This is a genomic window from Bacterioplanes sp. CLAM21 (assembly GCF_059641015.1).
In genome coordinates this window covers 1356589-1471931 of the sequence record NZ_CM184929.1, presented here as the reverse complement: position 1 = coordinate 1471931, position 115343 = coordinate 1356589, and the positions used below count along the sequence as shown (strand labels likewise).

The window sequence follows — 115343 nt, the reverse complement described above, 5'->3', positions numbered from 1 at the left end:
AAAAGGTAGGGAAAAGAATGCTCGCTTAGAGTCAGCGAGCATGTATATTCGGCTAGGCAAAGGTATCCAACAAAGCATCTGAGCGTGCTGTCGTCGGTTGTGTGCTTACTTGACCGTCTTGCTGCAGCGATTGATCACCCTCTTCGCTGGCTGATCCACCAGAGCCTGAATATTGCTGCTGTTGTGCCTGCTGCTGACTTTGCTCTGCAACATCAAATCCTGCCAGAGCTAAGCCATTGTCCGCCAACGCTTCACGCAGGCGATGAGCATTGGCTTCCAGCGCATCACGCACCTGAGGATTTTGTACTTGAACCTGAACCGTCGTTTGATCCTGCTGAACTTGGAGACGAATTTCCATGCTGCCTAATTCAGGTGGATCCAACTGAATTCGCGCATGTTGAATATCGTCTTGCACCATAGTCAGAATACGCCCTCCCAACGCGGTACCCCACGTTTGTCGGTCAGATCCTAATTCCAATCGATCACGTAATCTCTCTTCACCACGCACTTGCTGAAGCTCACGCTTCTCTTGCAGTTCAAATGCTTCCTCCGTGATCGGGTTACTTGGCTCCACAGAATCATTCGCTATGTTGCTGGCCACCGTCACAGCCTGTGCGCCCATATTCATCGTAGCGGCCGGCGGCTTGTTATCAACCGTGGTAACAGTGCTTTGATTGCTCGGCATAACACGCTCAGACAAAGAACTATCGGCATCGAGCACGGTTGTCTTTTCTGTGGTTATTTGAACGTCAGAAGGCTGATCAGTATCAATAGCCGACTCTATGACAGGGGAGGAATCTTTGCTCAACGCATTGTTTACCATGTCACGCTGACTGCTCTTGCCAGTGTTATGCAAAGGAGGTCTGCTATTAACCGCCGTAACATTTGCCGGCACTTGTGGCTCCGCTAAGACTGGGCCAATAGCCGCTTTTTCTATATCTGATGTCTCAGTTTGAATGCCCGCGATATCTGCCAAAGCCGTATCGCTTACTGGCGAACTTTGCTCGGCCGGGGTATTCACCGGAACGTCAGTCGCACTCCACTCAGCAGTTGATAATTGTTCCCGGCGCTGCGGTCGCTCCGGTGATATCGAAGTGTTAGCTAAGACGGCTACTGGGCTGGGAGTGTCTGTGTTCGCACGCAACTCTTCGCCATACTGCACTTGCTGTAATAAATCCGACACTTCCACCGGCAAAGGCTGACCCGGTTGCGGCATCACTTCACCTTCTAACCCAGGCGGCTGTTGCAACACTTGCTGTAACTGCAACCAATCTTGTTCCGTCCAGCTAGGCATATCACTCGTGTCTAAGCCAGCCTGCTGCAGCGAAACGGGTAAATCTTCAAGCTGCAGTCCAGAGAGCTTAAGTTGATCAAACAAACGGGAAAATTCACTATCCGTCGCCACTAAGGTATCGATGAAGGAGCCTTCTGACTGTAACGACAGGGAACCGCCTAACGACATTAATAAACTATTTAGCCCTGTTCCAGATCCGCCTGATTGCATCATTTCTGTTTCTCCTGTACCACCAGCCACTCGGTGTATCAGGAAATCAGCAAGTTCCAGGCCAAACTTCTAAGGTCAGTCCACCATTGCTTGCAACAGCATACGCACTTGCTGGTACTCGTATTCAATGGCGGTCAACTGGTCGAATGCAGACTCTAGCGCCTGATCACGCCCGGCCTTTTCTAGTTCAAAACATAAGTTGGCCAAAACCTGGGCACTCACATTGCTGCTAGCTCCTTTAAAGCTATGCGCTAACTCTCTCACTGTTGTTGAGTCTTGGCGATCAATGGCTTGCCGCAGCAGCGGCAAGCGTTCGTCCGAATCACGAATATAGACATTCACCAGGTCGGGAAACTCATCGTCCATAACTTCTTGCAGTATGAGCAAAGCTTCCTGATCGAAATGGCTGGCAACTTCGCTCATATCACACTCTCCGTAGATGAGGGTGAGGCCAGCAAATTTCTGCTTCTACCTGATTGCCACAACCTTTGTAGACCAGGCGTTCACAAATGTTATTTAACAATGGAATACCTCTACCTGCATATTGGCAGTCACTTGTTTGCTGGCTTTTGTTTAGCGGAGGTAATGATTGATAATCGAACCCTGGGCCACTGTCTTCAAACTCTAAAATAAGTCGCCCCTGACGACCGTCACCATCATGGCGCATCCTGACTTCAACATAACCTTCGGTGAGCTGTTGCAACTTTTGTTCACGTTGGCGGTAATATTCCATAAACCCTTGTGGACCGGTTTTAAGGCTCGAGTCTAATCCCAGCACACCGTGTTCGAAGGCGTTGGAAAACAGCTCAGCCATGACAGTATGAAGCTCTCCACCCATCACTCTAAGCCCTGGCACTTCCATCAGGATATGCATTAACAATGGCAAAGGATTAAAATGACGTAAGGTATGAGGCTCCATGCGGTAACTCATTTGCCAATCAACGGGTCCTGCCACTGGGCCTGACTGCAGGTCAGGCAGATACGCTTCAAGTGCCTGTTCTTCCGTCATTTGCAATTCAATTAGCGTCGTATCATCGTCACGCTGGCTACCTTCTAAAAATTGATCCAGCGCCGCATGAATTCCGTCAAAAATTTGCTCGACACAAGTACTTTCATTAAATACATGGGTTAAACGCTCCTCACCAAACATATCACCCTGAGCATTACGCGCTTCTAATATGCCATCGGACCACATCAACAAGCGATCTCCGACCTCCATGGGATAGTCTTGCATACCGTCATTAAACTGTTCATTGCTGAGCACGCCCAACGGCAGATTAGACGATTTAAGAATTTGACGATCCCCGCCTTTGGCGCGCAGTAACACACAATCTGGAACACCGCCCATCCATACTGCGGCATTGCCTCGTTCAAAATCCAGATCAACAACGGCGGCACAACAGAAAAATCCGACCGGTAGAATTCCTTTTAGTTTCAGGTTTATTTCGCGCAACACATCTCGCAGAGCAAAACCTTTAGCCGTCATGCCATAAAAAATCTCGGCCATTGGCATGGCGCCAATCGCCGCGGGTAAGCCATGTCCTGTAAAGTCCCCCAACAACACATGCATGCCACCGCCAGGCTTGCGAGCGGCCAACAACACATCACCGTTGAAAATAGATAAAGGGGATACGGTATAGCGAATATTTGGGGCGGATAAGCAGCCAGCATGCGCCACGTTATCAAACACCGCTTTAGCTACATGCTGCTCGTGCAGTAAATGCTCGTTATTGCTGGCAATGGTATCGCGTTGCTGCTGCAGGGTCTGATGCATGTCCCGCATGCGTGAGAAAGATTTGATCTTAGCTTGCAGTATTACGTTGTTGTAAGGCTTGCTGAGAAAGTCGTCTCCGCCGGATTCAAGACAATCAGCAAGACTTTGTGCATCGGTAAGGGATGTTAAAAAGATAAGAGGTACTAGCTCTTCGCCCGCCAGCGCCTTAATTTTGCGAGCCGCTTCTCGACCGTCCATCTGCGGCATCATGACATCCATAAGCACCATTTCTGGACGATGTTGCTCAAAGGCGGCGACGGCTTCCATACCGTTGCTGGCTTCGATCACTTGGTGCCCCTGATTACGAACAATACGACTCAACACCATTCGATCAGTGCTGTTATCGTCGGCAATCAGAATACGTATGCCTTCCCTAGACATAAAAATTACTGAATAGCGAACAGCTGTTCAAAATTGGAGATCGTCAATATTTTGCGCACATCTTGATTACAGTTCACGATACTGACATCAGCACTATCACCACCGGCATGATCGCGAAGCAATAACAACATACCGAGAGCCGAGCTATCGAGATAGGAGGTCCCTCCGAGATCAACGACAAAACGTTGTGGATCCGTTTCCTGGCTTTCATACGCATCGCGAAACTCTTGGTGTGCACTAAAGTCAAAGCGCCCATCCACCTTAATGGTGAGCTCCTGACCATTCCCTGAGAGAGAAGCCGTTACTGTCATTCATCCATCCTCCAGTCGGGTTATACAACAGTTTTAGCACAAGCGTCAGGTTTGTCACTGTTTACTGGCAGCGAGTGTCAACATTCTGCTGGCTACCTCAGACAAAGGAACGATATGTTGAGCGGCTCCAACAGCAACAACAGCCCCGGGCATTCCCCAAACCACACTGGACGCTTCGTCCTGAACCAATGTCGTCGCACCTTGTTGCTGCAGTCTAAGCATGGCGTCGGCACCATCATTTCCCATGCCTGTTAGCATAACGGCTACCAGCTTATTGGCAGGCATTACAGAGGCGATACTGTCGAACATAACGCTGACTGATGGACGATGATGATTTACCTTCTCGCTTGCGTTTAACTTGCACACAACTTGGCCACTTTTTTGCGCAAACTGCAAGTGATGGTCGCCTTGGGCAATAATGACGCGCCCAGGTAACACCTCAAGCCCTTCCTCTGCTTCACACACTTCCAGCTCCAACGAATGGTTTAAACGCATCGCAAAGGAGCGACTAAACACCGGCGGAATATGCTGAGTGATGAGAATAGGAGGGCAATGTTTAGGCACTGTCATCAACACTTCCTTGACTGCCTCAGTGCCGCCTGTCGAAGAGCCAATAACGATCCAACGACTATAACTTTGCACCGGAGCCACTTGGGCCCGACGTTGCTGTATTTTTTCCACATCCAAAGGGCGTACTTTAGCGTTGGCAGCCACCAGAATTTTTGCTGCTAGCTGTTTGGCGAAACGTTGAAATGCTGCTTCATTCTTGATTTGTGGTTTGGCGATGTAGTCAACCGCACCCAATTCGAGGGCATCTAAGGTTTCTGGTGCTCCTTGATCAGTCAGTGACGACACCATCACAACGGGCATAGGCTTTAAACGCATCAAGTTTTTCAAAAACTGAAGCCCCGTCATACGCGGCATTTCAACATCTAAGGTCAATACATCTGGTCGTAATTGCTTGATTTTGTCACGAGCAATAAAGGGATCTGCAGCCGTCCCTATAACTTCGATTCCGTCAGCTTCTTCCAGCAAGGTAGTCAACAGCTGGCGCATAAGGGGTGAATCATCAATAACCAGTACACGAACTAATTTTGTCATCAGAACAAGTCCACACTACCGCTAGCCGATTCATTTGAGCTAACCGTACGCTGGTATTCGCGCTCCCGCTGAAGCAATACATCATTTTTCATTTGTTTGATGCGTCTGACTTTTACAGCGCCGGTATCAGGAAAGTAGAGCACCTTCCTTGCCACAGAATTACCAACGTCGGATGCAGCTACTGTTAAACCTTCACGTGCCAAGTAGTCGTAGGCAAACAGAATATTTCGCTGTCCAACATCACTCATGGACGCAATCATCTGGCCACCACCAAACAGCTTTACCTCTAGGTTTTGGCGACTTCCACCACGCTTAAGAATTTCATTAATCAGATATTCCATCGCCCAATTGCCGTAACGGGAGGCATGGGTCAGTGGGTCTCCGCCCCATTGGGTCGTCGAATGCTCACCTTGCTCTGGCAGCATAAAATGATTCATACCGCCAATACCACGTTTCGAATCTCTGACACATGCTGAGATGCACGATCCCAATAAGGTTACTATCATCTCGCCGTTAGTTGACACATAGAACTCTCCGGGTAGGATCTTGGCTGCCCACACCTTCAGCTCCGCATCCCAGTAACGATTTACATGTTCAAATCCACGCGCAACGGCAGGTTGAATGGGACGCTCACTGACAGGCGGATGCATTAGGCTATCTTCCTATATATGGTGTGCCCCAAGGACTCAAATCGCTGAGTTATGCCATGCAAATTTTCTGAATGACCGATAAATAAGTGCCCGCCGGTTGGCAGTAAATCCGCATAACGATCAAACAATTGCCGCTGCGTATCTTTATTAAAATAGATCACTACATTGCGACAAAAAATGGCGTCGAAGGGACCATTAATGGGCCACGACCTGAGCAGATTAAGCCGTTTAAAGTAGACCATCTTACGAATGCTTTCTTTTACCTGGATCTCTGATGACGGTAGTACATCAAAGTATCGGGAGCGTAGATCATCGGACAGGTTTTCTATAGCACCGGCCGGGTAAATACCTTGCCTGCCCGTATCAAGCACATTGGAATCCAGATCCGTAGCCAGTAACTTGCAATCCCAACTGGCCGGCATTCCTGCTTGCTTGAGAGAAATCGCAATCGAATAAACCTCCTGCCCAATCGAGCAACCCGCTGACCATATGCGCAAACGCCGTTCTCTGGGCGCATGCTTAATTAACTCTGGCAACCACTTTTGTTGAATAAATTGGAAATGATGAGGCTCTCGAAAGAACGAAGTAAGATTGGTCGTCAACGCATTGACGAAGTCGCTCATTTCTTCATCGGTATTGGCTTTAAAATAATCCAAATACTGACGAAAGCTGCGAAACCCACGGTGACGAATGCGGCGTGCAATTCGACCGTAAACCATATCTTTTTTGTGCTCAGCCAGCACAATCCCAGTATGCTCCAGCGCCAGAGAGGCGATTTCTGAGAAATCGCCTTCTGTCATCACGAATTCACGATCTGCACCTGCTGTGCTCATAATGAATCAGAACTCTGCCCATTCATCATCGTCGTCAGATGAGAACTGACTTTTATCAGGAGCCGCCGCCTTAGTTATCGGCTTGGCGATTGGAGTGACTTCTGCAGTATGCAATGGTTTAGCCGTTGAAGTGCCATCCATATCGAAGAACTCCATCATCTTCATCATTGCCTGGGCCTGTTCCGCCATGGCTTCACCGGCGGCTGAGGCCTGTTCAACCAGCGCAGCATTCTGCTGGGTCATTTCATCCATTTGAGTGACAGCGCTGTTTACCTGTTCAATACCAGCCGATTGCTCGCGTGCTGCAGTACTAATGTCTTGGATCATAGAGGAAACATTTTCTACCGCTGCAATGATCTCACTGAGCGTATTACCACTGTGATTGACCAATGAGGTTCCAGCTTCGACCTTATCAACACTGTCGCGAATCAGCTCTTTGATTTCTTTAGCAGCACTGGCGGAACGTTGAGCCAAGTTACGCACTTCACCCGCGACAACGGCAAAGCCACGCCCTTGCTCGCCGGCTCGTGCTGCTTCTACTGCCGCATTCAACGCTAATAGATTGGTTTGGAAAGCAATCTCATCAATAACACCAATAATGTCTGAAATTTGCTTGCTGGACTGATTGATCTCCTGCATCGCAACCACGGCTTTGGAGACAACATCACCACCGTTTTCAGCCTTTGTGCGAGCAGAACTGGCCAACTCATTGGCATGCACTGAATTATCACTGGTTTGTTTTACGGCACTGGTCATTTCTTCCATAGAAGATGCCGTTTCTTCCAATGAGGAGGCCTGCGACTCTGTACGTCGGCTCAAGTCGGCATTGCCTTGAGCAATCTCACTGGCACCTGTAGCCACCGTACCTGCCGCTTCTCGAATTCGTGTGATGATATCGGTCAGACGATCAACGGTGGTGTTAGCATCCTGTTTTAACTTATCAAAGGCACCGGTGTAATCAGCGTTGATTTTACGATCCAACTTGCCTTGTGCCAAACCATCAAATATGCGGATAGTATCGCTAACGACACTGTCGGAGATGGTTAACAAGCGATTCAGCCCTTCTGCTAGGTTAAGGAAGAAGCCATCTTTACCTTTCAATTCAACGCGCTGCGATAAATCACCCGCCGTTGCTGCATCTACAATCAAGTCTATTTCTTTTTCAGTTGCGACTTCATCAGTGCGGTCTTTCCATTCAACAATGGTGCCGATGCGCTCAGAAGCACTATTAAAGATTGGATTGGCTATTAAGTAGAAGGTCCGACCGCCAACAATGATTTCGGTACGGTAGGTATCCTTCAGCGCTGCCAGCATTTGACGCTGATGTTCTGGACGTTTATGGAAGACATCGATATTGCTGCCCATCAGGGTGCTGACTTTAAATCCAGGCAAGTCTTTTCTTAGATCCTGCTCTGCATTCTCCATCATGCCAACAATGGCTTCGTTCATGTATATGATATTCAGCTCATTATCGGCAATCATGGCATTGGTCGACACCACATCTAGAGCCTGTTTCACTCGAGAGTTGGAATCTGCCTCTATTTTTTCTTGGGCGATTCTTGCGACTTCGTCAGTGCGATCCTCCCATTCAACGATAGTACCGATTCGCTCAGAATTATCATTAAAGATAGGATTAGCGATTAATGAGAATGTCCTGCCACCTACTACTATTTGGGTTTTGTAGGTATCTTTCAGCCCAGCTACCATAGAACGCTGATATTCAGGCTTCTTATGGAAGATATCGATATTGGCGCCCATCAACTTTTTGGCATCAAAGCCTGGAATATCACGCTTAATATCATTCTCAGCGTTATCCATCATGCCAACGATGGCCTCATTCATGTAGACGATATTAAAATCATTATCGGCTATCATGGCATTGGTGTTTACCACATCGAGGGCTTGTTTGACTCGAGTGTTTTTGTCGGCTTCACGTTTCTCTTGTTCAAGTCTTGCCACTTCATCAGTACGATCTTCCCACTCGACAATAGTACCAATACGTTCCGAGTCATCATTAAAGATAGGATTAGCAATCAGAGAGAAGGTTCGACCACCCACTACTATTTGGGTCTTGTAGGTATCTTTCAGCCCTGCCACCATAGAACGTTGATATTCAGGCTTCTTATGGAATATATCGATATTGGCGCCCATCAGCTTCTTGGCATCAAATCCTGGTATATCACGCTGTAGATCCTTTTCTGCGTTATCCATCATTTCGACGATGGATTCGTTCATGTAGACGATGTTGAAATCATTATCTGCGATCATGGCATTGGTATTGACCACATCCAGTGCTTGTTTCACTCTGGCGTTGACATCTGCATTGCGTTTTTCTTCTGCCTCACGAGCAAGCGTAGCGGTCAAATCTTTCCACTCGACAATGGTACCAATGCGCTCGTTATCTGCATTCTTCCATGGTGTCGCAATTAAAGAAAAAGTCGCCTCTCCCACCTCTATTTTGGTGTGATATGGCTCATGAAGGTCTGCTATCATGCGACGTTGAACTTCAGGTTTTTTATGAAACACATCGACTGTTTGGCCGATCAATTTATCGACAGAGAAATTCGATAACTGTTGGCGAATGCCCGCTTCGTGTTGTTGCAGCGTTTGTTCCAGACAGCGATTCATATACACGATTTGCATATCAAGATTGGCCAACATGACATTGGCTTGGCAGACCTCTAATGCACTGACAATATCGGTATTGCGCTGTTGCTGTTGCACCCGTTCTAGTTCAACCGTCATATCTTGTGCCAGGGCCAGCGCACGATAGGTACGACCAGTGGCATCTTTAACCGGTGAATAATGCATACGTAAATGCACTGCGCCACGCAGCTTCGATTCAAACGTCTGCACTACATCAGCACTATCACCACGCCCAAGTTTTAACCAGAGTTCGGCTAACGCACCTTGATCGGTATCTTGTGCTGACAAGAGGGAGCTAATGGTGCGTTGATTCACTTCAACCTGTGACGCGCCAATTAAAGCGAGAAAGTTGGGGTTCGCTCGAACAATAGTGCCGTCCAGACTTAACTCCAGCAAAGCTTGGGCATTGTCTAATGCCTGAAAGCGTTCCTGCTCTACACGCTGGGACGCACTACCAAAAAGATTCTCAAGTAACCCCATGTTCTATCCTTTTGCCTGGCATGCAGACTCAATCATGTTCAAGACATTCTTCTGCCAAATTTGGCAGTTCCAAGGGCTGGTGACTGGTTATCAGTGTGGCGACGTCCAGTAAAATCACCATTTTCTTCTTAACGTTGACTAAGCCACGTAAAAAATCTGTGTTCTGATCCTGATTCATATCTGGTGGCTGACGAATTTCTGCGGGTTTAATCGAGTAAACATCTGATACCGCATCCACCACTACGCCCATCACCTTCTCTGATGACTCGGCAATCACCTTTAAAATGACGACAACGGTAACCGGGCTATATTCCACCGCAGGCAATCCAAAGCGCATACGTAAGTCCATAATGGGAACGATGGTACCGCGTAAATTAATCACACCGCGGATATAATCAGGTGCATTAGGAATAGCGGTGGTAGGTTCCCAGCCCCGAATCTCTTGAACGGCTAGAATATCAACCCCGTATTCTTCTTCAGCCATGATAAATGTGAGGTACTGCTGCTCACTGGCGTCTTGACTTTCTAATTCATCCAAACTCATATCAGGCCGCCTTATCGCTACTGTGCTTATGCAATCCGGTAACATCAATAATCAAGGCTACCGTGCCATCACCCAGTATGGTTGCCCCTGATATGCCAGATACACGCTCATAGTTTTGTTCAAGACTTTTAATCACAACTTGCTGCTGTCCCAACAATTCATTCACCACCAAGCCTATTTTTCCATTATCGCTGTCTACCACCACCAACATGGCATCGGTAAGATCAGGACCGTCTGTCAAATTGAAGACCTGATTCAAATAAACGATGGGGATATATTCATCCCTTAATGGCATAACAGGTTGACTCCCTGCAATGTGGCTCATATCTTTTGCATCCAACTGTATTGATTCAACAATCGACACTAATGGAATCACATACTTTTCATTAGCTACCCTCACCAGCTGACCGTCTAGGATGGCCAAGGTGAGCGGCAGGCGAATAGTGAAGGTTGAGCCTTTACCTGTGACGGAATGAACATCAATATTTCCGTTTAGTTCCTGAATATTTCTTCTGACCACATCCATTCCTACGCCGCGACCAGAAATGTCGCTAACACTGTCTGCCGTTGAAAAACCAGGTAGGAATATGAGCTGATGAATTTCTTGTGGCGTCAGTGCGTCGTGCTCTGACACCAATCCTCGCTCGATGGCCTTTTTAAGAATTTTCTCTTCATTAAGCCCTGCACCATCGTCACGGATTTCTATAACGATATTTCCACCTTGATGGTAAGCATTAAGAATGATCGTTCCGGCTTCAGGCTTTCCTGCTTGCAGACGTTTATCAGTGGACTCCAGGCCATGATCAAGCGAGTTACGAACCAGATGAACCAAAGGATCACCGATTTTTTCCATGACGGTTTTGTCGAGTTCAGTCTCTTCACCCTGCAATACCAATTTAACCTGCTTACCCAGCTGGCCACCCAAATCACGAACTAAACGCGGGAAGCGACTGAAGGCAAAGCTAATCGGCAGCATGCGAATTTTCATCACACTTTCTTGCAGCTCACGAGTATTTTGCTCCAATTGCATCAGCCCTTGTTGCAACCTGGCTAGAAGATTCATATCAAATTCTTGGCCTAACTGGCTGAGCATCGACTGAGTGATAACCAGCTCCCCGACCATATTAATAAGGCTGTCAACTTTATCGATAGACACACGAATAGAGGTGTCACCACTGCGTTTTTGAGCACTGGCTTTTTCTTTAGCAACGGGAGCAATATCAGCAGCAGGCTTTGCAGCGCTCACATTCGCCGCTGTTACCTCTGTCACTTGTAAGGCATTATCCGGTACAGACACTGCGACATCGATGTTGTCTTGAGGTGACTCTGAAGTTACCGATAAGGGCTGATAAGCAATGTCACATTCATCTTCAACCCACTCAAATACCTCTTTTAGTTGAGCCACATCAATGCTCTTGTTAACCCGAATTTTCCAGCTCAAATAGCAACTTTCAGGATCGAGGGCATTGATGTCGGGAAGCTGTTGTTGATCAACAATAACTTCCATGTTGTCTCGGCCAACCAGCTGGCTGATTTCACGCATCATGCGAAAAGGCTCATTTCCGCTACGAAGTATGTCTTCACCGGGTTTAAAATCAATTAGCCAACCTTCAGCGGAGCTTTCTTCTGCGGCGTTGTCTTCGGCTGACGGTGCGTCTTGACTGCTGTCTCCGTTAAGTACTTTTTGTAACGCTAGCTGCAATTCCTGAGCACGATCCAAAGAGGGCGTTTCGTGATCTTTCAGCGCTTGCAGCAGATCTCTCAACACATCGACTGATTGCAAAAATAAGTCAATATATTCGTTGGTAACCTGGCGCTGGCCAGCTCTAATTTCATCCAGCAGGGTTTCGACGGAGTGGGTAAACTGAGCAACATCGGAGAAGCCAAAGGTGCCGGCTCCCCCTTTAATGGAATGGGCCGCCCTGAAAATGGTGTTTACCGTTTCCAGGTCGGGTGTGCCCGCCTGTAACTGCAGCAGTTGATGTTCCATAATTTCCAGGCCTTCGAAGCTTTCCTCGAAAAAAACCTGGTGAAATTGCGAAAGATCAACACTCATAACATGCTACCCAAGAACGCGGCGGATCGTGCCAAGCAATTGATCCGGGTTAAATGGTTTAACAATCCAGCCTGTCGCGCCGGCTTGTTTTCCCTGCATTTTCATATCCCCGGTAGATTCTGTCGTCAGCATTAATACCGGGACAAACTTGTAATCGGCCAATTCTCGCAAGGCTTTAACTAATTCGATGCCATTCATATTTGGCATATTGACGTCCGACAGAACTAAGTCATATTTTTTTTGCTGAGCAAGACCCAATGCCTCTTGCCCATCTTTTGCCTCAGTCACGTCATAGCCAGCACCTTTTAAGGTGAAAATGACCATTTGTCGCATTGAAGCGGAATCATCGACAGCCAAAATGCTAGGCATGTGTTACTCCTTCGATATTTCAGGTAAATCCAGATAAGCACTGACGCCAAGCAGGTCAGCACATTCGTACAGTGTCGGGCTGACAGCCAGCCAGTTAAGCGATTGTCCACTGCTGGCCAAGCTGCGTTTAAGTGCTAACAACAATTGCATTCCGGCACTGTCGGCGTAATCCACCTGATCAGCGTTGATTTGCAACGCCTCTGGTGACGACAGTGCTGCCTGGAACTGCGAAAGAAGTGTTTCTGCCTGATCAATACTGAGCCGAGTGCCACAGTCAATCACTTGAGCCATAAGGCCACCCATCCGTTAGGGGTTTGCTAAATACCAGACTAGACGCAAATTTCGCATTTGCTGCCTACAGCGCGAGAGAGGTCAAAAATCTTGAAAAAATTGCCGTAAAACAGGCCGGCTAGTGCTTTTTAGTACGATCAAACGCAGCCCGATTTGCCCATTCATCGGCCTGACGCTGCTCCTGACGGTCTTGCTGCTGCTGGTATTCCTGCTCAAGGGAGTCCATCAGTTGCTGCAGAGCTTTCAGCTTGGCCTGGCACCTTTGCCAAATCGCGCGCTCACGCTCGACCTGCTTTTGCAGTAAGGCAATCTGCTCGGTTTGCTGCTTTAGGGCCTGCTCGATCTGTTGTAGGAAGCCAACAGTAGTATGAAGTTGCGCCGAGCTGAGATGTCCACCTTGGCGGCCACTCAGTTGCGCCTGATAATCTGCAGCGTAGTCACCCAGCTGCTGTTTTTGATCCAGTTCAAGCTGCAGCTTCTGCTGTGCAGCCCCCAAATTAGCCAGCGCCTGCTGCTCATCACGTTCGGCCAAATGCACAACAGTCTGCAAGCGTTTTGCTCTGGGGTGGTTGGGCATATTAGCCACCACTGATCAAATTGATCAGCTGTTGCTCGCTGTCCTGTAGCGACACGCCTTCATTGAGCCCCTGGCGCAGCATGGCTTTTATAGTCGGCATGCGCTCCATGGCCACATCCAGCATTTGATCACTGCCTGGCTGATAGGCTCCTACATTGATGAGGTCCTGATTCTGCCGGTAGTGAGATAATAGTTGCTTGGTGAGCTGCGCCCGTTGCAACCAGTCAGCATGAACGATTTGCGGCATAACACGGCTGACCGAAGCTTCCACATCGATAGCCGGATAATGTCCTTCTTCGGCTAGTCGGCGTGACAGCACAATATGGCCATCCAAAATCGCCCGGCTGGCATCGGCGATCGGGTCCTGCAAGTCATCGCCTTCACTCAATACGGTATAAAACGCCGTGATGGAGCCCCCTCCTGCAGGGCCATTGCCGGTACGCTCCACCAGCTTGGGGAGTTTATTAAATACCGACGGTGGATAGCCTTTGGTGGCTGGAGGTTCGCCAACGGCCAATGCAATTTCCCGTTGCGCTTGGGCATAACGCGTTAGTGAGTCCATTAACATTAATACATTACGCCCCTGATCACGGAAGTACTCGGCGACGGCAGTGCAATACATGGCGGCACGCAATCGCATCAGTGGTGAGTCATCAGCAGGCGACGCAACCACCACCGAGCGCTGCAAGCCTTCTTCGCCCAGAATTTCATCAATGAATTCTTTCACTTCGCGGCCACGCTCACCAATCAGGCCAACAACAATCACATCAGCCGTGGTAAATCGCGTCATCATACCGAGCAACACACTTTTACCGACGCCACTGCCTGCAAACAGTCCAATGCGCTGGCCGCGCCCCACCGTCAGCATGGCATTAATAGCCCGAATACCAACATCCAGCGGTTCTCTGATCGGCGCCCGATGCAGTGGATTGATCGCTCGGCCATGCAGGTTGCCCTCTGTTACTTGCTGTAACTGACCGCCTTCATCTAACGGACGCCCAGTTCCATCAAGTACACGACCTAATAAACCGTCACCTACTGGAACGTGGGCCGAGCCTTGCAAAGGCCAGACTTTGGCGCCGGGTCTAACACCGTCAATTTGCTCAATCGGCATCAAAAAAATACGCTGCTGATCAAAGCCGACCACCTCGGCTTCGATGGCTTGCTCTTGATGTCGCTCAACCAGACAGCGGTCTCCGACTTTGACATCTATGCCGATGGCTTCCAGGGTCAAGCCAACCATGCGAATCAGTTGGCCAGCAATCGCTGGCTGATAGCGTGAAGCGGGTAAGTTGAGTTGCTGCCAGCGACTACTGAGTGCCATGCTCGTTGGTTCCGGCTTGATCACTACTTGGATCTTCTTGCTCTGTTTCTGGCTCTGTTTCTGGCTCTGTTTCTGGCTCTGTTTCTGGCTCTGTTTCTGTTTCTGTTTCTGGCTCTGGCTCTGGCTCTGGCTCTGGCTCTGGCTCTGGCTCTGGCTCTACAGTCTGCTGGGCCGCATCATTATCGTCAGCCGTGACTTGTTGCTCGACAGGTCCCACCTGTTGCGTTTCGTTTGATTGTTGTGTGTGATCAGAGGGATGCTGCGTCAATGTCTCTTCGGCATGGCTATCCGTTTCCTGGTCCGGCTCGAACTTGGCCTTTTCTTGACTGTTCTCAGTAGGTGACGTGGATTCTGACTCTGTTTCAGAACTCAGTTCATGCACCTCTTCGACAACAGCACCTTGTTGTGGATTAGCGCTATCTGCCTCAATCACTGCTTCAGTTGGCGCAGCGTCAATATCATCGGGTGGCGCCTGACTGTCTGATTCATCCTCCGACTCAGCATCAGCCTCATAGGCCAAATCCGGCATGGCTTCATCTTGATTAGGAAAGTCGTCAACGGCCTCCAGCAAGATAGGTCGCAATTGCAGCAGCTGTTGTTCAAGATGTTGCGCCACGCTGTAGTGAACCAGACTATGTTCGGTCTCGACTCGGCACTCACCTGCGGTCAGTGTCGGATCCGTTAGGACTTCCAGCGCTCGCCCTCGCAAGGTAGGTGATTGAGACACGTGCTTGGCATCCTCTTCACTGAGGAACACCGCCACAGCGTCTTTGCCACTCGGCAACTGCTGCAAAGCGGCAGTTACATATTGCTCAATGTGCTCAGCCCCGGTTTTCAGCTCTGCGCCCATCACTTCACGGCAGGTATGCTCAACCAAGCTCACCAACACTGACGGCAGCTGTTGATCGCGCTGCAGCAGCGTCGCTTGTAACTGCTCAAGCACACCGCGCAGCTGATCAACACGGGCATCAATGGCTGCTTGTCCGGCTTCTAACCCTTGTGCTTCGCCGGAGCTAAAGCCGGCACTGCGTCCTTCCTGCTCACCTTTGGCAAAGCCTTGTGCGTGGCCTTGCTGTTGCCCGTCCTGAAAACCTTGCTGCTGGCCCTGCTGACGCCCTTCAACCAAGCCTTGTTCTAACCCAGCGTTGTAAGCCTCGCGACGAATGCTCTCCAACTCTTCTACCGTTGGCAGTTCAACGGTCTCAGTGCTGTCTTCGTCACTGGTATCATCGTCAGCCTTATGGTCTTTTTGGGCTTGCCACTCTGGCGGTTCGGTCCAAAACGGCAAACGCCATGGGCGGGCTTCTTTGGCATCTTCGGCAGCGATCGGCTGGCCGGTACGCTTCATATCCGTCATAGCCAGGCGCCTTACAGCATGGCCTCACCGCCACCACCGAGTACGATTTCTCCGGCATCGGCCAAACGGCGGGCAATGGTAAGAATTTCTTTTTGCGACGCTTCAACCTCGCTGACTTTAACCGGTCCTTTTGCTTCGAGATCGTCACGCAGCAACTCGGCTGCTCGTTTTGACATATTTTTGAATATCTTATCCTGTACCAGTGGGTCAGCGCCTTTGAGAGCGACCACCAGAAGATCGGTGGAGACTTCGCGCAATAGGGTTTGAATACCGCGATCGTCGACATCAACCAAGTTATCAAACACAAACATCAAATCCTGTATCTGAGTACCCAGGTCATCATCAATCTCTTTAATCTGCTCCAGCAGTTCATTTGCCATGGTGCTATCGACATAGTTGACGATACTGGCTGCCACTTTGACACCACCCATCGATGTTGTTTGCGCACCCGCTTTGCCAGAGAACTGACGCTCGAGAATATCGTTCAATTCCTGTAAAGCAGCGGGCTGTACGGCTTCTAATGCTGCCACCCGCATGACGATATCGAGCCGTACCTTGTCGTCAAAGTTGGCGAGGATTTCTGCCGACTGATCGGAGTCGAGATAAGACACGACAATGGCCTGAATCTGAGGGTGTTCGTGGCGGATTAAATCGGCTACCTGACGCGGCTCCATCCATTTCAGTGAATCCAGACCGGTGGTATTACCACCCAACAAAATACGATCAATCAGAGCGCCGGCTTTGTCATTACCCAGCGCCGACGTCAGCATATTGCGAATGTATTGATCAGAGCCCAGTCCCATACCGGTCTGGCCACCCACTTCTTCTAAAAACTGGGCCACCACGGTTTCGACCTGGTTTTGATTGACGTTGCTCAACGCCGCCATTGCGGTGCCTACCCGTTGCACCTCTTTCGGGCCCATATGGCGCAGAATCTCCGCCGCATCTTGCTCGCCCAGGGTCATGAGCAAGATGGCTGCCCGCTCAACCTTTTTCAGATTGGCCAGTTCATTGGTTTCTTGTTCTTCAGCCATCGTCTTCATTCACCCATTTAATAACGGTTTGAGCGACACGCGCCGGATCTTCTGCAATCAGGCCTTTGAGGGCATCCAATTGACGTTCAAAGCTTTCTGACGCTCCTGGCAGTAAGAACTCATCCACCCCCGCCAGAGTGACACGTTCATCATCCAATCCAGCCTCAGAATCTTCCAACTCATCAAGAATATTGGCCGACTCTTCCTGACCGCGATTGGCGATGCTTTTCACCGTTGGACGGATAACACCAAAGATCAACACCAGGATAAACAGACCCGCTAACACCTGCTTGAGGATTTCCCAGAACCAGGGTTGGGTCCAGAAATCTGGATCTCCCAGCGCCACATCGCCTTTGCCCATAAAGGGCGAATTAATGACGTTGACACTGTCACCCCGTGCGGCATTAAATCCCACCGCATCTTTCACCAAGATTTCTAGGCGCTGTAGGTCCGCTTCGTTCCAGGGTGCGTATTCAACCTCACCGTCAGCATTAAGTGTTTCACGGTCATTGACCACGACGGCAACGGTGACACGACGCAAGCGGCCAATTTGATGCTGTTTGTAGCTTAAGGTGCGGTCCACCTCATAATTACGGGTCGCCTCCGAGCGCCGCTGAGTTGGCGTCGCGCCTTCGCCGCCCCCTGCTGCTTGCTCAGGCACCTGGGCATCAACGGGAGGCTGGTTTGACAGTGCGCCCGGAATACCGCCATTCGGGTCGGCAACGTTTTCTTCATCAACCAACTGCTCACTGCGCAGTGCGATCAAATCTGGGTTATATAATTCTTCACTTTGCTCTTGCACGGTAAAATCAACATCGGCAGAGACTTCTGCTTTGTAGTTTTCACTTCCCAACACCGGTTTTAAAATATTATTAACCGCCTGTATCAGTGACTCTTCCACTTTTTGACTGTATTCGAGCTGGCGTGTGACCATAAAGTCTTCAGCTTTTTGCTCGATTTTCGACAATAAATTACCGTGTTGATCAACAATAGAGACATCGTGACGAGCCATATCGCTCACACTTGATGCCACTAAATTGACGATGGCTTCAACCTGATCCTTAGTCAGTTCACGACCGGCAAAAAGCTCGATAAACACCGAAGCCCGTGGCGAGCGTTTATCTCGCACAAATACCGATTCTTTCGGCAAGGCCAAATGTACCCGCGCATTACGGACTGAGTTAACGCTAGCAATGGTTCTTGCAAGTTCGCCTTCTAAACCACGGCGATAGCGTGCATTTTCAATAAACTGGCTGGTACCCAAAGCACTGTCTTGCTCCAGTACCTCAAGGCCCACGGTTTTTTCATCAATTAAACTGGCGGCCGCCAGTTTCATACGTGCCTGGTGTAAATCACCGGCTTGTACCATTAATATTTGTGACGATGGATCTATCTGAAAGTCGATACCTTCGCGCTGCAGAATTTCAACAATATCCTGAGCGTTGTGATCTTGAAGACGATGAATGAGTGGTTTATAGGATGGCTCCTGCGACCAGATCAATATCGCAATAGCAAGGGCAATGACCAAGGCAATACCAGCAATAACGCCCATCTGACGTACTATGGTCAGGCGATTGAACCCCGCTAAAACCGGATGAGCACCGCTATTGGCGTCATCGCCCATCGGATCCAGGCCTGGCTCGGCATGTGAACTGGTTTGTGCTGGCGCATTATCCATACCCTTACCTCACTACACCGGCATATTCATGACGTCTTTATAGGCTTCGATCAGTTTATTACGAACCTGGGTCATGGCCTGAAAGGAGACACTCGATTTCTGCATAGCAATCATGACTTCGGGTAAATCTATGCTTGGGTCGCCCTGCTCAAACCGCGTCGCCAGCTCACTGGCCTGCTGCTGCTTCAGCGCCACATTGTTGACGGCATTGCTAAACATGGTTTGAAAGTCTGGCACGGCCGGGTCCGACACAGGAGCCACCGCTTCGCGGGGCTGATTCAGCTGCTGTTGCTGCAGGCGTTCCACTTCGCGTGCCAGATTACTGCCCTGCAAACGCTGGCTAGCCATCTCGGTTTGGCCAGCGGCCATTGGCTGCGTACCCTGCTGGTCGCGCAAATGCTGTTTAACTTGACGCATTTGCATCAGAACGCTGTTCACATCGACACGATCAACCATTGTCACTACCCCGCATGCGTACGTTTTTTTGACGTCCGTATGGACTTTTTCTTCTCTTTTTCTGTCGTTGCAAACTGCTTGCCAACCCATAAAAAAACCGCCCGAAGGCGGTTTCTCGAGGCTACAAATGCTTAAGCAGTTAACATCGATTCCACATCGATTCCTTCGTCGCGAAGACGAGCGACTTTATATCGCAAAGTGCGTGGACTGATACCGAGACGGTCGGCCGCTTCTTTACGCGACGGCTCTTCTTTTAGTGCTTTAACAATTAATTCAACTTCACGATTGCGCAAATCACTGCCCAATTCACCTTCTTCCTCCAACAGCCGTATCTGCGCCGTCTCATTTACCGCCATCTGACGATTTTTCGGCACCGGTGTCAGCAGTAAGTCGGCAGCACTGATTTGCGGCCCTGGTTGCAGTATCAAAGCACGTTGTAAGGTGTTATCCAGCTCACGGACATTGCCGGGCCAGCTGTGATGCAGCAATTTTTGCTCGCCATCGGCCAGCAATACCGGAGTGGCTCGTTTCATTTTGGCGGCATGGTGAGTCAACAGACGGCGCGTTAATGCCAGGATATCGGCACGTCGTTCTCGCAATGGTAACCAGTGCACGGGAAATACACTTAAACGGTAATACAAGTCTTCACGAAATTTTCCGTCGGCAACATAATCGGCCAGTTCTCGGTTGGTGGTCGCGACAATGCGAACATCTAATTGCAGTGTTTTTTTACCACCTAAACGTTCGACCTGACGTTCCTGCAATACCCGCAATAACTTAGCTTGCAGCCCCAAATCCATTTCGGTGATTTCGTCCAGTAACAAGGTGCCACCATCGGCTTGCTCAAACTTGCCAGGCATCGATTGATAAGCGCCGGTAAAGGCACCCTTCTCGTAACCAAACAGCATGGCTTCCAGCATATTTTCTGGAATCGCGGCGCAATTAATAGCGATAAATGGTCCTTTACGCCGCGTCGAATGTTGATGAATGTAACGCGCCAGTACTTCTTTGCCGGTACCACTTTCACCGCTGATTAATACCGTTGAATCAGTTTCTGCGACTCGCCTGGCCATCGTAAATAACTGCACCGATGCAGGATCTTCACACACGGGCTGAGAGTCATCACTGTCATCTTGCTGGCCATTGAATGGTTTAAGCAGTGTTTGCAGTTCTTGTAATTCGAATGGCTTCATCAGGTAATCATGGGCACCCCGCTGCATGGCAGCAACGGCTTGGCCAACGTCGCCATAGGCGGTCATTAATACAAACGGTAGCCAAGGGCGCTCTTGCTTGACGGCATCGAGCAGCTGTAATCCATCCATTTCTGGCATATTAATATCCGACAGAATTAAATCTGGCGTTTGCGCTCGCAGCTGCTGTAAACCCTCAAGGCCATTAATGGCTTCGCATACCTCGTGCCCCGCCAGCGTCAAGGAATCAACCACCGCTTCACGCAGGCTCAGATCATCTTCAACCACTAAAATCTTCATCATCTGCTCCTCAGTTAGCGTCCGACAGCGTCAGCGCAGGTAAAACAATGCGCGCCAATGCTCCTGGCCCGGAAGGGTTATTAGTTAATACGAATTTTCCTCGATGAGCCCTGACCACCGCCTGTACAACCGCCAACCCCAGGCCGGTACCATTACTTTTGGTGGTCACAAAAGGTTCGGTAATACGCTGCAATAAGTTTTCATCGATACCTGGGCCATTGTCCTGTATTCGAATATCGACACCGCCACTGGCGCTGACGGCCAATGTGATGCGAAGGTGACATGGCTGGGGAGTGGCTTCGAGCGCATTATTAATGAGATTCATAACGCAGCTCACCAACGCATCACGATTGCAGCGCAAACGATGAGTAGGGGCTTGCAGCTCTGTCTCTAACCGAGCCCGGTGCTGGCGTAGGGGGACTTCCATCGCAGCGGTTATATGCTGCATTAGCTCAGCCTGCGTCAGCTCGTCGTTTAACGGCGCTTCACCACGGGCAAATATCAGCATATCCCGAACTTGGCTTTCCAGATGCTGCAGCCTTTCTTGTAGCTTTTTGGCAAATCTTTCTCGGGTTGATTTTTCCAACTCTGGAGCAGCCAAATGCCCGGCATACAGGGTCGCTGCAGCCAGTGGCGTACGAATTTGATGGGCTAAAGAGGCGACCATTTTACCCATTGCAGACAATCGCTGGTGCTGACTTAAACGCGACTGCAGCTCGCGGGTTTGGGTCATATCCGTCAGCGTGATCAGCTGGCCAGGTTCATTCACCATGGCAGCGGTTTGCAATTGCACCCGTCGACCATCAACCAAAGATATCTCATGGCCATCGTCCAGGCGCGGTTTAAAACATTTTTGAATGAGACTGCGCCAGCGCTGCCCCACCAGACTATGACCACCGGCAGCCTGTAATAAAAAGCTATCAGCAGCGGGATTGGACTGACTGACATAGCCGTTTTCGTCCAGCAACAGCACGCCAGCCGGCATCAATTGCAGCAGACTTTCCAGCCGATCCGCTAGGCGCTCCTTTTCAGCCAGTTCGTCAATGCGCTGGGCCGACACGGTCGCCAGCTCACCACTGAGCTGCTGAACTCGATCTTCCAACTGCGCATAAGAATCCGTCAGTTGTTGCGACACTTCGGAAAACAAATGCAACGCCTTTTTTAAATCGGCTGGCTGCATTGGCATGGACCCCGCCACACTGTCAAAGGACAAAGTTGGACTGGTGTCATTTGTCTGGCGAACGGCAGCGTTACCCATAGTCACCTCTTCAGAATGCCGGTTTTCTGGCAAATTGTTCTGTTAAGGGGAGTTGAGCAAAGACTGTGCCGAAATGACGTTGTGAAGCTTGTGAGCTGTAGAGTCAAACGCAAAACACCGGCTTAGGCCGGTGTTTTTTATAGGAATTTTAAATCTAAGCCGGATCTTTTTCTTTACGCGATAAATTGTATTTGCGCATCTTTTCTACCAGCGTAGTGCGTCGGATATTGAGTTTCTCAGCGGCTCTAGCGACCACACCATTGGCATCATCCAATGCTTGCTGAATCAAAGAGCACTCCAAATCTTGCAAATATTCACGCAAATCCAAGCCATTGACGGGCAGCAGCGCAGGAGAGTCGATACCTGCCAAACCGGCATCCGTATGCGTAACGTCTGCAACGGGAGACGGTAAATCGCTATCGCCTTCTTCCAAATGACGGAATTTCTTCGGCAATTCACCAACACCCACCACCCCATACGGATGCAAAATCGCTAGACGCTCAACCAAGTTGGCCAACTCACGTACATTACCGTGCCATTCATGACGACATAAAGACAAGATAGCGGCAGAGTTAAAGCGAATAGAGCCGCGTTTTTCATTTTCCATGCGTGAAATAAGTTCGTTTAACAGTAGCGGTAAATCTTCAATACGCTCGCGTAACGATGGCATTTCGATGGGAAAAACATTAAGCCGGTAATAGAGATCTTCCCGGAAAGTGCCCTCTTCTATCATCTGCTCCAGATCTTTATGCGTTGCTGCAATAATGCGCACATTCGCCTTCATGGTTTTATTGCTACCCACACGCTCAAAGGTGTGTTCTTGCAAAACACGCAGAATTTTCACCTGCATATTCAACGGCATATCACCAATTTCATCGAGAAACAGTGTGCCGCCTTCCGCCAGCTCAAAGCGCCCTGGACGGCTACTGATGGCACCGGTAAAAGCGCCTTTTTCATGGCCAAACAGCTCACTTTCAAGCAATTCTGCAGGAATAGCGCCACAATTCACTGGCACAAATGGCTGGCTACGACGATGGGAGTGGTAATGTAAATTGCGCGCCACCACTTCTTTACCAGTGCCAGATTCACCTTGAATCATGACACTGACGTCCTTGTCGGCCACCTGCATGATCAGCTCACGTACGTGTTGAATCTGACGACTGGTTCCAACCAAGCTACGAAACAGCTGTACTTCACGGCGCTCACCGCGATTACGACTATGACTGTACTGCTCACGATACACCTGACAACGGTGCAGGCTGTCTAATAGCTGGCTATAACTGGGAGGGGTTTCAATGGTGGCAACTAGGGTTTTACGAATCGAATCACTGATCTCTTGTTCTGCTAATACAGCATCGATTGCTAGGATGGGAATGCCTTTATCCCACTCTAAAATGCCTTGAACCAGGGCTTCGAGAGACTCACTTCTGCCAACAATTACCGCATTAACCTTGCTACTGTCTTCGACTTCATTGGCGACAGTAGAACGCCACTGAGCCGCCGACACGACGATGGTTTCTTCGCCTAAAAAGTCGAGCACGACTTTTAGGTCATGTCGTCGCTGTTCATCGTCGTCGATTAACAGCACCTTGATGTCTCTCCACATGACAATCGGCCTTTGCTGAGCTGAAAAACACTCGCCACCAGGGCGTCATTGTTTTGACTTAAGTTCATTTAGTTAAGTCGTCAGCCCCCACTAAGTCAAACAAATGACAGTGATATTTTTTTGTCTCGTCAGGACTGGATTTACGTCAGTTTTACTGAAGATGAAAGCATAAGACAAGCGCCCTTCATCAAATCGACAAAGAAATTAACAAAAAATAAACTTATGATATTTCAGAAACATAGCTTATCTTGCGAAGGTAAACTATCAGAATTAAGCGGGATTTTGAGTGGCATTAGGACCGGTGACACCGGTCCCTGATGGCGTTACACAGATAGGCTACGTCCGAGCCCTTGAGTCTCTTCCTGGCTATCAGATTGCTGCGAAATTCCAACGGACTGTAAGTACTCTTGGCGAATACCATCCCAGCCCTGTTTCACTTCCAGCATTAACCCCATTACTTCATCGACCATGTCTGCGTCATTGTGACTGGTGGCCTGTAACAGGCGGCGATTCATGTAGTCATACAGCCGGTCCAGGTTGGCAGCTATGTCACCACCCTGAGAATGATCAAGGCTGTCTTGCAAGGTTTGAATGATTTCCATCACCCGCCCTAATAAGTTGGCCTTGCTGTCCATCTCACCTCGCTCAATGGCACCTTTTGCTTGTGACATACGCGTCAGAGCCGCTTCCATTAACAATTGAATAAGACGATGAGGATCGGCATCCAGCGCTTCGGACGCGCCATTCACCTGCTGGTACTGCCGGGCACCTGATTGATACATACCGCTGTCTCCTAACCATGTTGTCGCCTGTTCTATGGGTATCGGCACCAACGCGTGCGACTTTAGCTAATCAATGACGGTTTTCTCGATCGGCTAGCCGTCATCATCCTGCTCCCTGTGTTCAGCATTCGAGTCAAAACTAAACGCTGAATGTCCAGCTTACGCCAGCAATCAATGTACAGCCAGATCAGGTCTGGTAGGTCAGCTTGCTTGTCACAGACAGCCCCAAAAATTCATCTAATGGCGGCAGTATAAGACCGCTTAAACAGCGGCAATTAGCGGCATAGGCTTGCCGTGATGGTCGCATAGAACTTTAAAAAACTATAAAAATCAATCAATTAAAAACTGGCACAAGGAATGCTTTAAGCAACACCATAAGTAAATTTGAGCGGCAGAGGCCCAGTACTATGGCGACGGCAAACCTACAATTGATTGATCCCTCGATCAGCCCGGATCAACACCGCCATCTGTATGATCTGGCCAGCAAGCTTTATAACGATGCCAGCAGTAAACAGGACTCTGCACTATTACAACAAGCTGCACACCTGGCTCGTCAAGCACACAACGCTCAACCTGGCTACATTCCAGGCATTAATCTGTTATGCCGTATTGAGCTGCGTCGTAATCGTCCGGTTCAAGCCCAACGCTGGATTGAATTAGGCCTGTCACTCAAACCCAACAGCGTTAATTTGCTCTACAGCGCAGGCCATGTTGATCTGGCATTAAATGATCTCGATGCCGCTGAGCAGCACTTTGCTAAGGCCGCACGTATTTCTCGCTCAGCCACCAAAGCAGCACATTACCTCGCCCATGTGAAGCTTAAGCAAGGCGCCTACGTTGAAGCCTTTCAGCAATTTCGAGAATTAACGCGAACAGGTCATCCCAGCCGGGAATTACGCAGTCTGTTATTTGAAGCCAGTGCACATATCAGCGCCGATTTCTATTCTGAGGAGCTAGAGCAGGATGTGTTGCGTTATCTGGACTTTAATGACGTCGACTATGGTCAGCTACGCAGCTTGGCAACCTCCTTGCTGCGCCACAAGCTAAAACTCTCCGACGGCGGCTGCCCTCTAGAATTGGCTGACATCGCTGGTGATGGCTTATTACTGCGTTGTTTAGAAAAATTCTATTTTACCGATGCACTGTTTGAACGGCTTTTTATTACCCTACGCCAGACTCTATTGATTAGCAGCAGTCGCTCCCTTGCCATTGCCTCCGATATGCTGCCATTAGTCAGCGCCTTGGCACATCAGTGCTGGCTCAACGAGGGCGTTTGGTATATCAGTGAGCACGAACAACATCTGCTCTCTCAACTGGACCAGCTCAGCTGCTCAATGCTGAACAATAACGAACTGCAAGGACCTGATCTGTATCCAGTATTGTTGCTGCAATGGATGTATCAACCCGCACATCACTATCGACATTATCAAGCTCTGCAGCAACGACAGCTGCAGGATTGGCCGGATTGGTTAGCTAGTCATTGGCTACAACAAATCGACGAACCTCAACAACTGTCCGCCTTAATGGAAGATTTGCCCTCGATTGGTCAATTAACGAACGACACCACAGAGGCCGTCAAAGCCCAGTACGATAGCCATCCTTATCCACGCTGGCGCGATATGGGCTACAACCAACCCAGCCATTACTGGGCTGCCTTAGAAGCACATTTTCCTGACCAGCTGTCTGGTCTCGGTCAACGCAGTGGCAATATTCAGGCCTTGGTCGCCGGCTGTGGCACGGGTCGTCATGCCATCCGATTGGCGCACTACTTTTATTCCATGGAAGTCACCGCCCTGGATATCAGTCATAGCGCTCTGGCTTATGCCAAACGCCAAGCCCAACAATATGGCGAGCGGCAAATACACTTTGTGCAAGGCGATATTTTGGCGGCGGAGCGATTAGGCCAGCAATTTGACTTAATTGAGTGTTCGGGCGTATTGCATCATATGGCGGATCCCGAGCAAGGCCTACAAAGTTTGAGCAAACAACTGCGCCCGGGCGGCTTTATCAAGGTCGCGTTGTACAGTCGCTGCGCACGACAACGAGTGACCATCTTACGACAAACACTGGGCCAACAACGTCCCAACAGCGATAACGGTATTCGCCTAGTGCGAGAGGCATTGCTACAAGGTGCCATAAAGGGGGACTGGCAAACGTTGCTGCAGTCGCCGGATTTTTACAGCCTTAGCGCTTGCAGAGATTTGCTGTTTCATGAGCAAGAACTGGTGTTTGACTTATCTCAGCTACTCGCCTTGGCAGACCGTTGCCAGCTGCAGTGGATCGGTTTACTGCCGCCACCTGGCAGCGAGGAATTGGCCCAGCAAACCTTCGCTTGCCAAGCCAAAGAGTTGAGCTTGTCGCAGTGGCAACAACTAGAGCAGAATCACCCTAGCTTGTTTGCTGGCATGTATCAGTTTTATTTGCACAAACCAGTACAAACATCGCTGACAGGTATGTAAATCACACCTGCCAGTTAATGGCGGCCAAACCCTGTTGCAGCAAATAGTCATTAATTCGACTAAAAGGGCGAGTGCCAAAAAAACCACGATGGGCCGACAATGGCGATGGGTGTACCGAATTCAACACTAAGTGACGACTGGTATCGATCACCGCGCCTTTTTTCTGTGCATAGCTGCCCCATAACACAAACACCAACCCCTGGCGCTGTGCGTTTAATGCCGCAATGGCAGCGTCGGTAAAGCGCTCCCAACCCTTGCCTTGATGCGAGCCCGCTTTCGCCTGCTCGACCGTCAGCGTGGCATTGAGCAATAACACCCCTTGATCGGCCCAAGGGGTTAAATCGCCACTGCCAGACAAAGCAATGCCTAAATCTTGCTGCAGTTCTTTAAAAATATTTTTCAGCGAGGGTGGCAATGCTATGCCCGGCTGTACCGAAAAGCTTAAGCCATGCGCTTGGCCCGGGCCGTGATACGGATCCTGGCCAATAATCACCACTCGCACTTGCTCAAACGGTGTGTGATTAAAGGCATTAAATATTTGCGGACCCGGTGGAAAGATGTTTTTGCCCGCATTTTTTTCGATTTTCAGAAAATCGCGCAGCTGTTGCATATACGGCTGATGCAGCTCTTCACCCAGCACCTGTTGCCAGGATGGATGCAACGCCCCGGCTTTAGTCATTTGCATAAATGTTCAACCTATAAAAAAGGTGGGCATTGCCCACCTTAATTTTCAATCCGACAGACTTATTCCGCTTCTGGCTTCATATGCGGGAATAAAATCACGTCCTTAATCGTGTGGGTATTGGTAAACAGCATCACTAAACGGTCAATGCCAATGCCCTGACCAGCCGTTGGTGGCAAGCCAAACTCAAGTGCACGCACATAGTCTTCGTCGAAGTGCATCGCTTCGTCATCACCGGCGTCTTTTTCTTCCACTTGCTTGCGGAAACGCGCTGCCTGATCTTCTGCGTCATTTAACTCAGAGAAACCATTAGCCAACTCACGTCCACCGACAAAGAATTCAAAACGGTCGGTGACAAATGGATTAGCATCATTGCGACGTGCCAGCGGTGATACTTCCCACGGATATTCGGTAATAAAGGTCGGCTGATCAAGCTCGTGCTCGGCGGTTTCTTCGAAGATTTCGGTAATGTACTTACCAGCCCCCCAGGCTTTTTGTGCCTCGCTTTGCTTAACACCCACTTGCTTGGCATAGGCTTGCAGCTGTTCCATATGATTTTCTGGATCAGCAAACACCTGAGCATCAAACTCTGGGTTGTACTTCAATACCGCTTCTACCATGGTCATACGCTGGAACGGCTGGCTCAAGTCGTATTCAGACTCACCGTATTGCAACGTCGTGGTGCCCAGCACAGTTTGCGCAATGGTACGCAGCATATCTTCCGTCAGGTCCATCAGGTCATGATAAGTCGCATACGCCTGATAGAATTCAATCATGGTGAATTCCGGGTTATGACGGGTACTCAAACCTTCATTACGGAAGTTACGGTTAATTTCAAACACCTTATCGAAACCGCCCACCACCAAACGCTTCAAATACAATTCTGGCGCGATGCGCAAAAACATATCGATGCCCAACGCATTGTGGTGAGTTTCAAACGGCTTAGCGCTGGCACCACCAGGAATGGTTTGCAGCATCGGTGTCTCTGCTTCAATAAAACCACGCTGCGATAAGTAGTAGCGCATGGTTTCAATGATTTTAGAGCGCACCATAAAGGTCCGACGCGTGTCTTCATTAATAATTAAGTCGACGTAACGCTGGCGGTACTTTAATTCTTGGTCAGCCAGACCATGAAATTTATCCGGCAGCGGACGCAGTGATTTGGTCAGAATACGAAAATCCGCCAGCTCTTCAATGGCCACATACAGCTCACCTTTGCCAGATTTCTGCAAAGTACCCGTGCCGCCAACGATGTCGCCAATATCCAATAATTGCCAGGCATCGCTTTCTTTTTGCAAAGGCTTAGCCATATAAAACTGGATATCACCCTCGGCGTCTTGAATACCGACAAAGGGGCCACCACGGCGCATCACCCGTCCAGCGACGGAGACACGAATACCCTCAGCCGCCAAGGTGTCCTTATCCTTATCGCCATGTTTATCCTTCAGTGCGGACGATAAATGCTCACGGCGAAAGTCGTTTGGATGGCCATTGGCGCTGCAACCGTCGCGCAACTGCTGCAGTTTATTGCGGCGCTCAGCAATCAGCTTGTTCTGTTCCTGAATCTGCTCGGTTTGGTTCGTGTCTGTCATGTGTATGCCTTTAAGTGCGGTTTGACCGCGGATGTACGTTTTCAGAGGCCTTTTTTCAGGCTAGCTTCGATAAAGGGATCCAGATCCCCATCCAAAACGGCCTGGGTATTGCGATTTTCAACGCCGGTACGTAAATCTTTAATACGGGCGTCGTCCAACACATAAGAACGAATCTGGCTGCCCCAGCCAATATCCGACTTGGTATCTTCCAGCGCTTGAGCTTCGGCATTGCGCTTTTGCAATTCCAGCTCATACAGCTTGGCTTTCAGCTGCTTCATCGCCTGGTCTTTGTTTTTATGCTGCGAGCGGTCATTCTGACATTGGGTCACAATGCCACTTGGCATATGGGTAATACGCACGGCCGACTCAGTCCGGTTAACGTGCTGACCACCGGCACCCGACGCACGATAGACGTCAATGCGCAGATCAGCCGGGTTGATTTCAATCTCGATGTTATCGTCCACTTCTGGCGATACGAAAACCGAAGCAAAGGACGTATGCCGGCGATTGCCTGAGTCGAACGGACTTTTACGCACCAAACGGTGTACGCCCGTTTCGGTACGCAGCCAGCCATAGGCGTATTCGCCTTCAATGCGGATGGTAGCGCCTTTAATGCCGGCCACTTCACCGTCTGAGACTTCCATTAGCTCACCTTTAAAGCCATGGTTCTCAATCCAGCGCAAGTACATGCGCAGCATCATATTGGCCCAATCCTGTGCTTCGGTGCCGCCAGAGCCCGCCTGAATTTCCAGATAAGCGTTGTTCTCGTCTAGCTCGCCTGAGAACATGCGGCGGAATTCCAACGTTTCCAGCTCAGCGGTTAACGATGCCAGTTCCGCTTGCACATCGGCCACAGAGTCTTCGTCGTTTTCTTCCACCGCCATATCAAGCAGATCACGAGCGTCAGCCAGGCCGCCGTCAAGGTTTTGAATGGTTTTTACCACGGCCTCCAAAGAAGCACGTTCACGTCCTAACTCCTGGGCCCGCTCAGGCTCGTTCCAAACATCCGGCTGAGCCAGTTCCTGCTCAACCTCTTCTAAACGCTCAAGCTTGGTAGCGTAGTCAAAGATACCCCCTCAGCACGTCGGTGCGCGCCTGCAGGTCTTTGATGGTTTCAACAATCGGATTGATTTCCAAGGTCACACCTTCGATGGTCATAGAGGCTGCTGCCTAGCTTACATAGGCCTAGCAGCAGCACATAATTCAGAGAAGGCGGGCATTTTACCTAAGAGCGCAGTCGGATGCGACCTACAGACGCGAGAGCCAAATAACAAGGTTATTGCAAATCTTTCGCATTAGCACTAGTATGCAATTATCCGTTTCATCCAGAGCGCTATGCCATGTACGTTTGCCTGTGCAAAGCCGTTACTCAACAGCAAATAGAAGACGCCGTCGACCAGGGCCAAAGCTACGCCCAGGTGCGACAAAGCTTAGGTGTTGCCACCGATTGCGGCTGCTGTGGTCAAGCTGCCAAACAGATGATTCGTGAACGCATCCAACAGCTGCCACCGTGCGAGTTTGCCGAGGCCAGCTGATACCGATGCGCAATAAAAAAGGGAGCCAGGGCTCCCTTTTTTATTGGCTGATCACCTGCTTAGTCTCGACTGGCGTTCAATACGTCAAATTGCTGCTTCACAAAGTCTTGGGTATTAGTCAGTTTCTGAATGATGGCATCGTTATACAGGAACTGGGACTTAAGACGCGCCTCCATGGCAGAAATGCGCGAATCCAGATCAGATCTGTCTGTGGCGATATCTTCTTTATCTTGCTCCAGACCTTGCTGGCGCACACTGAGCAAACTGCTGTCGCCGTTAAGGAAGGTACTCAAAGTATCTTTCAGCTGATCAGCAAAGCCAGTCACATAGGACACAGTGCCTCTGGCGCCTATGCTGCCGCCGGTGACTTTCAAACGAATACCCGAAGCGTCGTCTATGTCTCCTTTGCGATCGCTACCCACCTCGCCATCACCAATGCCTTTAACAAAACCAAACGCATTAGCCGCATCGTTCGACACTTCCGTGATCTCCACCTTAGAGTCCTTACCCGTGGAGTTGGAGATGATGCCAAACTTCTGATGAGCAAAAGAAGCAGGATCGTCGGTGTATTCAACCTTCACTGAGACTTCGGCTTCTTTAAAAGCAGCCGTGTCGTTAATGGCAGTTTGCAGTGCTAGAGCTAAGGTCGCACCACTGTTATACACCGCCGGTTGATTGAGAGTGACCTCAGCTTCTACCCCGTCAATGCTGACGGTAAAGGTATTATTGTTACTGCCAATAATCAGAGGAGTGGAAAAATCCACGGCACTGCCAAGGTAATAACCCGGCTTGGCTTTGACGTTACCATCTTGGGCACGCAAAAACTGCCCTGAGCCGGTGGCTTCAATGCCATTAATGGTGCCCGCAACATCTTTGCCGGTGGGAATCGGGGCAGAGTAAACGCTGGCGTCTTGCAGTCCTAAGAAAGCGACAGCTTCGGCATCTATATCGGTAAAGCCTATCTCCGTACCCTGACCGCCGATAGATATCGACAATGAGCCCAGATCTGAATCGACATCGTATTGATAGCCCACTTCCACATCGAGGTCATAACCAAAACTCTTGCCAGACGTCATGCCAAACGCATCGTAGCCATTAGTGACGACTTCCGCCGTTAAACCTAACGCCGCTGCCGCAGTACCGCCCAAGTTTTTAATTTCCAAACTGGCACCAGCACCAAAAGTCGCTGCGGTTTTCACACCATCTTTTGACTGGGTTTCAAAATACAGCTGGCCACTGCCATCCACTTTGGCAACCACATCACCGGCGGCAAACTGGCCACTGGCCGTTAATGCCGAATCCAAGGCTTGCTGAATGACCGTTAAGTTAGAATCGGCATTGCCACTGCCCACAGTGCCATCACCATTCACATCCACGTCGATATCAACGCCATCAACAGTCAAGGTAAAGGTCGCATTTTGGCCTACGGCGCTGAAGTCATAGCCCGTAGAAATATCGGCAAAGGTGCTGGAGGTGGCACCTTTACCATCACTCAGCACTTCAATGTATTGATCGGTACCGGTAGCTACGGTGGTGAGTTTCAGACCATTGCCATCCAAGGATGCTGTTACCACACCAGCACCATAAGCTGCGTCTAATGCCGCCTGAATATCAACGATGTTGTCACCTGAATCGGTGTTAACCAAAATATCCTGCTCGACACCCGATACATTCAAGCGAAAGCCTGCATTGGTGGTGGCGAAATCAATATTCGTGCTGATATCCCGACTGCCAGTAGCAGACTCAGCTCCGCGCACCACACCGGCAAAATTCGGATCAGTATCCATGCTGGTCTGAATGGCCGCTTGTACCGCTGCAGCTAAATCATTGCCCGTAGCATAGGTACCCGCCGGCAATGACACCTTAGTGCTGGTGGCTATGCCATCCACATCGACATTAAATTCGACCGGGGCACCAAAAGTCAGCCCTGGATCTTTACCATTGGTTTGTGCACCTTGGGTTTCATCTAGGCCCAACAAAACGTCACTCGATGAACTCCCGACCGCGGTAATCTCAATGCTGCGGGCGGTACCTTCAGCAACTGTCTCAAACTGCAAATAACCATCGTCATTAAACGAGGCGACGACTTGTCCATTTAGAGACGTAGCATCAATCGCGGTTTGAATCGCTTGCAAGGTGTCTTTGCGATCACCAAAAATGCCATCACTGTTCAAGTCCTGGCCATTGGCATCGGCATTGACTGTCACGGCCACAGCCGGGTTGCCGTCCACCGCCAGCGAGAAGGTAGCGTTATTGGCAGAAAAATCGATACCTGTGGTATCCGACACAATGCGACTGCCGATCTGTGTGGTTGCACCGCGGCCGTTAAATGCATCGGCATTTAACGTGGTCAGAGAAACGCCCTGAAAGGTTCCTTGTCCACGCAAACTAAACCCTAGGGTATTGGCGGTATTCACATCCGTCGCCGTAATATACACCTGGGAAGCCGAGCCGTATTTATTGGAGGTGATACTAAAGTTCTTATCACCGGCGTTGTATTCCACCGTGACGTTGGCAGCAGACTGCAGCAGGCGTTCATTGGAATTAATCTGCAAGGCTAATTGCGCCGCCAAATCATCACCCGAAGCATAAGAACCTTGCGTTAACTGGATAGTGGCATTGGTGCCATTAACGTTAATCCCAAAGGTGTCGTTACTGTCGTCAATAATCACTGGGCTGCTGAAATCCAATGATGCCAAGCTGCCAGAGGTGTATTTCGCCTGAGTTGCCAGCTGAGAGATATTAATATCGTAACTGCCGGGCTTGGTATTAATCGAGTCATTCACATAGGTGATTTGACTGTCGCTGGTGCCGCCACTTTTCGCCAGAATGCTAATAACCGAGTCACGCTCTTCACGCATCGCTTTATTGAAGGTTAGCTGATCAAATTCCAGCAAATAATCGTTAAACCGGTCGGTATTCACCCCCAGCTCTGTGAGTGACCGATATTTAGTGCCGGTCAAGCCATCAATGGGCTGACTGATCATAGCGCGAATCTGATTTTGAATATTGCGCATGGTGGAATCACCCAGCAGCAACCCGGCCTGCTGCTTGTCGGCATCATAGCCCGACAAATCATCAACAAACTTTTTCAGATCATTGTAAGAGGTCACAAAGTTCTGAATATTTTCCGCCAGCAATTCGGTATCAGCTTCTACTGTAATGGTTACCGCGTTACCGACATCGGCCCCCTGTAAATTCAAGGTCACACCATTGATCACTTCTTCAATGGTGTTGCTGCTTCGGGTAATGTTCAAACCATTAATTTGCAGTTGGGCATCCTGGCCTTTTTCGGTCAGTGACATATTCGACGCTGCATTTTGGCTTTCGCTGTAAGCCAGCGCACCTAAACCGCCGGTTAATAAATTGCCATCGCTGTCCTGGGCTTGAATGCGAATGCCATTTTCCGCCCCAGTTTCTTGCGATGTAACCAATAAGCGGTAACCGCTACCGTCATTAATAATACTGGCGGTAACGCCCATATTGGCGTTATTGATCGCGTCACGTACACCGCTCAGCGTGCGGTTGGATTCATCAATGGTAATGGTTTTCGCCGGCCGATCAGAATTGATGTCCTGGCTGACAAAGTTATCGCTGCCATCGTAAGTAATTTCACCGAATGAAAACACCAGCTCACCGGTGCCGATAATCTCGTCAAAGCTGGAATAGGTAGACGAAGCCAACGAATGGGCTTTGGCGGTATTGATAACTTCAACATTATAGGTGCCTGGGTCAGCAGTAATACCAGACGTCGCGGTGACCAAAGATTCGTTCGACGACGTGGTTTTAGTAGCTCCCGCTAACGATGGGCTGGATAACGCAATCACGCTGCCTTGCAAGGTCGACATCAACGACTGAATTTCACCGTAGGCGGTAATCTTGGCGTCCACCAGCTCTTCGCGTCTGTCCAAACGCAAACTGGTCGCCTCTTTTTCAGCATTGATAATTTGCTCGACCAGATCCGTGGTCAACACGCCGGATCCTAAGCCCAGTGACTGTATCGATGCCATGATTTACCTCCTCACCACACGGAGCTCGTGCCGACATATACACGAAGAAACCCCATACAGACGTTAGCGGCCCATATGGGGTTTTCTTGAGGGTTGCTTACACAACCCTCACAGGCTGTTACAACATGTCAGACTTGGGCGCTAAATAACAAAGATGGCTCCTCATCATTCAACTTTTGCGCCAGTTCAAGGGCCAGCTCACTGGGTATTTGCCGAATCAGTTCCGAAGACTGTTTGTCGTATACCCGAATGATGGTTTGTCCGCTGTCCTCATCCAGTTGAAAGTCTAGTGTACGTTCTGTTTGCTGTACGTATTCATTAATCCGGGAAACCGCTTCCTTAACCTGTTCCTGACTCAGTGGCTCAACGTTTCCGCTCTCTGGCGGTAACTTCTTGCCGCTGCTGACATCAGTTACCTTTGGCTTGCCGCCGCTGGTGGCCGATGTATCCCGAATGACTGAAGGTGATACAGCGCCTTTTTCATAACTATTTAGGGTCAGCTCGCTCATACATCACCTCTCTGGTTTTCAGTTAAGCAACCCGGGGGAGGTTAACCTCCCCCTTACGCTTGCTGTTATCCCAGAAGAGACAGAACCTGCTGGCCGGCTGCATTGGCCTGCGCCAGAACCGAGATACCGGCCTGTTGCAGTACCTGCGTACGGGACAGCTCGGCTGTTTCTGCCGCGAAGTCAGCGTCCTGAATCCGCGAGTTCGCAGCATTCAGGTTTTCAGACGTTACCTGCAGGTTACTTACAGTCGATTCGAGACGGTTCTGGATCGCACCCAGATCCGCACGCTGACTGGCTACCTGTGATATCGCATTGTCGATCGACGTAATCGCTGCTTGTGCGCCTTCGAAGGTCGAGATATCGATATCGGTCAGGAAGGTACCGTCTACCGCACCACCGAAGCTGCCTTCCGACAAGCCCAGCGCATCGAGCTCATCGGCACCGGCAGAACCAGAGCTGATAGTGAACTCACCGGCTGAATCCAGACGGATGGTGCTGTAGGTGGTTTCATAGGTCAGACTTTCAGCACTGAAGCCGGTATTGGTGGTGGCTCGAGCATCACCAAAGGTCGACTCACCGATACCCGCGACAGCAGAATCCAGGCCGAACAAGGCGCCGATCGATGCATCCGAACCAGACTGATCGTCAATGGCGATGGAGATATTGCGTCCATCTTCGGCTGACAGTGTCAGCGATACACCATTGTCGGTCGCCGTGGTGCCGGTACGTCCTGATACCGAGTTGATAATGCTCAAAGCATCTGCTTTGGCACGATCGGTATCGATGTTACCAGAGCCATCGTCCTGCAGCGTGACGGTACCAGCAGAGAATCCGTTGATATAGATCTCAGCAGAGTCGCCCACTTCAAAGGATGATGTGTCGACCCCCGAACCGTCACCACCGACCACTTCAGTGGCATTTACCGTAGCCCGAACACCGGTTTCATCGGCCACTTCGTTAATGGTAGCGGCAATGGATATACCTGATTTTTCCTTAGCACTGGAAATGATCTTGGTACCGTCCGATGCTTCCACCGCCGAGGCTTTATCGGCTTCGATTTTCGCGGCACCGATACTCACACCATTGATGATGATGTCGCCGTCATCGAGACCATTCACACCGGCAAAGCTGGTGCTGCTGGAGTTACCCGCGTACAACTCACCACCCACATCCGCATCGGCAATAGATACTGACACTTCGCGTCCAGTTTGTGAGGCATAGCGCAGCTCACCTGACAGCTGCTGCTGTACCGAACCGACCAGATCACCGGTAGTTTTCTGTTGCAATGAGCGGCCTTCACCGTCCACGGCAATACCCACTTGGCTGCCTGAGTAGTTGCGAATGGTCAGCACCAGTTCACCAGAGCTGTTCATGCTGGCAGATACATCCATATTCTGAGCACTGAAGTCGGCTTCGTTAATGGAGTCTGCCAATTCATTCAGCTCCACCGTGCCATCGGCATCACCGTCACTAACGGCCACACCCACACCTGATACACCGCCAGCAGTAACGTCCGTACCCGTACCAATGAAGAGAGTATCGCCAACATCCACGTTGGTGGCATCAAACGTCAGCTGGATCTCTTCAAAGGCATTGATATCAGGATCGATACCATTTAGTTGAGCAACAATGTCACTGACGGTGGCACCGCTGTTGACGGTGGCAGAGCCTACCGCGACGCCCTCAATAGAGACGTTGATTTCGTTAGTACCTGTGGTACTCAGCACCTGGTTGCCACTGTCGGAGCCGACAAAGGTTTTGCCCGCATACAGCTCGCCACTGGCCGCTGCACCGGCGGTAGATTCAACAAAGGCCACTGACACTTCATTGGCTGCACCGCTGGTGGTAAAGGCCACCTGGCCTATCATGGCGCTACCAGAAGTCACCGTAGTCACGTTAGCAGGTACCGCCAGAGCACCACCTGCAGATGCTGTTAAGGCTGCACCTGTGCTGACACCGATACGAACCACATCACCGGTACCATTATCAATGGTTACGTTAATGGCGCTCTTATCGAAGCTCAGCTCGGCTGTCACAGTGATACCCGCGCCAAATACCGTGTTATTGATGGCTTCGGTCAGGTATTGGTTACGTTCCGTGACAGTGTCGTAGTCTGCCAAGGCATCATCCGTCAGGGCAACTGACTGACCGGCGATACGCAGACTGCCACCACCGGTCGCGGTAGAGTAGTCATTGATGGTGAATTCGATGCGCTCGAAGGCGGTCACACCGGCCACACCGTTCAGTGCGGACGCCACCTCATACACTGCGCTGGCACTTGGGATGGTCAACATGGTATCGGTGCCATCGACGGTCACTGCAATATTTTGCAGCTCACTCACCGCACTGGCCGCTACTTGCGTCGTTGCCAAGGTGTTGGCCAACGAACCACCTGTGAGTAGGGTGGCATTGTCGGTGTAGTCGGCAATGGCATTCGACAAGCTACCACCGTTGACGGTAGTTGCGGTCAAGTTGCTGCTTTCTTCGCGAGATACGGTAGTGGCTGTGCCACGCTCGTAGGTACCCGCCACCAGACCGGCATTGTCCAGGTCGCCGTTGCCAGTGCCATTACCACCCGAAATTTCGATGCTGCCTACATCACCGTCAGCCACCAAGGTGTAACCACCTTCGTAAGTGCCGGCGCCATTAAAGGCCAGACCAGTGGCCGTTGCCACGTTACCTGCCGTTAATGAACCGCCGAAAGTGCCAAACGATATTTCGACGTTACGACCGTCTTCAGCCACCAGTTGCACACCGCCTGAGTCGGTGTTGGTGTTAATGGCTTTCACACCGGTCTGATCGGCCACGGCGTTAATGGCTTCCGCCACAGCGGCACGAGTTTGCACGGTACTGGCGGTGGTTGATAAGTCGATATCAACACCGTTCAGTGTCAAGGTAGTGGTACCCGCCACGGCTTCCATTTCAGAGCCTGACACGACGTTTTTGTCCACCGAAGCCGTTACACCGGTTTGGTCAGAGAACTGATTAATGGCCGCAACTTTGGCGATGGCCGAAGCTGCTGCGTTGCTGGTAGAAGCGGTATCGTCACCGGCTTTAGAAGCGGAAATCGACACACCGTTAATCACCAGGTCGCCGTTTTGCAGAGCCTGATCACTACCAATGGCACTGATACCGGCGGTGCGAGCTGAACCGAGTTTATCGGCAGTCAGCTCAGCGATAGTGACATCTACGGTTTGACCCGCGTTAGCGCCGATTTGGAAGGTGGCTGAGAAAGAGCCATCCAGCAGTTTACGACCGTTAAAGTCGGTTTCATCTGCAGTACGTGAAATTTCTGCCACCAGCTGATCCACCTCAGCTTGCAGTGCTTCACGGTCGACATCAGAGTTCGTTGCGTTCGCAGATTGCACGGCCAGTTCGCGGACACGCTGTAAGTTTTCGTTGATGGAGCCTAAGGCACCTTCAGCCGTCTGTGCCAGCGCAATGCCGTCACCGGCGTTACGAACAGCGACGTTCAGACCTTTGATCTGAGACGTAAAGCGGGTTGAAATTGCCAGACCAGCAGCGTCGTCTTTGGCGCTGTTAATGCGAAGACCAGACGACAGGCGTTGCAGCGCCTGCTGGTTGGCAGACTGTGATTTGTCCAAGTTACGCTGAGCGTTGATGGACGCGATGTTGGTATTAATAATTTGAGGCATGGTATGTCTCCTTAACCTTCTAAGGGAGCTACCACCATCGCGAATGGTTTTGGCAGCGCTCCGCCTGACTGTGTCATGGAGGTTAACGGCCAGCTTGCGGGATGCTTTAGAGGAAATTTGGTAAAAAATAACCAGTACAAAAAATAAACATAGGCACAGTCATTGCTTCTTGTAACAAAAGACATAAGGATGCGACATGATCGAAGCGACACTTCAAAAGGCGCAGGCGCGTGAGCAGAAAAACCTGGCGTTCTTTAAGCAATCGATGCCAGCCATCTACCAGCAGCTGATGAGCTCGGATGTTAAGCCGTCGTTATTGGTTCATCCCAGCAGTGGGCGTTTGGGCCTGCCAGACGGTTCATCGCAGCAGGATATCTATCAAGGCGATGCTGTGGCCTATGCGGTCAATGAGGTGCAGCGTTTTAGCGATAAGGTCGCTAGCACCAATTATCACGATCCTCACATGCCAGGTTTTATTCCGCATCTGATCCAGGACAACGCGTTTCAAGCAACGCAGGCGTATTTTCACCAGCATCAGGCACAAGTCATGGGCAAGGATATGACCAACCTGGATCTGGTGGTATTTGGCGTCGGCTTGGGCTATCACGTCGAAATTCTGGCGAACCAGCAACAGTATCGCAGCATTACTGTGGTGGAACGCGACATCAGCCAATTTAAGGCATCGTTGTTTTGCGTTGACTGGCAAACCATCATGACGTCTTTGCCAAACGAGTATTCCATTACTTTGATTGTTCAGTCCCCTGGAGCACAGGGACAGCACATCTATACCCATGACTTGCGGGTACAGTGTGTGGAGCTGTTTCCGGCGTTAACCACCTCAACCATCCGCTACACCCACACACCTGTGGCTGATCAGTACCATGACGAGAAAAAAATTCTGGCGGACTACTCCAGCTTTATTAGCGTGGTATATGAAAAGGTTGGCCCTGATACGCAGCGGCTATTGAATGCGTTGGAGAATAGCCGCCAAGGCATTCAACTGTTAAACATGGACGAAACCGAACTCACCGGCGGTAAGCCGATTGCCATTGTCGGTGCCGGTCCATCGTTAGACCTGTACGCCGACGCGTTGCGAGCCGTACGCGATCAGTTTTATTTGCTGACCGTCGGCACCGGCTTGTCATCCCTCTTAGGTCTAGGCTTACGGCCTGATGCCCACTTGGAGCTTGAATTCAAGCGGTTGGCTACTGATCTTTTAAGCCACGTCCACCAGCAATACGACCTTAGCGATATCACGTTAATCACCACCATAGAAGCCAACCCTGGTTTTGTTGGCTTGTTTAAACAGACCTATGCATTTGTACCAGAAACGTCGCAGATCAAAGCGCTGTATTCTGATAGCTATATCTTAAAAAACGGCGGTGTTAATTGCGCCAATGCCGCCGTCGCCGTCGCAGGCCGGGTATGCCAAGGCGATATCTATTTATTCGGTATCGATTACGCGTTTACCGCAGGCCAGCACCACTCCGTCGCGAATATTTCCCAGCAACAGGATCTACCCGACTCGTTGGCAGCATTAAAAACCTCCGTTGCTCGCTACTCCCGTAAGGTGATGTCGACCCAAGGACAGCTGATAGGAACCAAAGCGACGTTAGATTCCGCACGTTTGGTGCTAGAGGATCTGCTGAGTTTTACTGCCAACCGAGTATTCAACTGCTCCCATGGCGCGGCCATTGCCGGCACTGAATTCGTCGATAGTTCTCAGTTAGCGCAGCAAGCTATCAAGGCCCAAGCCAGTCGCATGCAAATCATGGTAAACAAAGCGAACTATAAGCAGTCACTGAACTTGATACAGTCTACCTTCCGCGGTGCCTTTGAAATCAGCCGAGCAGTAGTCAATGCTCTTGCTACCTATCAGGATAAAAAAGATCAGCTATTACGGATTTTCCGTATATTAAAAGAAATTAAACAAACCTGTATTCAAGCCCCACCCGTATTGCAAACGACCATGTCCATCAACCGTTTGCCCTTTATTAGCTTATACAAGTGTATGAACAATCTAGCCGAACAAGATGCCAAGGCGGCGAACCAGCTGTGGGTTGCAGATTACAATCTCTATATCGACTACATTGAGAACGAAATACAGCGCCATCTGGACGGCAGCGATCATTATGTTCGCGACGAATGGACCACTCTCGATTACTGAGGAATGAGCATGTCGTATAAAACAGAGCAAGAAGAGTTTTGGTCGAGTGACTTTGGCAATGACTATATAGAGCGCAATGCCAGTGAGCCACTAAAGCTGTCCTGTGAAAACCAGTTCAAAGAAATATTATCGCACTTGCCTGCGCTTACCTCAGTGACAGAATTTGGCTCCAACATTGGCAATAATATTGAAGCCCTGAACCACTTAAACCCTGACACCAACCTAACCGCCATCGAAATCAACCCCAAAGCCGCCGAGATTCTAGCTAATAAAAACCTGTGCCGGGTTATCAACGAGTCGATTCTGGAGTATCAGCCAGATCATCAATCAGATTTGACCTTCACATCCGGTGTATTAATTCATATTGCACCAGAGTTCCTGCCGACCTTTTATCAGAAACTTTATGATTGCAGTCGCCGCTATGTGTTGGTAATCGAGTATTATAACCCTACCCCAGTCAGCATTGATTATCGGGGTCATAGCGATAGGCTGTTTAAGCGGGACTTTGCTGGCGACCTGCTGGATCGATACAGTGACTTGACTCTGCGCCACTATGGTTTTTTCTACAATCGCGATCCAAAGTATCCGTTAGGCTCAAATACTAACTGGTTTTTGTTGGAGAAAACTGGCAAGCAGTAATTGAACACAATAGTCATTACTGCGAGCTAGTTTTCAAACTGCTCCCAACGAGTGGCGGTACCGGCGCTGACATCAACGGTTAAGCGCCGACCAATAAGATCCTGAAAATATTTTGGAGCCAGCCCAAATCCGGGTCGTATACGGCGTATATGGTGTGGTTCTAAACGCGTGCCGGCCTTTACATCTTCAACAAAATAAATAGATCGTCGAAAGGCTTTATTTTGCTCTTCTTGCGGCGCACGCTGATAAGCTTCACCCGACATGGCTTGCCAGGTAGTGCGTAGCTGATGGCACAATTGCCTTAGCTCATCAGGCTCAATAGAAAAAGCACTGTCTGGCCCACCCAGTGAACGATCCAGAATAAAATGCTTTTCAACAAAGCACGCGCCTAACGCAATTGCCGCTGTTGCAGCGGTGTTGTCGAGGGTATGATCCGACAAGCCGACAGGCACATCAAAATCCTGCTGTAAGCGTCTAATTTGGGCCAGATTGGCCTGTTCCGTTAAGGCGGGATAGCTACTGATGCAATGCAGCAGCAGTACCTCTTTTGCACCGGCTTTATAGGCCGTTTCTATCGCCTCTTGCACTTCCTGATAAGAAGCCATACCGGTCGACATCACCATCGGCTTACCACTGCGGGCGACACGATCGATTAATGGTAAATCGGTTAATTCAAACGAGGCAATTTTGTATGCAGGTGCATTTAAATCTTCTAACAGCTCAACGGCTGTTTCATCAAAGGGAGTGGAAAATAGGGTAATACCCGCCAACTTGGCACAAGCAAACATCTCTTGATGCCATTCATAGGGTGTACGCGCATCCTGATACAACTGATAAAGATTACGCCCTTGCCATAACCCACTTTGAATAACAAAGTCTGGCGCTTGGCTGTTTAGCGTCATGGTATCGGCAGTATAGGTTTGGATTTTTACCGCATCGGCACCCGCTTCGGCCGCGGCCTTGATCGTATCTAACGCCGTTTGCAGCTGGCCGCCATGATTGGCCGACACCTCAGCCACCACATAGGGAGCCTGTGCAGCACCGATTTCACGCTGATTTATGTGGATCGTTTTCATCCCCAGCTCCTCTGTAGCGATAGCGCCCTGGCCCTGCTGCTCGATAACCGACACGGCGGAACGTTCTTTTTGAGGCACGATTGCCCGACTGTATATAGGCAATCAAAGGGCCTGGATGCTGTTCGTGCAATCGTCTTAATGCCGCTTCCGCCAGACCTAAGCCTCGATAAGCTTGCGCCAATAAAACAGACACCACCTGCTCACCGCGTTCACCTACGTCCACCCTCAGCATACCGGCCTCACGCCCGGCCAGGCAAATGATCCACATATAATGGCCAGGTTTGCCATGATGGCGCCAAAACCAGGACAAATGCTGACGCCAGGTTGGGCGCTGACTTTGATAAGAAAAGGTGCGCGCTCCAGGTTCACACTGCCAGCGGTAGATTTGCCGAACGTCCTCTTTAGCAGCAGGCCGAAGCGAACAATAATAAGCCACATCAACACGTTGCATAGCTCGCCATAGACGCTTAACACCCTGTCCATCAAAGTGCTGTAACGCAGCAGCACTCATAGCACGATAGGCATAAGGGTCACTGAGCAGATGTTTTATCGCAGCGAGGTCCAACTCACCCTGTGCTGTTTCTGCCGCCACGGCCAACCCATATTGATACGCTGTCGCCGCTACAGCGCGTTGATTTTCCGCCAACACCAACAAGGCACTGGGCAAAGCACGCATCGCTCGTTCCCAACATGAACTGCCGGCTGCGCCAATGCAAAAATCCACCTCATCGTACACACTCGCCATATCCGTTTGAAAACCACGAATATCAACCTCTTTGCATCCGAGCTGTTGCCTAACGGCACCAGGGTCAGACGTTAAAGCTACTAATTTCCAGCCTTGCTGCCTGGCAGTCGGAAGAAGTAATTGCAGCAGCTGGGTCATTCGATATGGCTTTGATGCACCGCCCAAGTTCACTAAAATTTTGGGTGTCGTTGGCAAAGTTCGAATGCCAACAGCTGATACAAAATCTGGCCGAGCTAAAAAGTACTTTGCTCCGGCTAATAAGGTTGACTGCTGCCCTAACCAGGGGCGATAGTCATTCAACTGTGCCCCTAAATTCTGATCCAGGATTAAATCTGCTGATAAAGACCGATGCGGCCAGTCCTCAAACATTAATACCGGTGCGCTAACTGCGGGCGCTTCAAGCTGGTAATGATCGATAACAAACCACTGCGCTGGATATTCACACCAACGGTTATCATCAATGGAGATCAAAGCCAGCACTTCATAACTGGCCAGTAACTGCTCCGCTTGGGAGCTAAGGCGATAGCAAGCAAAAAGGCAGCGATAACCATGCCTGCGCAAAAAATTCGCCAATACCAAACAACGCATCAAATGACCAAGGCCTATGTCATCATTAGCGTCAAGGCGAAAAACAACGGTCATGCCACCATCCTTAACGACCTTGCAGGTAGTTTGCTATCGCCTGGGCGACCGCAAAATCAAGTTCTGTATCAATATCGATCGCGAATTGGCGTGGCATTACATGGGTTTTAAGCTTGCTCGGGTATAAGGTAGGCTGTTGCCTAAAACGCTGACACCAAAACCCATACAAACTGCCATTACTTACATGCATCGCTGGGATTTTATCTGCGCGCTGCGCAACCCACTGTGGAAATACCGGTACCGCAAAGCCGTTATCATCGTAACTCAGGGCCTGATGAACATAATTTGAGTATTCGCTCACTCCCATTGCAACATCACAGTCACCCTGCTCCAGCAAATCAACAATGGCATTGATGTCCTGCAAGCGACGCAATGGGGAAGCCGCATACAAGATCACCATTTGCTGCCAGTGCACTTCTCGCTGCAAAAATTCCTGGCACACTTCGATCACAGTATTACAGTCACCCGCCAGATCCCCTCGTCGATGATCGACCCGTGCTCCGGCCTTAGTCGCGATACTGGCAATTTCATCATCTTCTGTGGATACCACCACCTCATCAAACAGGCCACTTTGCTGAGCTAGCTCGACACTGTGAACCAGCATAGGCTTGCCACAAAAAGGTAAGATATTCTTGCGAGGCAAGCGCTTAGACCCGCCACGAGCAGGAATAAATGCAATGCGTTTCATGACAGATTCAATTGCGATAAATTCAGTTGAGTGCCGGCAGGTAAGGCTTGTTGAAAACTGGCCTGTTGAAAGCGTTCATATTCCTGCGGCGACAGGCCAAAACCTGGACGACGAAATTCTACCTTGGCTTGTGCTAAGGTTTGACCGGCACGAACAGGCTCAACCAGATATACACTGCGCCGGATAGCCTGGCGCTTTTCCAGCTCTTCCTGTGACATGATCCTACGTGGTTTTCCCATCGCCGTTTCAACATCGCGGATGGTTTGAATAAATTGTCGAATATGCTGTGGCTCCAACGACATAATATGTTCAACACTGCGCGTGGTACGATCCAGGGTGATGGTTTTCTCTAATAAATCGGCGCCCATCGCCAAAGCCGCAATGTCCATTTCCCAGCCTGGGGTATGATCCGAATAGGCCGCCGGGCACTGAAATACTTGTTTAATGGTACGTAACAGCTTGAGATTAATGCTTTCTAACCGAGCCGGATATCCAGACGGACAATTATGAACGATGAAATTATCGTTGCCCTCCTGGCGCAATACATCAATGGCAGTTTCTATTTCCCCCAGTGTGGCATTACCAGTATCAAGCTGAATACACGATCCGGTTTTCGCTAACTGTCGCAAAAACGGCGTATGATTAACATCTGCAGAGGCCACTTTTAATGACGGCAAGTGCATTTTCTCGATCATGCCGAAATAACTATCATCAGAAACGGTGGCAAAAAATAACAGCCCGAGATCATCGCAGTATTGTTTCAGCGTCCACCAATCTGCTTCGGGCAAAGCCCGCCGACATAAAATATCGTACAAAGGCTCGGTAATGCTTTCCGTTTCTCCGGATTTTTCATCAAGCAGTACTTCGTAGATAAAGGGTAAGCTTCTATCTGCCACCAAACGATCCGGATCAAAGATCTGAAACTTTATCGCATCAGCACCACACTGCGCAGCAATATCGGCCAGTTGCTTGGCTGTTTTTAAACCATCGTGAGTGGGCCCAGCTTCTAGAGTAATAAAACAAGGCTGACCATCACCGATTTTATGCCCAGCAATCACTGCCGGTGCTAAAGCTTCCATCATTTAGCAACACTCCTTTATAGCACTGTCGACTAAGGTAACCACATTGTCTAAATCAGTCTGCTCCAGCTGTACGTGCAGTGGTAACGTCAGGCAATGTTGATAATAGTGTTCGCAGCCTGGAAATGGTGCCCGCTGCAAGTGAGGGTGGCGATACAATGGTACGTAATGTACCTGCACACCAATACCGCTCTGACGCAACCAATTAAACACTTGCCGGCGACAAACGGCAGCAGGCAAGCACACCACATATAAGTGGAAGCTGCTCATATTCTGCTGCTGCAACGGTGACACCGCTGAGCCATAAAAACATTCGTCGTAATAGCTGGCCAGTGTTCGGCGCTTGACAACCCAGTTATCGAGTTGCTGTAGCTGGCTTAGCCCCAGAGCAGCATGAATATCACTCAGACGATAGTTAGGCGCAGCACCCTGGGAGACAAAAAACCAATCGCCGTCTACATCCATGCCTAACTGCTGTAGTCTTTGCGGATCTCTTTCGATATCGTGGCTGATAAAGCGCCGCATACGCCGAGCCAACTCTACATCATTAGTTAATGCACAGCCGCCTTCGCCCGAGGTTATCATTTTAACCGGATGAAAACTGAACACTGAAATATCACTAAACTGCCCTCGACCAACTTTGCAATCATTTGCCTCAGCTCCCAAGGCATGACTGGCATCTTCGATAATACGGCAGTCGCTGTTACTCAGCAGAGACGAAATGGCTGCCATATCACAAGGGTTACCAGCAAAGTGCACAACGATAATATGAGTTGGCCAAGTTTGTTCTGGGCTTTGCTGTAACTTTTTTTGCAAGGTCTCGGCACTAATATTGCCGGTCTGAGGATCGACATCAATAAAATCAATACTTGCTCCCAACATCGCCGCACAATTGGCACTAGCAACAAAAGTATTGGCACTCACCCAGACTCTGGAGCACTCATCAACATTTAAGGCAACGCATGCCGCATGAAGTGCAGAAGTTGCACTGTTGGCGCATACCGCATATTCGGCACCCGTGTAATCTGCCAGTGCCTGTTCAAAAGCCGGAACCACAGGCCCTTGAGTGAGAAAATCGGACCGCAGCACATCACACACAGCGTCAATGTCTTGCTCACTAACCAGTTGTCTTCCATAAGGAATCATAAATCTGCTTCTGTTAATAAATCCTGCGTTTCTGCCACCGATAAAAACCAAGGGTTATTGCCTGAATCATAGCTAAACCCTTGTTTAACGGCATGACCCGTTTCACCGGCAGCATTGGTAAGATAATTTAATTCACCGTCATAAAACTTAATGGCCGGTGAAATGACGAAATGGTCATCAAACTCTATGGTCCGATAGCTGTCATCCATTGGACACATGGTTTCATGCAGCTTTTCTCCCGGACGAATACCAATTTCGTGCACTTTTATTCCAGGAGAGATGGCTTCGGCTAAATCTGTCATAGTCACGGATGGTATTTTTGGTACAAAGATCTCCCCACCACGCATTCTTGAAAAGTTTCGAATAACAAAATCCACACCCTGCTGTAGGGTAATCCAAAAACGTGTCATTCGCATATCAGTAATAGGAAGGCTATCAACACCATCATCCAACAATTTACGAAAAAATGGCACAACAGAACCGCGAGATCCAACAACATTGCCATAACGAACCACGGCAAATCTTGGTATTTCATTACCGACCATGTTATTCGCAGCCACAAACAATTTATCGGAGCACAGCTTAGTGGCACCATAAAGATTAACGGGGTTAGCAGCTTTGTCTGTGGACAATGCTATGACTTTTTTAACCCTATTATCGATGGCAGCACGAATCACATTTTCAGCGCCATCAATGTTAGTGCGGATACATTCCGTCGGATTGTACTCGGCAGCAGGAACTTGCTTCATGGCGGCCGCATGTATGACGTAATCTACGCCTTTCATGGCTTGCTGCAAACGTTCTTTGTCACGAACATCGCCAATAAAATAACGCATGCAGTCATGACTGTATTCCTGCTGCATTTCAAATTGCTTGAGTTCATCACGAGAGAAAACAATGATTTTTTTGGGCTGATAGTGTGCCAGCAGAGTCTTCACATAACGTTTACCAAACGAGCCGGTGCCACCGGTGATGAGAATAGTCTGACCATCAAACATGGCCACCTCCCGTTGTCATTGTGCCATTAGCTTCAGACTGTAAACAATCCAGTAAAACTATAGCTGATTAAACAAAGATAAGCGTGAAATCGTGGTATAACTCTGTTGTGCAGCTTCCAGCAGGAATGTTTGCTGAGACAATCGACTCACGGCTTCAGCAAAATCCACATCGGACAACTTGGACAGTACCTCGCGACTAACGATGCGAACATCGGCCGACAAGTTTTTCGTATTTTCAACGGTATTCAGTCTCGCCCCTAACTCACTGCGTATCTCTGACACCGACGTTTGTGCACTGCTGAGGTTATTAAGCGTATCTTCTATCAGTATGTCCAGTGTCGCGGAATCTTCTGGGTTGTCTGCCAACGTATTCAGGCCTTCGGTCAAACGAAAAATAGTGTCTGTCAGGCTTTGCTTGGGCGATGAGTTCACCAATACCTCATCACCAGATTCCGGTTGTCCCAAGATTTTGAACTCAATACCCGCCGCTACAATGCTGCCACCATCGCCATAAGGTTGATTCGATAACCCATCAACCACGCGGTTATCTGTTACACGCCGAACTGTATAGTTGGGCCCTGGGGGTGACACTGCCGATTCAGGATTAAAAGTCACCACTAGGTCATCTGGATAAAACTCCGCGTAATCCTCTTCGTTAACCACGAATCCGGCACTTACCTGTACGGGCCCCTGATTTAGCGGGTTGACGTTGGTAGTAAACGAGTTTTTAACGGCAGGGATATCGACAAACAATGCCTTTCCTGTGTCCCCAGTTGCCACCGTTGTTGACGCACCGATAGCGAGAAAGCGCTGACCTTCATCACCTTGATACTCATATCGACCAGACGGGCCTAGCTGAAAGGGTGCCTCTGAACCTTTAAAACCGGCAAAGATGTATTCGCCACTTGGATCACGAGTATTAAACAGATCAACCAAACTGTTCTGAATTTGCGAAACTTCGGCTGCAATATATTGCCGGTCTTCTAATGTCAGGGCACCACCACCTGCTTTCACCGTTAATTCCTGCAACCGAGTCAACTGCTCGGTCACCGAGCCGAGCGTCGCTTCTTCCAGTTTGAGACGGTTTTCCGCTGCGGTAATATTACGATCAAATTGGTCTCTTTGAGCCAAATCCTGCTGCAACTGCAAAATTTTAGTCGCGGCGATAGGATCATCTGCCGGGGTGAGTACTTTTCGCCCAGTTGAGACCTGTTGCTGGGTTTTGTTCACTCCTTGTTGATTATCAAGGATTTGATTTAGCCCAGTGGTAAATATCTGCTGTGTTGATATTCTCATGCCAAATGCCTCTTGCCAGCCAATGGCGTTTAACGGAATGTGCCAATCAAGGTATCAAATATCTGCTGAGCTACCTGGATAACCTGAGCGGATGCGTTGTAAGCCAACTCATATTTGATCAGCGCTGCAGCCTCTTCATCTAAATTGACACCAGAAGTACTAAACACCGCATCCTGTGAATTTCTTAACAATACTTCGCTAGAATCTCTATTAATCTGCGCACGACTGGTCACAGAGCCAATAATCTCAACCAATCGCGCATAGGATTCGCTGTAGCTGGTGTTACCGCCCACCGTATCTTCGGTTTGCAGTGCCGCCAACAACACACCGTTACGACTATCTGAGGTCCCATCTTGGTTAAAATCTATGGTGAATTCATCACCCGTTTGTACTAAACCGCTGATTTCAACGGTAAAGCCAAAGTGTACCGCCTCACCCACCGGCTGCTCAGGGAATAAATTATTTCCAGGTGGTGCAATTTCAAGACTGTAATTTGGATCAGTAATAACCTTCACCTGACCACCCATAGTGATCTTACTCGATCCATTTACACCCGTACCATTGACGTCGAGTCTAGGCTGAAAACTGATTTGTCCACGTTCATCAATGGCCACATCCAGGTTGCCTGAAAAGCTGAAACCTGAAGTTTCTAACTGGCTACGAATACCATCCAACACGGCATCGCCATCCGCATAGGTACCGCTCAATTCAATACTGAACGTTCCCTGACCCGGTACGTCAAATTCATAGGTATAGGGCCCATCTACGGAGAAATCGTAGCCGTCATACTCAGACAATTGAATGGCTGGCGATTCTCCTGTCTCGCGTAACTGAATATCTTGTCCATTACTGATGGAAAAACCATCACCTGGGTCACCGGTTACTTCAAAACTCAAATCTTCACCATTTAAAGCGATGACCGTCACGGTGGCGCCGTCACTGCGGGCGACAATGCCCATATCCTGGAAGTTACGATTGGCGTTAATACGATCGGCAATAAAATTGGGAGTAATGGGATCAGGAACCACATCCGGATAATCCGGATCGTATTTACTTTGATTTGGCCCCAATGTATCCGTTAACTCAATGCCGTTCAGCATCAGCCCCATATTCAAAAATGGATCGGTCTCGTCGGAGGTAAAGTCAGTCAACTCTACCGTGGTGCGAGCCACAGCTTCTATGCCATCACGTTGAGACAAGGCCGCAGCAATTTCTTTGGCAGATGCTTCATAGGGCGTCACCAGAGTTGGCTGGGTAAAGGTCTGGTCGGTCTGTGAATTGGTGAAATTGATTCCAATACGCTCAGGGAAGAATCCGTTGCCGGGCGTAACGATGGCAGCCGGTGCTTGGGCTTGATAGGTAGGCGCTGCCGGTAAATAGCCGCCAAAACTGGTAAAGGCTGTTTTGCCCTCATCCAGCGGCAAGATGCTGTTGGTAATGCCTGGGGTATAAACCTGATTCATTAATGGCGGAAACAGAGGAATCGGATTACCCGGATCAGTATTATCAAGCACATCGTAGCGGTTGGGTGAGGTAAAGCGAATAAGAATCGGCGGATCAAGCTGCCCTTCATTGGCCAGATAGGGAGTATTTATGTCGTACACTTCCCCCTGGGAAATAATGCCACTGCCATTGTTACCAATAGCAGCATCAGTGCTGATGGGCGACGCCAAGGCAATCTGCTCAGCCCGGGTGACATTGATGCTGACATTGGCCGGTTCGTTACGCGTTGGTTGAATCAAAAAGTCGTCACCCTGTTGATAACTTCCTGCTTCAAAACGAATCTCAAAGCCATCAACCTCAATCGAGTCAGGAAACGAACCAGACAAAGCAGCAGTTGCTAATAGTTCGCCATCAGAGTTGCGAATAACTCGATAGGTGTAATCATCAGGGCCTGGGAACTCAACAGTGTAATCACTGGTGGTTAAGCTGCCGGCATCTTTGATATGCACAGACATTAAGCGATCATCAGGATCTGCATTATTGCGATCACCCAGCACTCTTAAATACGTTTTACTGGGTTCATTAACGTCTTCAAAGAATCGCTCCCCTTGCAAGCCATTGTAATCGATTCCTTTTTGATGCTGTTGGTTGAAGGTTTGGCTGATCACCAGTGCTATGCGGCCCAGACCGTTAATGGTAGGGTCTAGCACTTGCTCACGAAAATCTAACGTGCCACCTAATTGGCCACCTTGAATCTGGTTGGTGATGTTTTGAATGGTATCGCCCTTGCGAAAATACAGATCACTGCGCGATGGGTCTTGCGCCCCCTGGTCGGTATACAGCTCGTTAAAATCGTTACCAAGCACCAGCGCCTGGCCATTGCCAATAAAGACATTGATGGCCGAATCATCCTGTTCGGCAACACTGACCTCCACCAGCTCTGATAACTCCTTCAGCAGTTGGTCGCGTTGGTCTAGTAAATCACTGGGCTCAGTGCCTTGGGCTGCAGCGGTCGCAAATTGGATTTGCTCGTTTAGTTCGGCAATGGATTCTGCGATGGTGGTAATTTGCCCGGCAATAACCTCCATTTGACCATTGATCACTTCGTTTTGTTCAACTAAACGATCGTTAATGGCAGTAAAACGATCAGCCAGCCCATTGGCTTCACTGATTAATACCTCCCTCGCTGGCAACGAAGACGGATCATCCACGGCTGATTGCAGTGCGCCAAACATACGTTCCAGCCCTGGTTGAATACCTGTGCCAGGATCGGCCAATAAGCTGTTAATCTGTTCAGCATTCGTCGCCAGAGTATCGAATTGGTTAAAGCTCGCCGTATCACGCCTGAGCTGTTCAGCTAAAAACTGATCATATACCCGGCGCACCGAATCAACATTGACGCCAGAGCCAATCCAGTTGCCCGCTTTAAACTGTGGATTATTTTCGTTAAAGCTGACCTGTTGGCGGCTATAGCCTTCGGTACCAGCATTGGTAATATTATGCCCAGTAACCGTCAGTGCTGCTTGCTGAGCCTTTAAGCCCGAGATTCCAATACTGAGAATATCAGCCATCGTTATTCTCCAGTGATTTCAGTGCCTGTTGCAAAAGCTCACCCGAGGATATTCTTTCAATCTTACTGCCATAAGCCGGATCCGTTGCGTAACCTGCTTTTTGCAGCGCATGGCCATACTGAGAGCCGTTAAGGTTCTGGTGAATAGCCCCTTGATAACGTTCATGACTTTGCAGGAATAATGCGTAATCCTGTAAGCCTTCCTGCATGGAGGCATAAGCGCGAAAGCGTGCATTTTCTTTTACCGCAACGCCGTCGCGATACTCATGGGTCACCACGTCGACTGATTCACCACTCCAACGACTGTCAGCTTTGATGCCAAAAAAGTTAAAGCTATTACGCCCCTGGGAGTCACTGATGATGTGCTTGCCCCAACCGGTTTCTAATGCTGCCTGAGCCACAATGGCTTTAGCATCCACTCCTAACTGCGTGGCGATGGGTTTGGCAGCGGGATATAGGGCGGCAACAAACTCCTCAGCAGAGGCAAACTGTTGCCCCTTGCCACCCTCGCCACGAGCAACCTTACCCTGGTCGGGTCGCTCTTCAGTGACGGCACCCTGTTGCAGTACTGACTCAACTTGCTGCAATGCTTGTTTGAATTCGGGTGTGGAGTTCGCCAAACGTCGATCATTTAACTTCGTGTGATCCAGTGCAATATCAACACCTTGCTCACCGTAACTTTGCAACAACTGGCGGTGAATAACCTCAGCTAGCCCCATACCCTGGCCACTCGATAAGGTCAAACCAAGCTGTTGATCGTACATTTTTTGGTAAAAATCAGACTCTGGTGAATTCAGTAGTGAATCGTCTTTAAATACGTCATTGGCCTGACGCATAGACGACAACATCATATTGACGAACATGGACTCAAATTGCTTGGCCACTTCCATCAAAGCTGCGCTTTTGTCTTCTTTACCCAGTTTACGAATACCCTGCAACGCATTCAGATCGGTATAAACCTGGGCCGGCGACGACGTTGTCTGCATCATAAAATTCACCTCTGACTAGACATAAGCAATATGCCTGCCAATCAGGCGCCATGGCTCAAACGCATAGTCATCCGCCTTAGCGATATATGATATGACATTAACTGAGAGATAGTGTTGATGCGCCATCCATTCAATAGCATCGAATGGATGTCATTGGCGTGGCGATATACGAGCGCTACATCCAATACGCAATTGAGACAGTTACTCAGCTCTGATTAGCCAAAGATAACCCTGTGACAGTTCTAGCAATCAGCCCTGAACGCTCATTCAGGCAAAAATAACTAGTTGCGGGATATATTTTGATAGGCCGATATTTTCTTCTTACCACGTTCATGGCCAGACAGCTCTTTTTGCTGCTGCTCTAGCTCGTCGAGCAAGCTTTGCTCTTGCTGTAGCAGGTTTTCAAGAAAGTGCTGCTGCTCGTTCGTTAAGCCAATTAATTCATTGACCTCACTAAACCACTGCTTCAATAACTGGTTACGTTGCTCAATTCGCTCAGCCACGCCTTCTTTAACACCCTGGCGAATCAGCGACTGAATCTCTAAAGACAACAATTTAACCCGCTCAAATAGATCTTGGTTCATATGACTATCAACTCTGCTTTTAATGCTCCAGCCTGTTTCATCGCCTCTAGAATGGCCATCAAATCACCAGGGGCTGCTCCAACCTGGTTAACTGCCTTGACGATACTATCGAGAGAAACTCCCGGCCCAAATTTGAACATGCGACTATCGCCACCGTCGTCGATTTGAATATTGGTTTGCGGTACCACCACAGTTTCACCTTCTGCTAAGGGGTTAGGCTGCGATACCTCAAAATCTTCGGTGATGGTGACGGTTAAATTGCCATGGGTTACCGCGACTGGTTCTATCATGACGTTTTGCCCCATCACGATCGTGCCAGTACGAGAATTAATAATGACTTTGGCGCGTTCTTTACCTGTGTCAATTTCCAGGTTTTCAATAACTGACAAGTAGGCGACCCGCTGGCTGGTATCACGTGGCGCACTGATACGAATGGACGTGGCGTCCAGCGCTTCGGCGGTACCCGGACCCAATAAATCATTAACCCGTTCAACCATAGCTCTGGCAGTGGTAAAATCGGGCCGATCAAGATTAAAAATAAGACTATCACCACGGGCAAAGCTGCTGGGTGCACTGCGCTCGACAGAGGCACCATTGGGGATACGACCAACACTCGGTACATTGACGGTAATGCGAGAACCATCGTTGCCTTCGGCACCAAAGCCACCCACAACCAAGTTACCTTGTGCCACCGCATAGACCTGATTATCGGCACCTTTTAGCGCAGTAAATAATAACGAGCCACCGCGCAGACTTTTGGCGTTGCCTAACGACGAGACGGTTACATCAACACGCTGGCCCGGTTTGGCAAAGGGCGGTAAATCTGCCGTCACAGAAACAGCCGCTACATTTTTAAGTTTTGGGTCTACACCGTCTGGTAAGGTTATACCAAACTGATTCATCATATTGGTGAAGGTTTGGGTGGTAAAAGGCGCTTTATCACCGGTTCCGTCCAGTCCAACCACCAGTCCATAGCCAATCAGCTGATTGGTGCGCACACCGGCAATAGAAGTGATGTCTTTGATGCGCTCAGCCTGAACAGGCCATGGAGCCAACACCAAGCAAAAGAAGATACTTATCAGCCGAGTAGTATGCATCACAGATCTCCTTAAAAAGGCCACCAAGGCGACATAAACAGACGATCACCCCAGCCCATTTCAGTAGAATTATTCAGGTTACCACGACCACCAAAGGAAATGCGTGCATCAGCCACCTTCGAAGACGATACCGTGTTGTCAGGTGTAATATCAGCGGGACGAACCAAGCCACGAATGCGAATATACTCATCGCCATCACTTAACGTCAGCCACTTCTCCCCGCGAATACGCAAAATGCCATTGGGCAGAATGTCTGATACCGACACACTGATACGCCCACTCAAGCTATTGGAACGGTCCGCTTCGCCCTTACCAGAGAACTGACGGTCAGTTTCGGTATCGGTGTTCAAGCCTATATTTTTCCATCCAGGTACCATGCCTGCCACGGCATTAGCTGCCAGGCTGTTACTGGAGGATTTATCGGCGCTGGTTTCAGCCGATTTTTGCGAGCGATAACTTTCGTCAAAGATAACGGTAATGATATCGCCGACCTTACGAGCTTGCTGATCGGTATATAAGCCAAAGTTGTATCTTTCCTGATAAAGCGAACCACTCGATACCGGCGGTGCCTGCAAACTTTGGGCAGATACCGGCGCAAAGTCTGGATCGTCGGGAAAGACATCCTGTTGCATCGGCACACTGGTACATCCTGGTAACACCAGTAACATCAAGCAAAGTACTTTCCAGCCCTGTTTCATATCAGGCCTCCCGCTATTGGACATCAAGTGTTCTGGGTCAAGAATTGCAACATCTGATCGGCCGCGGAAACGACCTTGGAGTTCATCTCATAGGAGCGCTGTACCGTGATCATCTTCACCAGCTCTTCCACCACCTCAACGTTTGAGTTTTCCAATGCCCCCTGCTCTATGGTGCCAAAGCCATCTTCATTCGGCACACCGACCTGAGGGGCGCCGCTCGCAGCGGTTTCCAAAAAGATATTGCCGCCTCTGGCTTGAAGCCCAGCCGGGTTAATGAAGTCGACAACCTCTACTTGCCCTAGCTGCTGAGGATTTGGATCACCAAATAATGTCGCTTGCACAATGCCATCTTTACTGATGGTGAGCTGGTTAGTCTGATCTGGCACAGTGATTTGTGGCTCTAACGGATAGCCATTAACGTTGACCACGATGCCTTCGTTATTAATATGAAAAGTACCATCTCGGGTATAACCAATGGTGCCATCAGGATTTAGAATCTGAAAAAATCCACGACCATTGATCGCCATGTCCAAAGGCTGGTCGGTGAGTTCAAGGGAGCCCGTGGTAAAAACTTTTTGCGTCCCCGCAGTGCGTACCCCTGTGCCTAACTGCAATCCCGATGGCAAACGTGAATCTGCTGAGGTGTTTGCACCAGGCTGGCGTTGTATTTGATACAACAAATCTTCAAATACCGGGCGGTCTTTTTTAAACCCGGTGGTAGACACATTAGCCAGGTTATTAGACACCGTAGTAAGTGCCAGATCCTGCGCTTCTAACCCTGTTTTACTGACCCAAAGTGCTGGCATCATACGTCATCACTCCTACTGGTTGCCCAGAATCTGTGTGGTAGCCGCTGAATTTTCATCGGCTTTTTTCATTAATTTCACCTGCATTTCATACTGACGATTCAGTTGAATCAGGCTGGTTAATTCGGTTACCGCATTGACATTACTACCTTCAACAAAGCCATTGACCAGCGATATATCAGGATTCGGCTGCGCTACCGGCGCTTCAGGGTCACGAAAACGAAACAAACCATCGTCACCTTTTTCCAGCTCACGAATATCTGGTCGTACCAGCTTCAGCTGCACCGGTTCGGCAACACCTGCGGGAACATCGCCAAATGGCTGAATAGAAACAATACCGGCACGGCTGACTTCAATGGTTTCATACTCTGGCAACACCACAGGACCACCATCACCGATCAATTGCAGTCCTTTACCGTTAATTAAGCGTCCGGCCGGATCGACACTGAGATCACCTGCCCGAGTGTAAGCTTCTTCACCATCGGGCCCGACCACGGCAAACCAACCATCGCCTTCAATGGCGACATCCATACGGCGGCCAGTTTCTTGCAGTGGCCCTTGGCGAAAATCACTGGCGGGACGTTCAGTCATGGCATAGGCACGGCTGGGGAAATGTTCGCCAAAAACCCCCATCGCTCGGCTTTGGGTATAGTCAGAGCGAAAACCTGTGGTACTGGCATTGGCCAGATTATTGGCGTGGGCCGCCTGACCTAAGGTATTTTGCTTTGCCCCGGACATGGCAATGTATAACGCTTTATCCATCTGGGTTCCGCCCGCTCAACAGCTTTATGTGTATAGGCTTAACATTGCACGCGGTGTGCCAACTATAAAAATCCTTATAAATCAAAGAATTGAGTATTTAAGAGACAGTTGTTTGACGATAAATGCGATATGGCGGCAGTCAAATACCGAACCAGAGGAAGGCTATTGCCGTTCAATCAAGAGAGCCAACAACGGACGTCGGTCTATGGCGTGATAACCGCGTTGGTGACAAACACAGCTATGGCTCTAAGGTGATAGCCCTAGGCCATAGCTGTCTGTATCGATTAGATATTCAAAATGGTTTGTGTTACCTGATCTGTCGTTTCAATGGTTTTTGCACTGGCCTGGAAATTTCGCTGAGCGATAATAAGACCAACCAGCTCCTCTGATAAGTCGACATTTGAGTCTTCCAGAGCCGACGATCGGATTTGTCCAAATGCCCCCGTACGTGGCTGACCAACCGTCGGATTTCCTGATTCAAATGATTCCCCCCAAGCGGTATCTCCCAGCGGCGTCAAACCTTCCGGATTTCGGAAACTGGCCAACGCTACTTGGCCTAGTGTTTGCGCCTGGCCATTGGTAAAGCGGGCAAAAATAATCCCGTCTTGATCAATTTCAAGGCCGGTTAAGCGCCCGGTACCATAACCATTTTGGTTAATATCGTTGGTCGCAAAGGAGCCGCCATGCTGCGTTGTACCCGTTAAATCGATTTGAAAGTTCGAATTGGTGGGTGGTGACGAGAGCGGTAATCCACCTTCCAACACATTGGTGGAAGACAGTGCACCCGTCGGGTTGCCTTCTGCATCAACCGGATCCCAGTTGGTAACAAAAAGGTCGCCTGTGGCTTGAGTATCCAGTGTACCGTCCTGATTAAAGAACAGCTCATAACGCGCCCGCGTCGGCTCTAAATTTTCAGGGAATGGTAGCGTTGGATCAGGATCACCCACCTCCTGGCCATCAATCAAAATGTACATGGCCCATATATTTTGTTCGTTAGGTCTGGTCGGATCGAGCGGTTCACGCACAAAGTACTTGGTCAAGATATGCGACACACCGAGGCTGTCATATACGGTGGTCGAGGTCGAGTAGTTATAGGTATCCTGATCCGTTGGATCAAACGAATTGAGTGTGTATGGCGTAAATTCATCTTCCGTGAGTGCGCCAAAAATACCCGACACCGCTGGTTGAGGCTGGCTCAGGGTATACCCTTCATTAAAGATAAATGATACCGAACCACCCACAGCGGCTGCTCGATCAGCCGTTGCCGTACCTCCCAGTACGACAGGGCCAGTGTTTTCGGCACCCTGAACCACCAAGGAGTCGGTGGAGACCGGGCTGTTCATTTCGACTTTAATGTCACGACCGATCTGATTAGTGATCACCAAGTCACCTAAATCATTAATCGTCGCATTAAAGCCAGGCAAGGTCGTGCTTCTGAAGGAATTAATTTCATCCGCCATTTCCTGCAAGGTCGATGAGGTTAACACCTGGCCATTAACCGTCAGCCGGATTTGCCCAGTTGGGCTATTAAAGCTGTTTAGCGGTATCGTCATTTGCGATTCAGCAGAAGCCGTGACACCCGGCTGTTGGTTAAACAACGAGGCAATGGCATTAGCCTCACTGTTTTCAGGGATGACAATTTCTGTTTCATTACCATCTGGGTCCGTTAACACCACCCGCTGCTCTGGGTACTCGTTGGTGACCCCTTCTATCCCAGTCGTTAACAGTGAAGCGTCATCTTCATTGACCTGCAACACCCCATACAGTTGGTCAATGCTGATATCTTCACCATTGGCGATGAAGTCAGAGATTGAAATCACCGATGCCTCTCCCGCCTCAGTTGCAACAAATTGCAGCTGATATTCTGGCGGAACGACTCTGGGCTCAACCTCAACGGCTTGAGCCTGAACACCAATATAAGCATCTGAATCAACACTATTTAATTGCCGATTAATACTGGCCGCCAATTGCTGTACCGAGCGATATTCTTCATCCAGAGAAATCACAACGGTGCCACTACGCCCGTCTTCATCTGGTGCTGGTACCGTCAAGGTGATTCTAAAGGAGTTAGAGCGATCAATTTCATCGGTACCTAAAAACACCGAAGGGTTGTCTAGCTGCAATGCTTCTAACGAATCTTGCCCCTGCGTGCCGGGCAAGGTTGGGTTAGCCGTTAAAGAAACCGTATAACCAGAGCCCACGTCGGTGTTGGTAAATACCAATTGGCCCCCCACTGCCTGTACCGTTATGCGGCCAGCGATGCCAGAGGCTCCGGTATTAATGTCGATTTGCGCCTGAATCGCGGCGGCTAGATCGTTCAAAGAGGCATAATTTCCGGGCGCAATGGTAATGTTGTATGCATTTGAGTCATCAGCTGGCGTCGGCCCCAATACCTGAATACGGAAGGTATTATTGGGCAAAATATCCGCATCACCGGTATCACTGCGATTAGCGGGATCAAAGCCTATGGTGGATAAATCAAAATTGGTACTGGCACCTGGGACCAAGACCAGGCTATCGCCATTATCAGCGGTGGTCGCTGTAAATGTTGCTGGGTGACCGGCACTGACCGAAACCAAACCATTCAGTGCACCAGCGCCAATCTGGTTAGCAATCTCAGCGCGTACTTCTTCCATGGTGACGTTATTGATATCTGCCGCCCCCGCCAAGGTAGTATCGTCCAAGGTTATGGTTTGCGTCGTAGTGGTGCCCGCCAAATCCGTGACCTCGATATCAAACACTATGGTATTACCACTCGCTAACGCAAAATCCCCCACCACTGTGGTTCCCACGGTAATGGTTGACGCCACTTGAGCATGGTCACCGGCCTGAAAGTCGGTGATGGTCAAAGGAGGTGTCGCAGTGGTTCGAGTGGTCGTCGACGTACCGGGAATACTGCGAAAATCTGCCGTCAACGGGCTGGAACCAGTAAACAACTCTACGCCGGCAGTACCTGCAGTGAGCGTTCCCAGGGTAGGATCGCCAAATAAAGCATTCCAGTTACCCGTTGGTGCGGTGACGGATAATCCTAAACCTGTCGTTGCATCGTACCCAACCCGCTCAATAATTAAATTGGTTGGGCTCACCAGTGGCGTAGTTAACGGTGATTGGTTAGTGGTGACATTAAATTCATTATTTCCAAACAATGCATTTAACTCGGCCTGCAGGGCGTTTAATACATTTTGCAGATGCTCAGTTGGCGTCGCCCCAACGGTAATCACACCCGCCGGAATATTCACCACTTGAGGGCCGGTACCATCCAAAGGATCCACCGTGACACCAAAGGGACCAGGGTCAGCCGGCACTGTGATTGCCGGAACAGTGGTCAGGTCTACGGTGTGGGCCAAGGTCGTACGAGTGCCAGCCGTAACGGGTTGACCTGCAGTATCAAGAATGGTTTGAGTATCTTCAATGATCCCGACATCCGCCGCACCAATAGCCAAGCCATTGGTCGTCAGTTGCAAACCCTGTTCTTGCAATACCGGAGACGATGCATTGAGGTTATATACAGCCGACACAAGCGATGTCAGCCGCGGAGGCTGGTTAGCAACACGAATACGAATGTCGTCCAGAACGCCATTGACTACGCCATTTTCGTTTGCGGCATAGCCCTGTAAGCGAGAGCCATTATTGGCTACCACCCAGCCGTCTTTATCCAGTGAAAAAATACCCGAGCGCGAATATGACACAGTGCCGTTATCGTCCAGAACAAAAAATCCGTTGCCATCAATGGCCATATCCAAGGCGTTTTCGGTACCACTAATATTGCCCTGACTAAACTCCTGTCGGACGTTATCTACCACGACACCACTACCGACCGGCTTTGCGCCAGTGCCTAAAATGGTGGTGGTATAAACATCGGCAAACTCAGTGCGTGATTCTTTAAAGCCAATGGTACTGGCGTTGGCAACATTATTGCCCGTCACCTCAAGATCCGTTGAGGCAGCCCGAATTCCACTTAAACCTATATTAAATGCCATAGTGACCTCTCTGCTGCCGCTTATGCGTCAAGAATCTGTTTAACTTCGTCCATAGTAGCGCGCTGGCCACCGGTCAGGTTTAGCGTTACTTGCCCACTGGGAGACATAGTGACGCTGTCGACACGCGAACTCATCTGCATATCGATTTGTTCACTTTTACCGCCAATTGAAGCCGCTAATTCGAATTTGTATTCACCGGCGGGATAGGCCACAGGTATCGGATTGCCATTGTTATCCAAGACCAGCTCACCATCCTCATTCTTCTGAAATACCTGGCGATTCAACTTGCTATGATCGATATCCTGCACTTCACCATCTACCATCAAGTTATAACCGTCCCAGCGTACCGACATAGCACCAGCGCCATGGTTATCTAAAGGTATTTCTTCGAGTAGCTCACCGGCTTTACTCTTGATCTGCAGTCTGACACTACTGGCAGGATTTGGAATTTCGGTAAAGCCACTGACCACGCCGCCACTTAATAACAAACCCGTCTCATTGCCATCGACAATCACCGATTGTCCAACCAAGCTTGATGCCTGCAATGCCGATGCGGAGTTGAGCTGACTCATCATGCTTTCAGCCGTGCTATTAAGATTATCGATACCTTCAACACTGGAAAACTGAGCTAATTGTGCAACAAAGGCCTGGTTATCCGTCGGTTCCAACGGGTTCTGGTTGTTAAGCTGAGCCACCATTAATTCCAGGAAGGCATTTTTTCCTAACTCATTCGACTTGGGCTCGTCTTTATTTTTTGTATCCGTACGGTATTGATCGAGTGCTTGAGAAACCGTACCCACATCGTTAATCGCCATGATGTGCTCCTTACTGTCCCAGGGTCAGAGTCCGCTGCAGCATCTGCTTAGCGGTCTTCATGACTTCAACATTCATTTGATAGCTACGAGACGACGACATCATGTCAGTCATTTCTTCAACCACATTAACGTTGGGGTAATAAACATAACCGTCTTCATTGGCCATCGGATGATCAGGCTGAAATTTGGGTTTCAGTGGTGCGTCTTTTTCGATAATGTCCAGTACTTGAACACCGACACCCATTTCCCCTTCAATCGGCTGAAACTGGCCATGTTCGTTAACCGAGGTGAATTCCCGTTGCATTACCGCAAACCAAGGCTTACGTGCGCGGTAGGTCTCTTCAACGGAACTGGACGCACTTTCTGCATTGGCGATATTACTGGCTGTAGTATTTAAGCGAATCGACTGGGCATTCATGCCAGAGCCGGCAATATCAAAAACATTACTCAGTGACATGATTATTCTCCCCGCCAGGCATTACGCATGCCTTTAAACTTACTATTAAGAAACTCGAAGCTGGCGTTGTAGTTCATGGCATTTCGCGCATAAATGGCTTGCTCAACCTGAGTTTCTACCGTATTGCCATCGACCGAAGGCTGATTGGGTAAACGATACAAGAGGTCTTCATCGGCGGAGTTTGAGCCTGCCATATGCCCAGCTTGTGTTTGCTGCAGGGCCAGCGAAGACTCTTTTTCACTTTCATGGGCCAGTATTGCGCGAAAGTTAATATCGCGCGCTTTAAATCCCGGCGTGTCCGCGTTGGCTAAGTTATTAGCCAGCACCTCTGCCCGCGCCGCTCTCAATTGCAAAGCGTCGTCGTGGATTCCTAAGCCGTTTTTAAAACTGATCGCACCCATGGATAGGCCCTCGTCATCATCTTGCTGCTGATCTCACAGCGTTCACAGACAGGTATCAGCAAGAGCCATACCAACACTCTGAGCGACTTTTCACATTCGACGTGAGACCCGATTTTATGGGGGTTTAGAGGGTTTTAGACTGGGGAGATTGTTGTCCATTGCGGGCCTAGCGGCAATGGATTACCGAGCAGCGGCAATGCTGATGATGGTAGCCACCACAGACTCGGTAACGCCAACCGTCCAGTTCTTCCACGACAAATCGCGAATTAGGTAAGGTTCGCTATCTTGCTGATCGCAGCCGTATCTAAGTATGAGAAATGGAGATATGAGACAACCAAGCCCGATCCTCTCGGGCGAAGGTGTGCAGCCTAGCTATCAGCAATGCAGCTGATATTACTTAGCTCGATAGACAATGCCAGGGTGGCACTGAACCATCTCAAAGCAATCATTGAGATTATTCATGGCTTCAGAAGCACCCAGCATTAAGTAGCCTCCAGGATTCAAACAACTGCGCATACGCCGCAAGATGTCAGTCTTCAGCTCAGGAGAAAAGTAGATCAGTACATTGCGGCAAAAAATGATGTCAAACTTGCCTAGCAAAGCGAAGCTCTGCTGCAGATTTTGCAAACGGAACTCAACCCGGCTTTTGACTTGATCACCAATTTGCCAACTATCATTTTCAGCGGGTTTAAAATAGGTTTTTAGATACTGTTCACTCATGCCACGGCGAATGGCCAGCTGTTGGTACTGACCTCTGCGAGCGTCGGCCAACGCCGATGGAGAAATATCGGTTGCTAAGATACGCTCACCCGCCATTAGCTTGCCAGGGTTACGCTTTTTAAACTCTTCTATTTCAATGCTTAGTGAATAGGGTTCTTGCCCAGTCGAACAGGCGGACGACCAGATACGTGGTGCACGCCGGCCCTGCGCCAGCTCTGGCAACAGTTTCTCACGAAATATTCGATACGGGTGATCATCCCTAAACCACAGGGTTTCATTAGTCGTCATGGCGTCAATGACGGCTTCTTGCAAATTTCGATTGCGATTACAGGCTTCGAGCAAGTCAGATATCGACTTGAGAGATTCGCGCTCCGTTAGTCGTCGCAAGCGGCTGGTGACCAAATATTCTTTGCCGTCCCCCAGCATGATGCCACTGCTGGTTTCCAGCATCTGCCGGAACCGTTTGTATTCATCCGGTGATATCATCAAAGTCATGCGTTGTCAGCACCCATCAGCTATCTAATTGTTTCACAACGCGCTCTGCCAGCACGTCCGGATCGAATTTAGCAATAAAGTCATCTGCCCCTACTTTCTCCACCATGGCCTTATTAAACACGCCGCTCAGCGACGAATGCAGTACGACAAAAAAACCATCCATACGGGAGTCCGCTCGAATTCTGGTCGTCAGTGTGTAGCCATCCATCTCAGGCATTTCTATATCAGAGATCAACATAATATAGTGCTGTTGCAGGCGTTCACCCTGCTCGACAATTTCCAGCATATGATCCCAGCACTGGCGGCCGTCATTCAGTGCGACCACCTCCACGCCAATATGCTCCAGACAGCGGGTGATCTGTTTACGCGCAATTTTAGAGTCATCAACAATCAGAACTTTCTTCTGCCGCGCGGCTTCTTGAACATCTTCTGTAATAACGCCTTCACTGATATCTTCATTGATAGGCGAGACTTCAGCCAGAATCTTTTCTACATCGATAATTTCGACCAGATGCTTATCGACCTCAGTGACCGCTGTGAGGTAATGATCGCGACCAGTGCCCTCTGGTGGTGGATGAATTTCTTCCCAGTTCATATTGATGATGCGGTCAACGCCAGCCACCAAAAAACCCTGAGTCTGTCCGTTGTATTCAGTGATGATGGTAAAGGCGCTATCGAGATTTTGCAGCGGGGAGTTCCCCGTCGCCATGCTCATGTCCATAATGGTGGTCGTACCTGAGCGAAGATGCGCAACACCACGAATAACCGGGTGACTGCCAGGCAGCATGGTCAGCTTGGGACACTGCAGCACTTCCCGCACTTTAAACACATTGATGCCGTAGACCTGTGGACCATTAACCCGGAACAGCAACAGTTCCAGACGGTTTTCACCGACTAGCTGTGTTCGCTGGTTAACAGTGTCCAGTACGCCTGCCATAAACAGCTCCTGTAATAAACCGGCACGACCTTTGCTCCAGAACTATCAATAAAGTCTAGGTGACAAAAAACTGCCGATAACATGAGACTCTTGCGATTGCATTATCAGAGCATAGCCGAAGCCTGCCAGATGAGTGGAATTATTCTGTTAATTTCCACTTTACTGGCTGCGCTGCCCGGCCGTGCTGCCAGCAATGACGCCATGCAGTGGCGTCAAAAATTAGAACGACAGCTACTGCTGCAGTGGCGTCAGCAAACCGGCATTGAAGACCAAGCCAGTATCAGTTTCAGCGGCCTAAATTTGGAATACAGCCCGCCACCGTGCCAGCAAGCCCTAAAGATTGACAGCGCTCGTCCGTTACAAGCAGGGCGCAACGGCATTGCTATCAGCTGTGATGCCCCTTACTGGTCACAGAATCTAGCGCTACAACTGCACCACATGACGCCCATGGTGGTACTGGCAAATCCGATCGCCAGTGATCAACTGATTACCTCAGAGGACGTACGTTTAACCACACTGGATGCGGGTGAGCAAACCAAGGGGTTCTATGCGGCACTGGATGACGTTATCGGTTTAAAAGCCAAGCGTAGTCTGCGTCCAGGCCAGGTGTTGTCTGCCGATATGGTCGAGCAACCGGATGTTATCGCCCGGCGTCAACGCGTTAGAATTCAGCTTGTTAAGCCAGGCATTCGGGTAGAGATGCCAGGTGAAGCACTGGCCAGCGGCCATATAGGCGAGAGTATAAGAGTACGTAACCTGCAGTCGCGGCGGATAGTCCAGGCCACCATCATCGAGGCGGGTGTAGTCCAAGTACGATGAATCGACAAAAAAGTTTAAAGTTCCAAAACTCACTGCCGATAACTACCATGCAGGAGTGTATGATGAGTAACGGGTTCGGAGATTTGACTATGAACATCAACAAGTTTACCGGGGGGCTGGATAGCAATGCCCGCACCCGGTCTGAGCCGGTTGCCGAGCAACCTGCCAGTAAACCTGGGGCTGCCCCAAAAGAGCAAGGTGCCAACTATGCCGATCAGGTGAAGCTTAGCGCCAGCAGCAAGAGCATCCAGCAGATAGAAGCTGAGATCCGTGACATGCCCGAAGTGGACGATGCTACGGTTGAGCGGATACGCAATGCACTGAGCAACGGCGAATATAAGATCGACTATGAGAGACTGGCAGGAAAAATGCTTGATTTTGATGAGCGTTTAAACTGATTGGGACTTTCCCATGTCTCTGAACACCGAACCGTTCGTACGTTACCTCTGCACCGAACTTGATATAGCCGTTCAGTTATATGAAGTGTTAAACCAAGAACTGGGCGTTCTAAAAAATCTATCGCTAGAAGCGCTGCAGGCGCTTCAGCCCCACAAGCAGCAGCTGTTAGCTCAGCTCCAGCAAACCGCAGAGCAGCGGCTGCAGTGGATGACGCAGCAGCAGCTGCCTCACTCCCCTGCTTGCCTACAGCATGACTGCATTGCCAACCACCAAGATATTCCGCTGCTGTGGCAACAACTTGCCGATCAATACGACAACAATCGACGGCTATCAGAGCAACTGTCGCAGTTGGTATTGCAAGCACGTCATCGCACCCAGCAACGCTTACAAATATTGCGCGGCGGGAATAATGATCCACACTTATACAACGAGCAAGGTAAAGCCAAAGGTGTAAACACAGGGCAGGGTTACGTGCAGGCCTGAGCCAGGATCCGGGACGATGTCAGAAGAGAATCAGGAATACACATTAACCGAAGCAGAAGATGTCTACGGTGCTCTGCGCAAAATTGTGCTGATGGAGTCACCCGTCATCGTACGCATTGACGGCAGTGACGTAGAGTTTCACTCCGCAATAACCCAAACAGATTTTAAAAGTCGTTCCTTTTTCTTGGATCAGGTCATTCCCCGAGACGGCAACGATCTGATTAGAAGCGGCAAGCGCTTTAGCATTGAATGTGATGCTCGCGGTATTCGCATCGAGTTTCGGGTCACGGGTCGATTAAAATACCAGCCAGGCAAAGAACGCTATCGTATTGAACTACCAGAACATGTGCTGTACCTACAACGCCGCACCGCCTATCGAGTAATGGTGCCCCCTGCTCACGATATTCTGGTGAAAGTAAAAATGAATGACGAGCAGGGCAACCTCACCGGAAACATGGTGGATATCTCGTCTAGCGGTTTTAAAGCGCACTTTAAAGGCAATGTGAAAAAACGTCTGGATGAGCAGCGTGAATTCCCCATTGCTCATGTGCGCTTTAACCGTGACCACACCATGGACTGCAGCCTGGAAGCACGCCATGTTGTTATCGACGATAAAGGTGATACCCAATGTGGTTTTGCCTTCACCCTACTATCAGCCACTGCACAGCGCTATCTTGATAGGTTGATTACCGAGTTTCAGTGGGAAGAGCGGCGCAAAGTGGAGCAAGAAAAAGAAGCCTTGGACGACGGATGACAGCCAAGCTAACAACCGTTACAATCCCCGGCCTTGCCTCCCTATAGCTCAACAGGATAGAGCAGTCGCCTCCTAAGCGATCGATCGGGGTTCGAGTCCCTGTGGGGAGGCCAGAAGTTCATTTCCCAGGTTCAACACCTTCTTCCAAACGCTCTGAAAGCCCTCTAAAAACTTACCTTAAGCTTCAACAGTTCAACGATGTCCATGGACAGCAACACCTTCATCGGGGTACATCTTGGGGACTTGAGTTCGACCGTGAATAACTACCCAAAAAAATTATGCCTATAACCAACTCAGCCGCCTATGCCTAAGACTACAAGCTATTCAATGAGAGAGGCTTGTTCCTGCTGGTTTAAGAAAAGCGGAGCCAAGTACTGGCGCCTTAAATACCGAGTCAATGGCAAAGAAAAGCTACTCGCCGACCGGTCGCTGTGGCGTTGCTTGATAGCAACACCACCTTAACCGGACATTCCTGAGGAAAGCGCCGATTAAATGCCAAAAACCGGCGAATAAACGGAAACGCCACACCAGTCTCCAACACAGTGTCCAGGTGCTGTTCCTGAAACCGCTGATACGCCACAGAGCCTTGTTCACGAAAACCTTGTCAGATTCTGCCAGGTCAAACAGCGCACTGGATGACACGGCGATAACAAGTTTGTCTTCTATGAGAAAGGGCAGACTAAAAAGCCTCATCCGTTTGCATCAGTGCTTCGAGCCGCGCCTTTGTATTGGCTGTTAGCCGCTGAATACCCAGGACTCGGCAGAAGCTGGCCAGATCGCCCTGTAGCTCACTATTTTTAATGATATTCCTCAGCTCGGTATCACAAATCCAATCGAGCTTGGATGCATCTTCCGGGCGGTTATTTGTTCGTGCAAAGCGTTCCCTGCCTTTCTCACCAGCCCCTTCGGGCCACCAGAACTTGCCCGTGCTTTCCTCACTAAAATCACAAGACGATGAGGCTAGCTCATTGACCCTATCCAGCATTTTTGCCCCAGCACGCTTGAAAGCATGGGCCCGAGCAATACGCTGTAACAAAAGTAACTCATGAATCGGGCCTTCTGTATTGATCAATTGTCTGATTATTTCCCGCAAATGTTCGTCGTAGCCCTCCTCATAGAATTGAGTCGGCTCCAGCGTAAAAGCTGAAAAATTCATCACTTGGTAGCACTGGAAAATTCCTGTATCTAAGCTGGCGCCTGGTCTACCTGACTGTTCTGGGCTGCGAGCCTGATTCGCGATTTGGTTTCGGTTTTCATCTGGCTCAGTTTCCGAGAGGCGAGATTCAGACTCACTCATATCGCTCCCTGAATGATCGCCGACCACCTGCTGCTGGCGATACTTACGATCCTCGGCCAGACGTTCGGAAAGCTTGGTATGCAACAGGTCAATTTCGTGTTGCTGGTTGACCCACCAGTTGGTCGACCAGACGCGCACCATATGCCATCCCAGACCTTCCAGAACCTGCTGACGAATCTTGTCTCGCTCTCGTGCATAGGCAGAGCTGTGATACATCGCGCCGTCACATTCAACACCAGACAGATAAATGCCGGGAATATCCGGATGCACAACACCCAGATCAATTCGATATGCCGAAACCCCAACCTGAGGATGAACTGTCCAACCTTTTTGCTGTAACCCTCTGGCAACAGCCACTTCAAACGGAGACTCGAAGTCCCCCAATGAACCGTGAACCGCTGCCCCCAGAGCAGAAGCACCACGCTCCGCATATTCAAGAAAGTGTTTCAGATCTGCCACCGCCGCTGCCTTGGTACGGCCCAGGTGAATCTGGTCCGGAGATAAGGTTGAGAACACCACCATTTGCGAGCGCGCTCGCGTCATAGCAACGTTTAACCTGCGCTCACCACCAGTGCGGTTGAGCGGGCCAAAGTTCATCGTGACATGGCCAGATTCATCGGGGCCGTAAGTAATACTGAACAGAATTACATCGCGCTCATCCCCCTGAACCGACTCCAGATTTTTTACAAAAACCGGCTCCAGCGAATGCTCCTCCGAAAAAGCCCACTCAATTGAAGGGTCGGCTGAGCGTGCTTTATCAAGTAGATCTTCGATCAGGCTTTGTTGCTCTGTGTTAAACGTCACCACGCCAATTGACTGTTGACGGACACTGTCATCTGAGGACCTCAGACGGCGTAGAATATCCTCAACAATTGCTTTTGCTTCACCTTGATTATGGCGCGCTTTCCCCCTTGCATAAAAGCCTTCAGGTTTAATCAAACGCACGCCTTTATCGGGGTGAACAGGCGCTGGAAATGTCACCAGAGAGTTGTCGTAATAGCGACTATTTGAAAAGGCAATCAGGCTTTCACGTCGAGAACGGTAATGTAGATTAAGTACGCGAGAAGGAATACTGGCACCAATGAGCTCATCTAGAATACTTTCTAAATCGCCTTCGTCCAGATCACCATCAGGATCATTATCAGCACGCGCGAAGAAATTAGTCGGTGGCATCTGCTTCGGGTCACCAGCAACAATGACCTGCTTGCCACGGGCCAGAGCCCCCACAGCATCCCATACCGTGATTTGCGATGCTTCATCAAAAATCACCACATCGAAGAGTGATTGATCGGTAGATAGAAACTGAGCAATCGACAGCGGTGACATCATCAAGCAAGGAGCCAAAGTCGTTACCACATCAGGCATTAGCTCTAGCATTTCACGCACGGGTTTATGTCTGATTTTTTTCTGCAACTCGTGGCGAAGAACTCCCCAGGAAGAACTTTTTTGCACATCATCCTGATCCGGAATTCCGCCAGATAACTTAGCGGCAATATACTCAGCCGTGAGTTGGCTAAAGCGCGTATCTAAATCCCGGAAAGCCTGAATGGCTGCTTCGTGCTCCGCAGATGAAAACGAACTCAGCAAACTGTTTTCGCCGATTACAGCTTTTGACCACCACAAGCAGTAAGAGGCCTCAAAGGTATCGCCAATATCCTCTGCTGCTACAACCCCCTCCTCAATCGCGGTCACCAGTGCTCCAAGTTGCAGATCGATGGCTTCATTACGCCGACGAACCCAGGCACACCAATCACGCAACGACTGCTGTTTATTGCTTATGCGCTGACACCAATCGGAAATGGCGGGCAAGATGGGACCTTGTGTATCCAGAGTTGACCACACCGCTGCACCTGCCAATTGTTCGACCTGAGTTTTCACATCATCGAAACAGGTCAGCGCTTCCATAAACGCTATCACACTGCGTCCTACCGGAGCATCAGTAGCTAACAGGTCATTGCCTTCGTAAAGTAAGGTTCTTATTCGGCCTCTAAATGCCATAAGGATGTCGGCGTCATCTGCCAATTTACCCACGGCAGAACGGGCACGCGCACCCAACAATTGCAGCTGGTTTAAAACATCAGGATCAGTCTCGTAAGATTGCCAGCCTTTCAGCCCTGCCAGCATATTCTCCAGCTGATCTATCTCCTCCGCCGCAGACTTCATCTGTTTCAGCAGTGCAATATCCACGTTGAGATCCGGTTTGCCCTGCGCGCCAGCTTGCACGGTCTGTTTAATCAGCGCACGCTTAGCAAACCAGCATTTTGGCCACCAAGAGGTGTTGGCATGCTGCCAGCGCTGCTCTAATTCAACCGGATCGAGATTTTGCCAAGCTCGTGATGCGTACTGGCAACTTAACCCTGCTTGGGCTTTGACATAGTCTTTCAATAGCCTGATTACGGTTTCCATGGCTTCCAAGCGGTCAACCCCATCCGGCTCCAAAGCGAAAGATGAAGGCTGCCGGTATGAATCCAGCATGACCTGCCCCAACTCGCGCAACGCCTGCAAGCGTTCAAGCTCGTGAACGCGCAGCTCAAGGCCTAATGCTGACAGAAGCTCCGACAAACGCTGATCCAAAGTAATGGCGGCGCGCTCGAGCTGCTTGACCTGCGCCGTCAGTTGCTCTTGCCACTGCGGTGTCCAATCCGAATGATCAATCGAAGCCAGCTCATGCTGGCTGACATCACCAATTGCCAGCGCCTGAACCCGCAATGTATCAGCCGCCTCACGCAATCGGTTCAGGTCATCTTCTGTATGCGCATTGGCAGAGCTCCAACTGAGCTCAGCTTTGGCTGCCAAATCTTTATCACGAATACTCACACCCATGGCGTAATACGGAGTAAGACCGTTGGCACAACGCTGATGCAGGCTGTTCACCAGTGTATTCAATCGATCTCGTAACGACTTCAGACGTAAAGCCTCGCTCTGCCATTCCGTCGCGGAAGCCTGACCAGCCTGATTCCAGGACGACCGTAATTGGTTCAATACATCAGCTTTACGAGCCTTATTGGAGTGCAGTTCAAGGCAGAAATTACCCAGACCAATGTCTTTTAAACGGCGATGAACCACTTCCAGTGCTGCTGTTTTTTCTGAAACAAACAACACTTTTTTGCCTTTACCCAGCATATGGGCAATCAGGTTACTAATGGTCTGGCTTTTACCCGTACCGGGAGGGCCGATAATCACAAAATCCTTCCCTCGATCAGCCGTCGCTATCGCCGCCATCTGCGAAGAATCTGCTGGTAATGGTGTGAGCAAGTCCGAAGGTGCATAGTCGCGATCAATCTGATCACCATCGACGAAGCGAATATTGCTTTCGTATGGCTCTCTTGGGCTGTCAAGCAAATGTTTAACCACCGAGTTTTCTCGCAGGGCATCAGCGCGATCGACCAGATCTTTCCACATCAAATACTTGGCAAATGAGAAGTGCCCTAACACCACATCTTCAATGACCTCAAAACCCGGCATTTCTTTAATTGCCAGCCTCACCTGATGCCATATTCCTTCAACATCTACGCCACTGGCATCTTCCGGCAAAGCCCCATGCAGGCCGCGCAGCTCAATACCAAAGTCTTTATTCAGCATTTCCAGTAGCGTTGTATTAAATCTGGGCTCGTCGTCGCTGGCGGTAATCTTGATACCACTACGAACGGATTTACGCTCAAGCGTCACCGGTAATAGAATCAGAGGAGCACGATAGCGCTTCGAGTCTTTTTCATTCTGTTTCCAGAGCAGAAAGCCTATGGCGAGAAACAGCGTGTTCGAACCACCTTCCTTTAAAGAAGTCTGGGCTTTACGATAAATGCCCACCGTCGCTTTATCCAACTCCTCCGGACTTCTATCCACCAGCAGTTGCTTTTTCTGTAACGCTTCACGCGCGTAGGTTTCCTTCAGATCATCGCCGCTGCGCTGGTTGTAAATCTCTTCGTCCTGTTCGGCACCCTTTAACTTGGGAAACGGCGATATCGTTATTCGAGCACCAGCCGCCAGCATATCTTCCAGCTCAGCCGGATTCGCAGATACAAATGACAAACTGCTGTTGCCTAGCCGATGATTCAGCAACGGGTTACGCGCCGACAAGTCCAATAATTTGCTTTGCCAGCGCTCCATCCGGCCCGCTGCGCTGGCCGGTACATCATCCTCGTGGACAGGCACAGAAAACGATGGCAGAAGTGGCGCTTCTTCAAACGCAGGCTCGACGGAGTCATCCAGCTCGCCAATGGCATCATTACGACGCTCTACTACCAGAGCCAGCGGATTAATACGATGATCACGTGCTCGGCGGATATCCACAGCGGCCACAAATTCATCATCTTTATCTAACGCTACCGTTTTGGCGCCGATTTGCACGGCATGAGAAAAGGGTACCGATGGGTGCTGAGTAACGAGTGTTGTTTCAATCAACACCAGCTCTTTCAGCGCCAGTCTTTGTCGCAGCAGTTCAGCATCAGTGACCATCACACTGCTAAAATCTTCCGGCTCCAGCCACACCCCTACCAACGCATGGCCTTCAGTGAGCACCACAATTGGATTTAAAGCCGCTTGCTCAAACGCCGCTGCAAACAACAGCGTAGTATCCAGGCAAGTAGCCACCTTGCTGTCAGCAATGGCACCGGGAGAACGAATTTTCTGGCCGTTAATTTCAAAACTGGAAGGAGGCAATGCATAGCCAATTTGCTGATTTACAATGGCGGAATAAACCGCCGACGCCAACTCCCAAACCCGCTGACGGCTACCGCCCTTATAACCGTCAATCGCATCTGCTTTACCAGCCTTGCGTAGCACTTGACTGGTCTTCCCCAGAATGCGATCCACTGCTGGGTCATTAGGGGTACAAAAAGCCGCCAACAACTCCGGCATATATTGGTTGCCACCCCATTCGTTGTGTGCCAGCAACTCCACAGGCAACACTCGCTCGCACAGAACCGCATCATTCTGCGACAACGTAAATCGTACAGAGCCTTTCATCGACTCGGTCAAACCTAGCAACAAACCACCGTCCAACTGAATATCGCGATCTTTAATCATCAGTTGTGCACCGGCACTGAGCCTATCGATTGTCCAACTTTTCTCTGCCACAAAAGCTGGGGATGCCTCCATGCGCAATACCAGGTTTTCCAGCTCCATGTTTTCATCCGCATGAAAAACAACCAGCTCACGCAACACCGAAAACGCACTCTGGTGGCAGGCAAAATTGATTTTTTCCAGCAACGTGACGTTGATAGCAACGGCAGATTGATCAGTGGTATCCATAGAGAATCCCTGCAATAAGTGAAATCATCTTGTCTTTTAATAGCGGCAGCATGAGCGCTTCAGGAAAACCCAAGGACATACACACGCGAGCCATTGCAATTAGCCTAAGAATTTCTTTAAATACGTACCTACCTGCGCCTTATTTCTAGCGACACAGACAACGGCAAGCACCATATCTTTACATATAAAAAGTACTGCAATCATAGTTTTTTCTCCGTCACCATCCTAAACCTCAGTTTAAGAAAACGTTTCGCTTGGCACATTACTGTATTCTCTCTGGCCGTGATATCACGGCCAGAGAGCTCATTGTATTGTGTGTCGAGCATGCTGGCGGATATCACGTTGCTGATTTATTCGATCGCGGTTTACAAGCTGGGATACTACCAGTATCAGAGTTTGTCGATATCGTTACGGACTGTGCCAGTGAGCATGTTTTGTCTCTATCCGTTACTAGAGACTACGCTTCCCGATTAGTCTCGCTTAATGATTTTCAGCCCTCTCTGGCTGCTGAGTGGACGCGATGGCTGGACTGCTAAGTGCTTCATCATGCAATGAGATTTGCTCCTCGTCACTCGCAATGGCCGACTCATCTATGGGTTCAACAATTAGTGCCAGACGTTCGTTTTCAAAGTCTACGTGGGCTGTCTCTATACGCGGCAGACTTTTACTGACTTTGGCGGAGAGCTGACTAAAGCGATCTACTTTACCGTACAAACCTTGTTGACCGGCCAGTGCCGTGACAGCACTATTATAATGATTGCTGACGGTGTTCAGAGTACCGCCAAGCTTCTGTAAACGTTCTGCTACGGTGCACACCGAGTTATAGATGTCACCTGCTTTCTCACTGATCTCGCGTGCTTCTGCCTTGCTGCGCTCGATCATCCACAAGTTTGATACGGTGCGCAAAATAGGCACCAAGGTAGTGTGCGATACCAGCACAATGCCTTTTTTGTAGCCGTATTCAAACAAGTCTTTATTGTGCTTAAGTGCCTCAATATAAGCAGGTTCTATTGGCATAAACATGAGCACAAAACTGGGGCTGCGCATACCCACCAGGTTGGTGTAGTCCTTCGATGCAAGGTCTTCGATGTGCTTGCGTACGGCTTTTATGTGCTCATCCATGGCCATTTGATATTCTTCCGGAGATTGTGCACCGACTGCCCGATCGTATGCATTGAGTGCAACCTTGCTGTCGATGATGATGCGCTTGCCATCCGGCAACCTAATCAAATAGTCAGTTTGCTTTTGTTTGCCTTCGGCATCTTTAAAAGCGCTTTGTACTTCGTAATGTGCATCTTCGATTAAACCGCTCATTTCCAGCGTGCGGCGCAGCTGCGCTTCACCCCAGGCACCCCGCTGCTGAGAGTCCCCTTTGAGGGCCGCAGTCAAGTTATTGGCCTCTTTGCTCATCTGCAGACCAATATCGAGCACTTTCTTGATCTCAGCATTGAGAGTGGTATTGCCCTGCAGAGATGCGTCATGTACTTCGTTGATGCGCTTCTGGAAGCCTTCGATCTGCTCGCGGAAAGGCTTGAGCATAGTGTCGATACCTGCCTGGCTGGTATGACTAAAGGTTTTGCCTTTTTCCTCAAAGATTCTGTTCGCTAGATTTTCAAACTCTTTGGTGAGCGATTGCTTGGTCTCACTGAGCTGTTGCATCTGTTCTTTAAAGTGCTCTTCTCGTTTCTCGAGCGTGGTTTTTAGTTCTGCATGTTCGTTTTCAAGCTGCAGGCGCTCTTTCATCAAGCGTTTATGTTCCTCTTTTTGCTCGGTTAAGCTGTCTCGTTGCTCACGAAAATGCAGACGCGCCTCGTCCAGTGTATTGCTGAGCCCTTCAGCCTTCTTACCCTCTTGGGCGAGTTCGTCTTTAAGCCTGTTCACTTCCGTACGTTCTTGAAGCACGTTTTGTTCCGCATTATCCAGACGTACTCGTAGTTCTTCGACCGCTTTGTTCAGAAAACGATTATCAGCCTGAGCTGTTTCCAATAGCTTTTCGGCGCTGTGATGTTGCCCCTTAACCTCATCCAGCGCTTTTTGCTGGCTGGCCAGCTGAGCTTTCAGGTCTGTGACAGTATCATTCAGGCGCTTTTCTGTGGTTTGGGCTGTGGACTGAACACTGTCTAGCTGTGTTTGCAGTCTGCTCTCTTCCAACTCCTTATCGTGAAGGGTTTGAGTAAGCTTCTGTAGATCCAGCTGTTGCTTTTGACTCTGAACACTCGCCGACTCAAAGGCTTGCTCGGCCTGCTTAAGCTGCTCACTTAATGCTGTACTTTTTCGGCCCTGAAAGACCATCGCTAACAAAAGCCCAATGCCGCCAGCACAAAACCTACAAGAGATGCCATGGCGATGAGTTCTGTTGTCCATTGCAGTAGTTGCATACTTACTCCTGTAAGCTATTTCACTAGGAAACCGTAGATTAGGATTCAGACTTGATAAAGGGCTTGAGCACCGTAATTAACTTCTCAACGTCACCCGGAACAAAAACACCGTCTATTCCCTCATGCGAAACTGAGATAAAGGGCGCCTCGTAGAACTCTTCAATCATGATAGAGACATGCTGTGTGATATAGTTATTTAATAGTCTCATAAACTGCACCTGCTAAGTGCTGGATGAGCGTGTAGAAAATTCTTAAAATGGTTTTCTACCGTATGCGGGTCTAGCCCGATCATCTCAAGCACCGTCAGGTGCTGTTGATCTGTTATGCGGCCATAAAACTCGCTGAGTGTTTCCAAACTCACATCAAGATGGCTGGTGAGCATGGTAGAGATCAGTGCTTTTAATTCCGCCCCTTCGACAGCTTCAATCTGGTGAATTTTCTGAAAAACCTGACCAGCTGATACCACTTGGTCCAAAGTATCATTCAGCTTGTAAGGGTCGGTCATGACCTTGTTGGCAGCACTGATCTTGACTACGTGCTCTGCTTTGCAGATACCTGTAGCCCCTGACCGCGTGGCGCCAATCTCATAGCCAAGGGTGATATGCTGCTGACGATGCTTCATAATACCGCACAACTCATGACACGCCGCTCCAGCTTTATCCATGCTAGGGGCTTTCCAGAAATCAGTGCTGCATACTTCTGCCATGATGGCATCTTTCTGTCGTACCGCCTGATTGCTCATGGTGAGTGTATCGAGTTCGTCGAGAAATCTGGCTTTGCCACCTTTAAAGCTGCTGACTTGCCCCACTAGACAGCGTTCGATGCATGCGACCAGCTTATTCAGTTGCATGCCATGTAGCACACAGGACGACACCAGAGGCGCGATGGTATTTGCTAGCAGGTGCTGAAATGTAGCATCGAGGCATTTGATCAGGTCAGTTTGCTCTATCCAACTGAGCAGTGTTTGCTGAGCCATCATGACATCCTTTTTATGAACACTCCGACGCTAGCATATTTTGACAAAATGATCATTGTCCTAAACCACTGTCGCTATTGGTGTACTGTAAGTACGGCTTATAGGTGCGGTTATCGCACACAGTGTTTATGGACAAGGCAATTGATCGGTGAGATCCGTATTCGGGGGTATCCTGCAAACAACAGGGGTACCAATGGGGGATGAGAAACAAACGAACTCTAATTTTCCCTTTAGATTCAAATAGTTAATGAAAAATATCGGCTTCTTGTGGAGAGGTCTAAGCTTTTCCTTTAAAATCAACGACTTAGACACCAAACCCCGCTGAATTTCTTGCATGTCAACGGCATGTCAAAAGCCCCAAAACACCCCTTAAACGACCCCAAACATGTCAAAAGCATGTCAAATATTGGCGGCTCCAGGGTGTCCCTGTGGTGCCTATTTTCTGCAACATTCCTTCAGAAATTTTCAGATTTGTTCAATACCCTGAAAATCGCTTTTTATTACTCTCCCCAGCATTGCCGTAGCGCCGACTGCCCTTCCCTGCAATCTAAAAATTTCAGAGCACAAAAAATGGGTTTAACGCGCAGGCTTAGGATGGGGCGAATTCTAATTCGAACCGGGCATACTCACCCCTGTCTCCTAGATCGGTGTTTTACATATCAATTGTATGAGTGAAATAACATTGATTAAAAAATAAGCCACCCAGCATTTACTGGATGGCTGGCTCGTTAAGCTTGTAAGTCTATTACTATCTTACCGACCGCTAGCTGAGCTTCGCTGCGCTTAATGGCATCGTTAATATCAGCCAATGGATAGACACGATCCAAATTCACCTGAATATCACCGCCATCGATCATATCGCCGATTCGCGCCAGGTCATCACCGCTGGGCTGTACCCACATGCGACTGAAGTTCACTTGATGTTTGGCGACAAATTCTGCTTCTACATCATCTAAGGTTGAGACCAAATGGCCACCGCCTTTCACCACACTGAATGCGCGTTTGACTAAATCACCCCCGCTACTGATAACAAAGGCCAGATCAACCTCACTGACGACCTTGGCAAAGTCAGTAGTTTTATAATCAATAAACTCATCCGCTCCCAAACTTTTTACATAAGCTGCATTTTTACCAGAGGCGCTGGCAATAACATGCGCACCTAAGGCTTTAGCGATTTGCACCGCAAAACCGCCCACACCACCAGAGGCACCCAATATCAATACGGTCTGCCCGGAAACAAGCTTGCCTTCTTCAACCAAGCCTTGCCAAGCTGTCACCGCGGCCAATGGCACCCCTGCACTTTCTAACTGGCTCAGGCTGTTTGGCTTTTTCGCCACTAGGCTAGCATCAACACTGATGTATTCGGCGTAGGCACCCTGGCGATCAATAGGGGCAAAAGCAAATACCTGATCGCCAACGTCATGCTGGCTCACCACAGCCCCCTTAGCGACCACTTGGCCAGCAACATCCCAGCCCAGAATCAGTGGCAAGCTGTGGGTTCCGGAGTCGGCAATCATGCCGTTGCGAATATGAAAATCGACCGGGTTCACTCCAGCGGCACTGACCTTAATTAATACCTGGTGATCGGCCACCTCAGGTGTGGGCAGCTGACCTAACACCAGCTTTTGCTGTGTGCCATAACCTTCGATGTAAGCTGCTTGCATGCTGTTTTTAATGCTGTCGTTTTTTGTGATGCTCATATTCATGTCCTGCCTTTGTGTTAATTGATGAGATTATTGTTATGCAGGACTTCAATACGGTCTAATTGATAGGTAGTATTCTATTCATTGATTAATGTGATGAATTGGCCATGGCAAAAACAGATCTGAATTTGGTGGTTATCTTTGATGCCATTATGCGTGAGCAATCGGTAACGGCAGCGGCAGAGCGACTGGCCATGACCCAGCCATCGGTTTCTAATGCCCTGGCCCGCATGCGCCATGTGTGGCGCGACCCTTTATTCGTGAAAGACGGCCGCGGCGTTAGACCCACGCCTTATGCGGAACGCCTGTGGGCCCAGATCGCTCATCCCCTATCGGATATTCGTGATGCCGTTAATCCAGCCCATTTTGACCCAAGCTGCCAGCAACGCTGTTTTCGCATTGCCTTAACCGATGGTTTGACGGGCATGTTCTGGCCCCCCTTACGCCAGCATATCGAACAGCACGCCCCCAACATTGATATCCATGCCGTACCTTATACCGGTGAGCTGGAGCAGCAGTTGATGCAAGCCGAGGTCGATATGGTGATGGGGCACTATTTTGGTCGACATCAACAGATTGCCGCCCGCGCTTTGTTTGAAAACCCCTTTGTGGTGGTGATGCGACCGGGCCACCCGTTAAGCAAAGGCAAATTAACGCTAAAACGCTTTATCGCCACCGATCAGTTACTGGTATCGTTATCGGGTCAGGCGGAAGGGTCGGTGGATATCAGTCTGGCAGAAATGGGATTAAAACGCCGCCTCGCCATGACACTCAATACCTTTGCCGGTGCGGCTGAGTTGGTACAAGAAAGCAATTTAATTACCGTATTACCCTATCCTGTGGTGGCTAAATATCTGCAACGGGGTGAACTTATTGCCAGGCCGACTCCAATTCCGATCCCAACTCCGATAATGTATCTGGCGTGGCATAAACGTGATGAGCGTGACCCTGGTTTGCAATGGCTGCGCGATGTGATTCAAAAGATCAGCGCGCAAATCAATGACTTTACACAAGACAGTCAGTCATTGATAACCTAACTGTATTAACCCTAGGCATCCATCAGCGCCTTCCCATATGGCCAGCAAAGAAGGTTTAATGATCGCCTAGCTGGCTCGTTATAAGCAAGACAACTCTTCACTTACTAGTAGTGAGAATTATATGTATCGATCACTCTCCACTTCACTTCTTGTGGCCACTGCACTGCTAACGGCCAGTAATGGTAGCTATGCCGATACCGGCTGGGTCTACCATGGCGATATTAATCAAGATGGTATTGCAGATACGATCCAATCAGGCCCATCGGCACTGTTTGGTAACGCAGGCGGTCCGTTTATGATATCTCTCAGCCAGGCAAACGGTGCCCATATCAACACTGTGGTGCCATTGCACCCAAAGGCCGTAGCCCTGGAACTGACCGCATCAGGCCCTAATTATCTGTGGAGCTACTGGCGACAAAATAACCATCAAGGTTATTTATACCGCTATTCCCTTGATGGGAAGTTCACTAAAGACGAGTTTATAATACATCCCGGCTCTGATGGTTCGGAGCTGTCTAGGCGGTTGTACCGTGCAGTATTTCATCAGGAATATCTACTGCCCTTTCAATCCCAACAGAATTACACCGCACCTGATTATGATTGGGGGAAATAGCCCAGCACCGCTACTCAGCGTATGCCGGGCCAAACCTGATTTACAGGTCATATTCGTCCTTTAGCTCCTCAACACGGCGGCGCAGTTCACCGCGCAGTTCCTTGTCTGACAAGCGACCAATAATATTGGACAAGACACGCTTTTCATTGTCATCAACCAATCCATCACGTTTGGCGATGTCGACAATCTTTTCCAACTCATGCACATCCAAGGTGCCATCGTTTGCAAAGCAATTGATGGAGTGGAACGACATTTCTAAATAATCACGACTTTCTTTCATGCTTTTCTCCTAACAAATTTGAGCAAACTAGGCTCTTTAACAAACATCCATCAAACGTTACTTACTGCATCCGACATAGCCAATAAAGGAGTTGGCTCACCCTTGTTATTTGATGTCGCATTGCGAATAGATAAAAACTGCAGAATATCAGACTTATTCGGCTGCTGATTCAACCAATCACGAAACTCATTTGCCTTATTAAAGGCCTCATCACCCAAGCGGTTACAGAAATTCGTCTTCAAACTGAGCTCTCTTTCCGCCAGGCGAATCTGACGTTGCCAAGCATCGGTAAATATCTTTGGCAACTGCTGGTGAATACCACAGGCCTTTAACAACGACCACTCACCAGCATCCAGCCAAACTTCATCACAAGAGGCACACAGCTCTACCCGGTTGTCTTGGTCATGCCCAATGCGATATTTGCTCATCAAGCGATCGCACTTGGGGCATAGCTTAGCGCCGGGTGAGTCTTCGGCAGAAAACTCATCATCTAGTTCGGTACTGTCTTGCTCAGTTGTTTGAACCCAATAACGATAATTCAGCAGTGGTAACAAGCTGCCACCACAATCTGTACAGCCCGCAGCCACGAGGCCGGTTTCCAATACAACCGGCTGCAACTGACTGCCCTTACATTGCAGACAATGCATGTTCTGCTCCTTTACTTCAAATTTGCTTCGGATGCCGACGGGGAACGACTGACTGATGCACTTAAAAAGGCAAAAACAACGCCGGCAATCGCACCTGCAATATGTGACTCAAACGATACTCCCGGTTGAATCGGCAGCAGTCCAAAAGCCAGGCCACCGTAAGCAAATACCACTAGTAATGCTACCAGTACATTGGCGATGCTGCGTGCAAACAATGCCAACGATATTTGCCAGGCCCACAAACCAAAGATCCAGCCACTGGCCCCCAAATGAATCGCGGGTCTTGCAAATAGCCAAACCAGCACACCCGAAACTAAGATAATAAACATACTGGCCAGCAAATATTGCCGCACCGAATGGCGTAAGCTGATCAGACTCATCACCATGAGTCCAATCAGATTATTCAGCAAATGCGACCAGTTTCCATGAATAAATGGTGCCAATGCGATATGAAACCAGCTATCGACCTGCCTCGGCCAAATGCCAAATTGGCGCAGCCCCAGGTTCAACAGAGTATCGGCAATAAATACCCCCACCAACACCAACACTATCACCGCCAGCAAACGCAGGCGGCGTATTAACATCGCTATCATGGCGCGTCAGGCCGTGAAGTATCAGGTTTAGGCTGTAAACGGTCTGATTTAGATTGAGTACCAACAGTGACTTCCAGTTGACGTAACTGCTGAGATATATCAAGCATCTTTTCATGGGTTCTAAGATCAATATCGAGCTTTTTATCCATGCTACGCACCAGCGGGAAAATGCTGTTTTCAATAGTATCGGCCAGTACGGTTAATATCTTGTCTAGGCCCGGCACCGGTTCATTACTTACCGTCACTTTAGGTTCAATTTGCCGTATTGACTCGGAAAAATGATTCAGCCCCTGTAACACACTGTTGGCAACCTGGGCACTGTTATGTTGCATCTGCTCTCGGCTTTGCAACGCACCATCAGACAGCGACTGAATACCTGCAGCCATATCTGCCAATTGCGCGACCACACGCGCACCTGTATCGGCGCCGTCTCCGCCCATGGCTTTATTGCGCAAGAAATCGGTTTTGATCTCCTGCCAGCGCTGCTGCTGAGCGTCAGTCATATTGCCACGCAGCTCAGCCAGCTTCAGCAAATTGTCTTCTGCACCTGTGGTCAATAACTGAGATTCCCCCAGGTAGTGATCGGCAATCATTTGCATCAGTTCGCTATCGTTCATCACGGCGGAAATTTTTTCCGTCATTTTATTCATATTGCGATAACTACCTTGCAACTTAAACGGTGGCTCAGTTCGATATTTATCATCCTGAGCAGCCGATGCAATGTATTGTTGATTGATCTTTAAAATCACGTCCTGTACTACCATCATCTTCTGCAGCACAGAGGTAATCTCGTTGATTTCAGCACCGCTGTATTGATGTGACAAATCGCTGGTTGCCACCTCTCGTCCCTTGGCTAGATCAATCAGCTTATACACATCAGTCATTTCTCTGACGGCCAGTGGCGCCAGCACCGGATTTGAAGTCAGCGCGTTTTCGATATAACTGAGCGCAAACTGCTCCTCCATACCGCCCAGAATATCGCCCAAGTTGTAGATATCGGCTCGGTTGGCCAACATATCTGGAATTCTGAAGGCTTCGCCGGATTCGGTATAAGGGTTACCGGCCATGACCACGCAGAATTTCTTACCACGCATATCATAGGTTTTGGTTTTGCCTTTCCACACACCATCCACTCGTCGTGTACCATCACATAAGGAGATAAACTTCTGCAAAAATTCCGGATCAGTATGCTGAATATCGTCCAGATACAGCATCACGTTATTACCCATTTCCAACGCTAGGTTTAGCTTTTCTAACTCTTTACGCGAGGTAGAGTCAGGCGCTTGTTCAGGGTCCAATGACGTTACTTCATGCCCCAATGACGGACAGTTGATCTTCATAAAGATCAAGCCCAAACGACTGGCCACGTATTCCATTAAGGTCGTTTTACCGTAACCCGGTGGCGAGATCATCATTAAAAGGCCCATCAGGTCTGAGCGCTTATTCTCGCCTACGGTTCCCATCTGCTTGGCCAAATTATCGCCAATCAACGGCAGATACGATTCGTTAATCAGGCGGTTACGCACAAACGAGCTTAACGGTCTTGGCTTAAACTCATTTAGGCGCAAGGCATCACGCTCATCAGCAATAACTTGCTGGCGTATCTCTAGGTAGCGGCGATAGCTAGGCACCACTTCAAAGCGATGGCGCTCCATCTTTAATAGGTAAGCATCCAAGCCAAAGGTCAGGGTTTGCTGCTTCATTAATCCATGATCGCCCATCAGTCCGCTGACACTCAGTTCCAGATCAACTTCGGTAAAGCGTCGATCCAGTCGCTCATTGGCGTTAATAAGGGCAATGGCTTCTGGAATATAACGCTGCAGCGAAGTTAGCTGCTTTTCTTTGACCAAGGCTTGCAGCCATGCCGAGGTGAGATTCCAGCGCTCTGCAGGCCAGCCCATCATTTTATCCAGCGCCATCTGATAACGACGCCAGGTTTCGTCATCCATTGAGCGTTTTAGCTCGTCCACCAACTGAGTAGCGTATTTACTGCCAATAAATTCAACCCGCTCACGCCCCAACTCAGCTACTAAATAATCGGCTGCACGGCGAATATCGAGTTCAGTAACGGCAATAGGATCCTGCTCAATAAAGGACTGGATCGATGCAGAGACCTCATTAACCAAAAGGTTCACGGCTTCGTTACTGCGAAACACCGACTCCATTTGTGCTGCCGATTGAGCACGTTCCGGCCAAGTGGAATAGCACAATGCCGCCTGCTCGTGCCCTTCTGTGCTGCGGGTGCGTACCAAGCCTTTGATATTAGACCAGTACACCTGTGCCAACCCCCGGCACAAGGGATCAAAGCGCAATAAATCGGCACTGTCTAGGGCAGGCACAATCGCACGCAACAACAGCGTGGCATCATAATCGTGAATACCTTTTTCGTAGCCTTCTTTATAGCGAGGGCTAGCAAAGGTACGAACGATCTCTTCCAACTCGCCTTCTGCCACTAAGGCACTTCGCAACTTGTCCATCGACAAGGACTCGCGCTGCTGCTGAGCGGCATCAATAATTAATGCCGCCAGATATTCAGCCCGATAAACCTCTTTGGTTTCAGACTCTAAATGCATATCCCAATAGCCGCGCAGCGTCAGCAGCTCAGAATGAGTAATGGGCTCATAAAAGTCGGTGCCGGTCAGATGAATATTGAGCTCGCCGTCCCGGGGAATAATGGTTAAATCCAGTTCTTGAGTATTGACCGAGAACTTATGCCTTGGACCCAACTTGATGACGTTACCACCGTCTTCATAAATATCGGCTTTATCACGCAGTGACCGCAGGGCCTGCTCTTTAATACTCTTTAACCGAGACTCTACGTCATCGGCCTTGACCGATGCATCCAGCTCACGCAGCTGCTCAATTTGCTCGCGTATTTTCAGCACCAGCGCATCTGAAGCAAAATACGTATTAAGTTCATCTTGCTCGGTAAACTTCAGTGAGCGTTTTTCGATACTGCCTAAGATACGACTGGCGGCATCGGCAACAGACTGGGCTTTACGCTGAATTTCATCAATCAGCTTTTGCTTATGCCCCTCAAACGATTCATACAACTCCTCCCGCTTTTCCATAATATCGGCAAGAAAGTCGTCAAATTCGCTATATTGGCTTTCAAACTCTTCCAGCTGCACTAACAAACGTGATAACTGCTCATCACATTTTTCTGGCGTATTGGCCATACCCAGCGCATTGGCAATACTTTGAGAAAACAACTTAAACTGCGCACCAAACTGAGCAATCGCCTCGGATGAGCCAAGGGATTTTTGCTTATGCTTAGCCTTAGCACGGCATTGATTAAGCTTGGAATACACCTGCGAGATAGTATCAATGATGCGGGTGCGCACCGTTGCATCATCTACGCTAAGAGTCGCCATTAATTCTGACAATAAATCCAAGCCCGTCGCCGTAGACTCAATCGCCTCAACCAGAGGCTCCAGTTCAGCGATGGTTTCAACACTGTCTACCTGCTGGTTAAACTGTGCAATTTTTTCCTGATACGGCTGCAGCGCTTGCTCATCCGACAAAAATACCACGGTGCGCTCACTGAGCGACGATTCCAGTTGCTGCAGCTGTTGATCCAACTGATCAATGCGGCCCACATCAATGTAACGCAGTTCCTTGATGGTCATTAAATGGCCACGTTGATGACGTAACCGATCTAACGCCTGCACATACTCTTCGGCCGACTGCCAACTTTCGGTTTGAATCGACTGAACCAGATCTTGCTGAGCCTGTTCGGCTTCGTGCATGGCTTTATCAGACTGCTGACGAATGCTTTGTACTTTTTCAAATTCGTCAATAACCAGTTCTGCAGTACTCGCGACCTCTTTAACCAAGGCAGCCATAGCCGCCACCGGTTCATCTTCGAGCCAATAATGATCATCAAATACCTTGCCAGCCGCCTTGCTGAGCTCTTCATACAGCCTAACGGACACACTTTGGTTATTAATCATGCGTACCAGACTGAACAAATCCGATACTCCGCGTACCAACTCTGCATTGCCAATGCGACCATAAAAGCTCTGACTGGCTGGTACCTTACTGGCAAATTCTGCGCTTTGATAAGGGGTTTGCCAAATCTGCATTGGGTGCACCCGAGTTGGCTCAGACTCAGCAGAGAAGATCACCAAGCGGCCGCTGTCCGACAGTGCATAACCGTGACCATAAATGGGGTTTTGCAGGCTCTTATCGATTAAGTTATAGGCCAGCAGTCCTACCTCACCATCTAGTGGATGGTAAAACACATACAGCATATCTTCGCCATTAGGCGATTTGACTTTACGCTTAAAACGCATGCCGCGAGTACGCTCATCGAACTGCTTGTATTCACCACTGGTCAGATAACAACCACCTGGGAAAATCACACCATGATCTTCTGGCAGTTGCACACACGAATCACCAATGGCATCAATGCGAGCAACGGATTCCGTTAAGCAGTTATAAATAAAGAAGCGCCACTGCTCTTCCCGGTAGGGCAGAATCTTCAGAAGAATCAGATCGCCCACTTGGGCATAAAATATATCGGCATCGTCCAACGACTGGGTTCGATCTTCAACTGGCTCTTGGTAAATACCCAAGCCATCTTCGGTATTGTTTTCTACCTTGATGGTCAAATCACCACCAATGGTTTCGACAAACAACGTATCGAGAATATTAATATGAGGATGACGGCCATTAACGGCATCATCACGGGTCGTTTCTAACCACTCAAAATCATAGGCCGGAGGCAACTGAATATCGCGCTCACCACGGTTATCAATATACTTCACCGTGTTGCCATCGGCAGAAACCGACCAACGGAATACTCGTAAGTCCTCTAATCGCTCACCGATCTGAAAGCCAGCTAGAAGCTTGCCATCTTTTACCGTCAGTTCAACTAAACGGGTGTTTTTGTAGTAGCGGTATAGCTCCTCAAAGTCGTTAACAAAAGAAGGTTCAGATAAAAATGACGCGTTATTATCCACCGCCACCATCTCAAACTGGCCGTCGACTTCCTTAACATCAAATAATGCAAATACATCATCTACACTGGTCTCTTTTTTCAAACCAATAAAGACATTGTAGCCAAACAGCAAATGCTGACCCACTTGCACCATATCGCGAGCGATGCAGTTATTTTCCGTACGCACCCGACAACGTGCAACAACGGCCATTTCCGAGCTACCAAACTCATCGGTACGCGCCTGATTCAGCTGATGAATTTCTTGCTCCAGTTGCTGGCCCTGATCCAACAGACGTTTTCTGATGATTTCATAAGCACCGCCTTCTGCGACGGCATTGTCTACCAAATCCGTGGGCTGTGTATGCTCTACCATTATTATCCCTTGCTACCATCAATCGGGTTATACGGAGTACTACGAGGCTCTCAACCAAGGTCGAGCGGGCCTGCCTTTAGTCAGCAGGCCCTATTAGTCACATATTAATTAATGTGTTTCTTTGCTGTTATCGGTTGAGCTTTCCATCAACTTACCCAGCATGGCTTGAATGGTGTTGCTCTTGCCGGCAAAACCATCAATGGCTTTACCAATAGACAGAGATTTAGCAAAGTTATCGAAGAAGTGATCTTCACCACCCACAATGTCGATCTTGGCTTTCTGCAGGGCAACGGCCAATACTTCGGCATTTTCACGAGCGATGTCTTTACCTGCATCGATAGACGCCAGCGCCTCTTTCAATGCCGTTTCCAGACCCATACGGAATTCTTCGTGCGAACGAGCTTCTGCGCTCATGTTGTTCATGGCGTCAAACTTATCCACCAGACCGTCGGCTTCAGCTTTGAACTGCTCACGAGTGACTTGTGCTTTCGCCATGCCAATTTCACGCTCAGATGTCGCCTCAGCATTACCTTTAGCCGCAATAACGTCAGCTTCAGCTTTACCTGTGCCCAGCAAGGCATCGGCTTCAGCATCACCTTTGGCCTTGATCACATTGGCCTCCGCCAAGCCTTCTTTTTCCAGCGCTTCAGCTTTAGCAGACTGCACTTTCGCTTCAGCCAGGCCACGAGCCGCTTGCTCCGCTTGAGTCGCTTCGGCCAGTTTTTTCTTAGCATCGGCTTCTTTCGCAGAAGCTTCCAGCTCGGCCTGGGCCATGGTGGTGATTTCAACAGCCTTGTGCTTAGCCGATAACTCTTTGGCTTCAGCTTCTTTCACTTGCTTAACTTTTTCTTCTTCCGCCAATGCTTCGGCAGCTAATACCTGCACTTGCTTAGCACGGTCCGCTTCGGAGACTTCACGCACTTCTTTAATGCGCTCTTCTTCTACCGCGACGGTTTTATCGACCGCCACACGTTCACGAACAACATTGGCAATTTCTTTGCGCTCGACCTCAATGGCTTTTTCCGCTTCGATCTTTTGAATCTCCACCTCACGCTCACGTGATACCACTTCAAGATCGCGGGCACGGGTGACCTTCTCAATTTCAATAGCAACCGCGCGCTGACGGTTTTGCTCCGCCACTTCAATTTCACGCTGCTGGTTTTCACGCTGAACCGACAAGTCTTTTTCTACCTGAATGGTGGTCAGCTCGGCTTTGCGACGCTCTTCTTCCTGAACTTTTTTGGTTTCGGCTTCTTCACGTGCACGAATGGTCGCCACTTCACGCTGTTGCTTAGCTTCGGCATCCGATTGCTGACGTTCCAGCTCTAACATAGCTTCAACGGTTTCGACGTTCTTTTTCTTAATTGCCAGTTCTTCGTCACGTTCAAGGTTATTGGTGATAACGTTTTGAGTGGCCGTGAGCTGGGTAATCTTACGAATACCTTCTGCATCCAGAATATTGTGAGCATCCAGTGAAGACTTTGGCGTTTGTTCAAGATAGTCAATGGCGACATCTTCCAGTACATAACCATTCAGGTCTTCACCAATCACTTGGATAATCTTATCCCTAAAGTCTTGGCGGTTTTCAAATAGAGCAACAAACTCAATTTGCTTACCAACGGTTTTGAGTGCCTCAGAGAACTTAGCATTAAACAGCTCATTCACCGCTTCACGGTCAGAAGCACGATTAGCACCTATAGATTTAGCGACCTTCAATACATCTTCTGCGGTTTCATTAACACGCAGATAAAAGGCCACGGTAATATCTGCGCGCATATTATCGGCACAGATCAAACCGTCTTTACCTCGACGATCCACTTCCAGTGTGATCAGCGAGATTTTCATCAACTCCTTTCTGTAAATAATCGGGTAAACCAAGGCCCCGGTGAAATGCACCTTCGGTTTGGAAGTCATATCGTTAACAATCAAGGCGGTACCCTGATCCACCTTGTAATAAAAGGCTTTAAATAACGCTGCAATCCCCATAATGACTGCAAACACAATGCCTATGGTAATCAGTATAGGCGTCAACACAGATAAATCTGCCATATAGTTACTCCACTTCCTTTTTTAATTAATCAACTGGACTGAGAAAACTCTTTCTCAGATATCACGCGATAGGCATTTTGTTCTGCTAGATATTCCAACAAAACCACCCGATCTCCTTTTGTAAAGCTCTCCTGAGGACCAGAGCGGACCTTTAGAATCAATCCGGCACCACCGTCGGCCAAGGTTGCTTCACCAAACGCCTCATCGACACGTGAAGTGCGCACAATGGCTGTTTGACCTAGTAAGTATTTGGTGGTTTCTTGCTCAGTTTTTTTGAACAGCGGTCTAAGCGGCTTGATGACTTGGGCAGTGAGCATCACAGCAACGAACAAAGACAATAAGAATACCGGAACACCGGCCAGCCATTGTAGGATTCCATCGGGTATCCAGGCAAAGCTAAAGTGCACCAAGTAATAACACAGCAACCAGCCAAATAATGCGATCAAGGTGACAATAATGGTGACGGGCACACCGACTAAACCAAAGCGCATTAATAAACCAGCCAATACGTTTGGTCCACCAGATTCGGTGCCGCCGCCCACATCGAGATCACCATCTGCTTCTGGTAAATCAATATCGAGAATATCAATATCAACCATGCCTAATACCGCGATTAGCCAATACAAGGCACAGACTGCCAGCACGACCGTGAATATCGCCGTCGGGAAGGATGCGATATTTTGATAAAAAGGGTTCATCCCTTCGGTTAGAAAAATAGCAAACATCCATTTTCCTTTTACTGTTCTGATAGAAACCCAGGCACAGCAACCTGGGCGCATTATGGTTATTGTTTATTCTTTAGACGCTGCAAAATTTGATTAGCATTGTTACCTGAGGTGGCGATGCCGGCTTGCTCTAGCTTGGCCTTAAGAGACACGTCCGGTTGTTGCTGCGCCAATTCATCGGCAGCGGCCATCTGCGCATCACGCATTGCCTGCTTTTCCTTGATTCTCTCTAACGAGTCCATTGCAGTGCGCAGCCGAGAGTGCGAGCCACTGTAACGCTCCGCCACCGCTGCCTGGGCACGCTGCACGTTTTCTGTGGCTTTAACGGTATCAATCTGTTGTTTCAATCGTTTTAACGTGCGTTCGGTTTGAGTAATGACCATGCGCAACTTATCGGCGTTGGCAGCAAAACCGGCTTCACTCTCCTGCTCCAGCCGATAATCCGCTTCCAATTGTGCGATCTTATCGGCTACTTCCAGTGCTAATGCTTCGTCGCCTTTATCCAACGCTTTTAGCGCATAACCTTCGTGCTCATCAATCTCTGACTTCAATGCAGCACTTTTTTGCTGTGACAGTTTCTGCTGGGCGATGATTTCCGCCAAGCTGTTTTTACTTTGCTTCAGCTCGGCGGCCGCTTCCCGGACCTCCTGATCCAGTATTCTCAGCGCCTGACCATCAACGATGGCTTCACCGGCCTCGTTGATACCGCCACGCAGCGCCGTCATCATTTTCGCCCAGATATTCATCCTATTGCTTTCCTCTGTTTAATTCGCGGCGACGGGCAAGTTCAAAAACTCACCGTACGCCTCGGTCGCCTGAATGACGTTACTGGCCAGCATTTCCAGCTCAAACACCACATTCGACAGGATCGAGGTGGCACTCAGCGCGCCAAACATATGGTAATAGTCTTCACCATCAATATGATCCAAACTGATGGTCGACAGTGGCAGGTATTTATGGGTGCGCAACACGGCATCATTAAATTGCTGCACATTTGCCACATCTGCCAACGGCCACAGCACCGACTCAACGATGATTTGATCACCTGACACGGTTAAAAACACAGGCAGATCACCATACTCGTACATCACCACGTGTAAAGCCGGATCAACACCTTCGATTATTTCTACAGACGCTCGTCCTTGCTCAAACAGCTCAGTGGCCTTCAGCGCCTCAAACAAGCTGTCCGTTGTCCAGCGCTCAATCACTTCTGTCATCATCACTTCTCCTGCTGACTCCACCACTCCCCCGGGTAAGCGCAAGCGCTTTTCCAGCAATGCCAGTTGCTTGGCATTCTCAGGGAGAACCCACACTTCCTTCTTCACCAAGCCCTGCTCACGCAGCCGCCGGCGGTATTCACGTTGATAATATGCGGACGATTTTGCTTTCATGACAGCAGACTATCACCTTACATGTAATCAAATCAAGTGCATCACATGTAACACAGAAGCATTACATGTAAGAGCACAACGACTTCTCAATAGATGGCGGATGGAAGGGCTTGATTGGACAAACCAGCCAAGCCGATCAAGAAACATGACGTTGGCAGAGCTAAGCTGATGCGAGTACCAAATCGCGGCAGGTATTGCCCGAAGACAAGAAGACAAGAAGACAAGAAGACAAGAAGACAAGAAGACAAGAAGACAAGAAGACTAACTCGATACCGCCTCCACCGAGATAGGTAAACGAATGGTGAACAACACGCCATGCCCCTGCTCGCTGTCACATTCAATATGACCATTGAGCTTTTGCACCACGAGGTTGTATATCATATTCAACCCCAATCCTGTATTGCCGGCATGGCGCCTTGTGGTAAAAAACGGATCAAAAATCTTCGGCAAATCATCCAAGCGTATTCCTTTGCCATCATCCCGATAGAAAATCTCCACCTGATCTTGCTGCGACTGAACCTGAATCGAGATATGCCCCTCATGTTCAGGATCAAAACCGTGATGCAAGGAGTTCATTATTAGGTTAGTGATGATTTGCCATAGGATTCCGGGATAACTATGAATCGTGACATCCTTATCACCCTCTATTTTTAGTGATAGCCGATATTCTCGAATGGCTGGACGCAAACTATCAACCACATCCTGGATATAATCCAACAACTGTATTTCCGTCAGGAAGTCCTGGTTTTGGTTGGCCGCCGTACGCTTAAAGCGAGTCACCAGCTCCGCTGCACGGCGCAAGTTTACACTTAAGATTTCTGCCACTTCCTGACCCTGCTCAAGAAAATCAGCCAGTTCAGAGCGGGTCATATCGCCACTTTCAAAGCGCTGACTTAACGCTGGTAAACTCTCCTGCAGCATAGAGTTTGCCGTGATAGATACCCCGATTGGAGTATTTATTTCATGTGCGACACCAGCAACAATGCTACCCAGCGCAGCCATTTTTTCACTTTCAACCAAACGTTGTTGTGTTTGCTGTAGCTCTTCATAGGCGATGCGCAACTCTTCTTGCTGTGCTTTATCCTTATCAACGATCTCCTTATATTGGTTGAACCAGTGCACCAGCTGATTAATCTCAGTAATGCGAGTTGTTGATATCAGCTGACTTGGACTAGTGTCGTGACACTTAGCCAGTTCGGTAATTTGCTCGATCGGGCGCACGACTTTTTTAGATAAATACAGCGCTGCCAGTGCCATCAGCAAAATGGCAAACAAGCAGCAGGCGATCGACAGTCGACCTATCATAATGGCACGCTGCTGCAGCACATCGGTAGCGATAATACCGGCAAGGTTCCATCCCATCGAGGGAATACTTTTACTTAAAACACGCACAGGCTTGCCATCTAAGCTCATTATGTAACGCCGTCCATACGGTGTTTTCTGAAAGCTTTCGGGCCATTCAAAGCTGCCTTTTAGCCTGGATTTATGCGGGTGGTAAACAATACGTTGATTGGCATCGCTCAAAATGTGATACATCAATTCAGTTTGATGACTGTGCACTTCCTCGTAGAGCTTTTCGACATCGTATTTTAAAACCAATATGGCCAAGGTTTGATAACTGGAACTCGCTTCATCAAAGCGAGTAATGCGACTGATAGCCGGAATAACAAACCCATATTGTGAATCCAGATGGGTATTGTTTTCGATCCCAGGCCAACACAATGAGCGTTGCTGCTTTTCACAATGACGCATCCAGCGCTTAAACAACTCATAGTCAAAGCGTTTACCGGCACTTAGATCACCAATGCTAAACACCAGATCACTGACCACCACATCAATGGCAATCAAGCCTTGCAAGCTAATAGTAGAGCCCAGCCGCTCCTCGATACGCGCCTTAAGACGCAGCCTCTCTATATTATTTAATGACTGTGACGTGCCAATACGCTCAACAATGCTTAGTATCGGTTCTGACTCGGCCAGGTTGCTTGCCAAGCGTCTGGCATCTCGTGCAAAGCCCTCAATATTGCTGACTTCCTGGCGTAGCAATGCGGCGGTTAAGTCATTGGCCTGATCATTTAAACCCGTTTTTGATAGATGAAACGACACGGCCCCAAGCAGCAATAATGGCAACAAGGTACTGACCACCATGTATAAAATCAGTCGGTTTTGCAGGGAGTGATACCAGACGCGTTCAGATTTCATGCCCATGCCACTATTGAGTCATTACTCGAACATCGACCAGCACTAGATCATCAACCGGTTTTCCTTCGATCAGATCTACTGCGGTACTAACCCCACGATAGCCCTGCTGATCCGCCTGTTGATCAATGGTGACTTTAAGCCAGCCAGACGTAATCGCGGCCTGAGCATCGGGAATATTGTCATAGCCTCCAATAAGCCAGTGATTGAGCTGATGTTCTTGTGCGTATAACACCACGCCTAATGCCATCATATCGTTAGCCGCAAACACCAGCTGCAAATCAGGATGCTCTGCATGCACTTGCTTAACCAAGGCATAGGCTTGCTCCAACCGCCAATGTGCCTCCTCCGACGCCACCACCTCAACCCGGCCAGATTCGCGCAAGGCCTGGTGGGCACCGTCGCGTCTTTGTATGGCATTGTTGGCGCTGCGTGGTCCTTCAATAATCAACGCCTTGGCTGGCGCTGCAAGCTTGGATGCCAAATACTGGCCAGCCAAAAATCCGCCAGCTTGGTTATCCACAGAAACAAAGGGAATGGGCGCTAGTCCAGCCGCCTGCAGTGCAGTGGGGTCAATTTGGTTGTCAATGTTTACTATTTTGACCCCTTGGGCATAAGCCCGCGCTAATACCGGGATGATCTCGATTGAATCAGCCGGGGCAATAACAATGGCATCGATGCCAGCCGCTAACTGCTCATCGATGATTTCGATTTGTTGCTCCACCCGAGTTTCGTTCGTGCCAGAGCGGACCATTAACTCAACACCACGCTGCTCGGCGGCCTCTCTGGCACCTTGTTCCATGGCAATATAAAACGGGTTCACCAGCGACTTCATTACCAGCAGCACGCGCTTCGCTGGCTGATGACTGGAATCTTTCGCCACCTCAGAAGATGGCTGCTCACAGCCCACTAGGCCCAAAAACAACACACAGCTAAGGCCAATCAGCATTGAGCGAAGCATGGTATTTCCTATTAATTGCAGCACTCTTGAACTATAGCAGCGCCTCTCTGTCACGCCGGGCCACTGGTGGCCCAATCACCGCCAAGATTCTGTACACTGCTGCTTTGGTGACACTATTTGGATAACTTTGCATGACTCAAACCAGCGACAATCCCCTAGCATTGGATAACCAGCTGTGCTTTGCACTCTACTCCACCTCATTAGCCATGACCCAGATGTACAAATCACTGCTCGAGCCGCTGGGGCTGACCTACCCGCAGTACACCATCATGCTGATTCTGTGGGAGCAAGATGGCGTCACCCTAAAGCACATCGCCACCCGCCTTGGGCAGAAGTCCGGCGCCCTAACGCCGGTGATAAAACGCATGGAAAGTGAAGGACTCATACGCCGCCATCGCGGTGTAGAAGATGATCGTGCCCTTAGCATTGAACTGACCGATGCTGGGCGCGCATTGCAGCAGCAAGGCGCCGTGGTCAATCAGTGCATCATTGATGCCTGCGGCTTGCCTGTGCATGAACTCACCGACTTACGCGATCGCCTACTGCTGCTAAAAGAGCAACTGCCGAAATAAGGTTGCTTTAAATATGTTATCGCGATAACATTAAAAAGTTGGCGGATGCACGCCACTTTTTTTAACCATATAGTTATTGCGATAACCATAATCGCACATAGGAGATTGTATGAACCCTGTTTACCAAACTACCATGACTTCTACCGGCGGACGTGATGGCCGCTCCGTCGCTAGCGATTCCGACTTTGAGCTGGCACTGAGCACCCCCAAAGAACTCGGTGGTGCCGGTGGCCCTGGCACCAACCCAGAACAACTGTTTGCCGCTGGATACTCAGCTTGCTTTATTGGTGCATTAAAGTACGTAGCCGCCCAGCAAAAAGTGCGTCTACCAGCTGATATGGCTGTTACTGCCACCATTGGTATCGGTGAAAACCAACGCGGTAAAGGCTTTGCCATCAACGCCAGCCTGGCTGTTAGCCTGCCAGGTTTGGAGCCATCACAAGCACAGCAGCTGATCGATGATGCACACCAAGTATGCCCCTACTCCAATGCCACACGGGGCAACATCGACATCGATACCCAGTTGGTTTGATGTCATTCTTGGCAGAATTGCGTGCCGCAAGACATGCATTTCTGCCACCAACCCTGCTCAGATACGCCATTGGCGACCATCCGGCTGTTGCCTAACATGCCAACATCCGCCTAAACGATGGTCACCATGGAGCCACGATGAAACCAACACAACAACAACTTGAGCAGTTCTTTCAGCAGGATTTTCCCCAGGCCAACTTCTTGATCGATGAAGTATCCGAACGCAGCGCACGAGTACGTAAACGTATTACTGAGCAGCATCTGCGCCCTGGCGGCACAGTGGCAGGCCCCGTCATGATGGAGCTGGCCGACACCGCCTTGTATGTCGCCATCCTGCACCAAATTGGCTTAGTCGCCTTAGCAGTTACGAGCAATCTAACGATTAATTTTTTACATAAACCCAGAGCTGATCGCGATTTGATCGCAGACTGCCGTTTGATCAAGGTGGGGAAAAAACTCATCATTGGCGATGTATTTCTCTACTCCGACGGTCAGGATGAGGCCGTTGCTCATGCCGTTGGTACCTATGCCATTCCTCCCACACCGTCCGTCTGAGCAGCATCATACTAATAGCTGATATTTGCTGAGCTCTGTTTCTCACATCTCGCTCTGGTGCAACCGTATTCATTACAGAGTTGCACTCTGAAAGATGTCACTTCAGCATCACACGCGGACACAGACGTCCCCCATGCCCTGGCCATTTTGGCCGCCACTCACACCACTGACATGGAGTTAGCTGTTATGAGTATTCGAACCCGTATTTATCTGCTATTGCTAGCACTAGCCAGCACTATCTTCTCTTTTCCGGCAGTTAGTGATCCTATCCAGGACTACAACTTTCAGTCCTATGAAGCAGGCTGGTTTCCCAACTTTTATCAGACCAACGGACCTCTGAACTGCCCACGCACCTGTTATATCTGGAGCAATGGCAGGGCCGTGGCTGAGCAAGAAAAGACCGCCAATGTCGCCGGCCAGTTTGGCGTGACCCATGTGTGCAAAATATCGAACAACGAAAAAGCGATCGTTTATGGCAAGGATGACCCCAGCGCACACTGGCTCTATGGCAATCAATTTGATGATGAACCGGCCTGCTTTGCCGCCACGCCCGACGAGGTAAAAAAATCTGATGCCTTTATGTGTTTGTGCGTGATCGCTTGTCGAAAAGCAGATCTGATCGTCAGTAAAATCCATGACCCCGAATGGGATCATACCAATAATCGCTCGGTGATCGAGGTCACCATCAGCAATATCGGCAGCCTGGCGGCAGGTGCCAGCTTTGCCCGACTCACAGATACCGGCAATGGCACTTGGGCGGTATTGGCGACACCAGCATTAGCGGCAGGTGCCTCAGTCACTTTGACGTTTTATTTCAACGGCTACTGGGTTTTTGATCCTAATGCCGAGTTAAAAGCCGAAGCCGACTACAAAAACGATGTAAAAGAGTGTGATGAAACCAACAACACGTTGGAATATTTTAAAATGGGCTGACAGTCTAATTAATTTGAGTTCTTAGATACGAAGCTTTCATCGTTATAGCAACTACGCTTATAAAAAATAAAACGCTTAAGCACCAAAATTAAACGCGCGCCACCATGGCGCGTTTTTCTACAAAAATCCACCCAACCCTCATTATGACACTGCTATTAAATGCCTAAGAATTCCACAGCACAGTGAAGTCATATCGATAACTCAGCTCTCATCTTACTGCGAGGCTGAAGTTATTGCCGCCTGGATGCCGGCTATCGAGCTATCTACGACAAAAAACAAACTTCAAACAACAGAACCACGGGTGGCTCTATTACAGCAGGCCTACTGCCAAGGGGCGCTCAGCCAGCTGGTTTAATCAAGCCAATACGTCACCATAAAAATCCCGATACGGTGTTGATATAGTTTTAGCAAAACGTTGGCAACCAACGACAGACATCGAAATCCAGCGCATCCACTGCGCTTAAATTTCGTGTTACGAGAAGAAATTAATATCCTCAGCATCCAGAGGAAATTGCTGACTAACCGCATGGTTCTCGATACCCGCCAAGCGGCGCATGGCCTGTTGAATGTGTTTTGGCTGTAATACCACCCCAGACTGAGACAGTTGTAAACTTGTTGGGTCAATCGCCTGTGCATCATGGGTGGCAGTGGTCTGGCCCACCACTCGATTTGCCCAACTGACGTTGCGCGCCATAATCACAGCGCTGGTAATTGGCCAATGATCTTTGCCATTGCCGTCGTTGTATTCGGGTGTGCGACCAAAGTCCGACTGTACCAATACAATCAAACGATCGGCGATGCCTAAGCGCTCAGCTTCACTCCATAAGTACTCAATACCATTTTGTAATCGCTGCATGGCTTCGGTTTGCTCGGCGTCATGATCAGCATGGGAGTCAAAGCCCCAGGTCACTAAGTCAGCACTGACGCACAGCCCCGATTGGTAAGCAGCCAATGCAATTTGCGCCTGGCGTCGCAGTGGATTCCAATGGCCATCGTCATCGGTATTACTGACCAGGTTAGCCGGAATATAATCCGCCAGCGCTTGCAGCTGCGTCTGACCTGCGTGGGCCGTGGCGTATTGATTCAGTGCCTGCTCGATACGAGCGGCCATATGGGGTTGATTTTGCAACCGTGCCAAACGCTCAGCTTTATAGCGATTAATAATGTCGCGTGTCGCTTTACGGTGAAAATATTTTGGCGCATCCCAATCGTCCGGGTCGTAGTCAAGAAATTGTTGTTGGTAAACCAGTTTATTAAGCACACTGGGATCTTGCATCAGGGTGTAGGTCACCAAGCCGCCAGTCTGGTTGTAACCGCCATTGGACAAATACGCCAATGGCAGCTGTGGCCCTAAAGCACCAGCAACCATGGCCGCAAATGATGGGTAACCTTCTGCCAAACGTCCGCTCCAACTGTGACGACGACCGGCCTGGTGAGCATTGGTCTGTGTATCTATGCCATTAATCACCAACATGTCGGCATAGTGCTTGGAGAAAAAACGCTGATTATGTGCAAACGGGGCATATTGAATCGGGCTACCAGCAATACTTTGGCTGCTGCCAGTTTGTGCCCAATGGTTAATGGCAGGGTTGGCCTTAGGGTCACAAAAGCTGGTCACATCCCAGCCACCTTCGGCTTCTATGCTGACAAAAAACGGACCTTGATAAGGCGCTACCTCGGCGGCTTGGCTTCGCAATGACCATGGCAGTGATGCACTCAGACCAGCGGCTGCAATCATTTGAACAAACTGGCGACGTTTAAAGCGAGCTGAAGTCATGGGTCGTCCTCACTCATAAAGCACAGTAAAGTCACTGAGCAAGTAGCTCATCAACGCCATCCAGGCACGCAGAGTATGGTTCGGGTCGCGTACCAGCGCGCCGTTATCTTCGTTATCCCAATCAAGGCGGCAGTATTCATCGTTATCGTCGTTGGCGTCATTACTGTTGTTGTAATACAGATAATCGTTGGGAGCAGACTCAATACGCGAACGCCACACCTCTTCAAATAACGCGTAGGCTTGGCTTTGCTCAGTGCTTAAGTCAGTTAACGCATTGCCCCACACTTGCTCAATCAACCGATTCACTTGCGCCCGTACTCTGGCCGGCTGGTTATCCGGCGTATCCGTGATATCGACTTCGCTAAACAAATGCCGCTGCGCCTGCGGTTGCTCAAACTCTTGCACGACTAAGCCACATACCATGGCCTGGGACATGCGATTGGCCACCGCATACATCATGGTATTAAGCTCACGGCTACGAGTAATAACAGTGTCTGAATCAATGCCGCCATAAATGCCATAAAACGCTTCGGTCAGCTGAGCATCGTCTTCATTCCAAACGTGGTGCCACTGGCCGCCGGTGGTCGCTTCTACCTTGCGATTTAATTGCTCAGGAGTGAGCAGCTGGCCCCGTCCGGTAGCGGTCAGTAAAGGCTCACTGCCTGGTACAACGGTTTGTGCCCGAAAGGCACTGCTTAGCGCCATTTCCACCAGCAAGTCTTTTAAATTGTAGGGCCCGTTTGCAGCCCCTTGGCGAAAGCTCTGCGCCAGCTGCTCGATTAATGTTTGCTGGGCCTGGTAACGTGCCAGCTGCAATGCATAATCGGCATCACTCGCCTCGCTCGGCGCCACTAACAGCTCTGTGGCAAACACCGCCGGCCACCAAAACTTCACTGCGCCGGTGGCAAAGCGTGCATCCGACACCATCTGTTGTGCCAGCCATTGCAATCCGTGGTCGGCCTGGGCTGATGGCAGCGAAATACCATTAAAACCAGGCTGTCGCATATCGCGATACCAGAGATCACCATCGACATACAAGGCACTCTCTTTATAGGTATCCGGCAGTGAGTCTTCACCACTCCAGGCGTCTCGGTATAAACCATCGTCGCCGTAGTTCTGAAATGCACCGGCCACCGGGTCCATGACACTATGACAGCCGGTACACGCGGGGTTATTCATGGTCGGATTATTGCTGTCGGCCAAGGCCTCTGGGTCCATAGAGCGCACCGCCAGCCCTTCGATATCGACACCTAAGAAAAAGTAATAGGCCCAGCGTGAACGTGCCCGATTACGGTTGGTATCGGTCGATGGGTAGCGCGCTAAAAACATCGGTGATGACAACACGCCAGCATGGGGCAAAGGCCCTAACTCATAGCCCGACTGGATGCGCGCCGGACGCCAATCGTCTTCATCTTGATCGTCAGCAAAGCCAATGCCGGTGTTGTAGACATCATTGGAATACGGATTCACCATGATGTAATCGGCTGTGAGCACTTCGGTATAAGGCCGCTCCTGCTCAACGACATAGCGTATTAACTGCACAGGCGCACTGGCCACGGCCTCATTGGTGCGACTCCAGGCTTCACCATGGGCACGCTGCGCAGCCTCACGTTGCTCTTCGGTGGTTGCAGCCTCAATGGCCTCATACAAGGGCTCCAACCGGCTTTCTATATAGGGAAAGCGCCCACCTTCATAGAGCAAATCCAGACCCGGCGTTCGACCGCTGGCCCATTTATTGGTCAACAGACGATCGTTAGCCCCTTCCATTATAAACTCGGCAAAACCATCGCCCGCCATTAGGCCACGCAGCACTGGTCTTAGCGATGCATCACTGCCATCACCCAATTGTTGAATTTCTGTTGAGGTAGGCAAGCGTCCAGCAAACAGCAGGGCCGCTTTGCGCAAAGTATCAACGGCCGAGGCATTCTCAACGCCAGCAAAGGCCGAGCCAAGTTGCTTACCGGCGTCATCTGAGCTGTCATCACCACTGCTGTCGCCGTTGTCACAGCTGTCATCACTGGCTTGCAACCAGCTGAGCATCAGCTGATGCTCGTTTGAATTTTCTGCAATGACGGAGCCGCCACCGTGCGCCAGCTGCGCTAACGGCTTTTGCAGCCATGTATCTTGGCCATTCAGAGCCAAATAGTTGTCTACACGCTGCAAGCTGTCACTGACGCTGGCGGACAACAACCATCCAGACTGACCGGCAATGCCTCCACTTTGATGGCAGACCAGGCACATAGGCTGCAACACTGGCTGCCACAGTTGCTGCTCAAAGCGTTGCAGCCGAGAAGCGCAGGCCGTGCCAGCATCAGGTTCCGCAGGCGACTCATCGGTAACCGGCGTCGAGTCGTCGTCGGTATCGCTGATCAGCTCGCCGTCATAATCGTTGCCACCGCCACCACAGGCCACTAAGGTCAGTGTCAGTGCGCCGCAGGCTAATCTTGCCCAATATCCCGCCATACCATGCCACCCAGTGCTTTTGTATCGGACCATCAAGGCCAGTATTGCCCGCACTTAAGCGCCTGTCCGTAACCATTCGGTAACGCCATGTGACAGATTGCGGCAATGCGCACTGATTCACGCCAGTTACACCATCCACATCACAGCCATTGTGCTGGCATCTTTGCAGCGCTGACCTAGGCTGAACACTGAACAACCATGCCAGGATCGCCCATGTACAGTGTTCGCCTGCGACTGGTGGCACAACTGATGATAACCGTAACCTTGCTCATTGCCGGCTACAGCTACTACAGCTATATCCAGGCCGAGGGCAAGCTATTGGCAGAATTTGAGCGTCAAGTCGTGGCCTCCGGCCAGCGTGCCCAGTTAAGCCTGCCAGGCCCAATTTGGAACTTTGATGAAGATATGGTGAAAGCCCTGATCCAATCAGAGCTGGCTTATGAAGGCATTATTGCCATTGCCACGACCAATGCCGACGGCGAGCGCACACAACTGCTGGCGTTAAGTGACGACGAGCAAGCCCCATTGGTAAGCCTGGAGCAGCCACCAGAAACCGAGGTGGTACGCGATTTTGAGCTGCAACATGAAGAATATGGCGAGGTAAACAAAGTCGGCATCGCGCATTACTACCTCGATCCGAGCATTATGGAACCCGAACTTCGTGCATTGCTGTGGCAGCAAATCGCCTTAGTAGTGGTGTTAAACCTAGCCATCAGTCTGGTGCTGCTGGTATTGATGCAACGCACCTTGATGGCGCCGCTGCAGCGTATCTCAGCCGCAGTGAAGGACATTAATAGTGGCGATGGCGACCTGACTCGACGCCTGCCCGCCCCACGCGCGAAGGAACTAAAACCACTCAGCGATGGCATCAATGGCTTTATCGCCTCGGTGCAGGACATTATTCAGCAAACGACTCAAGATGCCCGCGAGTTAGAGCTGCAAGCCGATGGTGCCCGCCAGCAAGCTGCCAATACCAGCCACTACAGTGAGCAACAGCAACACACCTTGGCCAATATGCGCACTGCCAGCGATCACTTTCAGCAGTCGATTGTCACCATTGATCAGCACGCCCAAGACGCGCTGGAGAAAATTTCCGCCACCGAGCAAGCTTCTAATCAAGGCGTTAAGGTGATCGAGCAGCTGGTAGCACGGGTAAATGCTCTGGCTGGAAAGATCGACGCCGTTAACCACAGTGCCAGCCATTTAATCGCTGAAGGCCAGCAAATCAGCGACATTCTTGGTGTTATTCGCTCCATTGCAGAGCAAACCAACTTACTGGCATTAAATGCCGCTATTGAAGCCGCCAGGGCTGGTGAAGCTGGCCGCGGTTTTGCTGTAGTGGCCGATGAAGTGCGTAATTTATCCGTTAGAACCGAACAGTCCACCGATGAAATTGATCAACACATAGGCACCATGCGCCAAGTCAGCAGCCAACTGGAAGGAGAGCTGCACAGCTTGGGTGAAGCCACTGACGGTACCGTCAGCCTGTGCCAAGAGGCCAACGATGCCATCAGCGCCATTCGCATCGTCAGTGCTGACGCCGCTGACTGCAATCGCCAAATCAGCCATGCCACCCATGAGCAAACCCGTGCCGTCAGCGATATGAGTCACACCATAGAAGAAGTTTCCGGCAGCGCTTCTTCTATGCACCAATTGGCTGCCGATTCCTCAGCCAACGCAGAGCAAGTCAGTCAATTGGCCGACTCCGTGCTGCAACAGCTACAACGCTTTAAAGTTAATAGCTAAGGAGAATGCCGATGCGCACACTCACATTGTTAGTCAGCTTACTGTTGCTGCCGCTGATCAGCAGCGCAGATACCGTCACCGCCGCTCAAGACCCCTGGCCACCTTTTGTGCAAGAAGGTAACCCGCCAGGTATTTCCGTTGAGCTTGTCAGTGCCGCCATGAAAACCCAAGGCTACGATTTTGAAATGAAGATCATGCCCTGGGCTCGCTCCGTTGAAGAAGTGAAAAACGGCAATGTCGATTTCCTCATCGGCACTTGGTACACCGACGAGCGCTCTTCTTATTTACGTTACAGCGATCACTACGCCATTAATCAGGTGAAATTTATTACTCAAGCCAATAGTGACTTTGAGTACAACGGCATGGGCAGCCTGGACGGCAAGTCGGTGGGGATTGTGCGCGGTTACGGCTATGGCGACGAGTTTCTTAACGCTCCTAACTTCTCGCGCCCAGAAGCCAACAATATGGCGGCCAATTTACGTAAATTAATGGCGGGCCGTATTGATATGACGCTGGAAGACGAAATTGTGGCACGCTCGCAAATGACCGCTGCCGGCCTTGATGCCAGCAAATTCCGCTTTACCAGCAATTCTCTGTCGGAAAATAAACTGCACGTCACCTCAGGCATTGCCAACGCGCGCAGCGAAGAGCTGATTAATGCATTTAATAAAGGACTGGCAGCGATCAAGGAAAACGGAACCTTTGATGCCATTATGAAAAAATACGGCGTCCAGTAACTCAGCAATACTTGGGGCTGATAAGGAATCTCAGCCCCCACTCCTCCTTCGGTGCCAGCCCAGCCAGACTGACATTTCCTCTCAATCGAGCAGTAACATTGAAGCGATAACTCTCCAGCCACCTTCATTCCTTAGTCTGAGACTGAGGCCGACGACAGCGCCACTATGAACGCCAGTCACGGCAAGATGATGGCTTCTCAAGTGCCAGCGGCGACGCTTTTACGTTAGAATGGCGGCCCGTAAAATTTGCCAGATAGCATGAGGAAGCCCTGATGTTTAGCCGTGATATGAACATAGCGGAGTTTGACCCGGATCTGTGGTCAGCAATGCAGGCGGAAGATGCCCGCCAGGAACACCACATTGAGCTGATCGCTTCAGAAAACTACACCAGCCCCCGGGTAATGGAAGCTCAGGGCTCGCAACTGACCAACAAGTACGCCGAAGGCTACCCTGGCAAGCGCTACTACGGTGGCTGTGAACATGTTGACGTGGTTGAACAGCTGGCCATCGACCGCGCCAAAGAGCTGTTCGGCGCCCCATACGCCAATGTACAGCCACACTCAGGCTCACAGGCCAATGCTGCGGTTTACATGGCCTTGTGTCAGCCAGGTGACACCATTCTCGGTATGAGCTTGGCGCATGGTGGCCATTTGACTCACGGTGCTCCGGTGTCTTTCTCCGGTCGCATCTATAACGCAGTGCAATACGGCCTCAATGCCGAAACCGGCGAAATCGATTACCAAGAAGTTGAGCGTCTGGCGCACGAACACAAGCCAAGAATGATTGTTGCTGGTTTCTCTGCTTACAGCCGTGTAGTCGATTGGCAGCGTTTCCGTGATATCGCCGATGCTGTCGGTGCTTACCTATTTGTCGATATGGCCCATATTGCCGGCTTAGTTGCTGCCGGTGTATATCCGTCGCCAGTGGGTATTGCCGATGTGGTAACCACCACGACTCACAAAACCCTGCGCGGCCCACGTGGCGGTCTGATCCTGGCAAAAGAAGATGAAGAGCTGAATAAAAAGCTTAACTTCGCGGTATTCCCAGAGTCGCAGGGCGGTCCGTTGATGCACGTTATCGCTGCAAAAGCGGTGTGCTTTAAAGAAGCCATGTCCGATGACTACAAGGCGTACCAGGCTCAAGTAGTGAAAAACGCCCAAGCCATGGCCAAAGCCTTTATCGATCGCGGCATCAACATTGTCTCCGGTGGCACCGATGACCACCTGTTCCTGGTCGACCTGATTGGCAAGGAATATACAGGCAAAGACGCCGATGCAGCCCTGGGCCGTGCCAATATCACCGTCAACAAAAACGCGGTGCCTAACGATCCACGCTCTCCATTTGTAACCTCTGGCCTGCGCCTGGGTACACCAGCCATCACCAGCCGTGGTTTCGGTGAAGCAGAAGCGGTGGAACTGACCGGTTGGATCTGTGACGTACTGGATGCCTTAGAAAACGGCACTTCAGAGCAGGTTGAAGCAGAAGTGAAAAACAAGGTCATTGCTCTGTGTGAGCGTTTCCCTGTGTATAAATAAGTCGACCAGCTGGTGACTTGTTTGCAACGGGCCGCTCTGCGGCCCGTTGTCATTTTACCTTCACAACCCCGCGTTAATTTGGTCGGCTTCGAGTAAGGAGTCAGCCTATGGCCGATCAATGGACACCGATCAGCGACGCTGAACTGCATGCCGTATTGCAACAGGTCGAACAACTGCCCCATGAGCTGCAAAGCCTGTGGCGTATGATTCGCCTGCCCTGGCCAGAATTGTGGCAGCAACACCCGTGGGGCGATGAAGGCTGCGGTTTTTGGGTGGTCGCTGTGACAGGCAAGCGCTGCCTCTACTACAACGACATCAGTACCTGTTTTTGTCACAGCAGCTTTGAACGCTGGGGGCAGATTGACCACTTTGCTCCAGACGGTCAGCCACTGCCGCAGCAGCTGCAACTTTGGTTGGATCTGCTTAGCCCGGCACTGCACAGTTATCCTCTCAATTGACCACGGCAAAGCAAGGCCAGAACGCCTTAAGACAGTAGTTTGCTCAGGTGATTTTACGACTGTTCATCATCAGCCTTGCTTATTAAGGTGGCGACCTTAGGTTGCTGTGATTAAGCCAAGGCTCTCTTTTTCACCAGCCAGCGATATACTGCGCCTATTCTATGTTTGAGTGCTGGCAGCCATGCTGGCACTGACGAACAAACACACCCGCATTGACCGCTCTTGTAATGAGCCACAATTGGAATTGATCATGTGGAGCATTGGCGCCTGTCGCGTACAACCTTTAGCCACAGAAGCACATCGTCATCGCCATCATCACCATCAGGTGGTGATCGGTCTGCATGGCCAGGTATGGTTTGAATTGCCACCGGCCCAACAACGCCGCTTTGGTCCGGGACACGGCTGCTTACTACCAAGCGATTGCGAGCATTCGTTCCATGGCGATGGCGACAATGCGGTGGTGATTATTGATGTCACGGTAAAAGCCGAATCACCGCTGTTAATCGACGCCAGCTTATTCCAACAGCTGTTTGCCACACCTAGATTTATCGATTTAGACGACAACCTGCGCTCTCTAGTGGCCAGTCTGGCGTCCGAGTTGAACAGCCGCCCCTACGACTTGCCATTACAGCAGCACATCAGTGGTTTGTTACTGCATAGCTTGTTTCATCGTATTGCGCCGTATCGCCAACCACAGCAAACCAGTAGCGGTCGCATCGATATGGCCATGCTGGATCAACTGATTGCTGAACGCCTAACCGACAAGCTCAGCGTTGATGAACTGGCTGGCGCTTGCCATATGAGCAGCAGCCAATTTCACCTGCGCTTTCGCCAATTGACCGGCATGACGCCGTATCAATATGTGTTGCAGCAGCGTGTACAGCAGGCTGCCTGGCTGCTACAAAATTCCTCCATGAGCATCAGTGCCGTCGCCGCAGAAACCGGCTTTGCCAACCAAAGCGCACTCAACCACGCCATCAAAGCACGCTTCGACCTGTCCCCGGGTCAACTTCGACGAAAGTAGTACAAACTTCAATCAATCAGGCGATTATCGGAGTTTTTGACAAAACTGCCGGATATTCTGACAAGTCTTGACGCTCTTGCGCGCGTACCTTTGATCGTTAACTGTGCAACACGTGCGGCCAGATGCCGCCATAACAACTAACAGGAGTGCGCGATGAGCGGTTTTGATGTCTCTCAACTGTTTGCCGATGCCGCAGCGATGAGCCCGGCCGACTGGTACCAGGCCATTGAGCAACAATACGCGGTAGACGAAGACAGCTATATGGCCCAGCTGGTAGAGCTGGCAGAGCCAAATGGCGATATTCGCCATCAAACCGAAGTGCGAGCCCGCCGAATTGTTGAGGCCATTCGTGCTGAAGGCGATGTCGCCCACGCCGTTGATAAGCTGCTGCAAGAATACAGCCTCGACAACGAAGAAGGCGTAATTTTGATGTGTCTGGCCGAAGCACTGATGCGTGTGCCAGATGCTGAAACCGCCGATGCACTGATCCGCGATAAGCTATCTGCTGCCGCCTGGGACGAGCATATGGGGCGTTCCGACTCCTTGCTGGTCAATGCCTCCACCTGGGGCTTGATGCTGACCGGTAAAGTCACTGGTATTTCCAATCGCGAAAGTTCGCCTGGCAACTTATTGTCTGGGCTGATTCAACGTGCCGGTGAGCCAGTGATTCGTGCCGCCATGAACCAAGCCATGAAGATCATGGGCAAGCAGTTTGTATTGGGTCGCAGCATCACCGAGGCCATCAAGAACAGTAAGTCCTATCGGGCAAAAGGCTACACCTATTCATTCGATATGTTAGGTGAAGCGGCCTTTACTGACGCCGATGCCGAGCGCTATTTCAATGCCTATATGGATGCCATCAAAGCCCTGGCCGACAGCAAGAGCCAATGGCGCGATGATCGCCCAGCGCCCAGCATCTCGATTAAATTGTCGGCACTGCACCCGCGCTATGAAGAGTCGCACCAGCACGCTGTGATGGAAGAGCTGGCAGCCCGTGTTAGTGATCTGGTGCGCGAAGCGCGCAGCCACGACATTGCTCTGACCATCGATGCTGAAGAAGCCGATCGGTTAGAGCTGTCTATGCGCCTGTTCCAACAGGTCTATAACAGTCAGGTGGCTAAAGGTTGGGATAAGTTTGGCTTAGTGGTACAAGCCTATTCAAAACGTGCCGCAGCGGTACTGGGCTTCCTCAATGCACTGGCGCGTGAGCAAGGCGATGAAATCCCCATCCGTCTGGTAAAAGGCGCTTACTGGGACAGTGAAATCAAGCACTCCCAGCAGCTAGGCTTGGCCGACTACCCGGTGTTCACCCGCAAAGAAAACTCTGATGTTTCTTATATGGTGTGCGCGCGATATCTGCTATCTGAGCAAACGACTGGCAACCTGTATCCACAATTCGCCACTCACAATGCCCACACAGTGGCCGCCGTCGCTGAACTGGCACAACTGAACCCGGGTCGCGCCTTTGAATTCCAGCGCCTGCATGGCATGGGCGATGCGCTGTACGACAACCTGCTAAGCCAAGATCGTGTAAACGTACGTATTTATGCGCCGGTTGGGGCACATAAAGATTTGCTGCCCTATTTAGTGCGTCGCTTGCTAGAAAATGGCGCTAACTCTTCGTTTGTTCACCGTCTGGTTGATGCCGAAACACCGGTATCCGATCTGGTGCAATCACCCGTGGCGTTGGCATCCCGCCATGCGGTATTCCGCAACCCACGAATTCCTCGTGCCAGCGAAATGTTCGGCACTGAACGCAGTAACTCCCAGGGGTATAACTTGTCCGTTGCATTTGAACGTGAGCCTTTGCTCAACAGCATTCGCGCCTTTGATGATAAACAATGGAGCCTAAAGCCCATTATCAACGGCAAGGCCACTGATGGTGGTGAAAAACACCCAGTGCTGAGCCCGTTCGACCAGCGCCAAGTGGTGGGTGACGTCACCTGGACCACAGCTGATCAAGCATTGGAAGCCTTGGGTATTGCCGATGCAGCTTGGTTCAAGTGGAACCGCACCGCCGTGGTTGAGCGTGCTGCCTGCCTCGATCGCATGGCCGATCTGATGGAAAAGCACACCGATGAGCTGATGGCCTTGTGTGCCCGCGAAGCGGGTAAGAGCCTGCAAGACAGCATCGATGAAATCCGCGAAGCGGTTGATTTTTGTCGTTACTATGCCCAGCAAGCACGTCAAAACATGGCATTGCCAACGGCGTTGCCAGGACCAACGGGTGAAAGCAACGAGCACTACTACGAAGGCCGTGGCGTGTTCCTGTGTATCAGCCCATGGAACTTCCCATTGGCCATCTTTATGGGCCAAGTCGTGGCTGCTCTGGTCGCGGGTAATACCGTACTGGCAAAACCTGCCGAATCAACCTCATTGATTGCTGGCCGCGCCATTGAAATGTTGTATGAAGCCGGTATTCCAAAAGACGTATTGCACTATCTGCCTGGCTCAGGTGCCACCATTGGTAGCGCCTTGGTACCGGATAGCCGTGTGACCGGCATTGCCTTTACTGGTTCAACCGAAACCGCACAGCTCATCAACCGTACCTTGGCTGAGCGTGAAGGCGCTTTGGCGACCTTTATCGCCGAAACCGGCGGTCAAAACGCCATGATCGTTGATTCTACTGCGCTGCCCGAGCAAGTTGTCGCCGACGTCATGCATTCGGCCTTTGCCAGTGCCGGCCAGCGTTGTTCAGCGCTGCGCGTATTGTGCGTCCAGGATGACATTGCCGATCGCATTATTGAGCTGATTGACGGTGCACTGCAGCGTATCGACATTGGAGATCCGCAAAACTACAGCACAGATTGTGGTCCTGTGATCGACGACAAAGCAAAAACCAACCTGACCTCGTATGTTGAACGCTGGCGCGCGGCGGGCCGCATTCTGGCCGAAGCACAATTGCCTGAGCAGTGTGCCCATGGTCATTTTGTGGCACCGGTGGCGATCGGCATTTCATCGCTGGCTGATCTTGGACGTGAGCAGTTTGGTCCGGTATTGCATATTCATCGCTTCAAAGCGAACGAATTGGATCAAGTGATCAACGACATTAATGCCACAGGCTATGGTCTGACATTGGGCATTCACAGTCGCAATGAAGCAACCGCCGCCTATATTGAATCACGAGTACGTGTGGGTAACTGCTATATCAACCGTAATCAGATTGGTGCCGTTGTCGGCGTGCAGCCCTTCGGCGGTCGCGGTTTGTCGGGCACAGGTCCAAAGGCCGGTGGCCCTAACTATCTTAAGCGCTTTGCTACTGAGCGAGTGCGTACCATCAACACCACAGCGGTGGGCGGCAATGCCTCACTGCTGTCGTTACAGGCAGATGACTGATCTCACAGTCGCTGCTTAATCCCTGCCGGCGAGGTGCTCTCTCTTTGCCGGCAGTACTCTCGCCCTGTGATGGCTGAATGAGTCACAGCGGCGAACTATAACAATGAGAAACAGGAGCGCAGTATGAGTACGAGCTTTTCAATTTTAATTACCTTTGCCGCCTACTTGGCAGCGATGCTTGCCATTGGTGTTTGGGCCTATCGGCAAACCAACGACCTTTCCGACTACATCCTCGGCGGGCGCTCACTGGGGGCTTGGCCATCAGCCTTGTCGGCGGGTGCATCAGACATGTCAGGTTGGTTATTGCTAGGGATGCCAGGCTACGCCTACGCCTCTGGCTGGGAAGCATCTTGGCTGGCCGGTGGATTGTTACTGGGCACCTATTTAAACTGGCTGATCGTAGCACCGCGCTTGCGGGTGTACTCCGAACTGGCGGACAACAGCCTGACCTTGCCTGAATACTTCAGCAACCGCTTTGGCGACAAAGCAGCGATTCGCGTGATCTCTGCCTTTTTCATCCTGTTGTTCTTCCTGTTCTACACCAGCTCTGGCTTGGTCGCAGGCGGCAAACTGTTTGAAACCGTATTCGGCCTGGATTACACCTATGCGGTGACCATAGGTACCATTGCCGTTGTGTCTTACACCTTGTTTGGCGGCTATTTGGCGGTTTCCTGGACCGACTTAGTGCAGGGTCTGTTAATGGCAGCGGCGCTGATCATAGTACCTATTGCTGCCTTCAGTGCTGTTGGCGCTGGCCCGACTGAACTATTGCAAGCTAAAAACCCAGAGATGCTTGATATCTGGACCGATACCAGTGGTAACGCCTTGAGCTGGATCAGCATCCTGTCGTTAGCAGCTTGGGGCCTGGGCTACTTTGGTCAGCCTCATATTCTGGCACGCTTTAAAGGCATTAAGAGCCGCGAAGAAGTCAAAACCGCGCGTCGTATTGCTGTGACCTGGACCTTTATCGGCTTGATGGGTGCGTTCTACGTTGGTGTGGCTGGTATCGGTTACTTTGATACCCCGTTAGCCGACGCTGAAACCGTCTTTATGGAGCTGGTACAAGCCCTGTTCCACCCATTGGTTGCCGGTATCCTGCTGGCAGCGATTCTGGCAGCTGTAATGTCAACCGCGGATTCACAATTGCTGGTGTCATCATCTGCACTGACCGAAGACTTTTATAAGTCGTTGATCAACAAAAATGCCGATCAAGCGACCCTGGTTAAAATTGGCCGCTTTGCAGTAGCCGTGATTGCCATCATTGCTTGGGCACTGGCCCTCAACCCAGATAGCACAGTGCTAGGCCTAGTATCCTACGCCTGGGCTGGCTTTGGTGCCGCCTTTGGCCCAGCAGTGATTCTGTCGCTGTTCTGGAGTCGCATGAACAAGTTTGGCTGCCTGGCAGGCATTGTGGTTGGTGGTGTGACCGTGGTGGTGTGGAAGCAACTGACTGGCGGTGTGTTTGATTTGTATGAAATCGTGCCTGGCTTTATTGCAGCGACTGTGGCCATTGTCGCTGTTAGCCTGGCAACACCAGCACCTGAGAGTAAGATCACCGATACCTTCGCTAAGGTGAACTAAGCCTCCCCGTTCGCTTGGTTCTCCTGACTGAGCGAACCGCCGCATGGCTTAGCCATGCGGCACCCTTCCCCCACACAGCTTCTTTCTCTCAATAACCGACTTTCGTTTGTCTTCTGGCGCCAACTGCCCTAAAATCGCGCAACTTTTGCTCACCCAAATTAGAAGTCGCTCTTTACCATGCATTGCCCTTTTTGCGCTCATCCGGAAACCAAGGTGATTGATTCACGTTTGGTCGCTGCTGGCGAACAGATTCGTCGTCGCCGCGCCTGCAATGCGTGTGGAGAACGTTTCACCACCTTTGAAACCGCCGAATTGGTGATGCCGCGCATCGTTAAAACCGACGGCACGCGTGAACCCTTCAACGAAGACAAGCTGCGCAGTGGCATTCAACGGGCGCTGGAAAAACGCCCGGTCAGTATCGAAGCCATTGAGGCAGCCCTTAGCCGCATTCAGCATCAGTTACGCAGCACCGGCGAGCGTGAAGTACACAGCCGAGTGGTGGGCGAATGGGTGATGACAGAGCTGCGTCAGCTCGATCAAGTGGCTTATGTTCGCTTCGCTTCTGTTTATCGCAGCTTCCAGGATTTGGACGAATTCCGCGCCGAAATTGAGCGCATTTCAGATACCGACTGCCCAGCCGAAGCCAATCTGCCAGGTCAGCCCTATGACGCATGAAGTTTTTATGGCGCAGGCGCTGCAACTGGCCCAGCAGGGCCTGTATTCCACCAGCCCTAACCCGCGAGTGGGCTGCGTTATCGTGCAGCAAGGTCAAGTCGTTGGCCGTGGCTGGCATCAACAAGCGGGCGGCCCTCATGCCGAAGTGCACGCTTTGCGACAAGCCGGTGAGCAAGCCCGTGGGGCTACCGCCTATGTCACCTTAGAGCCCTGCAGCCATCAGGGTCGTACTCCGCCCTGTGCCGACGCTTTGATTCAGGCCGGTGTGCAACGTGTCGTTGGTGCCTGTCGCGATGCCAACCCGCAAGTGGCCGGCCAAGGTTATCAGCGTTTGCGTGATGCCGGTATCGAGGTGATTGAAGACGTTATGCAACGCCAGGCGCAAGAGCTGAACCTGGGCTTTTTAAAACGCATGTCCAGCGGTTTGCCTTGGGTGCGGATAAAAATGGCCAGCAGCTTAGACGGCCGCACCGCCATGGCTAACGGCGACAGCCAGTGGATAACAGGTGCCGCCGCCCGTGCCGATGTGCAGCATTGGCGTGCCCGCAGCTGCGCCATTATTACCGGTGTCGACTCAGTACTGATCGACGATCCAGCCATGACGGTGCGACCTGATGACAGTCATATAGAGCAAGCCGAGCACTTATGGCGGCAACCACTGCGCGTGGTGGTCGATAGCCAGCAGCGTTTGCCGCTAAATTGCCGTTTGCTACAACAACCCGGTGACGTACTGTGGGCCTCCACTCGCTCGGCCATTGATGCCCAAAGAGCAAGCGAACTGGGTGAACTGCACCAATGGCAAGCGCCTGAACAAAACGGCCATGTTGATCTTGAGGCGTTGTTACGACAGCTCGCTCAGCAAGGCTGCAATGAAGTACTGATCGAAAGCGGCGCTCAGTTGGCCGGTGCCTTTGTTCATGCCGGCCTGGTCGATGAACTGGTGCTGTATCAGGCGCCGACCTTGCTCGGTAGCCAGGCGCGGCCGCTGCTATCCTTGCCGTTTGAGCAAATGCAGCAGCAATTACGTTGGCACTGGCACGATGTACGCCAGGTCGGCGAAGATATTCGTTTTATTTTACGGGCCCCATCGGGCTCATCCTGCTGACGGGAGCGTCATGTTTACCGGAATAATCGAAGCCATAGGCACAGTCGCGCGTGTTGAGCAGCGCCAGGGCGATATTCGCTTGACCATCAACAGCGGCGCACTCGATCTAAGTGACGTGCAATTGGGTGATTCTATTGCTACCAATGGTGTCTGTCTGACGGTGGTGGAATTACCTGGCCATGGCTTTTGCGCCGATGTATCACGTGAATCACTGCAGCATACCTTGATCGGCGACTGGCAAACGGGCCAGCGGGTGAACCTGGAAAAGGCCTTAACCCCAGCCACACGCATGGGCGGCCATATGGTGACAGGCCATGTTGATGGCGTCGCTCGCATTATTAATCGCCACGCCGATGCGCGCTCAATACGCTTTACCCTAGAGCCTCCGGCAGCACTGCGGAAATACATTGCCGCCAAAGGCTCAGTCACCATCGATGGCATCAGCTTAACCGCCAACGCCCTTTGTGAGCAGGGCTTTGAGCTTAATATCGTGCCCCATACCGCCGAGCAAACAACTCTGTTCCACGCCCGGGTAGGCCAGCAAGTGCATCTAGAAGTTGATATTATTGCCCGCTATCTCGAGCAGCTGTTCAAAGGCGATGCAAGCCAAGCAGCCAACAGCCGTTTATCACCGGCTTTTCTCGCTGAACATGGATTCTGGAAATAACGGTTATGCCACTGAACAAGATCGAAGACATTATTGAAGACATTCGCGACGGCAAGATGGTCATTTTAATGGATGACGAAGATCGCGAAAACGAAGGCGATATTATTGTTGCCGCCGAAAAGGTCACTGCTGAAATCATTAATTTCATGGTCACCGAAGCCCGTGGCCTGGTGTGTTTGACCTTGACCGGCGAACGCTGTGATTACCTTGGCCTACCCGCCATGGTCACCGGCAACGGCGCTAAGTTTTCCACCCCCTTTACGGTATCGATTGAAGCCGCAGAAGGGGTCACCACAGGTATTTCCGCCGCCGACCGCGCCCACACCATTCGTGTCGCCGTCAACGCCATGAGCAAACCTGAAGATATTGTCCAACCTGGCCATATCTTCCCGTTGCGTGCTCGCCCAGGTGGTGTGCTAAGCCGCGCTGGCCATACCGAAGCCGGCTGTGATTTAGCACGCTTGGCAGGTTTAACAGCTTCGTCTGCCATTGTCGAAATTATGAATCCCGATGGCACCATGGCACGTCGACCTGAGCTGGAAAAATTTGCCGAAAAACACGGTATTAAAATCGGCACCATTGCTGACTTAATTCATTACCGGAT

At 50.1% G+C, this 115343-nt stretch carries 89 protein-coding genes, 1 tRNA gene and 1 pseudogene (1 of these 91 running past the window's edge); 26 read left to right on the top strand and 65 right to left on the bottom strand.

Features of this window, described 5'->3' with window-relative positions; translation table 11 throughout:
- Positions 1-52 precede the first annotated feature (52 nt).
- The 22 genes from AC55FS_RS06900 to fliS all read right to left on the bottom strand — a co-directional run bounded on the left by AC55FS_RS06900 (position 53) and on the right by fliS (position 24502).
- Positions 53-1507: a flagellar hook-length control protein FliK gene (locus tag AC55FS_RS06900; RefSeq protein WP_496935340.1), complete on the bottom strand. Its 1455-nt coding sequence runs from the start codon at positions 1505-1507 to the stop codon at positions 53-55.
- Between the two features lie 72 nt (positions 1508-1579).
- Positions 1580-1927 (bottom strand): Hpt domain-containing protein, encoded by a 348-nt coding sequence (locus AC55FS_RS06895; protein ID WP_496935339.1) that lies wholly within the window; start codon positions 1925-1927, stop codon positions 1580-1582.
- A gap of 1 nt (position 1928) precedes the next feature.
- Complete coding sequence (locus tag AC55FS_RS06890) at positions 1929-3659, bottom strand: SpoIIE family protein phosphatase (protein ID WP_496935338.1); 1731 nt, start codon at positions 3657-3659, stop codon at positions 1929-1931.
- Between the two features lie 5 nt (positions 3660-3664).
- Entirely contained in the window at positions 3665-3970 is a 306-nt protein-coding gene (locus tag AC55FS_RS06885; RefSeq protein WP_496935337.1) for an STAS domain-containing protein, read from the bottom strand.
- A gap of 54 nt (positions 3971-4024) precedes the next feature.
- Positions 4025-5071 carry a protein-glutamate methylesterase/protein-glutamine glutaminase gene (locus tag AC55FS_RS06880; RefSeq protein WP_496935336.1) on the bottom strand — a complete coding sequence of 349 codons (1047 nt, stop codon included), beginning with the start codon at positions 5069-5071 and terminating at the stop codon, positions 4025-4027.
- On the bottom strand, positions 5071-5721 hold the full coding sequence (cheD, locus tag AC55FS_RS06875; protein ID WP_496935335.1) for a chemoreceptor glutamine deamidase CheD: 651 nt from the start codon (positions 5719-5721) through the stop codon (positions 5071-5073). The genes AC55FS_RS06880 and cheD overlap by 1 nt, the downstream gene beginning before the upstream one ends.
- Positions 5721-6554, bottom strand: coding sequence for a CheR family methyltransferase (locus tag AC55FS_RS06870; protein WP_496935334.1), 834 nt, complete (start codon positions 6552-6554; stop codon positions 5721-5723). Before AC55FS_RS06870 ends, cheD begins: the two co-directional genes overlap by 1 nt.
- 6 nt (positions 6555-6560) lie before the next feature.
- Complete coding sequence (locus AC55FS_RS06865) at positions 6561-9680, bottom strand: methyl-accepting chemotaxis protein (protein ID WP_496935333.1); 3120 nt, start codon at positions 9678-9680, stop codon at positions 6561-6563.
- Between the two features lie 28 nt (positions 9681-9708).
- Complete coding sequence (locus AC55FS_RS06860) at positions 9709-10224, bottom strand: chemotaxis protein CheW (protein WP_496935332.1); 516 nt, start codon at positions 10222-10224, stop codon at positions 9709-9711.
- 1 nt (position 10225) lies between these two features.
- Positions 10226-12280 (bottom strand): chemotaxis protein CheA, encoded by a 2055-nt coding sequence (locus AC55FS_RS06855; RefSeq protein WP_496935331.1) that lies wholly within the window; start codon positions 12278-12280, stop codon positions 10226-10228.
- A gap of 6 nt (positions 12281-12286) precedes the next feature.
- A complete protein-coding gene (locus AC55FS_RS06850) occupies positions 12287-12649 on the bottom strand; it encodes a response regulator (protein WP_496935330.1) in 363 nt (120 codons plus the stop codon).
- A 3-nt stretch (positions 12650-12652) separates the two neighbouring features.
- On the bottom strand, positions 12653-12940 hold the full coding sequence (locus AC55FS_RS06845; protein WP_496935329.1) for an STAS domain-containing protein: 288 nt from the start codon (positions 12938-12940) through the stop codon (positions 12653-12655).
- Between the two features lie 118 nt (positions 12941-13058).
- Complete coding sequence (gene fliJ, locus AC55FS_RS06840) at positions 13059-13517, bottom strand: flagellar export protein FliJ (protein ID WP_496935328.1); 459 nt, start codon at positions 13515-13517, stop codon at positions 13059-13061.
- Position 13518: 1 nt separating this feature from the next.
- Entirely contained in the window at positions 13519-14841 is a 1323-nt protein-coding gene (gene fliI, locus AC55FS_RS06835) for a flagellar protein export ATPase FliI (RefSeq protein WP_496935327.1), read from the bottom strand.
- Entirely contained in the window at positions 14828-16198 is a 1371-nt protein-coding gene (locus tag AC55FS_RS06830; RefSeq protein WP_496935326.1) for a FliH/SctL family protein, read from the bottom strand. The genes fliI and AC55FS_RS06830 overlap by 14 nt, the downstream gene beginning before the upstream one ends.
- 11 nt (positions 16199-16209) lie before the next feature.
- A complete protein-coding gene (gene fliG / locus AC55FS_RS06825; RefSeq protein WP_496935325.1) occupies positions 16210-17232 on the bottom strand; it encodes a flagellar motor switch protein FliG in 1023 nt (340 codons plus the stop codon).
- Complete coding sequence (gene fliF / locus AC55FS_RS06820) at positions 17225-18910, bottom strand: flagellar basal-body MS-ring/collar protein FliF (protein WP_496935324.1); 1686 nt, start codon at positions 18908-18910, stop codon at positions 17225-17227. The genes fliG and fliF overlap by 8 nt, the downstream gene beginning before the upstream one ends.
- A 12-nt stretch (positions 18911-18922) precedes the next feature.
- Positions 18923-19366, bottom strand: a complete 444-nt coding sequence (fliE, locus tag AC55FS_RS06815; protein WP_496935323.1) for a flagellar hook-basal body complex protein FliE — start codon at positions 19364-19366, stop codon at positions 18923-18925.
- A 131-nt stretch (positions 19367-19497) separates the two neighbouring features.
- Positions 19498-20856: a sigma-54-dependent transcriptional regulator gene (locus AC55FS_RS06810; RefSeq protein ID WP_496935952.1), complete on the bottom strand. Its 1359-nt coding sequence runs from the start codon at positions 20854-20856 to the stop codon at positions 19498-19500.
- 10 nt (positions 20857-20866) lie between these two features.
- Positions 20867-22114: a sensor histidine kinase gene (locus AC55FS_RS06805; RefSeq protein ID WP_496935322.1), complete on the bottom strand. Its 1248-nt coding sequence runs from the start codon at positions 22112-22114 to the stop codon at positions 20867-20869.
- Positions 22115-22268: 154 nt separating this feature from the next.
- Positions 22269-23720 (bottom strand): sigma-54 dependent transcriptional regulator, encoded by a 1452-nt coding sequence (locus AC55FS_RS06800; RefSeq protein WP_496935321.1) that lies wholly within the window; start codon positions 23718-23720, stop codon positions 22269-22271.
- Positions 23721-24043: 323 nt separating this feature from the next.
- On the bottom strand, positions 24044-24502 hold the full coding sequence (fliS, locus tag AC55FS_RS06795) for a flagellar export chaperone FliS (protein ID WP_496935320.1): 459 nt from the start codon (positions 24500-24502) through the stop codon (positions 24044-24046).
- A gap of 407 nt (positions 24503-24909) precedes the next feature.
- Between fliS and AC55FS_RS06790 the strand changes: the two genes are divergently transcribed.
- Positions 24910-26961, top strand: a complete 2052-nt coding sequence (locus AC55FS_RS06790) for a class I SAM-dependent methyltransferase (protein ID WP_496935319.1) — start codon at positions 24910-24912, stop codon at positions 26959-26961.
- 1 nt (position 26962) lies between these two features.
- On the opposite strand, the gene ung is transcribed toward AC55FS_RS06790, so the two are convergent.
- From ung to prfB, 3 genes are all read right to left on the bottom strand, one after another.
- Positions 26963-27646: a uracil-DNA glycosylase gene (gene ung, locus AC55FS_RS06785; protein WP_496935318.1), complete on the bottom strand. Its 684-nt coding sequence runs from the start codon at positions 27644-27646 to the stop codon at positions 26963-26965.
- Between the two features lie 59 nt (positions 27647-27705).
- Positions 27706-29235, bottom strand: a complete 1530-nt coding sequence (lysS, locus tag AC55FS_RS06780; protein ID WP_496935317.1) for a lysine--tRNA ligase — start codon at positions 29233-29235, stop codon at positions 27706-27708.
- A gap of 41 nt (positions 29236-29276) precedes the next feature.
- A protein-coding gene (gene prfB, locus AC55FS_RS06775; protein ID WP_496935316.1) for a peptide chain release factor 2 occupies positions 29277-30393 on the bottom strand; the annotation gives its coding sequence in 2 pieces (ribosomal slippage) (positions 29277-30299 and positions 30301-30393; 1116 coding nt in all).
- A 182-nt stretch (positions 30394-30575) separates the two neighbouring features.
- Between prfB and AC55FS_RS06770 the strand changes: the two genes are divergently transcribed.
- Complete coding sequence (locus AC55FS_RS06770; RefSeq protein ID WP_496935315.1) at positions 30576-30770, top strand: (2Fe-2S)-binding protein; 195 nt, start codon at positions 30576-30578, stop codon at positions 30768-30770.
- 59 nt (positions 30771-30829) lie between these two features.
- On the opposite strand, the gene fliD is transcribed toward AC55FS_RS06770, so the two are convergent.
- The 3 genes from fliD to AC55FS_RS06755 all read right to left on the bottom strand — a co-directional run bounded on the left by fliD (position 30830) and on the right by AC55FS_RS06755 (position 38945).
- A complete protein-coding gene (gene fliD, locus AC55FS_RS06765) occupies positions 30830-34780 on the bottom strand; it encodes a flagellar filament capping protein FliD (protein ID WP_496935314.1) in 3951 nt (1316 codons plus the stop codon).
- Positions 34781-34908: 128 nt separating this feature from the next.
- Positions 34909-35289 carry a flagellar protein FlaG gene (locus AC55FS_RS06760; protein ID WP_496935313.1) on the bottom strand — a complete coding sequence of 127 codons (381 nt, stop codon included), beginning with the start codon at positions 35287-35289 and terminating at the stop codon, positions 34909-34911.
- A gap of 65 nt (positions 35290-35354) precedes the next feature.
- Positions 35355-38945, bottom strand: a complete 3591-nt coding sequence (locus tag AC55FS_RS06755) for a flagellin N-terminal helical domain-containing protein (protein ID WP_496935312.1) — start codon at positions 38943-38945, stop codon at positions 35355-35357.
- A gap of 196 nt (positions 38946-39141) precedes the next feature.
- On the opposite strand from AC55FS_RS06755, the gene AC55FS_RS06750 reads away from it, so the two are divergent.
- On the top strand, positions 39142-41112 hold the full coding sequence (locus AC55FS_RS06750) for a 6-hydroxymethylpterin diphosphokinase MptE-like protein (RefSeq protein ID WP_496935311.1): 1971 nt from the start codon (positions 39142-39144) through the stop codon (positions 41110-41112).
- Between the two features lie 9 nt (positions 41113-41121).
- Positions 41122-41751: a pseudaminic acid biosynthesis-associated methylase gene (locus tag AC55FS_RS06745; protein ID WP_496935310.1), complete on the top strand. Its 630-nt coding sequence runs from the start codon at positions 41122-41124 to the stop codon at positions 41749-41751.
- Between the two features lie 26 nt (positions 41752-41777).
- On the opposite strand, the gene pseI is transcribed toward AC55FS_RS06745, so the two are convergent.
- The 20 genes from pseI to AC55FS_RS06645 form a co-directional block, all read right to left on the bottom strand.
- Complete coding sequence (gene pseI / locus AC55FS_RS06740; protein WP_496935309.1) at positions 41778-42827, bottom strand: pseudaminic acid synthase; 1050 nt, start codon at positions 42825-42827, stop codon at positions 41778-41780.
- Positions 42799-44214, bottom strand: a complete 1416-nt coding sequence (gene pseG / locus AC55FS_RS06735; protein ID WP_496935308.1) for a UDP-2,4-diacetamido-2,4,6-trideoxy-beta-L-altropyranose hydrolase — start codon at positions 44212-44214, stop codon at positions 42799-42801. Before pseG ends, pseI begins: the two co-directional genes overlap by 29 nt.
- Positions 44215-44224: 10 nt before the next feature.
- Positions 44225-44902, bottom strand: a complete 678-nt coding sequence (locus AC55FS_RS06730) for an acylneuraminate cytidylyltransferase family protein (protein WP_496935307.1) — start codon at positions 44900-44902, stop codon at positions 44225-44227.
- Entirely contained in the window at positions 44899-45984 is a 1086-nt protein-coding gene (locus tag AC55FS_RS06725; RefSeq protein WP_496935306.1) for an N-acetylneuraminate synthase family protein, read from the bottom strand. Before AC55FS_RS06725 ends, AC55FS_RS06730 begins: the two co-directional genes overlap by 4 nt.
- The gene (gene pseC, locus AC55FS_RS06720; protein ID WP_496935305.1) at positions 45985-47127 is read right to left on the bottom strand and encodes a UDP-4-amino-4,6-dideoxy-N-acetyl-beta-L-altrosamine transaminase; all 1143 of its coding nucleotides are present in this window, start codon (positions 47125-47127) and stop codon (positions 45985-45987) included.
- On the bottom strand, positions 47124-48125 hold the full coding sequence (pseB, locus tag AC55FS_RS06715) for a UDP-N-acetylglucosamine 4,6-dehydratase (inverting) (protein ID WP_496935304.1): 1002 nt from the start codon (positions 48123-48125) through the stop codon (positions 47124-47126). The genes pseC and pseB overlap by 4 nt, the downstream gene beginning before the upstream one ends.
- A gap of 57 nt (positions 48126-48182) precedes the next feature.
- On the bottom strand, positions 48183-49421 hold the full coding sequence (gene flgL / locus AC55FS_RS06710) for a flagellar hook-associated protein FlgL (protein WP_496935303.1): 1239 nt from the start codon (positions 49419-49421) through the stop codon (positions 48183-48185).
- 29 nt (positions 49422-49450) lie between these two features.
- Positions 49451-52435 (bottom strand): flagellar hook-associated protein FlgK, encoded by a 2985-nt coding sequence (gene flgK / locus AC55FS_RS06705; protein WP_496935302.1) that lies wholly within the window; start codon positions 52433-52435, stop codon positions 49451-49453.
- Complete coding sequence (flgJ, locus tag AC55FS_RS06700) at positions 52428-53423, bottom strand: flagellar assembly peptidoglycan hydrolase FlgJ (RefSeq protein WP_496935301.1); 996 nt, start codon at positions 53421-53423, stop codon at positions 52428-52430. The genes flgK and flgJ overlap by 8 nt, the downstream gene beginning before the upstream one ends.
- Positions 53424-53704: 281 nt before the next feature.
- A complete protein-coding gene (locus AC55FS_RS06695) occupies positions 53705-54007 on the bottom strand; it encodes a hypothetical protein (protein WP_496935300.1) in 303 nt (100 codons plus the stop codon).
- The gene (locus tag AC55FS_RS06690) at positions 54004-55104 is read right to left on the bottom strand and encodes a flagellar basal body P-ring protein FlgI (RefSeq protein ID WP_496935299.1); all 1101 of its coding nucleotides are present in this window, start codon (positions 55102-55104) and stop codon (positions 54004-54006) included. The genes AC55FS_RS06695 and AC55FS_RS06690 overlap by 4 nt, the downstream gene beginning before the upstream one ends.
- Positions 55105-55115: 11 nt before the next feature.
- Complete coding sequence (flgH, locus tag AC55FS_RS06685; protein WP_496935298.1) at positions 55116-55802, bottom strand: flagellar basal body L-ring protein FlgH; 687 nt, start codon at positions 55800-55802, stop codon at positions 55116-55118.
- A 23-nt stretch (positions 55803-55825) separates the two neighbouring features.
- Positions 55826-56611 carry a flagellar basal-body rod protein FlgG gene (gene flgG / locus AC55FS_RS06680; RefSeq protein ID WP_496935297.1) on the bottom strand — a complete coding sequence of 262 codons (786 nt, stop codon included), beginning with the start codon at positions 56609-56611 and terminating at the stop codon, positions 55826-55828.
- A gap of 12 nt (positions 56612-56623) precedes the next feature.
- The gene (locus tag AC55FS_RS06675; RefSeq protein ID WP_496935296.1) at positions 56624-57370 is read right to left on the bottom strand and encodes a flagellar basal body rod protein FlgF; all 747 of its coding nucleotides are present in this window, start codon (positions 57368-57370) and stop codon (positions 56624-56626) included.
- 284 nt (positions 57371-57654) lie between these two features.
- Positions 57655-61350, bottom strand: coding sequence for a flagellar hook-basal body complex protein (locus AC55FS_RS06670; RefSeq protein ID WP_496935295.1), 3696 nt, complete (start codon positions 61348-61350; stop codon positions 57655-57657).
- A 20-nt stretch (positions 61351-61370) separates the two neighbouring features.
- Positions 61371-62165, bottom strand: coding sequence for a flagellar hook assembly protein FlgD (locus AC55FS_RS06665; RefSeq protein WP_496935294.1), 795 nt, complete (start codon positions 62163-62165; stop codon positions 61371-61373).
- A 10-nt stretch (positions 62166-62175) separates the two neighbouring features.
- Positions 62176-62622: a flagellar basal body rod protein FlgC gene (flgC, locus tag AC55FS_RS06660; protein ID WP_496935293.1), complete on the bottom strand. Its 447-nt coding sequence runs from the start codon at positions 62620-62622 to the stop codon at positions 62176-62178.
- 2 nt (positions 62623-62624) lie between these two features.
- Positions 62625-63023, bottom strand: coding sequence for a flagellar basal body rod protein FlgB (flgB, locus tag AC55FS_RS06655; RefSeq protein ID WP_496935292.1), 399 nt, complete (start codon positions 63021-63023; stop codon positions 62625-62627).
- Positions 63024-63416: 393 nt separating this feature from the next.
- Complete coding sequence (locus AC55FS_RS06650; RefSeq protein ID WP_496935291.1) at positions 63417-64238, bottom strand: CheR family methyltransferase; 822 nt, start codon at positions 64236-64238, stop codon at positions 63417-63419.
- Between the two features lie 16 nt (positions 64239-64254).
- A complete protein-coding gene (locus AC55FS_RS06645) occupies positions 64255-65175 on the bottom strand; it encodes a chemotaxis protein CheV (RefSeq protein ID WP_496935290.1) in 921 nt (306 codons plus the stop codon).
- 129 nt (positions 65176-65304) lie between these two features.
- Between AC55FS_RS06645 and flgA the strand changes: the two genes are divergently transcribed.
- The 5 genes from flgA (at position 65305) to AC55FS_RS06620 (ending at position 67743) form a co-directional block, all read left to right on the top strand.
- Entirely contained in the window at positions 65305-65994 is a 690-nt protein-coding gene (gene flgA / locus AC55FS_RS06640; protein WP_496935289.1) for a flagellar basal body P-ring formation chaperone FlgA, read from the top strand.
- A gap of 89 nt (positions 65995-66083) precedes the next feature.
- The gene (gene flgM, locus AC55FS_RS06635) at positions 66084-66392 is read left to right on the top strand and encodes a flagellar biosynthesis anti-sigma factor FlgM (RefSeq protein WP_496935288.1); all 309 of its coding nucleotides are present in this window, start codon (positions 66084-66086) and stop codon (positions 66390-66392) included.
- Between the two features lie 13 nt (positions 66393-66405).
- The gene (flgN, locus tag AC55FS_RS06630) at positions 66406-66876 is read left to right on the top strand and encodes a flagellar export chaperone FlgN (protein ID WP_496935287.1); all 471 of its coding nucleotides are present in this window, start codon (positions 66406-66408) and stop codon (positions 66874-66876) included.
- Positions 66877-66892: 16 nt separating this feature from the next.
- Positions 66893-67630, top strand: coding sequence for a flagellar brake protein (locus tag AC55FS_RS06625; protein WP_496935286.1), 738 nt, complete (start codon positions 66893-66895; stop codon positions 67628-67630).
- 37 nt (positions 67631-67667) lie between these two features.
- Positions 67668-67743, top strand: a tRNA-Arg gene (locus tag AC55FS_RS06620).
- Positions 67744-68024: 281 nt separating this feature from the next.
- Here AC55FS_RS06620 and AC55FS_RS06615 read toward each other — a convergent pair.
- From AC55FS_RS06615 to AC55FS_RS06595, 5 genes and pseudogenes are all read right to left on the bottom strand, one after another.
- A pseudogene (locus tag AC55FS_RS06615) lies at positions 68025-68323 on the bottom strand (5'-nucleotidase).
- The gene (gene proA / locus AC55FS_RS06610) at positions 68310-74177 is read right to left on the bottom strand and encodes an anti-phage protein ProA (RefSeq protein ID WP_496935285.1); all 5868 of its coding nucleotides are present in this window, start codon (positions 74175-74177) and stop codon (positions 68310-68312) included. The pseudogene AC55FS_RS06615 and the gene proA overlap by 14 nt, the downstream one beginning before the upstream one ends.
- Before the next feature lie 480 nt (positions 74178-74657).
- A complete protein-coding gene (locus AC55FS_RS06605; RefSeq protein WP_496935284.1) occupies positions 74658-76541 on the bottom strand; it encodes a DNA recombination protein RmuC in 1884 nt (627 codons plus the stop codon).
- Between the two features lie 219 nt (positions 76542-76760).
- Positions 76761-77531: a hypothetical protein gene (locus AC55FS_RS06600; RefSeq protein ID WP_496935283.1), complete on the bottom strand. Its 771-nt coding sequence runs from the start codon at positions 77529-77531 to the stop codon at positions 76761-76763.
- Between the two features lie 728 nt (positions 77532-78259).
- Entirely contained in the window at positions 78260-79231 is a 972-nt protein-coding gene (locus tag AC55FS_RS06595; protein WP_496935282.1) for an NADP-dependent oxidoreductase, read from the bottom strand.
- A 110-nt stretch (positions 79232-79341) separates the two neighbouring features.
- Between AC55FS_RS06595 and AC55FS_RS06590 the strand changes: the two genes are divergently transcribed.
- Positions 79342-80271 carry a LysR family transcriptional regulator gene (locus tag AC55FS_RS06590; protein WP_496935281.1) on the top strand — a complete coding sequence of 310 codons (930 nt, stop codon included), beginning with the start codon at positions 79342-79344 and terminating at the stop codon, positions 80269-80271.
- A 121-nt stretch (positions 80272-80392) separates the two neighbouring features.
- A complete protein-coding gene (locus AC55FS_RS06585; protein ID WP_496935280.1) occupies positions 80393-80884 on the top strand; it encodes a hypothetical protein in 492 nt (163 codons plus the stop codon).
- Positions 80885-80924: 40 nt separating this feature from the next.
- Here AC55FS_RS06585 and AC55FS_RS06580 read toward each other — a convergent pair whose 3' ends face one another.
- From AC55FS_RS06580 to AC55FS_RS06535, 10 genes are all read right to left on the bottom strand, one after another.
- Positions 80925-81164 (bottom strand): hypothetical protein, encoded by a 240-nt coding sequence (locus AC55FS_RS06580; protein WP_496935279.1) that lies wholly within the window; start codon positions 81162-81164, stop codon positions 80925-80927.
- 50 nt (positions 81165-81214) lie between these two features.
- On the bottom strand, positions 81215-81811 hold the full coding sequence (locus AC55FS_RS06575; RefSeq protein ID WP_496935278.1) for a TFIIB-type zinc ribbon-containing protein: 597 nt from the start codon (positions 81809-81811) through the stop codon (positions 81215-81217).
- An 11-nt stretch (positions 81812-81822) separates the two neighbouring features.
- Entirely contained in the window at positions 81823-82404 is a 582-nt protein-coding gene (locus AC55FS_RS06570; protein ID WP_496935277.1) for a rhomboid family intramembrane serine protease, read from the bottom strand.
- Entirely contained in the window at positions 82401-87719 is a 5319-nt protein-coding gene (locus AC55FS_RS06565) for a DNA repair ATPase (protein ID WP_496935276.1), read from the bottom strand. The genes AC55FS_RS06570 and AC55FS_RS06565 overlap by 4 nt, the downstream gene beginning before the upstream one ends.
- Before the next feature lie 108 nt (positions 87720-87827).
- The gene (locus AC55FS_RS06560; protein WP_496935275.1) at positions 87828-89768 is read right to left on the bottom strand and encodes a hypothetical protein; all 1941 of its coding nucleotides are present in this window, start codon (positions 89766-89768) and stop codon (positions 87828-87830) included.
- Between the two features lie 29 nt (positions 89769-89797).
- Positions 89798-90493, bottom strand: coding sequence for a DUF1449 domain-containing protein (locus AC55FS_RS06555; protein WP_496935274.1), 696 nt, complete (start codon positions 90491-90493; stop codon positions 89798-89800).
- 59 nt (positions 90494-90552) lie between these two features.
- Positions 90553-91239: a PspA/IM30 family protein gene (locus AC55FS_RS06550; RefSeq protein ID WP_496935273.1), complete on the bottom strand. Its 687-nt coding sequence runs from the start codon at positions 91237-91239 to the stop codon at positions 90553-90555.
- Positions 91240-91257: 18 nt separating this feature from the next.
- Complete coding sequence (gene bacA / locus AC55FS_RS06545; RefSeq protein WP_496935272.1) at positions 91258-91884, bottom strand: biofilm formation regulator BacA; 627 nt, start codon at positions 91882-91884, stop codon at positions 91258-91260.
- Between the two features lie 261 nt (positions 91885-92145).
- The gene (locus tag AC55FS_RS06540) at positions 92146-94086 is read right to left on the bottom strand and encodes a sensor histidine kinase (protein WP_496935271.1); all 1941 of its coding nucleotides are present in this window, start codon (positions 94084-94086) and stop codon (positions 92146-92148) included.
- A 10-nt stretch (positions 94087-94096) separates the two neighbouring features.
- Positions 94097-95044, bottom strand: coding sequence for a substrate-binding domain-containing protein (locus AC55FS_RS06535; protein WP_496935270.1), 948 nt, complete (start codon positions 95042-95044; stop codon positions 94097-94099).
- Between the two features lie 131 nt (positions 95045-95175).
- On the opposite strand from AC55FS_RS06535, the gene AC55FS_RS06530 reads away from it, so the two are divergent.
- The 4 genes from AC55FS_RS06530 to AC55FS_RS06515 all read left to right on the top strand — a co-directional run bounded on the left by AC55FS_RS06530 (position 95176) and on the right by AC55FS_RS06515 (position 97635).
- Positions 95176-95616: a MarR family winged helix-turn-helix transcriptional regulator gene (locus tag AC55FS_RS06530; RefSeq protein WP_496935269.1), complete on the top strand. Its 441-nt coding sequence runs from the start codon at positions 95176-95178 to the stop codon at positions 95614-95616.
- A 109-nt stretch (positions 95617-95725) separates the two neighbouring features.
- The gene (locus AC55FS_RS06525) at positions 95726-96148 is read left to right on the top strand and encodes an organic hydroperoxide resistance protein (protein WP_496935268.1); all 423 of its coding nucleotides are present in this window, start codon (positions 95726-95728) and stop codon (positions 96146-96148) included.
- 137 nt (positions 96149-96285) lie between these two features.
- Positions 96286-96702: a PaaI family thioesterase gene (locus AC55FS_RS06520; RefSeq protein WP_496935267.1), complete on the top strand. Its 417-nt coding sequence runs from the start codon at positions 96286-96288 to the stop codon at positions 96700-96702.
- 186 nt (positions 96703-96888) lie between these two features.
- The gene (locus AC55FS_RS06515) at positions 96889-97635 is read left to right on the top strand and encodes a CARDB domain-containing protein (RefSeq protein ID WP_496935266.1); all 747 of its coding nucleotides are present in this window, start codon (positions 96889-96891) and stop codon (positions 97633-97635) included.
- A 472-nt stretch (positions 97636-98107) separates the two neighbouring features.
- On the opposite strand, the gene AC55FS_RS06510 is transcribed toward AC55FS_RS06515, so the two are convergent.
- Together AC55FS_RS06510 and AC55FS_RS06505 are read right to left on the bottom strand one after the other, a co-directional pair.
- Entirely contained in the window at positions 98108-99412 is a 1305-nt protein-coding gene (locus tag AC55FS_RS06510) for a DUF1501 domain-containing protein (protein WP_496935265.1), read from the bottom strand.
- A gap of 9 nt (positions 99413-99421) precedes the next feature.
- Positions 99422-101875 carry a hypothetical protein gene (locus AC55FS_RS06505; RefSeq protein ID WP_496935264.1) on the bottom strand — a complete coding sequence of 818 codons (2454 nt, stop codon included), beginning with the start codon at positions 101873-101875 and terminating at the stop codon, positions 99422-99424.
- 213 nt (positions 101876-102088) lie between these two features.
- Between AC55FS_RS06505 and AC55FS_RS06500 the strand changes: the two genes are divergently transcribed.
- From AC55FS_RS06500 to ribBA, 11 genes are all read left to right on the top strand, one after another.
- The gene (locus tag AC55FS_RS06500; RefSeq protein ID WP_496935263.1) at positions 102089-103621 is read left to right on the top strand and encodes a methyl-accepting chemotaxis protein; all 1533 of its coding nucleotides are present in this window, start codon (positions 102089-102091) and stop codon (positions 103619-103621) included.
- Positions 103622-103632: 11 nt separating this feature from the next.
- Complete coding sequence (locus tag AC55FS_RS06495) at positions 103633-104358, top strand: transporter substrate-binding domain-containing protein (RefSeq protein WP_496935262.1); 726 nt, start codon at positions 103633-103635, stop codon at positions 104356-104358.
- A 272-nt stretch (positions 104359-104630) separates the two neighbouring features.
- Positions 104631-105893, top strand: coding sequence for a serine hydroxymethyltransferase (gene glyA / locus AC55FS_RS06490; protein ID WP_496935261.1), 1263 nt, complete (start codon positions 104631-104633; stop codon positions 105891-105893).
- A 107-nt stretch (positions 105894-106000) separates the two neighbouring features.
- Positions 106001-106351: a hypothetical protein gene (locus tag AC55FS_RS06485; protein WP_496935260.1), complete on the top strand. Its 351-nt coding sequence runs from the start codon at positions 106001-106003 to the stop codon at positions 106349-106351.
- Between the two features lie 181 nt (positions 106352-106532).
- Entirely contained in the window at positions 106533-107375 is an 843-nt protein-coding gene (locus AC55FS_RS06480; protein ID WP_496935259.1) for a helix-turn-helix domain-containing protein, read from the top strand.
- Between the two features lie 153 nt (positions 107376-107528).
- Positions 107529-110711, top strand: a complete 3183-nt coding sequence (gene putA / locus AC55FS_RS06475; RefSeq protein ID WP_496935258.1) for a bifunctional proline dehydrogenase/L-glutamate gamma-semialdehyde dehydrogenase PutA — start codon at positions 107529-107531, stop codon at positions 110709-110711.
- Positions 110712-110834: 123 nt separating this feature from the next.
- The gene (gene putP, locus AC55FS_RS06470) at positions 110835-112292 is read left to right on the top strand and encodes a sodium/proline symporter PutP (protein ID WP_496935257.1); all 1458 of its coding nucleotides are present in this window, start codon (positions 110835-110837) and stop codon (positions 112290-112292) included.
- 177 nt (positions 112293-112469) lie between these two features.
- Positions 112470-112967 (top strand): transcriptional regulator NrdR, encoded by a 498-nt coding sequence (nrdR, locus tag AC55FS_RS06465; RefSeq protein ID WP_496935256.1) that lies wholly within the window; start codon positions 112470-112472, stop codon positions 112965-112967.
- Positions 112957-114072, top strand: a complete 1116-nt coding sequence (ribD, locus tag AC55FS_RS06460) for a bifunctional diaminohydroxyphosphoribosylaminopyrimidine deaminase/5-amino-6-(5-phosphoribosylamino)uracil reductase RibD (protein WP_496935255.1) — start codon at positions 112957-112959, stop codon at positions 114070-114072. Before nrdR ends, ribD begins: the two co-directional genes overlap by 11 nt.
- Positions 114073-114082: 10 nt before the next feature.
- A complete protein-coding gene (locus tag AC55FS_RS06455) occupies positions 114083-114739 on the top strand; it encodes a riboflavin synthase (protein ID WP_496935254.1) in 657 nt (218 codons plus the stop codon).
- A gap of 5 nt (positions 114740-114744) precedes the next feature.
- Positions 114745-115343: the 5' portion of a bifunctional 3,4-dihydroxy-2-butanone-4-phosphate synthase/GTP cyclohydrolase II gene (gene ribBA, locus AC55FS_RS06450; protein WP_496935253.1), read on the top strand. It continues 517 nt past the right edge of the window; the window shows 599 of its 1116 coding nt (coding positions 1-599); its start codon is at positions 114745-114747; the stop codon falls past the right edge of the window.

Excerpts from the sequence above, each read along its gene's own strand:
- AC55FS_RS06900 (WP_496935340.1), bottom strand. The coding sequence starts at position 1,507 with ATGATGCAATCAGGCGGATCTGGAACAGGGCTAAATAGTTTATTAATG.
- AC55FS_RS06895 (WP_496935339.1), bottom strand. The coding sequence starts at position 1,927 with ATGAGCGAAGTTGCCAGCCATTTCGATCAGGAAGCTTTGCTCATACTG.
- AC55FS_RS06890 (WP_496935338.1), bottom strand. The coding sequence starts at position 3,659 with ATGTCTAGGGAAGGCATACGTATTCTGATTGCCGACGATAACAGCACT.
- AC55FS_RS06885 (WP_496935337.1), bottom strand. The coding sequence starts at position 3,970 with ATGACAGTAACGGCTTCTCTCTCAGGGAATGGTCAGGAGCTCACCATT.
- AC55FS_RS06880 (WP_496935336.1), bottom strand. The coding sequence starts at position 5,071 with ATGACAAAATTAGTTCGTGTACTGGTTATTGATGATTCACCCCTTATG.
- cheD (WP_496935335.1), bottom strand. The coding sequence starts at position 5,721 with ATGCATCCGCCTGTCAGTGAGCGTCCCATTCAACCTGCCGTTGCGCGT.
- AC55FS_RS06870 (WP_496935334.1), bottom strand. The coding sequence starts at position 6,554 with ATGAGCACAGCAGGTGCAGATCGTGAATTCGTGATGACAGAAGGCGAT.
- AC55FS_RS06865 (WP_496935333.1), bottom strand. The coding sequence starts at position 9,680 with ATGGGGTTACTTGAGAATCTTTTTGGTAGTGCGTCCCAGCGTGTAGAG.
- AC55FS_RS06860 (WP_496935332.1), bottom strand. The coding sequence starts at position 10,224 with ATGAGTTTGGATGAATTAGAAAGTCAAGACGCCAGTGAGCAGCAGTAC.
- AC55FS_RS06855 (WP_496935331.1), bottom strand. The coding sequence starts at position 12,280 with ATGAGTGTTGATCTTTCGCAATTTCACCAGGTTTTTTTCGAGGAAAGC.
- AC55FS_RS06850 (WP_496935330.1), bottom strand. The coding sequence starts at position 12,649 with ATGCCTAGCATTTTGGCTGTCGATGATTCCGCTTCAATGCGACAAATG.
- AC55FS_RS06845 (WP_496935329.1), bottom strand. The coding sequence starts at position 12,940 with ATGGCTCAAGTGATTGACTGTGGCACTCGGCTCAGTATTGATCAGGCA.
- fliJ (WP_496935328.1), bottom strand. The coding sequence starts at position 13,517 with ATGCCCAACCACCCCAGAGCAAAACGCTTGCAGACTGTTGTGCATTTG.
- fliI (WP_496935327.1), bottom strand. The coding sequence starts at position 14,841 with ATGGCACTCAGTAGTCGCTGGCAGCAACTCAACTTACCCGCTTCACGC.
- AC55FS_RS06830 (WP_496935326.1), bottom strand. The coding sequence starts at position 16,198 with ATGACGGATATGAAGCGTACCGGCCAGCCGATCGCTGCCGAAGATGCC.
- fliG (WP_496935325.1), bottom strand. The coding sequence starts at position 17,232 with ATGGCTGAAGAACAAGAAACCAATGAACTGGCCAATCTGAAAAAGGTT.
- fliF (WP_496935324.1), bottom strand. The coding sequence starts at position 18,910 with ATGGATAATGCGCCAGCACAAACCAGTTCACATGCCGAGCCAGGCCTG.
- fliE (WP_496935323.1), bottom strand. The coding sequence starts at position 19,366 with ATGGTTGATCGTGTCGATGTGAACAGCGTTCTGATGCAAATGCGTCAA.
- AC55FS_RS06810 (WP_496935952.1), bottom strand. The coding sequence starts at position 20,856 with ATGAAGATTTTAGTGGTTGAAGATGATCTGAGCCTGCGTGAAGCGGTG.
- AC55FS_RS06805 (WP_496935322.1), bottom strand. The coding sequence starts at position 22,114 with ATGGGTAACGCTGCCGTTCGCCAGACAAATGACACCAGTCCAACTTTG.
- AC55FS_RS06800 (WP_496935321.1), bottom strand. The coding sequence starts at position 23,720 with ATGTGGAGAGACATCAAGGTGCTGTTAATCGACGACGATGAACAGCGA.
- fliS (WP_496935320.1), bottom strand. The coding sequence starts at position 24,502 with ATGTATCAATCAGGTGCCCGGCAGTACCAGCAGGTGAATGGCGCGTCC.
- AC55FS_RS06790 (WP_496935319.1), top strand. The coding sequence starts at position 24,910 with ATGGCGACGGCAAACCTACAATTGATTGATCCCTCGATCAGCCCGGAT.
- ung (WP_496935318.1), bottom strand. The coding sequence starts at position 27,646 with ATGCAAATGACTAAAGCCGGGGCGTTGCATCCATCCTGGCAACAGGTG.
- lysS (WP_496935317.1), bottom strand. The coding sequence starts at position 29,235 with ATGACAGACACGAACCAAACCGAGCAGATTCAGGAACAGAACAAGCTG.
- AC55FS_RS06770 (WP_496935315.1), top strand. The coding sequence starts at position 30,576 with ATGTACGTTTGCCTGTGCAAAGCCGTTACTCAACAGCAAATAGAAGAC.
- fliD (WP_496935314.1), bottom strand. The coding sequence starts at position 34,780 with ATGGCATCGATACAGTCACTGGGCTTAGGATCCGGCGTGTTGACCACG.
- AC55FS_RS06760 (WP_496935313.1), bottom strand. The coding sequence starts at position 35,289 with ATGAGCGAGCTGACCCTAAATAGTTATGAAAAAGGCGCTGTATCACCT.
- AC55FS_RS06755 (WP_496935312.1), bottom strand. The coding sequence starts at position 38,945 with ATGCCTCAAATTATTAATACCAACATCGCGTCCATCAACGCTCAGCGT.
- AC55FS_RS06750 (WP_496935311.1), top strand. The coding sequence starts at position 39,142 with ATGATCGAAGCGACACTTCAAAAGGCGCAGGCGCGTGAGCAGAAAAAC.
- AC55FS_RS06745 (WP_496935310.1), top strand. The coding sequence starts at position 41,122 with ATGTCGTATAAAACAGAGCAAGAAGAGTTTTGGTCGAGTGACTTTGGC.
- pseI (WP_496935309.1), bottom strand. The coding sequence starts at position 42,827 with ATGAAAACGATCCACATAAATCAGCGTGAAATCGGTGCTGCACAGGCT.
- pseG (WP_496935308.1), bottom strand. The coding sequence starts at position 44,214 with ATGACCGTTGTTTTTCGCCTTGACGCTAATGATGACATAGGCCTTGGT.
- AC55FS_RS06730 (WP_496935307.1), bottom strand. The coding sequence starts at position 44,902 with ATGAAACGCATTGCATTTATTCCTGCTCGTGGCGGGTCTAAGCGCTTG.
- AC55FS_RS06725 (WP_496935306.1), bottom strand. The coding sequence starts at position 45,984 with ATGATGGAAGCTTTAGCACCGGCAGTGATTGCTGGGCATAAAATCGGT.
- pseC (WP_496935305.1), bottom strand. The coding sequence starts at position 47,127 with ATGATTCCTTATGGAAGACAACTGGTTAGTGAGCAAGACATTGACGCT.
- pseB (WP_496935304.1), bottom strand. The coding sequence starts at position 48,125 with ATGTTTGATGGTCAGACTATTCTCATCACCGGTGGCACCGGCTCGTTT.
- flgL (WP_496935303.1), bottom strand. The coding sequence starts at position 49,421 with ATGAGAATATCAACACAGCAGATATTTACCACTGGGCTAAATCAAATC.
- flgK (WP_496935302.1), bottom strand. The coding sequence starts at position 52,435 with ATGGCTGATATTCTCAGTATTGGAATCTCGGGCTTAAAGGCTCAGCAA.
- flgJ (WP_496935301.1), bottom strand. The coding sequence starts at position 53,423 with ATGATGCAGACAACGTCGTCGCCGGCCCAGGTTTATACCGATCTGAAT.
- AC55FS_RS06695 (WP_496935300.1), bottom strand. The coding sequence starts at position 54,007 with ATGAACCAAGATCTATTTGAGCGGGTTAAATTGTTGTCTTTAGAGATT.
- AC55FS_RS06690 (WP_496935299.1), bottom strand. The coding sequence starts at position 55,104 with ATGCATACTACTCGGCTGATAAGTATCTTCTTTTGCTTGGTGTTGGCT.
- flgH (WP_496935298.1), bottom strand. The coding sequence starts at position 55,802 with ATGAAACAGGGCTGGAAAGTACTTTGCTTGATGTTACTGGTGTTACCA.
- flgG (WP_496935297.1), bottom strand. The coding sequence starts at position 56,611 with ATGATGCCAGCACTTTGGGTCAGTAAAACAGGGTTAGAAGCGCAGGAT.
- AC55FS_RS06675 (WP_496935296.1), bottom strand. The coding sequence starts at position 57,370 with ATGGATAAAGCGTTATACATTGCCATGTCCGGGGCAAAGCAAAATACC.
- AC55FS_RS06670 (WP_496935295.1), bottom strand. The coding sequence starts at position 61,350 with ATGGCATTTAATATAGGTTTAAGTGGAATTCGGGCTGCCTCAACGGAT.
- AC55FS_RS06665 (WP_496935294.1), bottom strand. The coding sequence starts at position 62,165 with ATGGCGATTAACGATGTGGGTACGGTTTCTCAAGCACTCGATCAATAC.
- flgC (WP_496935293.1), bottom strand. The coding sequence starts at position 62,622 with ATGTCACTGAGTAATGTTTTTGATATTGCCGGCTCTGGCATGAATGCC.
- flgB (WP_496935292.1), bottom strand. The coding sequence starts at position 63,023 with ATGGGTGCGATCAGTTTTAAAAACGGCTTAGGAATCCACGACGACGCT.
- AC55FS_RS06650 (WP_496935291.1), bottom strand. The coding sequence starts at position 64,238 with ATGACTTTGATGATATCACCGGATGAATACAAACGGTTCCGGCAGATG.
- AC55FS_RS06645 (WP_496935290.1), bottom strand. The coding sequence starts at position 65,175 with ATGGCAGGCGTACTGGACACTGTTAACCAGCGAACACAGCTAGTCGGT.
- flgA (WP_496935289.1), top strand. The coding sequence starts at position 65,305 with ATGAGTGGAATTATTCTGTTAATTTCCACTTTACTGGCTGCGCTGCCC.
- flgM (WP_496935288.1), top strand. The coding sequence starts at position 66,084 with ATGAACATCAACAAGTTTACCGGGGGGCTGGATAGCAATGCCCGCACC.
- flgN (WP_496935287.1), top strand. The coding sequence starts at position 66,406 with ATGTCTCTGAACACCGAACCGTTCGTACGTTACCTCTGCACCGAACTT.
- AC55FS_RS06625 (WP_496935286.1), top strand. The coding sequence starts at position 66,893 with ATGTCAGAAGAGAATCAGGAATACACATTAACCGAAGCAGAAGATGTC.
- proA (WP_496935285.1), bottom strand. The coding sequence starts at position 74,177 with ATGGATACCACTGATCAATCTGCCGTTGCTATCAACGTCACGTTGCTG.
- AC55FS_RS06605 (WP_496935284.1), bottom strand. The coding sequence starts at position 76,541 with ATGGACAACAGAACTCATCGCCATGGCATCTCTTGTAGGTTTTGTGCT.
- AC55FS_RS06600 (WP_496935283.1), bottom strand. The coding sequence starts at position 77,531 with ATGGCTCAGCAAACACTGCTCAGTTGGATAGAGCAAACTGACCTGATC.
- AC55FS_RS06595 (WP_496935282.1), bottom strand. The coding sequence starts at position 79,231 with ATGAGCATCACAAAAAACGACAGCATTAAAAACAGCATGCAAGCAGCT.
- AC55FS_RS06590 (WP_496935281.1), top strand. The coding sequence starts at position 79,342 with ATGGCAAAAACAGATCTGAATTTGGTGGTTATCTTTGATGCCATTATG.
- AC55FS_RS06585 (WP_496935280.1), top strand. The coding sequence starts at position 80,393 with ATGTATCGATCACTCTCCACTTCACTTCTTGTGGCCACTGCACTGCTA.
- AC55FS_RS06580 (WP_496935279.1), bottom strand. The coding sequence starts at position 81,164 with ATGAAAGAAAGTCGTGATTATTTAGAAATGTCGTTCCACTCCATCAAT.
- AC55FS_RS06575 (WP_496935278.1), bottom strand. The coding sequence starts at position 81,811 with ATGCATTGTCTGCAATGTAAGGGCAGTCAGTTGCAGCCGGTTGTATTG.
- AC55FS_RS06570 (WP_496935277.1), bottom strand. The coding sequence starts at position 82,404 with ATGATAGCGATGTTAATACGCCGCCTGCGTTTGCTGGCGGTGATAGTG.
- AC55FS_RS06565 (WP_496935276.1), bottom strand. The coding sequence starts at position 87,719 with ATGGTAGAGCATACACAGCCCACGGATTTGGTAGACAATGCCGTCGCA.
- AC55FS_RS06560 (WP_496935275.1), bottom strand. The coding sequence starts at position 89,768 with ATGGCAGATTTATCTGTGTTGACGCCTATACTGATTACCATAGGCATT.
- AC55FS_RS06555 (WP_496935274.1), bottom strand. The coding sequence starts at position 90,493 with ATGTTTGCTATTTTTCTAACCGAAGGGATGAACCCTTTTTATCAAAAT.
- AC55FS_RS06550 (WP_496935273.1), bottom strand. The coding sequence starts at position 91,239 with ATGAATATCTGGGCGAAAATGATGACGGCGCTGCGTGGCGGTATCAAC.
- bacA (WP_496935272.1), bottom strand. The coding sequence starts at position 91,884 with ATGAAAGCAAAATCGTCCGCATATTATCAACGTGAATACCGCCGGCGG.
- AC55FS_RS06540 (WP_496935271.1), bottom strand. The coding sequence starts at position 94,086 with ATGAAATCTGAACGCGTCTGGTATCACTCCCTGCAAAACCGACTGATT.
- AC55FS_RS06535 (WP_496935270.1), bottom strand. The coding sequence starts at position 95,044 with ATGCTTCGCTCAATGCTGATTGGCCTTAGCTGTGTGTTGTTTTTGGGC.
- AC55FS_RS06530 (WP_496935269.1), top strand. The coding sequence starts at position 95,176 with ATGACTCAAACCAGCGACAATCCCCTAGCATTGGATAACCAGCTGTGC.
- AC55FS_RS06525 (WP_496935268.1), top strand. The coding sequence starts at position 95,726 with ATGAACCCTGTTTACCAAACTACCATGACTTCTACCGGCGGACGTGAT.
- AC55FS_RS06520 (WP_496935267.1), top strand. The coding sequence starts at position 96,286 with ATGAAACCAACACAACAACAACTTGAGCAGTTCTTTCAGCAGGATTTT.
- AC55FS_RS06515 (WP_496935266.1), top strand. The coding sequence starts at position 96,889 with ATGAGTATTCGAACCCGTATTTATCTGCTATTGCTAGCACTAGCCAGC.
- AC55FS_RS06510 (WP_496935265.1), bottom strand. The coding sequence starts at position 99,412 with ATGACTTCAGCTCGCTTTAAACGTCGCCAGTTTGTTCAAATGATTGCA.
- AC55FS_RS06505 (WP_496935264.1), bottom strand. The coding sequence starts at position 101,875 with ATGGCGGGATATTGGGCAAGATTAGCCTGCGGCGCACTGACACTGACC.
- AC55FS_RS06500 (WP_496935263.1), top strand. The coding sequence starts at position 102,089 with ATGTACAGTGTTCGCCTGCGACTGGTGGCACAACTGATGATAACCGTA.
- AC55FS_RS06495 (WP_496935262.1), top strand. The coding sequence starts at position 103,633 with ATGCGCACACTCACATTGTTAGTCAGCTTACTGTTGCTGCCGCTGATC.
- glyA (WP_496935261.1), top strand. The coding sequence starts at position 104,631 with ATGTTTAGCCGTGATATGAACATAGCGGAGTTTGACCCGGATCTGTGG.
- AC55FS_RS06485 (WP_496935260.1), top strand. The coding sequence starts at position 106,001 with ATGGCCGATCAATGGACACCGATCAGCGACGCTGAACTGCATGCCGTA.
- AC55FS_RS06480 (WP_496935259.1), top strand. The coding sequence starts at position 106,533 with ATGCTGGCACTGACGAACAAACACACCCGCATTGACCGCTCTTGTAAT.
- putA (WP_496935258.1), top strand. The coding sequence starts at position 107,529 with ATGAGCGGTTTTGATGTCTCTCAACTGTTTGCCGATGCCGCAGCGATG.
- putP (WP_496935257.1), top strand. The coding sequence starts at position 110,835 with ATGAGTACGAGCTTTTCAATTTTAATTACCTTTGCCGCCTACTTGGCA.
- nrdR (WP_496935256.1), top strand. The coding sequence starts at position 112,470 with ATGCATTGCCCTTTTTGCGCTCATCCGGAAACCAAGGTGATTGATTCA.
- ribD (WP_496935255.1), top strand. The coding sequence starts at position 112,957 with ATGACGCATGAAGTTTTTATGGCGCAGGCGCTGCAACTGGCCCAGCAG.
- AC55FS_RS06455 (WP_496935254.1), top strand. The coding sequence starts at position 114,083 with ATGTTTACCGGAATAATCGAAGCCATAGGCACAGTCGCGCGTGTTGAG.